General features: G+C 64.3%; 109 protein-coding genes and 1 tRNA gene (1 of these 110 only partly in view). 66 read left to right on the top strand and 44 right to left on the bottom strand.

Annotated features, from left to right (window positions below):
- Nucleotides 1-93: 93 nt before the first annotated feature.
- The 4 genes from PEP31012_RS10580 to PEP31012_RS10565 are packed head-to-tail and all read right to left on the bottom strand — an operon-like array spanning nt 94 to nt 4664.
- Entirely contained in the window at nt 94-1605 is a 1512-nt protein-coding gene (locus PEP31012_RS10580) for an efflux transporter outer membrane subunit (RefSeq protein WP_150589287.1), read from the bottom strand.
- A gap of 7 nt (nt 1606-1612) precedes the next feature.
- Nucleotides 1613-2755: an ABC transporter permease gene (locus tag PEP31012_RS10575; protein WP_150589286.1), complete on the bottom strand. Its 1143-nt coding sequence runs from the start codon at nt 2753-2755 to the stop codon at nt 1613-1615.
- A complete protein-coding gene (locus PEP31012_RS10570; RefSeq protein WP_150589285.1) occupies nt 2752-3735 on the bottom strand; it encodes an ABC transporter ATP-binding protein in 984 nt (327 codons plus the stop codon). The genes PEP31012_RS10575 and PEP31012_RS10570 overlap by 4 nt, the downstream gene beginning before the upstream one ends.
- Nucleotides 3732-4664, bottom strand: a complete 933-nt coding sequence (locus PEP31012_RS10565; RefSeq protein WP_246171229.1) for an HlyD family secretion protein — start codon at nt 4662-4664, stop codon at nt 3732-3734. Before PEP31012_RS10565 ends, PEP31012_RS10570 begins: the two co-directional genes overlap by 4 nt.
- Nucleotides 4665-4879: 215 nt before the next feature.
- Here PEP31012_RS10565 and folE point away from each other — a divergent pair, with 215 nt between their 5' ends.
- Entirely contained in the window at nt 4880-5446 is a 567-nt protein-coding gene (gene folE / locus PEP31012_RS10560) for a GTP cyclohydrolase I FolE (RefSeq protein WP_150589283.1), read from the top strand.
- Nucleotides 5447-5521: 75 nt separating this feature from the next.
- Here the strand turns inward: folE and PEP31012_RS10555 are convergent, their stop codons facing one another.
- The 5 genes from PEP31012_RS10555 to PEP31012_RS10535 all read right to left on the bottom strand — a co-directional run bounded on the left by PEP31012_RS10555 (nt 5522) and on the right by PEP31012_RS10535 (nt 9665).
- Entirely contained in the window at nt 5522-6070 is a 549-nt protein-coding gene (locus tag PEP31012_RS10555; RefSeq protein ID WP_246171228.1) for a YbhB/YbcL family Raf kinase inhibitor-like protein, read from the bottom strand.
- Between the two features lie 38 nt (nt 6071-6108).
- Nucleotides 6109-6294 carry a hypothetical protein gene (locus tag PEP31012_RS10550; RefSeq protein WP_150589282.1) on the bottom strand — a complete coding sequence of 62 codons (186 nt, stop codon included), beginning with the start codon at nt 6292-6294 and terminating at the stop codon, nt 6109-6111.
- The gene (gene cydB, locus PEP31012_RS10545; RefSeq protein ID WP_150589281.1) at nt 6278-7276 is read right to left on the bottom strand and encodes a cytochrome d ubiquinol oxidase subunit II; all 999 of its coding nucleotides are present in this window, start codon (nt 7274-7276) and stop codon (nt 6278-6280) included. Before cydB ends, PEP31012_RS10550 begins: the two co-directional genes overlap by 17 nt.
- A gap of 39 nt (nt 7277-7315) precedes the next feature.
- Nucleotides 7316-8764, bottom strand: a complete 1449-nt coding sequence (locus PEP31012_RS10540; RefSeq protein WP_150589280.1) for a cytochrome ubiquinol oxidase subunit I — start codon at nt 8762-8764, stop codon at nt 7316-7318.
- 229 nt (nt 8765-8993) lie between these two features.
- Nucleotides 8994-9665 carry a DUF1345 domain-containing protein gene (locus PEP31012_RS10535; protein ID WP_150589279.1) on the bottom strand — a complete coding sequence of 224 codons (672 nt, stop codon included), beginning with the start codon at nt 9663-9665 and terminating at the stop codon, nt 8994-8996.
- A 469-nt stretch (nt 9666-10134) separates the two neighbouring features.
- On the opposite strand from PEP31012_RS10535, the gene PEP31012_RS10530 reads away from it, so the two are divergent.
- On the top strand, nt 10135-11523 hold the full coding sequence (locus tag PEP31012_RS10530) for an MFS transporter (RefSeq protein WP_150589278.1): 1389 nt from the start codon (nt 10135-10137) through the stop codon (nt 11521-11523).
- Nucleotides 11524-11689: 166 nt separating this feature from the next.
- On the opposite strand, the gene PEP31012_RS10525 is transcribed toward PEP31012_RS10530, so the two are convergent.
- Nucleotides 11690-12514: an isocitrate lyase/PEP mutase family protein gene (locus PEP31012_RS10525; RefSeq protein ID WP_150589277.1), complete on the bottom strand. Its 825-nt coding sequence runs from the start codon at nt 12512-12514 to the stop codon at nt 11690-11692.
- Nucleotides 12515-12860: 346 nt separating this feature from the next.
- Here PEP31012_RS10525 and PEP31012_RS10520 point away from each other — a divergent pair, with 346 nt between their 5' ends.
- From PEP31012_RS10520 to mnmH, 4 genes are read left to right on the top strand one after another with little or no spacing between them, the layout of a single operon-like run.
- Nucleotides 12861-13403: a cytochrome b gene (locus tag PEP31012_RS10520; RefSeq protein ID WP_246171241.1), complete on the top strand. Its 543-nt coding sequence runs from the start codon at nt 12861-12863 to the stop codon at nt 13401-13403.
- Nucleotides 13400-14905, top strand: a complete 1506-nt coding sequence (locus PEP31012_RS10515; protein ID WP_150589276.1) for a glycosyltransferase family 2 protein — start codon at nt 13400-13402, stop codon at nt 14903-14905. The genes PEP31012_RS10520 and PEP31012_RS10515 overlap by 4 nt, the downstream gene beginning before the upstream one ends.
- Before the next feature lie 23 nt (nt 14906-14928).
- Complete coding sequence (locus tag PEP31012_RS10510) at nt 14929-15573, top strand: tetratricopeptide repeat protein (protein WP_150589275.1); 645 nt, start codon at nt 14929-14931, stop codon at nt 15571-15573.
- A complete protein-coding gene (mnmH, locus tag PEP31012_RS10505) occupies nt 15570-16625 on the top strand; it encodes a tRNA 2-selenouridine(34) synthase MnmH (protein ID WP_150589274.1) in 1056 nt (351 codons plus the stop codon). The genes PEP31012_RS10510 and mnmH overlap by 4 nt, the downstream gene beginning before the upstream one ends.
- A 30-nt stretch (nt 16626-16655) precedes the next feature.
- Here mnmH and arsH read toward each other — a convergent pair whose 3' ends face one another.
- From arsH to PEP31012_RS10480, 5 genes are all read right to left on the bottom strand, one after another.
- A complete protein-coding gene (gene arsH / locus PEP31012_RS10500) occupies nt 16656-17420 on the bottom strand; it encodes an arsenical resistance protein ArsH (RefSeq protein WP_150589273.1) in 765 nt (254 codons plus the stop codon).
- On the bottom strand, nt 17417-17839 hold the full coding sequence (arsC, locus tag PEP31012_RS10495; RefSeq protein WP_150589272.1) for an arsenate reductase (glutaredoxin): 423 nt from the start codon (nt 17837-17839) through the stop codon (nt 17417-17419). Before arsC ends, arsH begins: the two co-directional genes overlap by 4 nt.
- 9 nt (nt 17840-17848) lie before the next feature.
- Complete coding sequence (arsB, locus tag PEP31012_RS10490; RefSeq protein WP_150589271.1) at nt 17849-18913, bottom strand: ACR3 family arsenite efflux transporter; 1065 nt, start codon at nt 18911-18913, stop codon at nt 17849-17851.
- Nucleotides 18910-19245 (bottom strand): ArsR/SmtB family transcription factor, encoded by a 336-nt coding sequence (locus tag PEP31012_RS10485; RefSeq protein WP_150589270.1) that lies wholly within the window; start codon nt 19243-19245, stop codon nt 18910-18912. Before PEP31012_RS10485 ends, arsB begins: the two co-directional genes overlap by 4 nt.
- An 88-nt stretch (nt 19246-19333) precedes the next feature.
- Nucleotides 19334-20224 carry a LysR substrate-binding domain-containing protein gene (locus PEP31012_RS10480; RefSeq protein WP_150589269.1) on the bottom strand — a complete coding sequence of 297 codons (891 nt, stop codon included), beginning with the start codon at nt 20222-20224 and terminating at the stop codon, nt 19334-19336.
- 174 nt (nt 20225-20398) lie between these two features.
- Between PEP31012_RS10480 and PEP31012_RS10475 the strand changes: the two genes are divergently transcribed.
- Genes PEP31012_RS10475 through PEP31012_RS10440 form a run of 8 tightly spaced genes read left to right on the top strand, consistent with a single transcriptional unit; the run spans nt 20399 to nt 27571 of the window.
- A complete protein-coding gene (locus tag PEP31012_RS10475) occupies nt 20399-21466 on the top strand; it encodes an ABC transporter substrate-binding protein (protein ID WP_150589268.1) in 1068 nt (355 codons plus the stop codon).
- Between the two features lie 23 nt (nt 21467-21489).
- The gene (locus tag PEP31012_RS10470) at nt 21490-22572 is read left to right on the top strand and encodes an ABC transporter ATP-binding protein (protein WP_150589267.1); all 1083 of its coding nucleotides are present in this window, start codon (nt 21490-21492) and stop codon (nt 22570-22572) included.
- Nucleotides 22569-23507 (top strand): ABC transporter permease, encoded by a 939-nt coding sequence (locus PEP31012_RS10465; RefSeq protein WP_246171227.1) that lies wholly within the window; start codon nt 22569-22571, stop codon nt 23505-23507. The genes PEP31012_RS10470 and PEP31012_RS10465 overlap by 4 nt, the downstream gene beginning before the upstream one ends.
- 13 nt (nt 23508-23520) lie before the next feature.
- On the top strand, nt 23521-24336 hold the full coding sequence (locus tag PEP31012_RS10460) for an ABC transporter permease (protein WP_150589266.1): 816 nt from the start codon (nt 23521-23523) through the stop codon (nt 24334-24336).
- Between the two features lie 3 nt (nt 24337-24339).
- Nucleotides 24340-25440: an NAD(P)/FAD-dependent oxidoreductase gene (locus tag PEP31012_RS10455; RefSeq protein ID WP_150589265.1), complete on the top strand. Its 1101-nt coding sequence runs from the start codon at nt 24340-24342 to the stop codon at nt 25438-25440.
- Nucleotides 25418-25726, top strand: coding sequence for a (2Fe-2S)-binding protein (locus tag PEP31012_RS10450; protein WP_150589264.1), 309 nt, complete (start codon nt 25418-25420; stop codon nt 25724-25726). Before PEP31012_RS10455 ends, PEP31012_RS10450 begins: the two co-directional genes overlap by 23 nt.
- Nucleotides 25723-27156 (top strand): FAD/NAD(P)-dependent oxidoreductase, encoded by a 1434-nt coding sequence (locus tag PEP31012_RS10445; RefSeq protein ID WP_150589263.1) that lies wholly within the window; start codon nt 25723-25725, stop codon nt 27154-27156. Before PEP31012_RS10450 ends, PEP31012_RS10445 begins: the two co-directional genes overlap by 4 nt.
- Before the next feature lie 58 nt (nt 27157-27214).
- Nucleotides 27215-27571 (top strand): RidA family protein, encoded by a 357-nt coding sequence (locus tag PEP31012_RS10440; protein WP_017233420.1) that lies wholly within the window; start codon nt 27215-27217, stop codon nt 27569-27571.
- Nucleotides 27572-27742: 171 nt separating this feature from the next.
- On the opposite strand, the gene panV is transcribed toward PEP31012_RS10440, so the two are convergent.
- Complete coding sequence (gene panV, locus PEP31012_RS10435) at nt 27743-28414, bottom strand: pandorabactin biosynthesis transcriptional regulator PanV (protein WP_150589262.1); 672 nt, start codon at nt 28412-28414, stop codon at nt 27743-27745.
- A 334-nt stretch (nt 28415-28748) separates the two neighbouring features.
- Here panV and PEP31012_RS10430 point away from each other — a divergent pair, with 334 nt between their 5' ends.
- The 7 genes from PEP31012_RS10430 to PEP31012_RS10400 all read left to right on the top strand — a co-directional run bounded on the left by PEP31012_RS10430 (nt 28749) and on the right by PEP31012_RS10400 (nt 37353).
- Nucleotides 28749-30722 carry an AMP-dependent synthetase/ligase gene (locus PEP31012_RS10430; RefSeq protein WP_150589261.1) on the top strand — a complete coding sequence of 658 codons (1974 nt, stop codon included), beginning with the start codon at nt 28749-28751 and terminating at the stop codon, nt 30720-30722.
- A 66-nt stretch (nt 30723-30788) separates the two neighbouring features.
- On the top strand, nt 30789-31595 hold the full coding sequence (locus PEP31012_RS10425) for an ABC transporter ATP-binding protein (RefSeq protein ID WP_150589260.1): 807 nt from the start codon (nt 30789-30791) through the stop codon (nt 31593-31595).
- 63 nt (nt 31596-31658) lie between these two features.
- The gene (locus tag PEP31012_RS10420; protein WP_150589259.1) at nt 31659-32573 is read left to right on the top strand and encodes a branched-chain amino acid ABC transporter permease; all 915 of its coding nucleotides are present in this window, start codon (nt 31659-31661) and stop codon (nt 32571-32573) included.
- 68 nt (nt 32574-32641) lie between these two features.
- On the top strand, nt 32642-33718 hold the full coding sequence (locus PEP31012_RS10415) for a branched-chain amino acid ABC transporter permease (protein ID WP_150589258.1): 1077 nt from the start codon (nt 32642-32644) through the stop codon (nt 33716-33718).
- Between the two features lie 115 nt (nt 33719-33833).
- Nucleotides 33834-35126: an ABC transporter substrate-binding protein gene (locus PEP31012_RS10410; protein ID WP_246171239.1), complete on the top strand. Its 1293-nt coding sequence runs from the start codon at nt 33834-33836 to the stop codon at nt 35124-35126.
- 80 nt (nt 35127-35206) lie between these two features.
- On the top strand, nt 35207-36019 hold the full coding sequence (locus tag PEP31012_RS10405) for an ABC transporter ATP-binding protein (protein WP_150589256.1): 813 nt from the start codon (nt 35207-35209) through the stop codon (nt 36017-36019).
- 95 nt (nt 36020-36114) lie between these two features.
- Nucleotides 36115-37353 carry a phenylacetate--CoA ligase family protein gene (locus PEP31012_RS10400; protein ID WP_150589255.1) on the top strand — a complete coding sequence of 413 codons (1239 nt, stop codon included), beginning with the start codon at nt 36115-36117 and terminating at the stop codon, nt 37351-37353.
- Between the two features lie 65 nt (nt 37354-37418).
- On the opposite strand, the gene PEP31012_RS10395 is transcribed toward PEP31012_RS10400, so the two are convergent.
- The 3 genes from PEP31012_RS10395 to PEP31012_RS10385 all read right to left on the bottom strand — a co-directional run bounded on the left by PEP31012_RS10395 (nt 37419) and on the right by PEP31012_RS10385 (nt 41769).
- Nucleotides 37419-38735, bottom strand: a complete 1317-nt coding sequence (locus PEP31012_RS10395) for an MFS transporter (RefSeq protein ID WP_150589254.1) — start codon at nt 38733-38735, stop codon at nt 37419-37421.
- 92 nt (nt 38736-38827) lie between these two features.
- Nucleotides 38828-40018, bottom strand: coding sequence for a CaiB/BaiF CoA transferase family protein (locus PEP31012_RS10390; protein ID WP_150589253.1), 1191 nt, complete (start codon nt 40016-40018; stop codon nt 38828-38830).
- On the bottom strand, nt 40015-41769 hold the full coding sequence (locus tag PEP31012_RS10385; protein WP_150589252.1) for an acyl-CoA dehydrogenase family protein: 1755 nt from the start codon (nt 41767-41769) through the stop codon (nt 40015-40017). Before PEP31012_RS10385 ends, PEP31012_RS10390 begins: the two co-directional genes overlap by 4 nt.
- Before the next feature lie 140 nt (nt 41770-41909).
- Here PEP31012_RS10385 and PEP31012_RS10380 point away from each other — a divergent pair, with 140 nt between their 5' ends.
- From PEP31012_RS10380 to PEP31012_RS10335, 11 genes are all read left to right on the top strand, one after another.
- Complete coding sequence (locus PEP31012_RS10380) at nt 41910-42785, top strand: LysR family transcriptional regulator (protein ID WP_150589251.1); 876 nt, start codon at nt 41910-41912, stop codon at nt 42783-42785.
- A gap of 240 nt (nt 42786-43025) precedes the next feature.
- Nucleotides 43026-43535, top strand: coding sequence for a MaoC family dehydratase (locus PEP31012_RS10375; protein WP_150589250.1), 510 nt, complete (start codon nt 43026-43028; stop codon nt 43533-43535).
- 112 nt (nt 43536-43647) lie between these two features.
- Nucleotides 43648-43971 carry a hypothetical protein gene (locus tag PEP31012_RS23630; protein ID WP_174978189.1) on the top strand — a complete coding sequence of 108 codons (324 nt, stop codon included), beginning with the start codon at nt 43648-43650 and terminating at the stop codon, nt 43969-43971.
- Complete coding sequence (locus tag PEP31012_RS10370; RefSeq protein WP_174978188.1) at nt 43952-45475, top strand: amidase; 1524 nt, start codon at nt 43952-43954, stop codon at nt 45473-45475. Before PEP31012_RS23630 ends, PEP31012_RS10370 begins: the two co-directional genes overlap by 20 nt.
- 106 nt (nt 45476-45581) lie before the next feature.
- On the top strand, nt 45582-46979 hold the full coding sequence (locus PEP31012_RS10365; RefSeq protein ID WP_150589248.1) for an MFS transporter: 1398 nt from the start codon (nt 45582-45584) through the stop codon (nt 46977-46979).
- A gap of 36 nt (nt 46980-47015) precedes the next feature.
- Nucleotides 47016-48449, top strand: a complete 1434-nt coding sequence (locus PEP31012_RS10360; RefSeq protein ID WP_150589247.1) for an MmgE/PrpD family protein — start codon at nt 47016-47018, stop codon at nt 48447-48449.
- Nucleotides 48450-48478: 29 nt separating this feature from the next.
- Nucleotides 48479-49651 carry an acyl-CoA dehydrogenase family protein gene (locus PEP31012_RS10355; protein ID WP_150589246.1) on the top strand — a complete coding sequence of 391 codons (1173 nt, stop codon included), beginning with the start codon at nt 48479-48481 and terminating at the stop codon, nt 49649-49651.
- Complete coding sequence (locus tag PEP31012_RS10350) at nt 49648-50838, top strand: CaiB/BaiF CoA transferase family protein (RefSeq protein ID WP_150589245.1); 1191 nt, start codon at nt 49648-49650, stop codon at nt 50836-50838. Before PEP31012_RS10355 ends, PEP31012_RS10350 begins: the two co-directional genes overlap by 4 nt.
- Nucleotides 50839-50874: 36 nt before the next feature.
- Entirely contained in the window at nt 50875-51624 is a 750-nt protein-coding gene (locus tag PEP31012_RS10345) for a GntR family transcriptional regulator (protein WP_150589244.1), read from the top strand.
- Nucleotides 51625-51670: 46 nt separating this feature from the next.
- Entirely contained in the window at nt 51671-52480 is an 810-nt protein-coding gene (locus PEP31012_RS10340) for an HpcH/HpaI aldolase/citrate lyase family protein (protein ID WP_150589243.1), read from the top strand.
- A 159-nt stretch (nt 52481-52639) separates the two neighbouring features.
- Nucleotides 52640-52939, top strand: a complete 300-nt coding sequence (locus tag PEP31012_RS10335) for a hypothetical protein (RefSeq protein WP_150589242.1) — start codon at nt 52640-52642, stop codon at nt 52937-52939.
- 384 nt (nt 52940-53323) lie between these two features.
- Here the strand turns inward: PEP31012_RS10335 and PEP31012_RS10330 are convergent, their stop codons facing one another.
- Nucleotides 53324-54493: an HPP family protein gene (locus PEP31012_RS10330; protein WP_150589241.1), complete on the bottom strand. Its 1170-nt coding sequence runs from the start codon at nt 54491-54493 to the stop codon at nt 53324-53326.
- 277 nt (nt 54494-54770) lie between these two features.
- On the opposite strand from PEP31012_RS10330, the gene cynR reads away from it, so the two are divergent.
- The gene (gene cynR / locus PEP31012_RS10325; RefSeq protein ID WP_246171226.1) at nt 54771-55712 is read left to right on the top strand and encodes a transcriptional regulator CynR; all 942 of its coding nucleotides are present in this window, start codon (nt 54771-54773) and stop codon (nt 55710-55712) included.
- A gap of 135 nt (nt 55713-55847) precedes the next feature.
- On the opposite strand, the gene PEP31012_RS10320 is transcribed toward cynR, so the two are convergent.
- Entirely contained in the window at nt 55848-56837 is a 990-nt protein-coding gene (locus tag PEP31012_RS10320) for an MBL fold metallo-hydrolase (protein ID WP_150589240.1), read from the bottom strand.
- A 16-nt stretch (nt 56838-56853) separates the two neighbouring features.
- Between PEP31012_RS10320 and PEP31012_RS10315 the strand changes: the two genes are divergently transcribed.
- Nucleotides 56854-57873: a LysR substrate-binding domain-containing protein gene (locus tag PEP31012_RS10315; RefSeq protein ID WP_174978187.1), complete on the top strand. Its 1020-nt coding sequence runs from the start codon at nt 56854-56856 to the stop codon at nt 57871-57873.
- A gap of 185 nt (nt 57874-58058) precedes the next feature.
- Here PEP31012_RS10315 and PEP31012_RS10310 read toward each other — a convergent pair whose 3' ends face one another.
- A complete protein-coding gene (locus tag PEP31012_RS10310) occupies nt 58059-58628 on the bottom strand; it encodes a YdeI/OmpD-associated family protein (protein ID WP_150589238.1) in 570 nt (189 codons plus the stop codon).
- A gap of 305 nt (nt 58629-58933) precedes the next feature.
- Complete coding sequence (locus tag PEP31012_RS10305; RefSeq protein ID WP_150589237.1) at nt 58934-59386, bottom strand: Rrf2 family transcriptional regulator; 453 nt, start codon at nt 59384-59386, stop codon at nt 58934-58936.
- A gap of 101 nt (nt 59387-59487) precedes the next feature.
- Here PEP31012_RS10305 and PEP31012_RS10300 point away from each other — a divergent pair, with 101 nt between their 5' ends.
- The 8 genes from PEP31012_RS10300 to PEP31012_RS10265 all read left to right on the top strand — a co-directional run bounded on the left by PEP31012_RS10300 (nt 59488) and on the right by PEP31012_RS10265 (nt 65557).
- Entirely contained in the window at nt 59488-60393 is a 906-nt protein-coding gene (locus PEP31012_RS10300; RefSeq protein ID WP_150589236.1) for an NAD(P)/FAD-dependent oxidoreductase, read from the top strand.
- A gap of 781 nt (nt 60394-61174) precedes the next feature.
- Nucleotides 61175-61408, top strand: coding sequence for a hypothetical protein (locus PEP31012_RS10295; protein ID WP_150589235.1), 234 nt, complete (start codon nt 61175-61177; stop codon nt 61406-61408).
- Nucleotides 61409-61544: 136 nt separating this feature from the next.
- Nucleotides 61545-61982, top strand: coding sequence for a hypothetical protein (locus PEP31012_RS10290; protein WP_150589234.1), 438 nt, complete (start codon nt 61545-61547; stop codon nt 61980-61982).
- Nucleotides 61983-61987: 5 nt separating this feature from the next.
- Nucleotides 61988-62422, top strand: coding sequence for a tetratricopeptide repeat protein (locus PEP31012_RS10285; protein ID WP_150589233.1), 435 nt, complete (start codon nt 61988-61990; stop codon nt 62420-62422).
- Nucleotides 62423-62676: 254 nt separating this feature from the next.
- Nucleotides 62677-62907 (top strand): hypothetical protein, encoded by a 231-nt coding sequence (locus PEP31012_RS10280; RefSeq protein WP_150589232.1) that lies wholly within the window; start codon nt 62677-62679, stop codon nt 62905-62907.
- Between the two features lie 113 nt (nt 62908-63020).
- On the top strand, nt 63021-63407 hold the full coding sequence (locus PEP31012_RS10275; RefSeq protein ID WP_150589231.1) for a hypothetical protein: 387 nt from the start codon (nt 63021-63023) through the stop codon (nt 63405-63407).
- Nucleotides 63408-63632: 225 nt separating this feature from the next.
- Nucleotides 63633-63860 (top strand): hypothetical protein, encoded by a 228-nt coding sequence (locus PEP31012_RS10270; RefSeq protein ID WP_246171225.1) that lies wholly within the window; start codon nt 63633-63635, stop codon nt 63858-63860.
- Between the two features lie 359 nt (nt 63861-64219).
- Entirely contained in the window at nt 64220-65557 is a 1338-nt protein-coding gene (locus PEP31012_RS10265; protein WP_150589229.1) for a DEAD/DEAH box helicase, read from the top strand.
- 87 nt (nt 65558-65644) lie between these two features.
- Here the strand turns inward: PEP31012_RS10265 and PEP31012_RS10260 are convergent.
- Nucleotides 65645-65734 (bottom strand) — tRNA-Ser (locus PEP31012_RS10260).
- Nucleotides 65735-66048: 314 nt separating this feature from the next.
- On the opposite strand from PEP31012_RS10260, the gene PEP31012_RS10255 reads away from it, so the two are divergent.
- A complete protein-coding gene (locus PEP31012_RS10255) occupies nt 66049-67773 on the top strand; it encodes an acyl-CoA synthetase (protein ID WP_150589228.1) in 1725 nt (574 codons plus the stop codon).
- Nucleotides 67774-67791: 18 nt separating this feature from the next.
- On the opposite strand, the gene hemW is transcribed toward PEP31012_RS10255, so the two are convergent.
- Genes hemW through rph form a run of 3 tightly spaced genes read right to left on the bottom strand, consistent with a single transcriptional unit; the run spans nt 67792 to nt 70366 of the window.
- Nucleotides 67792-69012, bottom strand: coding sequence for a radical SAM family heme chaperone HemW (gene hemW / locus PEP31012_RS10250; RefSeq protein ID WP_150589227.1), 1221 nt, complete (start codon nt 69010-69012; stop codon nt 67792-67794).
- Between the two features lie 5 nt (nt 69013-69017).
- Nucleotides 69018-69635, bottom strand: a complete 618-nt coding sequence (gene rdgB, locus PEP31012_RS10245; RefSeq protein WP_150589226.1) for an RdgB/HAM1 family non-canonical purine NTP pyrophosphatase — start codon at nt 69633-69635, stop codon at nt 69018-69020.
- A gap of 2 nt (nt 69636-69637) precedes the next feature.
- Nucleotides 69638-70366: a ribonuclease PH gene (rph, locus tag PEP31012_RS10240; RefSeq protein ID WP_150589225.1), complete on the bottom strand. Its 729-nt coding sequence runs from the start codon at nt 70364-70366 to the stop codon at nt 69638-69640.
- 212 nt (nt 70367-70578) lie between these two features.
- Between rph and PEP31012_RS10235 the strand changes: the two genes are divergently transcribed.
- From PEP31012_RS10235 to PEP31012_RS10220, 4 genes are all read left to right on the top strand, one after another.
- Nucleotides 70579-71508: a YicC/YloC family endoribonuclease gene (locus PEP31012_RS10235; protein WP_174978186.1), complete on the top strand. Its 930-nt coding sequence runs from the start codon at nt 70579-70581 to the stop codon at nt 71506-71508.
- Between the two features lie 5 nt (nt 71509-71513).
- Complete coding sequence (gene gmk, locus PEP31012_RS10230) at nt 71514-72191, top strand: guanylate kinase (RefSeq protein ID WP_150589224.1); 678 nt, start codon at nt 71514-71516, stop codon at nt 72189-72191.
- Nucleotides 72192-72281: 90 nt separating this feature from the next.
- Nucleotides 72282-72488: a DNA-directed RNA polymerase subunit omega gene (gene rpoZ, locus PEP31012_RS10225; RefSeq protein ID WP_017233499.1), complete on the top strand. Its 207-nt coding sequence runs from the start codon at nt 72282-72284 to the stop codon at nt 72486-72488.
- A 60-nt stretch (nt 72489-72548) separates the two neighbouring features.
- On the top strand, nt 72549-74972 hold the full coding sequence (locus tag PEP31012_RS10220) for a RelA/SpoT family protein (RefSeq protein WP_150589223.1): 2424 nt from the start codon (nt 72549-72551) through the stop codon (nt 74970-74972).
- A gap of 64 nt (nt 74973-75036) precedes the next feature.
- Here PEP31012_RS10220 and greB read toward each other — a convergent pair whose 3' ends face one another.
- Nucleotides 75037-75600, bottom strand: coding sequence for a transcription elongation factor GreB (greB, locus tag PEP31012_RS10215; protein ID WP_150589222.1), 564 nt, complete (start codon nt 75598-75600; stop codon nt 75037-75039).
- A 209-nt stretch (nt 75601-75809) separates the two neighbouring features.
- Between greB and PEP31012_RS10210 the strand changes: the two genes are divergently transcribed.
- A complete protein-coding gene (locus PEP31012_RS10210) occupies nt 75810-76709 on the top strand; it encodes a pirin family protein (RefSeq protein WP_150589221.1) in 900 nt (299 codons plus the stop codon).
- A 131-nt stretch (nt 76710-76840) separates the two neighbouring features.
- Here PEP31012_RS10210 and PEP31012_RS23625 read toward each other — a convergent pair whose 3' ends face one another.
- Entirely contained in the window at nt 76841-79381 is a 2541-nt protein-coding gene (locus tag PEP31012_RS23625; protein WP_174978185.1) for a cation:proton antiporter domain-containing protein, read from the bottom strand.
- A gap of 191 nt (nt 79382-79572) precedes the next feature.
- On the opposite strand from PEP31012_RS23625, the gene trxA reads away from it, so the two are divergent.
- The 15 genes from trxA (at nt 79573) to PEP31012_RS10130 (ending at nt 97298) form a co-directional block, all read left to right on the top strand.
- Nucleotides 79573-80424, top strand: a complete 852-nt coding sequence (gene trxA / locus PEP31012_RS10200; RefSeq protein ID WP_150589324.1) for a thioredoxin — start codon at nt 79573-79575, stop codon at nt 80422-80424.
- A gap of 33 nt (nt 80425-80457) precedes the next feature.
- Nucleotides 80458-80835, top strand: a complete 378-nt coding sequence (locus PEP31012_RS10195; RefSeq protein ID WP_150589220.1) for a cupin domain-containing protein — start codon at nt 80458-80460, stop codon at nt 80833-80835.
- Nucleotides 80832-81419 (top strand): P-loop nucleotide/nucleoside kinase family protein, encoded by a 588-nt coding sequence (locus tag PEP31012_RS10190; RefSeq protein ID WP_150589219.1) that lies wholly within the window; start codon nt 80832-80834, stop codon nt 81417-81419. The genes PEP31012_RS10195 and PEP31012_RS10190 overlap by 4 nt, the downstream gene beginning before the upstream one ends.
- 109 nt (nt 81420-81528) lie before the next feature.
- Nucleotides 81529-82686, top strand: coding sequence for an amino acid ABC transporter substrate-binding protein (locus PEP31012_RS10185; RefSeq protein WP_150589218.1), 1158 nt, complete (start codon nt 81529-81531; stop codon nt 82684-82686).
- 329 nt (nt 82687-83015) lie between these two features.
- Nucleotides 83016-83897, top strand: coding sequence for an amino acid ABC transporter substrate-binding protein (locus tag PEP31012_RS10180; RefSeq protein WP_150589217.1), 882 nt, complete (start codon nt 83016-83018; stop codon nt 83895-83897).
- A gap of 338 nt (nt 83898-84235) precedes the next feature.
- A complete protein-coding gene (kdpF, locus tag PEP31012_RS10175) occupies nt 84236-84328 on the top strand; it encodes a K(+)-transporting ATPase subunit F (RefSeq protein ID WP_063389843.1) in 93 nt (30 codons plus the stop codon).
- Nucleotides 84325-86130: a potassium-transporting ATPase subunit KdpA gene (gene kdpA, locus PEP31012_RS10170; protein WP_150589216.1), complete on the top strand. Its 1806-nt coding sequence runs from the start codon at nt 84325-84327 to the stop codon at nt 86128-86130. Before kdpF ends, kdpA begins: the two co-directional genes overlap by 4 nt.
- Before the next feature lie 28 nt (nt 86131-86158).
- Complete coding sequence (gene kdpB / locus PEP31012_RS10165) at nt 86159-88285, top strand: potassium-transporting ATPase subunit KdpB (protein WP_150589215.1); 2127 nt, start codon at nt 86159-86161, stop codon at nt 88283-88285.
- A 77-nt stretch (nt 88286-88362) separates the two neighbouring features.
- Nucleotides 88363-88947 (top strand): potassium-transporting ATPase subunit KdpC, encoded by a 585-nt coding sequence (gene kdpC / locus PEP31012_RS10160; RefSeq protein WP_150589214.1) that lies wholly within the window; start codon nt 88363-88365, stop codon nt 88945-88947.
- Between the two features lie 183 nt (nt 88948-89130).
- Entirely contained in the window at nt 89131-92028 is a 2898-nt protein-coding gene (locus tag PEP31012_RS10155) for a sensor histidine kinase (RefSeq protein ID WP_150589213.1), read from the top strand.
- The gene (gene kdpE, locus PEP31012_RS10150) at nt 92021-92731 is read left to right on the top strand and encodes a two-component system response regulator KdpE (RefSeq protein WP_150589212.1); all 711 of its coding nucleotides are present in this window, start codon (nt 92021-92023) and stop codon (nt 92729-92731) included. The genes PEP31012_RS10155 and kdpE overlap by 8 nt, the downstream gene beginning before the upstream one ends.
- A gap of 311 nt (nt 92732-93042) precedes the next feature.
- The gene (gene sugE, locus PEP31012_RS10145; RefSeq protein WP_150589211.1) at nt 93043-93360 is read left to right on the top strand and encodes a quaternary ammonium compound efflux SMR transporter SugE; all 318 of its coding nucleotides are present in this window, start codon (nt 93043-93045) and stop codon (nt 93358-93360) included.
- A 282-nt stretch (nt 93361-93642) separates the two neighbouring features.
- Complete coding sequence (locus PEP31012_RS10140; RefSeq protein ID WP_174978184.1) at nt 93643-94239, top strand: DUF4126 domain-containing protein; 597 nt, start codon at nt 93643-93645, stop codon at nt 94237-94239.
- Nucleotides 94226-96775, top strand: a complete 2550-nt coding sequence (locus PEP31012_RS10135) for an ABC transporter permease (RefSeq protein WP_246171224.1) — start codon at nt 94226-94228, stop codon at nt 96773-96775. The genes PEP31012_RS10140 and PEP31012_RS10135 overlap by 14 nt, the downstream gene beginning before the upstream one ends.
- Nucleotides 96776-96854: 79 nt before the next feature.
- Entirely contained in the window at nt 96855-97298 is a 444-nt protein-coding gene (locus PEP31012_RS10130; RefSeq protein ID WP_150589209.1) for a group II truncated hemoglobin, read from the top strand.
- 75 nt (nt 97299-97373) lie between these two features.
- Here the strand turns inward: PEP31012_RS10130 and PEP31012_RS10125 are convergent, their stop codons facing one another.
- From PEP31012_RS10125 to PEP31012_RS10110, 4 genes are all read right to left on the bottom strand, one after another.
- Nucleotides 97374-98294 (bottom strand): hypothetical protein, encoded by a 921-nt coding sequence (locus PEP31012_RS10125; RefSeq protein ID WP_150589208.1) that lies wholly within the window; start codon nt 98292-98294, stop codon nt 97374-97376.
- Nucleotides 98295-98316: 22 nt separating this feature from the next.
- Nucleotides 98317-98862 (bottom strand): hypothetical protein, encoded by a 546-nt coding sequence (locus PEP31012_RS10120; protein WP_150589207.1) that lies wholly within the window; start codon nt 98860-98862, stop codon nt 98317-98319.
- A 153-nt stretch (nt 98863-99015) separates the two neighbouring features.
- Entirely contained in the window at nt 99016-100053 is a 1038-nt protein-coding gene (locus tag PEP31012_RS10115; RefSeq protein ID WP_150589206.1) for a hypothetical protein, read from the bottom strand.
- 38 nt (nt 100054-100091) lie between these two features.
- Nucleotides 100092-100502 carry a tetratricopeptide repeat protein gene (locus PEP31012_RS10110; protein WP_174978183.1) on the bottom strand — a complete coding sequence of 137 codons (411 nt, stop codon included), beginning with the start codon at nt 100500-100502 and terminating at the stop codon, nt 100092-100094.
- Nucleotides 100503-100894: 392 nt separating this feature from the next.
- On the opposite strand from PEP31012_RS10110, the gene PEP31012_RS10105 reads away from it, so the two are divergent.
- A complete protein-coding gene (locus tag PEP31012_RS10105; protein WP_150589204.1) occupies nt 100895-101626 on the top strand; it encodes an alanyl-tRNA editing protein in 732 nt (243 codons plus the stop codon).
- Between the two features lie 55 nt (nt 101627-101681).
- Entirely contained in the window at nt 101682-102293 is a 612-nt protein-coding gene (locus PEP31012_RS10100; protein ID WP_150589203.1) for a DUF924 family protein, read from the top strand.
- Between the two features lie 18 nt (nt 102294-102311).
- On the opposite strand, the gene PEP31012_RS10095 is transcribed toward PEP31012_RS10100, so the two are convergent.
- From PEP31012_RS10095 to PEP31012_RS10045, 11 genes are all read right to left on the bottom strand, one after another.
- Nucleotides 102312-102845 carry a DUF2062 domain-containing protein gene (locus tag PEP31012_RS10095; protein ID WP_174978182.1) on the bottom strand — a complete coding sequence of 178 codons (534 nt, stop codon included), beginning with the start codon at nt 102843-102845 and terminating at the stop codon, nt 102312-102314.
- Nucleotides 102846-103192: 347 nt separating this feature from the next.
- Nucleotides 103193-103789: an LOG family protein gene (locus tag PEP31012_RS10090; RefSeq protein WP_150589201.1), complete on the bottom strand. Its 597-nt coding sequence runs from the start codon at nt 103787-103789 to the stop codon at nt 103193-103195.
- 3 nt (nt 103790-103792) lie between these two features.
- Complete coding sequence (locus PEP31012_RS10085; RefSeq protein ID WP_150589200.1) at nt 103793-104461, bottom strand: TetR/AcrR family transcriptional regulator; 669 nt, start codon at nt 104459-104461, stop codon at nt 103793-103795.
- Nucleotides 104462-104603: 142 nt separating this feature from the next.
- Nucleotides 104604-105038, bottom strand: a complete 435-nt coding sequence (locus PEP31012_RS10080) for a diacylglycerol kinase (RefSeq protein WP_150589199.1) — start codon at nt 105036-105038, stop codon at nt 104604-104606.
- A gap of 38 nt (nt 105039-105076) precedes the next feature.
- Nucleotides 105077-106111: a glycosyltransferase family 4 protein gene (locus tag PEP31012_RS10075; protein WP_150589198.1), complete on the bottom strand. Its 1035-nt coding sequence runs from the start codon at nt 106109-106111 to the stop codon at nt 105077-105079.
- Nucleotides 106112-106303: 192 nt separating this feature from the next.
- The gene (locus tag PEP31012_RS10070) at nt 106304-107224 is read right to left on the bottom strand and encodes a UDP-2,3-diacylglucosamine diphosphatase (protein WP_425494946.1); all 921 of its coding nucleotides are present in this window, start codon (nt 107222-107224) and stop codon (nt 106304-106306) included.
- 169 nt (nt 107225-107393) lie between these two features.
- Entirely contained in the window at nt 107394-108350 is a 957-nt protein-coding gene (locus tag PEP31012_RS10065; protein WP_150589196.1) for an esterase/lipase family protein, read from the bottom strand.
- A complete protein-coding gene (locus tag PEP31012_RS10060; RefSeq protein WP_150589195.1) occupies nt 108347-108940 on the bottom strand; it encodes an RDD family protein in 594 nt (197 codons plus the stop codon). The genes PEP31012_RS10065 and PEP31012_RS10060 overlap by 4 nt, the downstream gene beginning before the upstream one ends.
- A 216-nt stretch (nt 108941-109156) precedes the next feature.
- Nucleotides 109157-109993, bottom strand: coding sequence for a DUF3106 domain-containing protein (locus PEP31012_RS10055; protein WP_174978181.1), 837 nt, complete (start codon nt 109991-109993; stop codon nt 109157-109159).
- Between the two features lie 22 nt (nt 109994-110015).
- Nucleotides 110016-110444, bottom strand: coding sequence for a DUF3619 family protein (locus tag PEP31012_RS10050; RefSeq protein WP_150589193.1), 429 nt, complete (start codon nt 110442-110444; stop codon nt 110016-110018).
- On the bottom strand, nt 110441-111013 hold the full coding sequence (locus PEP31012_RS10045) for an RNA polymerase sigma factor (protein ID WP_150589192.1): 573 nt from the start codon (nt 111011-111013) through the stop codon (nt 110441-110443). Before PEP31012_RS10045 ends, PEP31012_RS10050 begins: the two co-directional genes overlap by 4 nt.
- Nucleotides 111014-111489: 476 nt before the next feature.
- On the opposite strand from PEP31012_RS10045, the gene PEP31012_RS10040 reads away from it, so the two are divergent.
- On the top strand, nt 111490-112893 hold the 5' portion of the coding sequence (locus tag PEP31012_RS10040; protein ID WP_150589191.1) for an acetolactate synthase 3 catalytic subunit. The gene runs 366 nt beyond the window's last position; the window shows 1404 of its 1770 coding nt (coding positions 1-1404); it begins with the start codon at nt 111490-111492; its stop codon lies beyond the right edge, outside the window.

Here is a 112893-nt window from a genome sequence, read left to right as displayed (position 1 = left end):
GGCGCGATTAAGGCGCGGTGGAGGTGCGGATGGCGCCCGGATGGGAAGCATTAGGGTGCGTTAGGGTGCGGTTAGGGTGCGGTTAGGGCGTCCCTATGGCGCCGCGTGGGCGCTGGACGGCTCGGCCGTCGCGCCGCCCAACGCTTGCCACAACGCGGCCGTGTCCGTCAGACGAACCCCTTGGGCATCGAGCCGGGCGCGCGTGGCATCGAGCGCCTGGCGTTGCACGTCGAGCCACGCGAGATGACTGATGCCGCCTGCCCGATAGCGTTCGCTCGCGATCCGCAGAGCCGTTTCCGCTCGCCGGGCTGCCTCGGCGCGCGCGGCCAGGGTGTCAGCATCGGACGCCAGCGCGCGCATGGCATCGGCGACCTGCGCGAGGCCAAGCAGAACGGTGTCCTGGTACGACGCCAGCGCGGCGTCGTAGGCCGCGATGGCCGAGCGCCGTTGCGCGTGCAACTCGCCGCCGCGAAAGAGCGGTTGCAGCAGGTTCATCCCGAGGTTCCAGATATTGAGGCCATCGCCAAGATCGGCCAGTCGCATGCGTTGCGTGCCGAAACTGCCGGAGAGCGCGAACTGCGGGTAGAGGTTCGCGGTGGCGACGCCGACGTCGGCACTCGCTTTGTGCAGCAACGCCTGCGCGGCGCGGATATCCGGGCGGCGCCGGGCCAGTGTCGACGGCAGCGAGACGGGCACCGCCTGCGGCAATTGCAGGGTATCGAGGTCGATGACGGGCGACGCGAACGTGCCCGGTGCCTGACCGGTCAAGCGAGCCAACTGGTGATCGTATTGGGTGATCTGCGTACGCAATGCCGGCAACTGGGCTTCGGTCTGGGCGACGAGGGCGGCCTGATTCTCGACGTCGAGCGCGGCTACGCCCCCGACGCGCTCGCGTGTGCGCGTGATATCGAGCTTCGCGCGCTGTGCCGTCGCGATACCTTCGAGCGCCGAGAGTTGCGCCCGGGCGCTGGCCTGGCGCAGGGCGGCCGTCACCACGTTGCCCGCGAGCGTGAGCCTGGCGGCGTCCAGCATGAAGCGTTGATAGTCGATCTGGGCGGCGAGCCCTTCCAGTGCGCGGCGATTGGCGCCGAACACGTCGAGCGTGTACGACACGTCGACGCTGGCGTTGTACAAGGTGAAGGGCCCGGGGCTCGGCAGGCTGGTAATGCCGAACGACGCCGGATCGACTCGTTCGCGCGTGCCGGAAAGCTTCAGGTTCGCCGATGGCAGCGAGCGCACGCCGGCTTGGGCACGAAAGTCCTCCTGCGCCTGACGCAGTTTCGCCTCGGCCTGGTGCAGCGTCGGACTGTCGGCCAGCGCCTGGGCGACGAGGGCGTCGAGCGCGGGCGAGCCGAAGCGGGTCCACCAGGCGGGCGGCACATCCTCACCGACGACGAAGGTCTGCGCGGCCCCCTGAGCGCCTGAGGTCCCGGCGGTCGTCGACGGTTGGCTTCCCGTCGTGTACTGCGCCACATGCGTGGCGTCGGGCGTGCGCCAGTCGGGGCCAGCCGCACAGGCGGCGAGCGTCGCGCTCAGCCCGAGCGCCAGCCACCGCGACCCGCAGCCGCAGGAGCGATGACGATGCGCACGATGGACAAGTCGCATGATGGTCTCAGTCGAGGGTGCGCTTGTAGAACTTCACGGCCACCATCATGAGAATGGCCGAGAAGGCCAGCAGCGGCCACAGGTCGTGCCACGCATCGCCCCAGCCGTTGCCCTTGAGCAGAATGCCGCGAATGAGGCGGTTGAAATAGGTCAGCGGCAGCAGGTTGCCGATGGCCTGCGCCCACGCGGGCATGCCGCCGAAAGGAAACATGAAGCCCGAGAGCAGCATGCTCGGGAGAAAGTAGAAGACGGTGAGCTGCATGGCCTGCAACTGGTTCTGCGCAAACGACGACAGCGCGATACCGACGATCAGGTTGGCGGCGATGAACACCAGCGCGGCGAGATAGATCGCGACAACGCTGCCCTCGAACGGCACATGAAAGACGAAGCGCGCGGCGATCAGAATAATGGTCGCCTGAAGCAACCCGATGGCCACGTAAGGCACGATCTTGCCGGCCATCACTTCGATGGGCAGGACCGGCGTGGCGAGCAGATTCTCCATCGTACCGCGCTCGCGTTCGCGCACGATGGCGATACCGGTCATCATCGCGAGCGTCATCGTCAGAATGACACCCATCAGACCGGGGATGATGTTGTATTGCGTGATGCCCTCCGCGTTGTACAGACGGTGCACCTCCACGTCGAACGCTCCTTGCCCGCCGGCCAGATGGGCCAGCGGTCCCGTCAGGTCCTTTTGCGCCACGGACTGCGCGATGGCAGGCAAGGCGCCGAGCGCCGAGGCCATTGCCATCGGGTCGGTCGCATCCGCCTCGATAAGCACCGCGGGGCGCTCGCCGCGCAGCAGGCGCCGAGTGAAGTCGGCGGGAATGTTCAGCACGAACTGTGCGCGCCCTTGTGCGAGGGCGGCACGTCCGGCCGCTTCGCTGGTCAAGGTCTCGGTAAAGCGGAAGTATCCCGAATGCTCCATCGCGGCCATGAGGCTGCGTGTGAACTCGCTGTTGTCGGCGACGATTGCCGCCGTCGGCATGTGCTTGGGATCGGAGTTGATGGCGAACCCGAAGAGCGCCAGTTGCACCAGCGGCACACCCACGATCATCGCGAACGTCACGCGGTCGCGGCGCAGTTGCAGGAACTCCTTGCACACGATGCTCCACCATCGGGCGATGGAGAACCCGAGCGGCGCGTTCATGCCGGGTCTCCGAAGTTGTCCTTTGCGTGGCTCATCAGGTAGATGAACACGTCCTCCAGGCTCGTGTCGATGGGCGCGACGCGCAGCCCGCGAGTGGCGGCCAGCGAGTGCAGCAGCCTGCCCAGGGCGTCGGCATCCTGTCCGCTTACGTGCAGCGCGTCGCCGAATGCGACCGTTTGTGCCACGGCCGGTTGTGCACGCAGTTCGCGCGCCAGATCGATGAGATTGTCGCCGTGCACCCGCCACGTCGACAGATGCTGGCGATCGGTGACCTCGGCGGCCGTACCTTGCGCGAGCAGTTCGCCATACGAAATGTAGGCGAGCTTGTGGCAGCGCTCCGCCTCGTCCATGTAATGGGTGCTCACGAGGACCGAAATGCCGCGTGCAGCCAGCGCGTGCAGTTCCTCCCAGAAGTCGCGGCGGGCGGTCGGGTCGACGCCGGCGGTCGGTTCGTCGAGCAGCAGCACCTGCGGCTCGTGCAGCATGCACGCCGCGAGCGCAAGGCGCTGCTTCCAGCCGCCGGAGAGCGATCCGGTCAGTTGTTTCGCGCGGCCCGTCAGGCCGAGCCGCTCGATGGCCCGCTCGACGGCGTCGCGCCGGTTCGGCATGCCATACACGCGCGCCACGAAGTCGAGGTTCTCGCGAATCGTCAGGTCTTCCCAGTAGGAGAAGCGTTGCGTCATGTAGCCCACATGACGCTTGATCTGTGCACTCTCGCGCACGATGTCAAAACCCAGGCACGTGCCGCTGCCCGAGTCGGGGGTGAGCAAGCCGCACATCATGCGGATGCAGGTCGTCTTGCCGCTGCCGTTCGGTCCGAGAAAGCCGAATATCTCGCCGCGCTGCACTTGCAGCGACACGTCTCTCACGACGTGCTTGTCGCCAAAGTGTTTGTTCAGCCCCTTCACGTCGATGGCGAGATGCGCATCGCCCCCCCGTGGGGCGGCGCTCTCGCGCGGGCGCGCATCGCGGCCGTTCATGGGCGCGTCACCTGAACCGGCTGGCCCGGATTGAGTTTGACGGCATCGTCGGTCGCGGGATGGGCTTCGATCAGGTACACGAGCTTGTCGCGCGTGTCGTTGCTGTAGATGACGGGCGGCGTGTATTCGGCCTGATGAGCGACGTACGTGATATGGGCTGACACCCCCGCGCCGCATCGGTCGCAGGCGATATGCACGGTCTGTCCGGTGCGCAGACGGCCCAGGTCGGCCTCGGGCACGAAGAATCGCACCTTGATATTGCCCGGCGGGAGCAACTGCACGACGGGGTTGCCCGCCGGTACCCATTCGCCAACGCGGTACATCGTGTCGTACACGCGCCCCGCCGCGCTCGCGACCGGATGCTTCTGCGCGAGCTGCCAGTCGGCCTGTGCGAGCGATGCGCGTGCTACGGCCACCTGAGCGGCTTGCGCCTGCCGTTGCGCGTCGCGGCCCGGCAGTCGCGCCACCGCCAGACTGCTCTGCAGCTCCTGCACGCGGGCGGCGCTGCTGCGGGCGTCGGCGCGGCTGGCGTCGAGCTGCTCGCGTGCAATCCCCCCGGCGGCGTATTGCGCCTGATCGCGGTCGAACTGGGCAAGCGACCTGTCGCGCACGGCGACGGCTTGCTTGAGTTGGGCGGTGGCCACGGCGATCTCGTCGGGGCGCTTGCCGGTGTCGAGATCGCGCAACTGCGCTTCGGCACTGGCGAGCGTCTCGCGCGCATGGGCCTGTGCGGCCAGCTCGAACGTGGATTCCAGATCGAAGAGGGCGTCGCCCGCCTTGACCTGCTGGCCGCGGGTCACCGACAGCGTTGTCAGCGTCCCGGCCTGCGACGAGGCGACATAGACGAACTCGCCCTCCACATAGCCTTGCCACGGCCGGGGACCGTGGTCGCCGCAGCCGGCCAGCCAGGCCAGGGCGGCAAGGGTCATCGCGTTAGTGCACATGCGGGGGCTTGCCGGCATGACGCGCCTCGTGCGTAGCGGTTGTTCGCTGCCACCTTAGCGCAAAAGCAGGGCAACCGGCAATCCGGCGCCATGCGCATGCAGGGACTCTCTGCTATTGTGCGCACATGTCCGGCGGCGCACGGGGCGCGCCAGCTTTCACGGCGCAGCGCACCGGACCTCATGCAAGGAGCTTGATTGATATGTCTCACGACACGTTCGACGAAAACGACTGGAAGCGATTCCTCAAACACATCGGCGAAGATCCGAACCGCCCCGGTCTGCACGAAACCCCGTCCCGGGTGCAAAAGGCGTGGCGTCAATGGACGGCCGGCTACGGGCAGGACCCGGCCGAAGTGCTCAAGGTCTTCGAAGACGGTGCCGAGCAATACAATGAACTGATCGTCGTGCGCGGAATTCCCGTCTACAGCCATTGCGAGCATCACCTCGCGCCGTTCTTCGGCAAGGCGACCATCGGCTATCTGCCCAACGGCAAGATCGTCGGATTGTCGAAACTCACGCGTCTGGTCGACTGTTTTGCGCGCCGCCTGCAAGTGCAGGAGCGTTTGACGACGCAGGTCGCCGAGGCACTGATGACGCATCTGCAACCGAAGGCGGTGGGCGTGGTGGTGTCATGCCGTCACATGTGCATGGAGAGCCGCGGCATCCGCACGGCAGGGGAAGAGACGGTGACGTCGGCCATGCTCGGCGAGTTGCAGCCGAATCTGGCATTGCGCACGGAGTTTCTCGCGCTCGCGCGAGACAAATAGTCGCCGCGAGGGTGGCAAGCGACAAGCGCTGGCGGGGTGTCCCGCCAGCGCTTTTTCGTTATTGACGGCCAGCGCTTACCGGCCGTAGCGCGCCACGACGGTCGAGCCGTTCAACGTGTGACCGGCCAGCGCGGCCGTCAGTCCGTTGGCGTCGAGCCCCGCCGGCAAACGACCCGGCGCCAGATCGGTGGCCGTCACCGTGATGATGTAGTGATGCGGCGAATCGCCGACCGGCGGACAGGCGCCGAGATAGGCCATCTCACCCCGAATGTTCTTGCCGAGCGTGACGTATTCGCTCGCGTTGTTGCCCGCCCCGGCGGCCAGCGACGAGACCGTCGCCGGAATGTTGTAAGCGAGCCAGTGCACCACGCCGCCGCCCTTCGCCCCGTCGGGATCCTTCATCGTAATGACCAGGCTGCGGGTCGCTTGCGGCAGATGTTCCCACGCGAGTGGCGGGCTCACGTTCTTGCCGCCGCACTCGCCGAGCCCGGCATGCATCGCCGGCAGCACACCGCCGTCGGCGAACGCGCTCGACGATACGCTCATGCCTTCGGCATGCGCCACCCCGGCGCCTGTGGCGAGGGTTATGGCCGCCGCCGCGCCGGCCATTCGCAAGGTTCGCATTCCCATCGGGGATGAAAGCCGATTCATAAGCACGCCTCCTATTTGGCCGATGCAATGATGAGCTTGAATGGTAGTGCAAGCAGGGCGGTGCCGGCCACACCGGCACACCAGAGCGCGACGAACCATCCCCAGCGGGTCAGCCGCGCCTGCCAGGGGCGAGCGACGATGGCCCGCTCGCGCTGCCGGCGCACGGCGGGGCGCACGAGATCAGTGATAGTGCGCATCTTGTGGCACCTTGCCGCGAAACACCCAGTACGCCAGCATCGTGTAGGCGAGGATCACCGGAATGATGAAGGCGGCGCCCCATAGCGTGAATGACAGGCTCGACGGCGGGGCGGACGCGTCCCAGAGCGTGACGCCCGGCAAAATCGCGTACGGATACGCGCTGATGAGCAGACCGCTGTAGCCGAGAAACACGAGCCCGATGGCAAGCCAGAACGGTGTGGCATCGTGCGCGCGGCGCAGCACCCGGCGCATGATGAGCGTGGTGCCCGCCACGAGGAACGGTACCGGCAGGCAGCGCCAGAACCACTGGTCGGCGAACCAGCGCTCGGCCACCAGCGGCACGCGCAACGGCGTCCACAGCGACACGACGGCCATCGTCGCCACGAGCGCCAGCGTCAGCGGCCAGGCGAGCACTCGCAGACGGCGCTGCAAATCGCCCTCGGTCTTGCCGATCAGCCAGCACGCGCCGAGCAGCGCGTACGTCACGAGCAATCCCAATCCCGTAAACAGATTGAAGGCGGTCACCCACGCGAACGCGTCGCCCGAGAACTGACCGTTCTCCACCGGAATGCCCGACAGATAAGCGCCGAGCGTGACTCCCTGAAAGAACGTCGCGCCGGCCGAGCCACCGATGAACGCGAGATCCCACCACGACCGGGTGCGATGCGACTTGCCGCGAATCTCGAACGCCACGCCGCGGAAGATCAGGCACACGAGCATGAGCACGAGCGGCAGATACAGCGCCGAGAGCAGCACCGAATACACCATCGGGAACGCCGCGAGCAGTCCGGCGCCACCGAGCACGAGCCATGTCTCGTTGCCGTCCCAGACCGGGGCGACGGAGTGCATCATCGTGTCGCGCTCGCGCGCGTCGGGGAAGAACGGGAAGAGAATGCCGATGCCGAGGTCGAAGCCGTCGAGCACCACGTAGAGAAACAGACCGAGCGCGATGATGGCGGCCCATGCCAAGGTCAGATCCATGAGAAATCTCGTAAAGGTCGATGTCGTGAAGCGTGTCGATCAGCTTGCGTGCGCGCTGTCGGTGTCCATGCGTCCGGACAGGCCGGACAGGGCGGGGGCGGCGTGCGCGGCAACGTGCGGGTGCGGCGACGCGTGACGGCTGCCGGCGCGCGTCGATGGGCCGCCGCCGGGCAGCGCCGGACCGACGCGCAGCCACTTGAGCAGGTAATAGATGCCGGTGCCGAACACAAGGCAGTAAGCCAGCACGAGCACCAGCAGCGAGACCTGCACCTGCTGCGCGCTCACGGGCGACATCGCGTGCGCGGTGCGCATCACGCCGTAGACGACCCACGGCTGGCGTCCGGCTTCGGTCGTGACCCAACCCGCCAGCAAGGCGACGAAGCCGGTCGGCGAGAGGATCAGCATGACCCGGGCGAAGCGGCGCGACGTGAAGAGCGCGCCGCGACGGCGCAGCCACACGGCGGCCAGCGCGGCGGCGATCATCGCGAGGCCGAGGCCGACCATGACGCGAAAGCTCCAGAACACCAGCGGCACGTTGGGGCGCTCGTCCTTCGGGAATTCCTTCAGGCCGCGAATCTCGCCGTCCCAGCGATGCGTGAGGATTAGGCTGCCCAGATGCGGGACTTCGAGCGCATAGCGCGTGGTCTCGGCAGCCATGTCGGGCCAGCCGAACAGGTTGAGCGGCGTGCCGCCGGTCTTGGTTTCCCACAGCCCTTCGATGGCCGCGAGCTTGGCCGGTTGATACTCACGCGTGTTCAGGCCATGCAGATCGCCGACGAAGGCTTGCAGCGGCGCGAAGATCAGCAGCAACCACATCGCCATTGAAAACATGGTCTTGACGGCCGGATCGCGGCGCCCGCGCAGCAGGTGCCATGCGCCGGTGCCCGCAACGACGAGCGCGGCCACCACGAACGCCGCGATGCTCATGTGCGCCAGTCGATACGGGAACGATGGGTTGAAGATGACATCCCACCACGACAGCACGACCACACGGCCGTCGACAATCTCGACCCCTTGCGGCGTTTGCATCCAGCTATTCGACGCGAGAATCCAGAACGTCGAAATCAGCGTGCCGACGGCCACGCACAGGGTCGCGGCGAAATGCGCCCGTTCGCTAACGCGGTTCCAGCCGAACAGCATGATGCCGAGGAAGCCCGCTTCGAGAAAGAACGCGGTCATCACCTCGTAAGTGAGCAGCGGCCCGGTGACCGCGCCGGCGAAACTCGAAAAGCCCGACCAGTTGGTGCCGAACTGATAAGCCATCACCACGCCCGAAACGACGCCCATGCCGAAGCACACCGCGAAGGCCTTGGACCAGAAGCGGCACAGATCGAGATAGTGGGGCTGGCGCGTCTTGAGCCAGAGACCTTCCAGTACGGCGATGAAGCTCGCCAGGCCAATGGAGACGGCGGGGAAAACGATGTGAAACGAGACCGTGAACGCGAATTGCAGGCGCGCGAGGTCGAGAGCTTCCGGAACGGCAGTCATGTCGTGATCAATGTAGGCAAACCAACCCTGTCTATCGGGCGATCATCACTGCCGATCGCCCCTTGTTTGCCTGCATGGTAGGACGTGCTGCATCGCAGCACGCGTGACAAGACGTCACATGTGGCGCATTGACGCGGCATCGATCGCCGCGTCGACCTGCGCTAGTGGCCTGTTTTTTCGGGGATTCCCGTCTTCGGCGGGTGCGACCTCATGTCACACGCAGGCGGCGCTACGCGAGCAGGCTGGCGCCGATGTTGATCGACAGGCCGAGCACGGCGAGATTGAAGAAGAACGAAAGGATGGCTTGCGCGAGCGCGGTGCGTCGCATGCGGCGCGATGTCAGCGCGATGTCTGCGGTTTGGGAGGCGACGGCGATGGTGAACGAGAAATACAGGAAGTCCCAGTAATCCGGATCGCAGTCGCGGTCGGGCCAGGCCAGCGCGAAGGGCGACTCCGTATCGGTGAAGTACAGCCGCGCGTAATGCAGCGTGTAGATCGTGGGCACGAGAAACCAGCCGGCGATGAGCGTGGCGGCGGCGAACAGCACGTGCTCGGAGGCCTGATGCGGGGCGCCGGATTTGGCGCTCGCCAGCACGTGGACGATGGCGGCCACACTGGCGATGGCCGACAGGCTGACCACGCTGAGCACAATGGCCGCGCTCTGGTCTTCCTGCTCGGCAAAGCGCTCGATGCTGCGCTTGGGGGCCGTGACCATCATCGTCCAGATCATCACGAGATAGGACCAGGCCCCGACGTTCCAGCCGATCAGTGTGCGCGTCACCGCGCTGAATTCCCCTGTCACGACAAGCTGGACGAACAGTCCCGCAAGCACGCCAAGGGCGATGGCGATGAGCAGTCGTGGGTGAAAGCGCAGCAGATGCGGGAAAAGCTTGGTGTTCATGGCGGCAGTCTGGACGGTGACCGTGGGCGGATCGATTATCCCTCAGCGCGGCCGTTCCCCGGCGCATGTACGCGAATGATGCTGTCCGATGGGCGCGGGCACAGTTGTGGTGCGCCGCCGCATCGCGATGCGGCATCGTGCCCGTTGCGGTGTCATCGGCAGCACGAAGCGCACAACGCCGCGCGCCTGGCGGCACGATTTTTCTCGCGACATCGAAATCGAGGTTCGCCTTGTGCGACGGGGCTTTTCAGCGGGATGAGTCGCTTTGGATCGGCACATGGCACGCCAATTGCTTAGCAGTCGGTAAGGCCAACGGCGGCCGAGTGAAGACAAGCGAATTTTTTGCACCGCATGCATGACTGCGCGCGAGCGCGAACTTCGGGGCAACGGCGTCCCGAAGCCATAGGCCTGTTCACAGGCGTACGGCTTCGGGACGCTTTTTTTTTGGCATACGAACACGAGGGTATCCATGAGCACGCTCACGCAATCGTTGAAAAGTGGCAACTGGCGCGCGCTGGTTGCGTGTTTTCTTTACTTCGACACCGGTTTCACCGTCTGGGTGATGCTCGGCCCCCTGGCGCCGTTCATCAGCAAGGACATTGCGATGACGCCCGCGCAAACGGGCTTTCTCGTGGCGGTCCCGGTGCTGGGCGCGGCGATTCTGCGCGTCACGCTGGGCAATCTTTACCAGGCGTTCGATGGGCGCAAGATCGCCCTGATGGGCATCACGTTGTCGGCAATTCCGTCGATCGTGCTGCTGTTGATGCCGAGTGCGCCGTCCTACACGCTGCTGCTCGTGCTGGGTGTGTTCCTTGGCGTAGGTGGCGCGAGCTTCGCCGTGGCGTTGCCGATGGCGGGCAGCAACTATCCGCCCAAGGTGCAGGGGCTGGTGTTGGGTCTGGCTGCGGCGGGCAACATCGGCGCGGTGCTCGACGGCTTCATGTTCCCGGGGCTGGCCGAGCATTATGGCTGGACACGTGCGGCCGGTGCCGCGTTGCCGCTGCTCGGGCTCGCCGCGCTGGCGCTGGTGTTCTGGGCGAAGGATCGGGGCGTGAAGTCGGGCAGCGCACCGCGTGCGTTCACGAGCTTCTTCATCACGGTGTTCGGTCTCGTCGCCCTCGTGTTGTGCGTGCATGCCGGCGCGTTCGGCGAGGGCAAGGCCGGCGTGCTGTTGCTGCCGGTGCTGGGGGCGCTGCTGGCGATTGCCGTGCTGCCGCGTCACTACCGCGGCGTGCTCGGCGAGCGCGACACGTGGGTCATCATGCTGGTCTACAGCATCACGTTCGGTGGGTTTGTCGGCATGTCGTCGTACGTGACCACGCTGCTGATCTCGCTGTACAGCATGCCGCGCATCGAAGCGGGGCTGTTCATGTCGCTGCTCGCGTTCCTCGGCGCGTTGGTGCGTCCCATCGGCGGGATGGTCGCCGACCGGATCTCGGGCGTGCGTGCCCTGGTGATACTGCTCGCGGCGATTTCGGCCATCGACTTTGTCTTTGCCGCATGGATGCCCCCGCAGGGTGCCGGCATCACGCTGCTGGTGCTGATCTACTTGTGCTTCGGTCTGGGTAACGGCGCCACGTTCCAGCTCGTGCCGCAACGCTGGCAAGGCAAGACCGGCCTGATGTCGGGCATTATCGGTGCGGCCGGCGGCATCGGCGGCTTCTATCTGCCGGTCATCATGGGCATCGCCAAGGAGTCGACGGGCAGCTACCAGATGGGCTTTGCCACCTTCGGCGCACTGGCTGGCCTGGCGTTCTTGCTGGTCGTCGCGCTGCGCACGCGCTGGATGTCGTGGGCACTGCCCACGGAGATCGCCGGTGGTGCGGTCCTCGCGGGCAGCGTCGCGCACGTCGAATAAGCGACGCGCAACCCCGCACTCGCGGCCCGTCGTTGCTCCGGCACGGCGGGCCGTTTGATTTTCCGGCAATACTTCGCGCTTGGCGTCTCGATCCAGACAGGCCGGTGCGTTATCCTATCCACCGGCTCGGGTTGCCGGATGGCACCGCTTTAGTGCGCCAGACGTATCACACGCCCGGCCGGAACAATCCGTTGAGCGTGGCGCCGCTGGCGGCACCGTCGAATCCGTCGAAGCGGCCCTCGGCCAGCGCCTGCGCGGCGCGCATGAAGCCGCCCCATGCGGCGCGGGCCAGTGCACCGCCCACACTCACGCGCCGCACGCCAAGGTCGGCGAGATCCTGCAACGTCAATGGCGATGTGGCCCCGATCAGCACGTTGACCGGTTTGGGCGCCACGGCCGAGACAACGGCACGAATCTGCTCGGCTGACTGAATGCCCGGCGCGTAGAGGCAGTCGGCACCCGCCTCGGCATAGGCCTGGAGGCGCGCGATGGCATCGTCGAGGTCGGGTACGCCCGCGAAGAAGTTCTCGGCGCGCCCGATGAGGAGCGTGTCGCCGCCGGTCTCGTCGATCGCGCGGCGCGCGGCCTTCATGCGCGCGACGGCTTCGTCGAGCGGGAACAGCGGGGTGTTGACGTCGCCCGTCGCGTCTTCGATCGACAAGCCGGCCACGCCCGTCGCCACGGCTAGTTTGACGCTGCGCGCGACGTCGTCGGGCGTGTTGCCGAAGCCGCTCTCGAAGTCGGCATTGACGGGCAGATCGGTGGCCTCGACGAGTGTGCGCAAGTGCGCCAGTACGGTGTCGCGCGTGACCCCATTGTCGGGTTGCCCCGTCGACCAGGCGAAGCCCGAACTGGTCGAGGCGATCGCCTTGAAGCCCGCGTGTTCGAGATACCGCGCGCTGCCCGCGTCCCACGGATTCGGGATCACAAAGCAACCGGCATGGTGGAGTTCGCGAAAGGCGGCGCGTTTTTCGGCGGTGCTACGTGACATGGTTTGTCTCCTGAAGGGGGCGCAGTTCCGCTCACGCTGCGCACGCAAGCCCGATCATCGCGGTTTTACGCCGGCCTCGCAAGGCAGCCCCGAGGGGGTGTAAGGCGCAATATCGACCGTCAGATGTTTTTCATCCGACGCGCCTGTGCGCCGCGTGTAATCTCGTGTAAGACGTTTTTCGGGGGAACTTCAGGAATAAGCGCGGTTCCATTCGCGTTATGCAATTATCCTCTTCTGCATATTCAGGATCTCCGACGTGAATTCTCAGCCCCCCTGCGTGGCGTCCGCGTCAGCCCCCCCGAGCGGCGCGGCCTTGCATGAAGACGCCAAGTACACCCGTGTGGCGATGGTGTTGCACTGGGCGGTTGCCTCGCTGATGCTCGGCAACATCGCCATCGGCCAGACGATCGCCTTGCTGTCCGACGCCACGCTCGAAAAAATCGACGTGCGCTTCTGGATCGATCTGCACAAGTCCATCGGCATCACCGTGCTGGGACTGGCGATCCTGCGCGTGCTGTGGCGCGCGACGCACCGTCCGCCCCCGCTCTCGCAAGTCTTCGCTTCATGGGAGCGCACGGCGGCGCATGTGGCGCATTGGCTGCTTTATGTGCTGATCGTTGCGCTGCCGCTCACGGGCTGGGCGCACGACTCGGCGTGGGTTGCCGCCTCGACCCATCCGCTGACGCTGTTCGGACTCGTGCCGTTTCCGCGCATGGGCTTCCTGATGGCGTTGAACGACGCGAGCAAGGACTACTGGCACACCCTGCTCGGCAACGTCCATACCTACTGTGCATACGGCTTGTACGTGCTGCTGGCGTTGCACATTGGCGGTGCGCTCAAGCATCAGTGGATCGACCGTCACCCGGTGCTGCGCCGGATGCTGCCGTGAGTGACGACGCGACCGGCAACGCGCAGCGGCTAGAGGTCGCACGCGCGCTCCACTCGCCGCGCTTCACGCGTTCGCCGACGCCGTTGGCCAGTTGGCTCGTGCATACGGGGGTGGCGGCGCTGTGGTGTCTGCTGTTCGCGCAGGCCTTCGTCCTCAAGGGAGTTTTCGCGTGGGGGACCGGGGTCGCCTATGTCGCGTATGACACAGTGCTGCTGGCGTTCGTGTTCTCGCAAGCGTGGCGTCTGATGCGCCCCGATCCCGACGAGACTTCCACGGGTGTCGGCCACGACACCGCCCCCGTTCGACTGACGCTCGGCGTGGTGGTCGCGGCGCACAACGAGGCAGCGGCATTGCCGGTCACGTTGCGTGCGCTGATGGCCGGGCGGCGAGTGCCGGATGTCATCGTCATTGCCGACGACGGCTCGCGCGACGGCACGTTCGCGTTGCTCACGGGCGAGTATGGGCTCACCGACCCCGGCGAGGGTGGCCTGAGTGCGCCGAGTTCGCGCTATCCGAATCTTCAGTGGCTGCGCGTGCCGCACGGGGGCAAGGCGCGCGCGCTCAATGCGGCGCTGGTGGGTATCCATACGGATATTGTGATGACGGTCGATGCCGACACGTTGCTCGATGCCCGGGCGTGCGCTGCGATGCATGAGGCGTTTGCGCGACGTCCCCAACTGGTGGCAGCGACCGGTGTGCTTACGCCGGTGTGCGGGCAGACGGCGGGCGCGCGCGTGTTGCAGCTTTTCCAGACGTACGAATACATCCGCAACTTCATTTCGCGGTTTGCCTGGATGCGTGCCGACGGCCTGCTGCTGATTTCGGGTGCGTTCGCGTGTTTCCGTCGCGAGGCGGTGCTGGCCGTCGGCGGATTCGATCCGGCGTGCCTGGTCGAGGACTACGAACTGATCCATCGTCTGCGCCGGTATTCGACCACCCACGCGTTGGGATGGGAAGTGCGTGTCGTTGGCGGTGCGCAGGCGATCACCGATGCGCCGGGCACGCTCAGGAGCTTCCTGCGTCAGCGTCGCCGGTGGTTTGCGGGGTTTCTCCAGACGCAATACTGGTATCGGGATATGGTCGGCAATGGTCATTACGGCAATCTGGGCCGCTGGATGTTGCCGGTGAAGGCCTTCGATACGCTCCAGCCGATCTACGGGCTCACGGCGTTTGCACTGCTTGTGGCCTTCGTGTGCGAGGGGCACGTCGGCGTGCTGCTGCCGGTCTCGGGCATCATTCTCGGCAAGATCGGCATCGATCTCGCCTTCCATCTCTGGTCGGTGCACGCGTACCGGCGCTGGACCGGCCACGCCACCGGCGCGAGCTTCGGATGGGCGCTTGTCGCGGCAGTACTGGAGCCGTTCTCGTTCCAACTGATGCGGCACACGGGGGCGGCGCTGGGTTGGGGACACTTTTTGACCGGACGTCAGCGTTGGGGCGTTCAGGTGCGACGCGGTATCCTGTCGGGCGAACGCGGGACGGAGGTGTCCCGCGACCCCTGATATTCCGGCAGTGTTCTCTTCTGATGATCCGATCTTCGATGTGGTTGGCAATGGGATGCGCGCTCGGCGGCGTGTTGAGCGTTGCCGGGTGCAGCGTCCCCGAGCGCAGGCCGTCCGGCCCCGACTACGCGGCGCTGGGCGGCGCGGCCGAGGTACGCGGCGACTGGGACGGCGCGCGCCGGGCCTTTGGGCAGGCCGTGCTTGTGGCGGATCAGTCGGGGTGGCCGGCCTCGCATCGTGCGGCCATGCACTTTGACTATGGCCGGGCACTGGGCGTGACCTGCTACTACACCGAAGCCGAACGTGAGCTGAGCCTCGCCTACGATCTCGACATCCTGACGGGGCACTACCGGTATCCTGCGTTGATCGAGTTGGCGAGACTGTCGCTGGTTCAGCGGCAGTACGTCTCCGCGGTGAAATACTTCGGCCGGGCGCTGGGGGCGCTCGATCGGATGGAGGCGGCGCGCAAGGTGCCGTTTGCCTATGCGGAGGTGCTCGATGACTACGCGCTGGCCCTGGGGGGCGCGGGCGACGGCGAAGCAGCCACACATATCATCGATCGCGCCGCGAAGGTGCGCGCCGGCCTGGGCGAGGCCGTGCGTACGCAGGCCACATCGCGCACCCCGTACGGCAAGCACTGCGGGCAACTGGCGGCGGGGGCACGATGAACCCGATGCGTGTTTCCCTGGAAAGCGCGGGCGACTTCGACGAGATCATCGACGTTCGCACACCGCTCGAATTTGCCGACGACCACATTCCCGGGGCGATCAACGCGCCGGTGCTCAGCAACGAAGAGCGGGTGATCGTCGGGACGATGTACCAGCAGGTGTCGCCATTCGACGCTTCGCGTGTGGGCGCCGCCATGGTTGCGCGCAACATCGCTGCGCATCTCGACACGACGTTCGCCGACCGGCCGCGCAACTGGCGTCCGCTCATCTATTGCTGGCGGGGCGGGAAGCGCTCCGAGTCGATGACGCTCATGATGAACATGATCGGCTGGCGGGCGCGCCAGCTCGAGGGCGGGTACAAGACGTACCGGCGCGACGTGGTGGCATCGCTCGGTACGCTGCCCTCGACGCTCGATTACGTTGTGCTGGCCGGGCACACGGGCAGCGGCAAGACCCGGCTGTTGCATGCGCTGGCCGACGCGGGCGCCCAGACGCTCGATCTCGAGGCGCTGGCGAAGCATCGCGGGTCGCTGCTGGGGGCGATGCCGGGCGTGCCGCAGCCATCGCAGAAATCGTTCGATACCTCGTTGATCGGTGCGTTGCGCGGGCTCGATCCGACGCGACCTGTGTTCGTCGAAGCGGAGAGCCGCCGGATCGGACTGATCACGCTGCCCGAGTCGTTGATGTCGTCGCTGCGCGGGGCGACGACCTGTGTCGAGGTGCGTGTCGCGCTGCACGCGCGGGTCGACCTGTTGATGCAGGATTATGGGCACTTGCTGGCGCAGCCGGACGACTTTCGAGCGCAGCTTCTCCGGCTGGTGCCGCTGCATGGGCGCGCGGTCATCGATCAATGGCTGACGTTGCTCGACGAGGGACGGCAACGCGAACTCTCGGAAGCGCTCATTACCCGGCACTACGATCCGGCGTACTCGCGAAGCTCGCGCAAGATGCTGCAGGGCACGCCCAACACCATCCCGTTCCCGTTTCATCCGACGGCGCAAGACCTGGGCTCGCAGGCCCAGGCGTTACTTACGCAATGTGGCGTGGGTTGAGCTCGCCGTTCACGCCTTGCGTGACGTCGCTTATTCAACTTCGCCGCTGTCGGTGTCGCTGATCTGCGCGTCTCGCTCATGCGACATCGCTGCTGCGGCGAGGGCTGTCGCGGTGGCTGGGGCCGCGTCCTTGCGCTCGCTATATCGGTCCGTGAGGTAATCGGTGCGATCCCTGACAAGCAGGGTGAACTTGTACAGTTCTTCCATCACGTCGACGACCCGATCATAGTAAGACGACGGCTTCATGCGGCCCGTGGTGTCGAACTCCTGATAAGCCTTGGCGACCGAGGACTGGTTGGGGATCGTCACCATGCGCATCCATCGGCCAAGCACCCGCAGCGCGTTCACCGCGTTGAAGGACTGGGAGCCGCCGCAGACCTGCATCACGGCGAGCGTGCGCCCCTGCGTTGGCCGAAGGCTCCCGATCTCCAGCGGCAGCCAGTCGATTTGGTTCTTGAAGACGGCAGTCAGCGTGCCATGGCGCTCTGGACTGCACCAGACCTGTCCTTCCGACCACGCCGAGAGTTTGCGAAGCTCGACGACCTTCGGGTGATCGGCCGGCACGCTATCGGCCAAGGGCAATCCCTTGGGATCGAAGATGCGCGTTTCCGCCCCGAATTGCTGAAGCAGCCGCTCAGCCTCCTGCACCAGCAACCGGCTATACGACGTCTCGCGCAGCGAGCCGTAGAGCAACAGGATGCGGGGAGGATGCGTGCTGAGGCTTTTGGGCTCGAGTTTGCGAAGATCCGGCATATCGAGCACTGCACGACTGACGTTGGGAAGATCGACCCTCATTTCACCCGCCGTCCGCTGGCGTCGACAATGAGCTCGCCATCCTCTTTCGCGAACGCCCCCTGTTGCGGCGAGGGCAGGATATCGAGCACGACTTCAGACGGGCGGCACAGTCGTGCGCCCAGCGGCGTGACGACGAACGGTCGGTTGATCAGGATCGGATGCGCGAGCATTGCGTCGAGGAGCTGGTCTTCGGTGAGGGCAGGATCGGCGAGGCCCAGTTCGGCATAGGGCGTGCCACTCTGCCGAAGCGCGTCGCGCACGGTGAGTCCCGCATCGCGAATCAGCGTTTGCAGCGTCTGTCGTGTCGGGGGCGAACTCAGGTACTCGATGACCGTGGGTTCGATGCCCGCGTTGCGGATCAGGGCCAGCGTATTGCGTGACGTGCCGCACGCCGGGTTGTGATAGATGGTGACGGGCATGACAGTTCCTTATGGCGATTCATACCAGCGTTGCGAGCGGTTGACGACCGCGACCACGAGCAGCATCACGGGCACCTCGATCAGCACGCCGACCACTGTGGCGAGCGCTGCACCCGACTGAAAGCCGAAGAGACTGATGGCGGTGGCGACGGCCAGCTCGAAGAAGTTGCTGGCGCCGATCAATGCCGACGGACCGGCAACGCAGTGCGCTACCCCGAGCTTGCGGTTGAGCAGGTAGGCCAGACCCGAGTTGAGCAGTACCTGGATGAGGATCGGAACAGCGAGCAGCAGAATGATCAGCGGTTGCTCGACAATGGCATTGCCCTGGAAGCCGAAGAGAAGCACGAGCGTGGCGAGCAGTGCGGTGATGGAATACGGCCCCAATGCGCCGACAACGCGCTGATACGTGGCTTTTCCCTGGGCCAGCAAGGCTTTGCGGATGGCTTGCGCAATCGCGACCGGAACGACGATGTAAAGCCCGACCGAGGTAATGAGCGTATCCCAGGGAACGGAAATCGATGACAAACCGAGCAGCAGGCCGACGACGGGGGCGAAGGCCACGACCATAATGGCGTCGTTGAGGGCCACTTGCGAGAGCGTGAAGTACGGGTCGCCCTTGCAGAGCTGCGACCAGACGAAGACCATGGCGGTGCAGGGCGCGGCGGCCAGCAGGATGAGGCCGGCAACGTAGCTGTCGAGTTGGTTTGCCGGCAGCCACGCGGCGAACACGTGGCGCACGAAGATCCATCCCAGCAGCGCCATCGAGAATGGCTTGACGAGCCAGTTCACGAACAGCGTGACGCCGATGCCTCGCCAATGGCCCGCGACCTGTCCCATCGCGCTGAAGTCGATCTTGATGAGCATCGGGATGATCATGACCCAGATGAGCAGACCCACGGGCAGGTTGACCTGTGCGACTTCCATGGCACCGATGGTGTGGAAGAGTCCGGGCATCCATTGACCGAGCAAGACGCCCGCGACGATGCATAGCACCACCCAGGCGGTCAGATATCGCTCGAAGAAGCTGATGGCCGAGGCTGGAAGCGCGGGCGTGGCTTTATCTGCGGCAGTCATTGGTTGGACTCCGCGACAACGTTGCACGACGAAACGGACGTGCAGGAGACACCGCCGCAGCAGTTCTCGGTGAGGTAGCCGAGTAGCGCGTTCATGGTTTCAAAACGCGCCATGTAGATGATCGAGCGACCTTCCTGCCGGCTGGCGAGCAGTTCGGCCCGATGCAGCTCCTTGAGGTGGAATGACAGCGACGAGGCGGGCATGTCGATGAGTTCGGCGATGCGCCCGGCGGGCAGGCCTTCGGGCCCGGCCTGCATGAGCAGGCGGAACACCATCAGGCGGACCGAATGGGCGAGCGCGGCAAGCGCTTCGAGCGCGTTATTGGTTTCCATTTTTCGAATATAGTGGAAATATGGAAATTTTGCAAATTCGTTTGGCAATCCGGTGTCGACCGACGGAGCCGCACACGCCCGGAACCCCTCAATCTCCGAACTCGTCGATCATGCGTTGCTTCGTGAAGTCGACGAAGGCCTTCGCGAGTTGCGAGGGCGGGTGCTGCGTCGACGTGACGAGTGAGAAGCCCGACAGGATCGCCGGCTCGAACGGTTTGACGATAACTCGCCCCGCCGCGTAACGGGCCGTCACCTGATCGATGATCGCCACGCCCGCGCCGTGCTGTACAAGCACGCAAATCGCTGCGGACAGTTGCGACTCCGCACTCATGACCCGATCGATCCGTCGCTCGGCAAACGTGTGATCGATATACATCCGTCCATCGAACTCCTTCGGGTACGACACGAACGACTCGCCGCGCAGATCTTCAGGATGGATCACGTCGCGATTCGCGAGTCGATGTCCGTTCGGCAGGATGCAACGCATGGGCGCGCGGTGCAGCGTTTCGATGTTTACGCCCGCATGCGTGATCGGGTGGGCGATGAACCCGACATCGCAACGCCGCCCAACCACCATGTCGATCACGGTGCTCGACGCGTGAATCAGCAACGTCGTGCTGATGCCCGGATGCTCGCGCATGAACCCCGTCAGCGTGGTGGGCAGGAACTCCAGCGCGAGCGCGGGTGCCCCCGCAATGTGCAGCGAACCGCGCCGCAGCGACTTGATCTGCTCGGCCGTCTGCGCAATGCGGTCGATGCCCGCAAACGAGCGCTCAACTTCCTCGAACAGCACCATCGCTTCGGGCGTCGGGTTCAGTCGGCCGTTGCTCCGGTCGAATAAGGAAAACCCTATGTCCGCCTCGAGATCGTTGATCAGTCGTGTGACCGCCGGTTGCGAAACGTGGAGCATGTCCGCCGCCCGAGTGACCGTCTGGCGCAGGATCAGCGCACGAAATGCCTCCAACTGCCGGATCTTCATGGGAACCTCATCTCCCTCGCGCCATAACATTTCCGTATGGGCGGGCGAAAAAATGTGATTTGACGGTGCTTGCGTCGAAAATGAACCTACGCAAACCACGCAGCAGGTTGTGGGTTCTTTGAAATTGCCGGGCCATAACATCACATAACCCTACTTCACGCAAGGAGCTTATCGATGAAGACTGTCGTTCCCCAAACGCTTCGCAAGCTTGCCCGCACCGCGGCCATGTCGGTCGGTGTTGCCGCAACGGCACTCGGCGCCACCGCTGCCCACGCCGACACGACGCTATACGTCGGCGCTTACGGCGGCTCGTTTGAACAGATGCTCAAGAAGGACGTCATTCCCGGTTTCGAGCAGGCGAACCCCGGCACCAAGGTAGTGATCGTGCCCGGCGATTCGACGACCAACCTTGCGAAGCTGCAGGCGCAAAAAGGCAAGGCCGGCATGGACGTCGTCTTCCTCGACGACGGCCCGATGTACCAGGCGCTCCAGATGGGTTTTTGCGGCAAGCTCGCCGACGCGCCCGTGTATCACGATCTGTACGACATTGCGAAGTTCAAGGGCGGCAACGCCGTGGCGGCCGGACTGATCGCCACAGGCATCGCCTACAACACGCGAGTGTTCCAGGCGAAGGGTTGGCCTGCGCCGACGTCGTGGCAGGACCTATCGGATCCGAAGTACAAGGGCAGGCTCGTGATGCCGAGCATCAAGAACACGTATGGCCTGCACGGATTGCTGGTCGAATCGAAGATCCACGGCGGCAGCGACAGCAACATCGAACCGGGCTTCCGCGCGATGGAGAAGATCGCACCGAACGTGCTGTCGTTCGATCCGTCGCCGGGCAAGATCGCCGAGCTGTTCCAATCGGATGAGGTCGCCATCGCCGTGTGGGGCAACGGCCGCGTTCAGGCGTTGCGCCAACAGGGCATTCCGGCCGAGTTCGTGTATCCGAAGGAAGGGGCGGTGGCGCTTGCCATGGGCATGTGCGTGGTAGACAAATCCGCCAACGAAGCGCTGGCGCAAAAGTTCGTCCAAATGATTCTCTCGCCGCAAGCCCAGGCCATTCTTGCTGAAAGTGCAGGTGTTGCGCCGTCGAACAAGAAGACGCAACTCTCGATGGCGGTGGCTGCGCGTGTGCCGTCGCCTGCGCAGATCGACAAGCTCATTCGTGTCGACTGGGATGTCGTCAATGCGAAGCGCGCTGAATGGACGCAGCGCTGGAACCGTCAGATCGAGCGTTAAGTCGTACGGAGACCCTAAGCGTCATGAGCACCCCATATTTGCGTCTCGAGCAACTCGGCAAGCGCTTCGGTGAGACCGTCGCGGTCGAGGGCGTCGATCTTTCGATTGAACAGGGCGAATTCATCTCCCTGTTGGGCCCGTCCGGCTGCGGCAAGACCACCACGTTGCAGATGATCGCCGGTTTCGTCGCCCCGAGCAGTGGCCGTATTCTGCTCGAAGGCCGCGACCTGACGCCGGTGCCGCCGGAAAAGCGCGGACTCGGCATCGTGTTCCAGAGCTACGCGCTGTTTCCCCACATGACTGTGGCGCAGAACGTCGCGTTCGGTCTGGACATGCGCCGCGTGGACCCCGGGCAGAAGCAGCGCCGCGTGCAGGATGCGTTGGAGCTGGTGCATCTCGGCCAGCACGCGCAACGCTATCCGCGCGAACTCTCCGGCGGCCAGCGCCAGCGCGTGGCGCTGGCCCGGGCGCTGGTGATCGCACCGCCCGTGCTACTGCTCGACGAACCGCTCTCGAATCTCGATGCCAAACTGCGCGAGCAGATGCAGGACGAGTTGCGCGCGATTCAACGCAAGGTCGGCACGACCACCGTCATGGTCACGCACGATCAGGCCGAGGCGCTCGCGATCAGCGATCGCGTGGTGTTGCTCAACGCTGGGCGTGTCGTGCGCATCGATCCGCCGCACGATGTCTACGAAGACCCGCGCGCCACGTTCGCCGCGCATTTCATCGGGCAGACCAATCTCATCTCCGGTCAGCTCGATGTGCGCGGCGGCGTGGCGGTGCTCGACGCGCAAGGGCACCGGCTCGCCGTGTCGCCCGCGCACGCCGGGCCGATGGCGGGCGGCACGGCAGGTAACGGTCCGGCGACCTTCAGTCTTCGCCCGGAGCGCATTCGCCTGACGTCCGCGACGGCGGGCCGGCTCGCGGGCCGGATAGGCCAGCGCAGCTTCCACGGTAACCATTGGGTGCTTACCGTGTCGACGGCGCTCGGCGAGCTGCGTGTGCTCGTGTCCAACGACGGTGCGGTTGCCGCCAACGACGGCGAGGCGGTGGGGCTCGATTGGGCCGACGACGCCTTGCGACTCGTGCAGGAGGGCGCATGAATGCCGCGACGTCTACACCTCCGGGGGCACCGGCCATGCCGGACATGAACGCAAGCACGGCGATCTCGCCCGAGATCGCGAGTCAGCGCCGTGCCGCCTGGACGCTGGTCATGCCGGCGACGCTGTACTTTCTCGTGCTGCTCGCGGTGCCGCTCGCCCTGACGTTCGTGTTGAGCCTGCATGGCTTCGACCCGAACCTGGGCGGCGTGCTGCCGACGATCTCGCTGCAGCACTATGCCGACATTCTCACGGATAGCTATTTCTACGAGATATTTCTGCGCACGTTGCTGCTCTCGGTCGGCGTGACGGTGCTGTGCGTGTTGGTCGGTGTGCCCGAAGCGTACTTCCTGTTCCGCATGCGCGATCCGTGGCGTTCGCTCTGCCTGGTGCTCGTGCTGGGGCCGCTGCTGATCTCGGTCGTCGTGCGAACGCTGGGCTGGTCGATTCTGTTGGGGCGCGAGGGGCTGGTCAACGTGGTGCTCATGAAGCTGGGGTTGATCGGTCATCCGCTGCAAATGCTCTTCACGATTGGCGCGGTCACGGTGGCGCTGGTGCATGTGCTCGTGCCGCTCATGGTGCTGTCGGTGTGGACGTCGCTCACCCGGCTCGATCCGGCGGTCGCCCACGCGGCGCGCTCGCTCGGCGCGGGACGCGCGACGGTGATGTGGCGGGTGGTGTTGCCGCAGATCACACCGGGCATTCTGTCCGGCAGCCTGATCGTCTTCGCATTGACGGCGAGTGCATTCGCCACGCCGGCGTTGATCGGTGGCCGTCGCCTGAAAGTCGTGGCAACCACGGCGTATGACGAGTTCCTTGGCACGCTGAACTGGCCGCTGGGCGCTGCCATCGCCATCGTGCTGCTGATCGTGAACGTGGCCATCATCACCGGTTACAACCGCGCCCTCGAGCGGCGCTTCACCCGCCGTCTGGGCTGAGGGAGGCAGGCATATGAATCAACAAGACTCCCGGTACGATCGCAATGGCGTGGGGGCGATCGCGTTTCACGTCGTGTTCCTCACCTTTATTCTGGCGCCGCTGGTGGTGGTGTGCCTGGTCGCCTTCACACCGGACAACTTCCTGTCCATCCCGACGCATCGCTTTTCGCTGCGCTGGTTCTCGTCGCTCATGGACGACGAAGACTTTCTGGCGGCGCTGCGCACGAGTCTGTGGCTGGGCGTGACGTCGGCCAGCGTGTCGACCGCGTTGGCGGTGCCGGCGGCGATGGGGCTGGCACGTTACCGGTTTCCGGGACGCGATGCGATCAATTCGTTCCTGCTCTCGCCGCTGATGATCCCGCCGGTGGTGCTGGGCATTGCGTTCCTGCGGCTGTTCACGTTGCTCGACATGGGCGGCTCGTTCGTGAGCCTCGTCGCTTGCCATGCACTGCTGATCTTCCCCTACGCGCTGCGCCTGATCATGTCGGCGCTCGTGGGGCAGGCAGACGAAGCCGAACGGGCGGCGCGCTCGCTCGGTGCGGGACGCTGGACGACGTTTCGACGCATCACGCTGCCGGCGATCCTGCCGGGCCTGGCGGGCGGCTGGGTGCTCGCGTTCATCAATAGTTTCGATGAACTCACGGCCACGATCTTCGTGACGGCGCCGACCACGATCACGCTGCCGGTGCGCATCTACATGAACATGAGCGAGACGGTCGACCCGAGCGTGGCGGCCATCTCCACGCTGCTCATCGCGCTGACGCTGGTGGTGATGCTGGTGCTCGATCGCATCTACGGACTCAACAAGGTTCTGGTGGGGAATCACTAAAACATGCAAAAGACATACGATATCGCCGTCATCGGCGGCGGCCTCGTCGGCATGGCGATCGCCTACGGGCTAGCCAAGCGCGGGCAACGCGTCGTCGTGTGCGATGGCGAAGACAATTCGCTGCGTGCCGCACGCGGCAACTTCGGGCTGGTATGGGTGCAAGGCAAGGGTGGCACCTGCACGGACTATGCGCGCTGGTCGCTGCACTCCGCCAACCTGTGGCAGCGCCTGGCCGACGAGCTGTTCGCACGCACGGGCGTCTCCATGGGCTTTCAGCGACCCGGCGGCTTCAACATCGCCCAGACGCCCGAGGAGTTGGCCATCAAGGTCGAGAGCATGCGCAAGCTGCAGGAAGCCGAGCCTGCCCTCACCTACGAAGTGCTCGATCACCAGGCGCTTGCCGAGCGGCTGCCGGCCATCGGCCCCGACGTGGTGGGCGGCATCTATTCCCCGAACGACGGTCATGTCAGTCCGTTATATACGCTGCGCGCGCTGTTCGCCGCGTTCGAGCAGGCGGGCGGCGAGTATGGACCGAACCTGCGCGTGACCGATATTCGTCAGACGGGCAGCGCGTTTCGCGTGAGCATGGGCGATGTATCGCTCGAAGCCGGCCGTGTCGTGCTTGCCGCCGGTCTGGGCAATCGCGATCTCGCGCCGATGGTGGGGCTGCGCGCGCCGGTCAAGCCGTTGCGCGGCCAGATCCTCGTGACCGAGCGCGTCAAGCCGTTTCTCGACTATCCGACGATCTATGTGCGTCAGACCGTCGAGGGCTCGGTCATGCTCGGCGACTCGGCCGAAGACGTGGGCTTCAATGACGGCGTGACGCCCGACGTGATTGCCGACATCGCCCGGCGCGGCATTGCGCCGTTCCCACTGCTCAAGAACGTGCGCGTGGTGCGCGCGTGGGGCGCGCTGCGGGTGATGACGGACGACGGTCTGCCGATTTACGAGGCCTCCGAGGCCTGCCCGGGCGCGTTTCTCGCGACCTGTCACAGCGGTGTGACGCTCGCCGCTGCGCATTGTGAAACCCTCGCGCCGTGGATTCTCGGCGCGCCGCGTCCCGCGCTTCTGGATCAATTCTATGCCAAACGTTTCGCTGCTTAAGTCGCTGGCGCGCAAGGATGGCGCGACGGTGCAAGTGTTTATCGAGGGTACGCCGGTCAACGTGCCGGCCGACATGAACGTTGCCGCCGCATTGCTCTTCGCGGGCGTGACGGTGTGCCGGACCACACCCGTCACCGGTAGCGACCGCGCGCCGTTCTGCATGATGGGGGTGTGCTTCGAATGCCTGGTCGAGATCGACGGCGTGCCGAACCGGCAGGGATGCATGACACCGGTGCGCGAAGGCATGCAGGTGCGTCGAATGAACGGTGCAAGGAGTGTGGCATGAGCGCAAAAGTCGTGGATTTGTTGGTTGTCGGTGCGGGCCCCGCGGGGTTGGCGGCTGCGCTCGAAGCGAAGCGTCATGGGCTCGAGCCGCTGGTCGTCGACGAGAACGGCCTGCCCGGCGGGCAGATATATCGCAGCGTGAGCCGCTCGCCGCTGGCCGACCCGGGCGTGCTCGGGCCGGATTATCTGCGCGGACGTGCGCTCGTTGACGCATTTACGTCGGCCGGCATCGCCTATTGGCCGCAGACGCTCGCGTGGCAGATCGGCGCGGACAAGCGCGTGTCGGTCACGCGCCAGGGCGCGGGCGGCGGAACGCTGCAAATTCAAGCGGGCGCCATTGTGCTGGCCGGCGGCGCGCAGGAGCGGCCGTTCCCGATTCCCGGCTGGACGCTGCCCGGTGTGATGGGCGTGGGCGCCGCGCAAACACTGCTCAAGGCGTCCGCGCTGGTCCCCGATTCGCCCGCGGTGCTCGCCGGCTGCGGCCCATTGCTCTACCTGTTTGCCTGGCAGCTCATCAATGCTGGCGTGCCGGTACGCGCGATTCTCGACACCGCCGAGGCAAGCGGGCGTCGTGACGCCTTGCGTCACGCGGGTGGGGCGTTGCGCGCGCCGTCATATCTGATGAAGGGTTTCAAGCTGCTGCGCGCCATTCGCGCGGCGGGCGTGCAGCACGTCAAACATGTCGAGGCGCTGCGCGTGCTCGGTACCGAGCACGCCGAGGGCATCGAGTATGTCGTGGGCGGGCGCACCGCTCGCATCGACACGTCGCTGGTGCTGCTGCATCAGGGCGTGATTCCGAACACGCAGGTCACGCGCTCGATCGGTTGTGAGCATGTGTGGGACGACGCGCAGTTGTGCTGGCATCCCAAGACGGATGCCTGGGGAGAGACGAGCCTGCCGGGCATCTTCGTGGCAGGGGACGGCGCGGGCATTGCCGGTGCGCTTGCGGCTGAGCCGTCGGGACGGCTCGCGGCCGTGCAGGCCGCAGTGAAGCTCGGCAAGCTCGACGCTGCAAAGCGCGACTCTCGCGCGCTGTCGCTGCGCCGTGAGCTGTCGGCACACACGTCGATCCGTCCGTTCCTTGATGCGCTGTACCGGCCGGCCGAGGCGTTCCGGGTGCCGGCCGACGACAGCACGATCGTGTGCCGTTGCGAAGAAGTGACGGCGGGCGACGTGCGGCGCATGGCGGGCCTGGGCTGTGTCGGCCCGAATCAGACGAAGAGTTTTTCGCGTTGCGGCATGGGGCCGTGTCAAGGCCGCTTCTGCGGCTTGACTGTGGCCGAACTGCTGGCGCAGGCGCAGGGCTGCGCAGTGCCGGAGGTCGGGTACTATCGCATCCGTCCGCCTATCAAGCCGGTGACGTTGGGCGAGTTGGCCACCGCGGTAGGCACTCCCGACTTCCTGAGCGAGCGTGCAGGATTTCCCAAGTAAGTGAGGGGGCTCGCGCCCTCCACTCGCGTCCTTTTTAAATCTTTTGGAGATGTGGTTAATGAGCGATATTCAACGCCATCACACGAACGCACGGATGAGCCGTGTCGTGGTGCATAACGGGACGGTCTACATCGGCGGCCAGACGGCGGACGATCGCAGTCAGGACATCACCGGGCAGACGCAGCAAGTGCTCGCAAAGATCGATGGCTATCTGAAGGACGCCGGTATCGACAAGTCGCGACTGCTCTCGGCGCAAGTCTGGGTGAAGGACATCGAGGCCGACTTCGCCGGCATGAATGCCGTGTGGGATGCGTGGACGAGCCCGGGCAACACGCCGACGCGCGCCACGGTGGAGGCACGTCTGGCGGCCCCCGATCTGCTTGTCGAGATTGCCGTGATCGCGGCGGCCAAGTAATCGTCAATATCCGTAAGGAATGCGAACAGAAAGCTCGCGCGTGTTGAGCTGAACCCCAAGCGTTGGACATGGATCCGACCCTTGGGGTTTTGACTCAGCAGTGTTCGATGCAGGGCGGCCCGGCGGCGAAGCCGAAGAAACCGCTGGGTGAGGGCATCATGCCAACCCCGTCTACATCCCAAATTCGCGTAGCCCTTCGAGGTCGAGGATCGTCAGCACGCCATAGTCGACCTTGACGAGCCTGGCCTGCTCCAACACCTTGAGCGCGAGGTTGACGCGCTGGCGCGAAACGCCGGCGAGATAACTCAGCTCTTCCTGTGAAATCTGCACGGTGGTGTCGTCGGACGGATACAGCGTCGGGTTGAACATCGACGACAGGGAGCGGGCAACGCGAGCGTCGGTATCGAGTAATCGTTCGTGCTCGACCGCCGCGATGAACTGGCCGAGACGCTCATTGAGCTGTAGCGTGAGAAAGCGGTTGAACGGAATGCTCGTGTCGAGCAACCAGTCGAACGTGGCAATCGGCATGTGGGCAAGAACGGAATCGCGCAGTGCCATCACGTCGTATTTGCGGTTCTCGCGCTTGAGCACCGACCCTTCCCCGAACCATGCGCCCGCAGGCACGCCCGTGAACGTGACGGACTTCCCACTGGCCGATGCCGTCGCGATCTTTACCAACCCATCGATGACGCCAAACCAGGCGTGCGAGGGGTCGCCCTTGCGGCATACATAGCCACCGTTCTCGACCGGCCGTACCTGAATCTCGGCCACGACACGTTCGCGTTGCGCTGGCGTCAGTCCTTGCGCCCATACGCTGCGTTGCAACAGGGTTTCGAGCGACATATAGGGACTTTCCCTTGATTGTCATCCGGGTGACAAATCCGTCGTGATCCATGAGGTATCTTCGCCTTGCCTGACCACGGCGAGACAAGCCTTCACGGCGATTCGTGCACGACGCCGAAGCCCAAGTATAGAAGCTGCCTGTTGTCAGGGATAGTCATCGTTGCTCCGTAGTGCGGACGATCGCAAAGCAGTGCGAATGACGCAGCGCCACTTAAAAAAAGTCGCTAAGAGACGTTGCCAGCTGTAGAGAGCGTGCCACACGCACGCGCGCCGACCGAGCCACGCCACGCCTCCTCGACATGCGTCGAATCGTGGCGAGACACAGGAGACAGGCATGCAGGAGCGGACCACTTTCCCGCGTTTGTTGTTGGCCCATGCGGCCACGCGCGGCACCCGCACGGCATATCGGGAAAAAGATCTGGGGATCTGGCAATGCTGGACCTGGCAGTCGGCCGCGCACGAAGTCCGGATGCTGGCGTGCGCGCTGGCTGCCGCTGGCTTCAAGCGAGGCGACAACCTCGCCATTATCGGCAATAACCGCGTGCGCCTTTACTGGGCAATGACAGCGGCGCAAGCGCTGGGTGGCGTCGCCGTGCCGCTCTATCAGGACGCCGTGGCTGCGGAGATGGCGCATGTGCTCGACGACGCCGAGATCGATTTCGCCATCGTCGAAGATCAGGAGCAGGTCGACAAGCTGTTGGCGCTGCGCGCCGAGGTGCCGCGGCTGTCGCACATCATTTACGAGGATTCGCGCGGCCTGCGAGGCTACGACGCCGCAGGGCTGCAGTCGTACGCGTCGGCCATCGAGCAGGGGCGTGCATTCGACGCCGGCCACCCGCGCTACTTTGATGACGCCGTGGCCCGTGGCGAACCCGAAGATACGGCGACCATCCTCTATACCTCTGGCACTACCGGCAAGCCCAAGGGCGTTTGCCATTCGCATGCGGGGTTGATCGGCGCTGCCTTTCACGGTAGTGCGTTCGATCGACTCGGCCCCGGCGACGAAGTGCTGTCGTACCTGCCGATGGCCTGGGTGGGCGACCATCTGTTTTCCTATGCGCAGGCACTGGTGGCGGGGTTCACGGTCAATTGCCCCGAGTCGCCCGACACCATCGCCACGGACATGCGCGAGATCGGCCCGACGTACTACTTTGCGCCGCCTCGCGTCTACGAGAACGTGCTCACGCAAGTGATGATCCGCATGGAGGATGCGAATCGCCTCAAGCGCAGGATGTTTTCACACTTCATGGACGTGGCAAACCGGTGCGGCGCGGCGGTGCTCGACGGCCGTCCGGTGTCGTGGCTCGATCGGTTGCAGTACGCGCTCGGGAATTTTTTCGTGTACGGTCCTTTGCGCAATACGCTCGGCATGAGCCGGATTCGCACGGCATACACCGCCGGCGAGGCGATTGGCCCGGATCTGTTCCGGTTCTATCGCGCGATCGGTATCAATTTGAAGCAGTTCTACGGGCAGACGGAGACGTGCGCGTACGTCTGCCTGCAACCGGATCGCGAGGTCCGATTCGACAGCGTGGGGCCGGTCGCGCCCGGGATGGAAATCAAGATCGCCGACAACGGGGAGGTGCTGGTGCGCGGCGTGGGGTTGCTCAAGGCGTACTACAAGCGGCCCGATGCCACGCGCGAAGCCATCGACGAGGCGGGCTATTTCCGCACGGGCGACGCCGGCATCATCGATGCCGACGGTCATCTTCGCATCATCGATCGCGCCAAGGATGTCGGCAAACTGGCCTGTGGGTCGTTGTTCGCGCCGAAGTACATCGAGAACAAGCTCAAGTTCTTCTCGTACATCAAGGAAGCGGTGGCGTTTGGCGACGGTCGCGACGGGGTGTGCGCCTTCATCAACATCGATATGGATGCGGTGGGCAATTGGGCGGAACGGCAGAACCTCGCGTACGCGGGGTATGTCGACCTGGCCAGCCATCCGCGTGTCGCCGAGCTGATCCTGGGTTGCGTGGAGCTCGTGAACGCGGATCTCGCCAAGGAGTCCGCCTTTGCGGCCGCGCAGGTTCGGCGCTTCGTCATCCTGCACAAGGAGCTGGATCCGGATGACGACGAACTGACGCGCACGCGCAAGGTGCGCCGCGGTTTCATCGCGCAGAAGTACGAGGTGCTGGTCGACGCGTTCTATTCAGGCAAGACGACGCAATTCATCGAAACGCGTGTGAAGTTCGAGGACGGACGCGAAGGCAGTGTGAGCGCCACGCTCACGATACATCCGGCGCGCGTGATCGGTGCGCGCGCACCGGCTGACGACCCTGCGCCTGCGACATTGCGCTGCGCCGCCTGAGCGTCGCATCGACCAGCGCATCGGCCCCTACATTGGCACTCTGCCAGGCATTTTGCGGGAGAAGGCATGCACGACAACCGGAAGTTCGGCGACGTCCTGCTCGATTTGCAGCACATCAGCCTGTCGTTCGGCGGCGTGAAGGCGTTGACGGATATCTCGTTCGACGTTCGCGAGCACGAGATCCGCGCGATCATCGGCCCCAATGGCGCGGGCAAGAGTTCCATGCTCAACGTGATCAATGGCGTCTACCACCCGCAGCAGGGCGCGATTGTCTTTCGTGGGCAGTTGCGCCAGCGTATGCATCCGACGTCCGCAGCGCGTCAGGGTGTGGCGCGCACGTTCCAGAACATCGCGCTATTCAAGGGCATGACGGTGCTCGACAACATCATGACGGGCCGTAACACCCGGATGCGCTCGGGCCTGCTGGCCAGTGCGCTCTGGTGGGGGCGGGCGCGGCAAGAGGAAATGGCGAATCGCGCCAAGGTCGAGGAGATCATCGACTTTCTCGAAATTCAGCATATTCGGAAGACGCCGGTCGGACGGCTGCCTTACGGCTTGCAAAAGCGTGTCGAGCTGGCGCGCGCGCTTGCCGCCGAACCGGAGCTTCTGTTGCTCGATGAGCCGATGGCCGGTATGAATTTCGAAGAGAAGCGCGACATGTGTCGCTTCATCCTGGACGTCAACGATGCGTTCGGTACGACGATTGTGTTGATCGAACACGACATGGGCGTTGTGATGGATATCTCCGATCGGGTCGTGGTGCTCGATTACGGCAAGAAGATCGGTGACGGGACGCCCGCCGAAGTCAGGGCGGACCCCGAGGTGATACGTGCCTATCTGGGGGCGGCACACGGGATGCCCGCCGCCGCGTGATGCTCAGACGTTAGGTAACAGACGATCGATCGCCGGCAACGCATTGGCGACTGGGAGACATCGATGCAGTTTTTTATGGAAATCCTGATCGGCGGGCTGCTCTCCGGGGTGATGTATTCCCTTGTCGCGCTCGGCTTCGTGCTGATCTTCAAGGCATCCGGCGTGTTCAACTTTGCCCAGGGTGCGATGGTGTATTTCGCGGCGCTGTCGGTGGTTGGCCTGATGGAGCGCGGCTTGCCGCTGTGGCTGGCTGCCATTGGCGCATTCGGCGTCATGGTGTTGTTGAGCTTGGCGACCGAGCGCTTCGTGCTGCGAAAGCTGGTGAACCAGTCGCCTATCACGTTGTTCATGGCGACGATCGGGTTGTCGTTCTTCCTCGAAGGCCTCGCCCCCCTGCTGTGGGGCAATGAGGTGCGAGCGCTGTCGCTGGGCATTGTCGACGAACCCATCGCATCGATCATGGACTCGACCGGCGTGCTCGTGAGCCGCTTCGATCTGGCGGCCGCCGGCATTGCCGCCGTGCTGGTCGCATTGCTGGCGTTGTTCTTCAAGGCCACGCGCATCGGCCGTGCGCTTCGTGCCGTGGCCGACGATCACCAGGCGGCGCTCTCCCTGGGTATTCCGCTGCAACGCATCTGGGTCGTGGTGTGGAGCGTCTCGGGGTTCGTTGCGCTCGTCGCCGGCATGCTCTGGGGATCGCGCAACGGCGTGCAGTTCGCGCTGACGATGACCGCGCTCAAGGCGCTACCGGTGCTGATCCTGGGGGGCTTCACCTCGATTCCAGGGGCGATTGTCGGGGGATTGATCATCGGCGCGGCGGAAAAGCTCGCGGAGATCTATGTACCGCAACTGCTGGAAAGTCAGTTCAGTGGAAATTTCGGGGGCATCGAGGGGTGGTTCCCTTATGTCTTTGCGTTGCTGTTCCTGCTGGTTCGCCCGGAAGGGCTGTTCGGCGAGCGGCATATCGATCGGGTCTGAGCCGACGCTCGTCACCTCGAAACAAGCCTACAAGCCGAACGTACAAGCATTTACCGCAGAGGCCATCCATGTTCTATCGCGAAGCCGGGCAGTTCAAGACCACTTACGAAGCCGATAGTCAGATATTTCCAATCCGCCAGGATCGGCTCGCCGTTGGCGCCATGCTCGCTGTCGCATTCGGCGTGCTGCCGTGGGTAGCCTCCGAATACTGGCTTACGGCGATTCTCGTGCCGTTTCTCGTGTTCTCGCTCGCGGCGCTGGGCCTCAACATCCTGACGGGCTATGCGGGGCAGTTGTCTCTGGGAACGGCGGCGTTCATGGCGGTGGGTGCCTATGCGTCTTATAACTTCCAGTTGCGCATCGAAGGCATGCCAATTCTCGCCTCGTTTGCACTGGGCGGCGTTTGCGCCGCGCTCGTGGGCGTGGCGTTCGGCCTGCCGTCGTTGCGCATCAAGGGCTTCTACCTGGCGGTCGCCACGCTGGCAGCGCAGTTCTTTGTGCTTTGGGTGCTGACGAAGTTTCCATGGCTCTCGAACCACAGTTCGTCCGGGGTGATCACCGCACAGAAGATCTCGATGCTCGGTGTCGACGTTGACACGCCGGTACGCAAATACCTGTTCGTGCTCGGCGTCGTCACGGTGATGGCGCTCGTGGCGAAGAACCTGGTGCGATCGCACATCGGTCGCGCGTGGATGGCGGTACGCGACATGGACGTCGCTGCCGAGGTGATCGGTATTCCGCTGATGCGCGTCAAATTGCTCGCCTTCGCTGTCAGCTCCTTCTATTGCGGCGTGGCTGGCGCGCTGTATGCCTACTGTTACCTCGGTTCCGTCGAGCCGGACGGCTTTTCACTCGATCTGTCCTTTCGCATCCTGTTCATGATCATTATCGGCGGCGTCGGTAGCGTTCTGGGGAGCTTTCTGGGCGCTGCATTCATCCTGCTGTTGCCGATTCTGCTCGATAGCGCGCTGCCGGCGATGGCCACGCTTATGCATTTGCCGTTCACCAATGCGACCGTTTCGCACATTCAGTTGATGGTGTTTGGCGGGCTCATCATCTTCTTCCTGATTGTCGAGCCGCATGGGCTGGCGCGGCTTTGGCAAATCGCCAAGGAGAAGTTGCGCATCTGGCCCTTCCCGCATTGAGGTTAGACACGGTGGCGCACGGTGCGTCGTGCGGTGCCGCAGCAGCGTTTGCCATGAAAAAAACCACAGACGGAGACACAGCATGAACACGAAACAATTGACGGCATCGTTAGGCATGGCGCTCGTGCTTGGCATGGGGGTCACCGGCGCGTCGTTTGCGCAATCAAACGATCAGTTCATCGCACTTGCCGACTACCGGGTCGGCCCGTACGGGGCGAACGGACAGTCCTTCTATGGCGGCTTTATCGACTATCTGCAATACGTGAATCTCAAGCATGGCGGTGTCAACGGCGTGAAGTTGACATGGGAGGAGTGCGAGACCGAGTACAACAACGCCAAGGGCGTGGAGTGCTACGAGCGTCTCAAGGGAAAGAACCCGGTCACCAAGGGCACGGCGTACCACGTGATGGCGACGGGCATTTCGTACGCGCTGATCGACAAGACGGCGACCGACCAGGTGCCGCTGGTGATGATGGGCTACGGTCGCACCGATGCGGTGGACGGCTCGGTATTTCCATGGGCATTCCCACTGGTCACGACCTACCAGATGCAAGCGTCGGCCATCATCAAGTTCCTGGCCGACAAGAACCGCGGCTCGCTGAACGGGAAGAAGATCGTCTATCTGTATCACGACTCGGCGTATGGCAAGGAGCCGATCGTCGCCTTGCAGGCCGAATCGAAGATCCACAAGTTCAACCTGATCGAGATTCCGGTGGCGCATCCGGGCAACGAGCAGGGCGCGCAATGGTTGCGCATCCGGCAGGAGAACCCCGACTACGTCGTGTTCTGGGGCTGGGGCGTGATGAATCAGACGGCGCTCAAGGCGGCGCAGAAGGTCGGCTATCCGCGCGACCGGATCATCGGTAGCTGGTGGGCCGGCTCCGAGGAAGACACGATTCCGGCGGGCCCGGCCGCCAAGGGGTATATGAGCGCCACCTGGAACGTGGCGGGCAAGCAGGTGCCGCTGATCGCCGACATCGAGAAGGTGGTCTATGGCGCGGGCAAGGGCAATCTGCAAGATGCGTCGAAGATCGGCTCCGTGCTTTACAACCGTGGGGTGTCCGCGGCGGTGGCCACCGTCGAGGCGCTCAACACCGCCCAGAACAAGTTCGGCAAGGGCAAGGTCATGACGCCGGTGCAGGTGCGTTGGGGGCTCGAGAACCTGAATATCGACGCCGCTCGCCTGAAGGCCTTGGGCGCCACCGGGCTGCTGCCCGACATCAAGACGAGCTGCGAGGATCACGAGGGCTCGGGCAAGGTGCGCATCCAGCAATGGGATGGCACCAAGTGGGTGATGGTGTCCGACTGGATCGAGGGCAACCGGCGCCTGATTCACCCGCTGTTCGAAGCGTCGGCCAAGCAATATGCCAAGGAAAAGGGAATGACACCCGCCTGCTACAAGATGTGATCGACGCCGTCGTCCGCACGGCGCAGCCCAGTGCGGACGACGCACGACGACCCAAGGCCGCATCGATCCTGGAGTCATGCATGGAAGCGAGTTTGCGCGTCAACAATATTGAAGTCATCTACGACCACGTCATTCTGGTGCTCAAGGGCGTGTCGCTGACAGTGCCCGAGGGCAAGATCGTGGCGTTGCTCGGGGCCAATGGGGCCGGCAAGAGTACGACGCTCAAGGCGATTTCGAACCTGCTGCAGGCCGAGCGCGGTGAAGTGACGAAGGGCACGATCGACTATCGCGGAGAGCGCGTCGAGAAGCTGACCCCGAACGGCCTCGTCAAGCGCGGCGTGATCCAGGTGATGGAGGGGCGTCATTGCTTTGCGCACCTGACCATCGAAGAGAACCTGCTGACCGGAGGCTATGTGCGTCAGGCGTCGCGTAGTGCGCAACAGCACGCGCTGGAGCGCATCTACGCGTATTTCCCGCGGCTGAAGACGCGACGCAAGTCACAAGCGGGATACACCTCGGGGGGAGAGCAGCAGATGTGCGCGATCGGCCGCGCAATGATGGCACAGCCGTCGATGGTGCTGCTCGATGAACCGTCGATGGGGCTTGCACCGCAAATCGTCGAGGAGATCTTTGCGATCGTGCGCGATTTGAATCAGCGCGAAAACGTCAGTTTTCTGCTGGCGGAGCAGAACACGATGGTGGCGCTGCGTTATGCGGACTACGGCTACATCCTGGAAAACGGGCGTGTGGTGATGGATGGCGACGCGGCATCCCTGCGCGATAACGAGGACGTCAAGGAGTTCTACCTTGGGATCGCCAAGGACGGAGACAACAGCGCGGGGAGCTTTCGCAACGTCAAGAGCTATCGACGGCGCAAGCGCTGGATAGCCTGAGGGCTCTAGGCTCTTCTGGGCTTTGCGCGATTGTGCGCTTGTTCGTGTGGACGACTGTGCCTCGATCATTAATCTTCAAACGTATTTCCGTCACTATGAACGATTACTTCGACACGCTGGAAACCCGTGCGCCGGAGGTTCGCGAAACGGCGCTGTTGGCGGCGCTGCCGACGCAGGTCGGGCACGCCCGGGCGCATGCGGCATATTTCGCGCAGGCGCTCGGCGCGGTGGACGCACGCGAGATCGGTTCGCGCGCCGCCCTGGCCGGGCTGCCGGTGACGCGTAAATCGGACCTGACGGCGTTCCAGGTGCGCCATCCGCCGTTGGGGGGCTTGAATGCCACGCCTGTCGGTGGCCTGGCGCACGTGTATCAATCGCCCGGGCCGATCTATGAGCCGGACGGGCGCGGCAGCGACTGGTGGCGGTTTGCCCGCGCGATGTTTGCGGCGGGACTGCGCGCCGGCGATCTGGTCTACAACACGTATTCATATCACTTCACGCCGGCCGGGATGATGATCGAGACCGGGGCGGCACGGTTGGGCTGCTGCGTGTTTCCCGCGGGCGTTGGGCAAACTGAATTGCAGCTCGAGGCGATTCGTCATTTGCGACCGGTCGCCTACGCGGGCACGCCGTCGTTCCTGAAGATTCTGATGGAGAAAGGCGAATCGATCGGCGCGGATCTCGGCAGCATTCGACGTGCAACGGTGTCCGGTGAGGCATTGCCGCCGTCGTTGCGCGAGTGGTTCCGTGTGCGTGGTGTGACAGCGCGGCAGTCATATGGCACGGCGGACTTGGGATTGATTGCGTTCGAGAGCGACGCGCAGGCGGGGTTGATCGTTGACGAAAACGTCCTCGTCGAGCTGGTGGAGCCGGGGGGTACGACGCCGGTGCCCGAGGGCGAGATTGGCGAAGTGGTGGTCACCAATTTCAATCCGGACTATCCGCTGATTCGGTTTGCGACGGGGGATTTGTCGGCCGTGGAGGCGGGGATCAGCCCTTGCGGGCGTACCAATATGCGGCTCAAAGGCTGGCTCGGGCGCGCCGACCAGACGGTGAAGGTGCGTGGCATGTTCGTGCATCCGGGGCAGATTGGCGAGATTGCCAAGCGCTATCCGGAGTTGGTGCGCCTGAAGCTACGGGTAGAGGGGCGTGTCGGGGAGGATCGGATGCGCCTGATTTGCGAGACGACCACCGCGCCGCCGGAAGGCTTGGCCGCGCGCGTACAGCAAACGTTGCGCGACGTGACCCGGCTGCGCGGGGACGTTGACTTCGTCACCCCCGGAACACTGCCGGCGGATGGGAAGTGGGTCGAGGATGCGAGGGCTTACGACTGAGTGTCTTGCGGCGGCAACGTCGTTCGCACTACCGAACGACGTTGCCGACCGAGGCTGGCGAGCGCTTACTCAGGCACCGCCACCGACGCCGATGCGCGGTAGGTGGATTGCTTCCATTGCAACCCGCCCAGGCAAATCAGCGACACGGCGGCAAGGGAACTGTAGAACAACGCCAGCGGCCACCACTGCCCCGGCCACGCGTGGGCCAGCAAGGTGCCGATCAGCGGCGTCAGGCCGCCGGCGATTGCCGCGCAGCACTGGTACGACAGCGAAATGGCGGAGTAACGATAGCGCACGTCGAAGGCGTCGGTCATGAGCCCGGCCATCACGGCATACGAACCCGACATGCACACCACCGCAATCCCGATGCCGATCACAATGGCCACCGGACGACCCGTCGACACGAGGGCGAACATGGGATAGGGCGAGAGCATCGCGAGCCCTGCGGCCCACGCGAGAAATTTGACTGGCCCGACGCGTTGCGCGATCCACCCCGAAAAGAGCTGGTTGAAGAAGTGAATGAACGCCACAACGAACAGGCAGTCGAGGATCATCTCCCGACTCAACCCAAGCGTCTGCGTGGTGAAGCTGAGCATGAACGTGTTGAGGAACCATGCGCCGGCCACGCCGATCACGTTGGCACCGAGGCAAAGCAGGACCGTGCCCCATGCGTTGCGCAGCACATCGACGATGGGAAGACGCGCGGGCTTTTCCCGCTCGATGGCCGCCGTGAACTCGGGCGACTCCGACACGCTCGCGCGGATGAACACGCCAATGACGAGCAGCACCGCACTGGCCAGGAAGGGCAGGCGCCAGCCCCAACCCATCAGCGTTTCGCGCGGAAGATGCCCCACCGTCTTGAACGCAAGCAGCGCGAGAATCAATCCGGCAGGGCTGCCGAGCTGCGCGAATGACGCAAGGAAGGTGCGTTTGCGTTGCGGCGCGTGCTCGCCCGCCATCAGCACCGCGCCGCCCCACTCACCGCCAATGGCAATGCCCTGCGCGATGCGAAGTACGACGAGGAGCGTCGGCGCAAGCGCCCCGGCGCTCGCATAGGTCGGCAGGAAGCCGATGCCGACCGTGCCGATGCCCATGATCGCGAGCGTGGCCACCAGGGCCTTCTTTCGGCCGATCCGGTCGCCGAGGTGACCGAATATCAGGCCGCCAAACGGACGGGCGAAGAACCCGACCGCAAACGTGCCGAACGAGGCGAGCGTGGCGTAGAACGGGTCGCCTTGCGGGAAGAACAGCTTGTTGAAGATGAGCGCCGACGCCATCGCATAGATATAGAAGTCATACCATTCGATGGTCGTGCCGACGAAAGCGGCGAAGGCGGCCCGGCCCGGCTGACGCGCCGGGCTGCCCTGAGCGTGGTTCTGCATGAAATGTCTCCAGGTAAGGATGGCCGGTCTCGTTCGCCGGCTTGTTTCGAAGGGGGCTTCGAATGCGTGTTTCGATTGATCGATAAGCGCGTTCAGCCTTTGAGGACTCCGGCGTCGAACAAGCGCTGTTGCGTCGTCGCGTCAATGCCGAGTGCGTCGAGCACGCTCCGGGTATTGCCGCCGAGGGTGGGCGGGGGCGTGCGATAGGTGGCCGGGGTTCGCGAGAGCTTGATCGGGGTGCCGGTGCCGCGATACGCGCCGATTTCGACAATCAATTGCCGGTGGCGCGTATGTGGGTGCCTGGCGACGGCATCGACGGTTTGCACCGGCCCGCACGGCACGCCGCCGCGAATCAGCTCGGCCGCGAGCGGCTCGCACGCATGGGCTTGCAGAAGCCTTTCCAGACTTTCCTTCAGCTCGCGGCGATGTTCGCAACGGCTGCGGTTGTCTACGAAACGTGCGTCGTGGGCGAGTTCAGGCGCGTTCAGATGTGACACCAGCTTCGCAAACTGGCGGTCGTTGCCGACGGCGAGAAAAATGGGCTCGGTCGCAGTTCGGTAGCTGTCGTAAGGCGCGATGTTCGGATGTGCATTGCCGCTGCGTTGCGGCGTGCGCCCGTTGCCAAAGTAGTTGGGCAAATGCGGATGCAGCAGCGAGACGGCGCAGTCGTACAGCGCGATATCGAGCGACTGACCCAGACCGCTCTTTTCGCGTTCCGCGAGCGCCAGCAAGATCCCTGACAGCGCATTGAGCCCGGTGACCATGTCCACCACCGGAAGACCGATACGAAGCGCGGGTCCTTCACTTTCGCCGTTCACGCTCATCAACCCTGCCATCGCCTGAATGGCCGCGTCGTACCCGGGCAGGCCGCCAAGGGTGCCGTCCGGTCCAAAGCCCGAGATCGCGCAGTGAATCAGGCGGGGATAGCGCTCGGCGAGCTTTGCGTAATCCATTCCCCAACGCTCGAGCGTGCCGGGTTTGAAGTTCTCCACGAGCACGTCGGCGCCGTCGAGAAGCTGCCACAGCACTTCGCGACCTTCCTCGCGGGACAAGTCGACGCAGATGCCTTGCTTGTTCCGGTTGACCCCCACGAAATACGAGGCCGTCTCGCCGACAAAGGGTGGGCCCCAGCCGCGCGTTTCGTCGCCGCCCGGGGGTTCGAGCTTGATCACTTCGGCGCCATGGTCGGCGAGCGCCTGCGTGCAGTACGGACCGCCCAGCACCCGGCTCAGGTCAATGACGCGCAGTCCCTGAAGTGCGCCGGTCACGCGAGCGGGGCTCATCGTGCACCGCCTTCACGCGCGGGCATGAGCGACATCGCGGCGGCGAGGGGCATCGGCGTTTCATCGACCAACTGACGAAGCAGCGGCGCATCGTCGCGGATATCCTTCGGCGCGAGCGGGTCGCGCGGCAGCAGCTTGTGTTCGAGGATGAGGTGGGCGAGGGCCAGCCGGCGGAAGTCGGGGGCAAGGCGAGCCGCTTCCGTCGCCATGAACACCGCCGTGGTCGCGTTGTACACGGCGCTTGCCGCCTCGCGCACGTTCTCGTCGCGGCCGCATTCCGCCACGCTGTCGAGCGCCGCGCTGGCGCGCTCGAACACAGCGCGCAGCAATGCGACGGTTTCCGGCGGCAACGCGGCATCGTCGAGCAGCGCATGGAGGTACTGGCCGAGCGATGTCAGCGCGCCTTCGCGCCGCGTTGCCCGTGCAACGTCCAGTGCAACGATATTGCTCGTGCCTTCCCAGATGGAGCCAAGATGCGCGTCGCGCACGAGGCGCGGGTCGGCCCACTCCTCGATATAGCCCACGCCGCCGCGCACTTCCATCGCATCGCCCGTCGCCTGGCGAGCGTCGCGGCATGCGCGCAGCTTCACGAGCGGCGTGAGGATGCGCACGCATTTGGCCGCCTGCGCATCGCCGCGGTCGGCGCGGGGAAGGAGTGCGGCGATTTGCATGAACATCGACCGGGCCTGCTCCGCCGGCAGCATGATCTTCAGCAACTGGCGCTGCATCAGCGGCATCTCGATGAGCTTGCGACCGAAGGCTGAGCGATGCCTCGCCACGTGAAGCGCTTCGGTGAGGGCGCGCCGCATCAGGCCCGCCGCACGCACGCCGTTGGACAGTCGCGACATGTTGATCATGTCCGCCATCTGCTGGAAGCCGCGCCCCACTTCGCCGATAAGGTAGGCCTCGGCGCCGTCGAGCACGATTTCGCCGCTTGCCATCGACCGGCTGCCGAGTTTGTCTTTCAGCCGAACGATGTGATAGCGGTTGCGCGTGCCGTTTTCAAGCACCTTCGGGAGCAGGAACAGCGCCAGTCCCTTCATGCCTTCGGGCGCGTCATCCGGACGCGCGAGAACCATGGCCAGATCGGCGTCGGCGTTCGAGCAGAACCATTTGTCGCCGGTCAGCTTCCAGACCTCGTTGCCGTCGGCATCGACGCCGCGGGTCGCGCGCGTCACGGTGCGTCCGGTGTCGGAACCTGCCGCCTGCTCCGTCATGAACATCGCGCCCTGGAAGAGGGTATCGAAGTCCTGCGACGCGAGCCTCGGCAGGTACCGGTCCACGAGTGCCTTCGACCCGAACTTACGCAGCGTCCGCGTGAGCGAATCGGTCATGCTGACCGGGCAGCAGAGGCCGAATTCGGCCTGCACGAACAGGAAGGTGAGCGCGTACTTGACGAGCGGCAGCGGTGCGTCGCTGCGATGACTCATCGAGGCGAGGCCGAGTTCACTGTAGGCCACGCGTTCGAGCGCGACGTAATCCGGGTGCTTCTCGATGTGCTGGATGGCCTCGCCGCGACGTGTGCGCTGCCGAAGCGTGGGCGGATTGTGGTCGGCGCTCGTCGCCCAGGCGTCGAGTTCGTCGGACGCGCGTTGTCCCAGTTCTACGAGCCGGTCGCTGACGCCATGGAACACCGTCTCGCCCAGGTAGCTCTTGAGCAGCGGGCCGAACGACGGGTCGCTATGGAAGAAATTGATACCGCGGCTGTCGGGGATGTTGGACGTCTCGGGCGCTTGCCGAAGTTCGAGCATTGACTGTCTCCTGAATTATCGTGCGGCGCCTTGGCACCGTAGCTTCTTGGAGACCAGCGTACGGTTCAGTCTGATAATCGTCCAATACAATTGATGGCACGTACGATAAGATCTGATTATCGTTATCCGGAGGCGCTTTCATGGAACTGAGGCAGCTCAGATACTTCGTCGCGGTCGCGGAGGAGTTGCATTTCGGCCGGGCGGCGCGTCGGCTCTTCATCTCGCAACCGGCATTGAGCTTCGATATTCGGCGTTTTGAAGAACAACTCGGCGTGAAGCTGCTCGAGCGGAGCAACAAGTCCGTGGCGCTGACCAATGCGGGGCAAGTGCTCTTGGGCGAAGCCCGGCGGCTGTTGCAGCAAGCGGAGGACGTGGCCAAGGTCACCCTGCAGTCCGCGCACGGGCTGGCGGGACGCCTGCGCATCGGGTTCGTCAATTCGATGCTTTACCGGGGGCTACCGGAGGCCGTGCAGCAGTTCGAAGCGGCGCATTCGTCGGTGGAGATTGTGCTCAAGGAGATGAATACGGCGGAACAGGTGCGAGCGTTGCAGCAATTGCAGATCGACCTGGGATTTGCCCACTGGGGGCACTTTCCAGCCGAGGTCGCGACGCAGGTGTGGATGTCGGAGGCGTTGCTCTGTTGCCTGCCCGTCGATCACAAGCTGGCGAAGCGGCGCCGCATCGATTTGCGTCAGCTCTCGCACGAGCCGTTCATCCTGTTTCCGCGCACGGTGTCTCCGCACTACCACGACCAGATCATTGCCACCTGTGTGGAGGCGGGGTTCAGTCCCCAGATCCGGCATGAAGCACGGCTCTGGCAAACGGTCGTGACGATGGTCGAGTTTCACATGGGGGTCGCCCTGGTGCCGCAAGCCTTGGCGCGCACCCAATCTCAGCGGGCCGTCTTTATTCCGCTGGAGCGGAACACGTTCTCCTCGCAGATTCTGCGTCTGACGCGCGCCGGCAGCCAACTGGACCTGACCGAGCGATTTCTCGCTGTGCTCCAGCCGAAGTAGGCGTTCGGCTCGCCATATCCTGAGCGGTGGCTGCGGCGCGACGGGGACGCACCGTGCGCCGACGCCAAGGCGGCACGCGCCAGCCAATCGGCTCAGCCGCGCCGTTGAACCCGCCCCTAAGGGTTTCCCATCATCTTGACTTCGGGTTTTCTTTCGTCAATACTTTGTCCGTACAAAGTAATAAATACCGAACAAAGTCGGCGAGCTTAGCCAAGCGATCGAATTCAGGAGGAGAGAGACATGGACGCACTGCAACCCCAGACGGAGACCACGCGCCGCATTCGCGCGAGCTACGGACGCTATCTCGAGGACTTCGAGATTGGCGATATCTATGAGCACCGTCCCGGGCGCACCATCACCGAGGCCGACAATATTCACTTCTCGCTGCTGACGATGAACTTCCATCCGATGCATTGCGATGCCGCGCACGCGGCCAAGAGCGAATTCGGCCAGCTGCTCGTCAACAGCGGGCTGACCGTCGCCATCGTGCTCGGCATGACCGTCAACGACGTGAGCGGCAAAGCCATCGCCAACCTCGGCTGGAAAGAGATCAAGCTCACCGCCCCGGTGTTCTGCAACGACACCCTCTACGCCGAATCGCAGGTCCTGGAAAAGCGCGAATCGCGCTCGCGTCCCACGCAAGGCATCGTCACCGTGCATACCCGTGCCTTCAACCAGCATGGCGTGCAGGTCATGGAGTTCGTGCGCAGCGCACTGATTCCGAAACGCGGCTACGGCGTCGGCGACTGAGCCGGGCAGCGCGGCTCACACGGTACGTTCCAATCGACATCGCGCGGGGTGCGCCGAAACGCTCGGCACCCGCGGCACGGCTCGCCGTGATGGCACGGCGATGGAGGCAAGGATGCAAGGCAACATCCGGCAAGGCGGTGCGGCAGCGATAGCCGACTCGCTCGGTCATCCCCGAGACGTCAGCGCGACCGCAAGCCATCCCGTCCCCCCCGCCGAGGGATCTCGGTCTGTCGACGCGATCAGCGCCGCACGCTGGGTCGATCAGTTCGGCTCGGCGCCGCTCAGCCCGGTGCATGCGGTCGCACTCGCCAAAGCCGCACATGGCATCACCGACGCCGCCGCCGTTGCTGCGCGCGCGCTCGACTGGCTCACGCCCGATGCCTTCAACGCCACGCTGCGCCAGCAGGAGACAAGCGATGCGAACCCTGCACGCTGAGGAAAACTACTCGGCAAAAGGCTTGGCAACGGACGCGGCGCCGGAGCGCGACCGGTCCGGCGCCACCTGCCTCGAACGCGCGGCCGTCGCGCTCGACGTAGCGGGGGCCGCCGGCCTTGCGGGCGGCTTCGTGCGTCTGCGCAGCGATGCCGCGCTCGAACAGGCACGTGCCGTCGACCACGCGATCCGCGACGATGTCACGCTGCCCAATAGCCGCGTGCTGGGGGCGACCCTCGCGCACAAGGACATGTTTTTCCGAGCCGGCGAACTGACCGAATGCGGCAGTCGCATTCTCGCCGGGCATCGGCCGTCGCAGACGGCCACCGTGCTCGCGCGCCTCGATGCCGCGGGCGCCGTGGATCTTGGCGCCCTGCACATGGCGGAGTTCGCCATGAGCCCGACCGGCTTCAACGCGCACCTCGGGCATGGCCGCAACGCCTGGTCGCCGGACCACGTCAGTGGCGGGTCGTCCAGCGGCAGTGGCGTGGCTGTCGCGCGCGGCCTTGCGTTCGCCGCCCTCGGCTCCGATACCGGGGGCTCGGTTCGCATTCCCGCCGCCGTCAATGGCGTCACCGGCATCAAGCCGACCCAGCACGCGGTTTCCACCTACGGCGTGATGCCGCTGTCGCCGAGCCTCGATTGTGTCGGTGTGCTCGCGCGTACCGCGGCCGACGCGGCGGCGGTGCTCGACACCATCTGGGGGCCGGACGCCAGCGATCCCCATTGCCTCGTCAGCCAGGCACGCGATTTCACGCGCGCGTTGGCGCAGCCCTTGAGCGAGCGCGATGTCGTCGCGGTGCCCGAGTTCGACGCCACGGCGCCGATCTCCGACGAAATTCGCGCGGCCGTTGCACGGGTGACGCAAGCGCTCGAAGCCAGTGGCGCGACCGTTCGCAAAGTCCCGCTGCCCGATTTGCGCGAGGCCGGAGCACTTGCCACCCTGATGCTCGGCGCCGAGGCCGCGTCGATCCACGGGCCGTGGCTGCGCGAGCGGCGTGACGCGTACGGCGAGCAGGTCTTGCGCCGGCTGGAGCGTGGCCTGCTGTATCCGGCCACCCGTTATGTCGACGCGCTGCGCTTGCGTGCCGGCTACACGCAGTCGTTCGTCGATCGCTACCTGGAAGGGGCGCAAGCGCTGCTGCTGCCGACGTTGCCGTACGCGGTGCCGACCATTGCCGAGACGCTCGACGGCGACGCGGACGAGATCGAACGGCGCTTCGGCGATTTCTCTTACTGGACGCGTGGCATCAACTACCTGGGCCTGCCGGCGGTTGCCGTACCGGCCGGGCGCACGCAGAACGGATTGCCGACCGGGGTTCAGTTGATCGGACGTGCGTGGCGCGAGGACACGCTGCTGCGTCTCGCGCATCAGTTGCAACAACATACAGACTGGCACCTGCCGTCGGTGGACCGTCTCGGCCCGCTCGACCACGCAGCGATGCCGGCGGGTCTTGATACGGCGCGATTGTCAGTGTCACAGTTAGCCATGGACAGGAAGGGGTAACGCAAGCCGAGAACGATGACGCCATCGTTCGCCGCAAGTCAATTTTCTGCTCGCATCACGTTCGCTTCAGACGAACGGATGCCACCAACGTTCAGGAGACAACCGTATGAACGCAACCTCCGTCAACGCTGGGGCCCGGCTCGACCGGCTTCCCCTGGCGAGGTTTCACTGGAAGATTCTCGGACTCATCAGTGGTGGCGCGCTACTCGACGCCTTCGATGTCTATCTCGCCGCGGGGGTGCTCGCGGCGCTGGTCAAGAGCGGCTTCTCGACGTTGCAGCTCAACGCGGCCTTCATCTCGGCCACTTTCTTCGGCATGCTGATCGGTTCGGCGCTCGCAGGCTACGTTGGCGATCGCTTCGGCCGACGTTATTCCTACCAGATCAATCTCGCCGTGTTCGGCATCGCCTCGCTGCTGGCGTGCTTCGCGCCGAACATGGCCACCCTGATCGTGCTGCGTTTCATCATGGGCCTCGGCCTCGGCGCGGAGCTTGTCGTGGCCGCCGGCACCCTGTGCGAATTCGTCCCGCCGGCCTATCGCGGGCGCTGGATCTCGCTGATGGGGCTCATCATCAACTCGGGCCTGCTGATCGCCACGAGTGTCGGGTATGTCGTGATCCCGAACTTCGGCTGGCGCTGGATGTTCGCCATCGCCGGCGCGGGCGCGCTCGCCATCTGGATCATGCGCAAGCGCATGCCGGAATCGCCGCGCTGGCTCGAATCGATGGGCCGCACCCAGGATGCGGAAGCCACCCTCGCCGAGATCGAAGGCCAGGTGAAGCGTCAGTTCGGCGCGCTGCCGCCGGTGCCGCCCGCGCAGCCGGTGATGGCGCGCAACGTGCCCCTGTCGGTGCTGTTCTCGAAGCCCGTGATCGGCCGCACGCTCACCGCCGCGCTCACCTGTGTCGCCATCAATGTGGCGGTGTACGGCTTCGTGGCCTGGCTGCCGACGTTCTTCGTCAAGCAAGGCCTGACGGTGGTGCAGTCGCTCGGATTCACGACGCTGATGGCCTTCGGTGCCCCGGGCGGTGCGTTGGTCGGCTATCTGCTTGGCGATCGCCTCGGACGGCAGCGCGGCCTCGTGCTGTTTTCGGCGGCCACGATCGTGCTCGGCTTCCTGTACCCGCAGATGCGTGATGCGATGTCGATCTCGATCATCGGCTTCTGCCTGGTCACGTCGATCTACACGGTCGTCACGCTCGGTCTGTACGGCTATATCCCCGAGTTGTTTCCCACGGCGTTCCGTCTGCGCGGCACGGGCTTTGCCGGCGTGTGCGGCCGTGCGGCGTCGATGAGCACGCCGTATCTGGCGGTGGCCCTGTTCCAGCACTTCGGCATCTCCGGCGTACTGGCGATGGTGAGCGGCGTGCTTGGCCTGCTGATCGTCGCGCTGCTGGTGCTGCGCGTGGAAACCAATCAACAGTCGCTCGAAGATATCGGCGTGCCCGGCGACGCCGGTCTCGGTGGCGCCGCGACAACGCGTGCCATGCATGCCGAGCGCTAGCCCCAACACCTTGCATCCGTTCAGGAAGGAGCCAGCATGACTTCAGAAGTGAACCACACGCCCCAGGGGATCTCGGTAACGCTGGCCTCGTTCGCCCTGGGCCTTTCGCTCGACGCCGTGCCGGCGGTCGTGCGCGAGCGCGCCAAGCACCTGCTGCTCGACGCGATCGGCTTGGCCTACGCGTCGCAGCCGGCCGACTTTACCCGCGTCGCGCTCGATGGCCTCACCGCACTGAGCGCCGGCGACAAGCCTGGCGCGACGGTGATTGGCCGCGGTCATCGCCTCAACACTCGCGACGCGATGGTGATGAACGGCGTGCTCGTGCATGGCCTCGATTTTGACGACACGCACTCGCGCGGCGTGATCCATGCCACCGCGAGCGTGTTGCCGTGCGTGTTCGGCGTCTCGGAATTGCGCGGCGCCGATGGTGCCCAGACGCTGGCGGCTTACATCGCCGGCATGGAAGCGGCAACGCGCATCGGCTCGGTGGCGAAGGGCGGCTTCCACCAGGTGGGGTTCCATCCGACCGGTGTCGTGGGGATCTTCGGCTGCACGCTCGCGGCCTCGCGCCTGCTGGGCCTGGACGCACACCAGACGGCGATGGCGCAGGGCATCGCCCTGTCCATGGCCAGCGGCAGCCTCGAATTCCTGCAGGACGGCGCCTGGACCAAGCGCTTGCATCCGGGCTGGGCCGCACAGTCGGCGTTCACCGCCGCGACCCTGGCCGCGCACGGCTATATCGGCGCATCCGCACCGTACGAAGGGCGCTTTGGCCTGTTTTCGAGCTACCTCGGCGAGCAGCGCGGCAATGCCGATCTGTCGCTGGCGACCGAAGGTCTGGGCGAGCAGTGGCAGATCGAGGAAGTGGCGATCAAGCCGGTGCCGGCCTGTCATTTCACGCATGCGTTCGCCGACGCGGGCACCGAGTTGCACAAGGTCTGGCAGCAACGCGGCGGGAAGATCAGCGAACTGGGCGAGCAGGTCGCGCGCATTCGCGTGAAGGTTCCCGAGGCGGTCGTCAAGACGGTATGCGAGCCGGTGGCCAACAAGCGCCGTCCGGCCAACAGCTACGATGCGCAGTTCAGCGTGCCTTATGTGGTGTCCAGCGCGCTGATCAAGGGACGCTTCACGCTCGACGAACTTGAACCTGCGGCGCTGCGCAACGACGCGGTGCTCGCGCTGGCCGCGAAGGTTGAGTACGAGATCGACCCGGCCAGCACTTTCCCGCGCCACTATACGGGGGAAGTCGTGCTGGAACTGCGCGACGGCAGCACGCTCGCGCATCGCGAGGCGATCAATCGCGGCAGCGCGGATCGTCCGCTCAGCAACGCGGAAATCGTGGAGAAGTACGTTGCCAACGCCGCGCGTGTGCTGCCGCAGGCACGCGTTGACAAGGTGCGCGAGACCGTGCTCGCTCTCGACCGCCTGCCGGCGGGCGCCCTGCACGCCGTGCTCGGCGAGTCGGTCTAGGCCGCGAGTGAATGTTTGGAGATAGTGAGATGACGCAAGTGGAAAACAACATCGCAGGGCAAGGCGAGGACGATACCCTGATCCTCGACATGCTCGACCGCTTCCTCAAGGTGGAGGTCAAGCCCTACGTGCATGCCCTGGAGAAAGCCGACGAGTATCCCGCCGAGATCGTCGAGCAGATGAAGGAGATGGGGCTGTTCGGTTGCCTGGTCGCGCCCGAGTACGGCGGATTGGGGCTCTCGACCCGCACCTATGCGCGCATCATCGAGCGCATGTCGGCGGTGTGGATGTCGCTCAGCGGCATCGTCAATTCGCATCTGATCATGGCGATGACGGTGCAGCGCAACGGCACGCCGGACCAGAAGGCGGAATTCCTGCCGCGCTTCGCGACCGGCGAGCTGCGCGGCGGCATCGGCCTGACCGAGCCGGATTGCGGCACCGATCTGCAGGCGATCCGAACGAGCGCCACGCGCGATGGCGATCATTATGTGGTCAATGGCGCCAAGACCTGGATCACCAACAGCCTGTACGGCAATTGCCTGGTGCTGCTGGTCAAGACCGATCCCACGGCCCAGCCGCGCCATCGCGGCATGAGCCTGCTGATTGCGGAGAAAGGCCCGGGCTTCGAAGTGAGCCGCAAGCTGGAGAAGCTCGGATACAAGGGCATCGACACCTGCGAACTCAACTTCGACAACTACCGCGTGCCGGTCGACCGTCTGATCGGCGGCGAGGAGGGGCGTGGCCTGAAGCAAATCCTGAGCGGGCTGGAGCTGGGCCGCATCAACGTCGCGGCGCGCGGTCTGGGCATCGCGGTGGCGGCGCTCGACGCCTCGGTGGCCTACAGTCAGCAACGCAAGACCTTCGGCAAGCCGATCTGCGAGCACCAGGCGATCCAGCTCAAGCTCGGCGAGATGGCCACACGCGTGCATGCGTCGCGGTTGCTCGTCGATGCGGCGGCGCAGGCGTATGACCGCGGCGAGCGTTGCGACATGGAAGCCGGCATGGCGAAGTACTTCGCCACCGAGGCCGGTGTCGAGAACAGCACCGAGGCGATGCGTATCCACGGCGCCTACGGCTATTCGAAGGAATTCGACATCGAGCGGCTGTATCGCGATGCGCCGTTGCTCGTGATCGGCGAGGGCACCAACGAGTTGCAGCGCATCATCATCGCGAAGCAGCTGATCGAGAGGAACCCGGTATGAGCCTGCCACTTTCCGGACTGCGTGTGATCGCAGTCGAGCAATACGGTGCCGGCCCGTTCGCCACGCAGCACCTGGCCGATCTGGGCGCCGACATCATCAAGATCGAGAACGCGAAGGACGGCGGCGATGTCGGCCGCGCGGTCGGCCCGCACTTCTTCGGCGAGGGTGACAGTCATTTCTACGAAGCGTTCAACCGCAACAAGCGCAGCATGGCGCTCGACCTCAAGAGCGCCGAAGGCAAGGAGATCCTGCTCAAGCTGGTCGAGTCCGCGGACGCCGTGTTCGATAATCTGCGCGGCGATCTCCCGGTCAAGCTCGGCCTCGACTATGCGTCGCTGTCGCGCGCGAACCCCGCGCTGGTATGCGTGCACCTGTCGGCTTATGGCCGCACCGGGTCACGCAAGGCGTGGCCGGGCTATGACTACCTGATGCAGGCCGAGGCCGGTTATCTGTCGCTGACGGGCGAGCCGGACGGTCCGCCGGCGCGCTTCGGCCTGTCGATCATCGACCTGATGACCGGCACGACGGCGTCGATGGCGCTGCTTGCCGGGGTACTCGAAGCGCGCAAGACGGGCACGGGACGCGACCTCGATGTGAGCCTGTTCGATGTGGCGCTGCATAACCTGGCCTACGTCGCCACCTGGTATTTGAACGGCGGACACATGACGCGGCGCGAACCGCGTTCGAGCCATCCTTCGCTCACGCCCAGCGAGTTGTATCGCACGCGCGACGGCTGGATCTTCCTGATGTGCAACAAGGAGAAGTTCTGGGGCGTGTTGGCGCAGGAGATCGGCAAGTCGGAATGGATCACCGACCCTGAGCTTTGCAACTATGCGGCGCGCCTGAAGCATCGCAACCGCGTGCGCCGCGAACTCGACGACGTGTTGATGACCGAGGACACGGCGACGTGGATGGAGCGCTTCGCAGGCAAGGTGCCGGCGGCACCGGTGCACGACGTCGCCCAGGCACTCGACAACCCGTTCGTTGCGGAACAGGCTCGCGTGATGGATTTCGCGCACCCGGAGCATGGTCCGATCAAGGGCGTGGCGTCGCCGGTGCGCATCGACACACCGCTCCCGGCACGTGCGGCGCCGCGCATGGGTGAGCATACCGACGAGGTACTGCGTGAAGCCGGGTTCGGCGACGACGCGATTGCTTGGCTGCGCGAACAAGCTGTGGTGCAATGACACCATTACTCCTCACCGGCATTGCCGACCACGCGCATGACCCTATTGCTCAACCAGCAGCCACGCTATCTACAGCTCGCGCAGACGCTGATCCACGAGATCCGCGATGGCCGATACGCGGTCGGTGACTTCCTGCCGACCGAGTTCGATCTGTGCGAGCAGTTCGGTGCCAGCCGCTTCACGGTGCGCGAGGCGGTCAAGCGCCTGGTGCAGATGGGGCTGGTGGACCGCCAGCCCGGTGTCGGCACGCGCGTGTTGGCGCGCGAGGCGGTCAGCGGCTACCAGCAGGTAATGCGGCAACTGAGCGACTTGCAGCAATACACGGCCGACACCGAGCTGGAGATCTTCGCCCGCGATCTGGTCGAAGTTGACGAGACGCTGGCGCCGGTGCTGCGCGCCGGCACTGGTGAATCGTGGCTGCATCTGTCGGCACTGCGGCGCAGTGGCGGCGAGCCGGAGCCGATTTGTGTCAGCGACATCTACATCCATCCGGCGTTTCGTGCGCTGGAGGGGATTGAGAGCAGTTCTCATGTGCCGATCTACACGCTGATTGAAGCGCAGTTCGGCGAACACATCGCTGCGGTGCAGCAGGAGATTCGGGCCACGCTGATCACACCGGCGCAGGCGCGCTGGCTCAACGTCAAGCCAAAGTCGGCGGCGTTGTGGATTTGCCGGCGTTATCTGAATCGCCGTGAGGAAATCGTCGAGGCGGCGATCAGCATTCACCCGGCCGACCGCTTCAGTTATTCGGAAACATTTCAACGCGACTGGCGCGCCGCGTCCTGACAACCCGTCCATGCGTCGGGAAGGGCGCCCGCGCAAAGGGGCTCCCATGACAGCAGCATCGACATATCTTTTCGTTCCCGGCGACCGTCCGGACCGCTTCGACAAGGCGCTCGCCACCGACGCCGCCTTTGTGATCCTCGACCTCGAGGACGCGGTGTCTCCCGAGCGCAAACACACGGCGCGCGACGCGTTGTTCCAATGGCTGGCGCAGCACGGCGAGGACGCGCGTGTGCTGGTGCGCATCAACGGCGTGCATACGCCCTGGTACGGCGACGATCTGCGCTTGGCTGAAATGCCGGGCGTCGCCGGGATCATGCTGCCCAAATCCGAGCGGGCCGACGAGATACAGTCGTTGCGCGCCCGTTTGCGCGAGGCGCAGACGCTTTATGCGCTGATCGAGACGGTCGACGCGGTGGTGCGTCTGCGGGAAATCGCGGGGGCGCCGGGGGTGACGCGCCTGGCCTTCGGTACGGTCGATTTCTGCGCGGACGCGGGCATCGGCGACGATGGCGGCGCGCTCGATGCGATTCGCACGCAGTTCGTGATCGAGTCTCGCTACGCGCGGTTGCCGGCGCCCATCGACGGGGTGACCGTGGCGATCGGTAACGACGAGGTGCTGCGTGCCGACGTGCGCCATTCGCGCGCATTTGGATTCGGAGCAAAGCTCTGCATTCACCCTAAGCAGGTCGGGATAGTGCGCGACGGCTTCCTGCCGACGCCGCAGGAAGCCGATTGGGCAGAGCGGGTGCTCGATGCGGTAGCCACGGCGGGCGCAGGCGCGATCGCCGTGGACGGCAAGCTCGTCGACCGACCTGTCGTGGAAAGAGCCAAGGCGATCGTCGGGCAGTTGGGATAGCGGGCTTCGCTGGACTGATGACGTTGCGCGCCGCGTTTGATCCATCACAAAGGCTGTGCAAAACAATCTCCTAACATCCATTTGGCGGGGTCCGCGAACGTTGAGGACGCACGCGGGCCTGGACGCATCCGTTCCAAGGACGTTGATAGGAGAGTCACCATGTACAGATTCATCCGCACCGCTACGGTCAAGAATGCGGCGGCGCTGCCATCGGCATTGGCATTCGCATCGGAAGTTACCGCTCACCTCAACCGCAGCTATTCGCTCAACATGCGCTTCGGTGTCGAACAATTCGGCTGCGCCAATATTCATTGGCACTTCGACGCCGATAGCCTGGACAAGATGCAGCAGGTCAACGAAAAATTGATGGGTGATCGCGACTATGCCGCCTTGCTCACCAAGTACCAGGACATCTGGGTGGAAGGGGCGATGCACGACGCTGTCGTCAGGCTGGCCTGACGGTGGACTGGACATGGGACACGGGACGTGGCACCGGCGAGATGCACGCGAGCCCGTCTCGGGATTACCGCTAGCCCTTAAGGCATTCGTGGCGACGGTCCCGGCGCCCAGTGAACCCGCCTTGGATCTTCGGTGGCATCGCCGCGTCGAATCATCTCGTCAATCTCGGCGCGCAATTGCCTGACGAGGACATCCACCGCCGCAAAGCATTGGCCGACCGAGGGCGCCACTTGTCGGTGTGCGACCATCCTGTGCCTATCGCGATAGCGTATCCACGCGATGTACCCGCGATGTTCCAGCTCGAGCGCAGCCTCGATATGGACGGACCGATAGGTCTCGATGGTTCTCAAGTTCATGCTCCCTCCTGGTAAGTGCCGGGAAGTGCTATGCGGCTTCGAGCTGGGGAATTTGTGTTCCCGCATGAAGTCCCGCAATCAGGTCACGCTCGGTAATCATGCCGATGACATGATTGCCTTCATCAACGACGGGAATATGGTGATGCCCGGTCGTGGAGAACGTGGGCAGCAGGTCAAGAATCGAGTCGGAGCCCTTTGCGGTGCACACCCGGGTCGTCATTACCGAGCCGACGGATCGGGCATTGTCCTTTCCCGGGAGGAGCCAGCCGAGCGCGTTGCCAATGCTCTGCGGTCCGGTGGGGCTTGCCTGCGCCCGATGGATGTCATACCGCGTGACGATGCCGACGATCCGATGATCGGTGTCGCGTACCGGGAGCGCCTTGATGGCATGACGCTCCAGCAGCTTGAGCGCCACCGAGCAATCCGTGTCCTCGAGCACCGTCAACGGCGACTTCGTCATGATGTCCCCGCACGTCAGGCCGTGGAAGGTACGTCGACAGGCGGCGAGCTGGGTTTCCCGCAGGAGCGCCTCCAGATCGTCGATGTCGACGTCGATGAATTCGTTTCGACGTGCCAGCACGGCTTCCAGGTCTTGACGGGTGAACCCACCGCCCGTTGCCATCGAAGCCTCGGCCGGCGTCGTCGCTTTGACCTTCACGACGCGATGCGGGTAGCGATGCCCGGTGAGCGAGTGATAGATGATGGCGAGCGACACCAGCATCGTCGACTGCAAGGCAACGGGGGCGATGGCAAAGGCGTAGCCCATGCCATGAATGCCGGCCCCGCCAAACACTGCGGTCAGCGCCACGGCGCCGGCTGGCGGATGCACGCATCGCGCCGCGAACATCGCCAGGATGGCTAGGGAAACGGCGATAGCGCCGGCAATCGGCACATTCGAGATGACGATGCCGCATGTGACGCCGACAATGGCGGCGATGACGTTGCCGCCGATCACCGACCACGGTTGTGCGAGCGGGCTGGCGGGAACGGCAAAGAGCAGTACCGAGGACGCACCCATCGGGGCAATCAGCAATGGAAACCGGCTCGAGAATCCGGGAAGGACATGCAGGAACAGACCCGCAATCGTCAGCGCCGCTGCCGCCCCGGCGCCGGACCGGAGCCGTTCTCGCGCACTCAGACCTGTGGCGTTCGGCAAGAACGCTTCGAACCATGCCCGCATCTGTTTTTGAGTCAACATAACCTTTTCATTCTTCAAACCGTAACGTCGCACCGACGTTTACATCTCCCGCTGCATGCGACGATTGAGTGCTTCATGGGTGCGTGCCAAGCAGCGCTCCACCGTCACATCCAAGACCTTGCGGAGCATCGCACTTGCCTTATTCGAATGGTTATGGTGTAAAGGGATAAGCGCCTCGCCGCACGGGTGATTTCCGTGGGCTGGCAGTCCGTGATTGTGCATCCGCGCGTCGATCACGTCCAAGACGTGGTTGCAATGGTCCCGATAAGTTCAAGTTATGGAGAAGCGCGCCGTGGTTCCGCGTCAGATTCGGTATTTGCTCGCTGTTGCAGAGCACAAGAACTTCACACGTGCGGCGGACGCGTTGGGTGTTTCGCAGCCTGGGTTATCGCAGCAAATCAAGCAGCTCGAGGACTATCTCGGCACGACATTGTTCGATAGATCCGGGCGGTCGATACGACTCACCGATGCGGGTGAAACGTATGTGGCCCATGCGCGCAAGGCGCTGTTCGAGCTTGAAGCCGGGTGGCGCGCGTTGCAGGAGGTCGAGGACCTGTCGCGAGGGGTGCTTCGCGTGGCATGTACCCCGTCATTCACCGAATCGCTGATGCCACGGTGGGTGCATGCGTTTCACGAGCACTATCCGAACGTTCACGTGTATATGTCGGAGATGTCGCTCGACGCGATCGAGGCGGCGTTGTGCGCGGATGAATGCGACATTGCGGTCGGATTCACTGATGTTCGAACCGACGACATCCTGGTGACGCCACTGTTCGAGGAGCGGGCAACGCTTGTCGTCAGCTCGACGCACCCCTTGCGGGTGGCGGGAGCCGCCATCACGCCAGAGCAACTGTCGGACGTTCCGCTGGCGATGCTTGTCGAAGGGTTTGCGGCTCGCACGTATGCCGATACCTATTTTCGGGCGCATAAGATCACGCCCAATATTGCGATCGAGGCGAACTCGATCAGTGCGGTTCTCAAAATCGTCCAGCTCGGGGGGATGGCAACTGTCCTCCCTCAAGTCAGCGGCGATGTGCCGATCGGACTCTCTCATCTCGATCTGCCGGAACCGATCACGAGTCGTACCATTGCCATTTTGGAGCGGCAGCGAGTGCACAGAACTGCTGCGGCGAAGGCGTTTGCCAAGCTCGTGATGTCGGCGACACGCCAACTCGGGCATGCCGCGTCGTCCGTCGACGACGAGTCGTTGCGTTCCTGAGGGCACGCCGGCGCTCGGGCAGCGGTGTATGTGGTGGATGCCAGCGAAGGACCGACATCGGGCAGAGGCACACGCCTATCCGCCTCAGCGGCGAACGGGGGCTGGCGCAAAACAAGGCCCGAATGTCGGCGACGATTAGATGGGCTCTCTTGAGCGGACGCCTGGGTCGTACGGTACCGGTGACGCCCCGTCATTTCCTATGATGAAGGACATCAGATCCTCCCCAATAACGAAGCGGCCGCGGTAGCCTTGACTGATGCGGTCGCGAAGTTCATCCATCGACGCACGGGGAATGCCGTGGCGGCTGTAGAGCGAGATATGCGCCAGCACCGCTAGCTTTGGCTTAGCTTCGGAGAAGATGCGAGCGACGTTTTTCGGGTTGGCAAGATAGCTGTAGAAGTGATTCGCGTAGTCCATGTCGCGCGCTTCCAGGGCTTTGCTGGCGATCGCGACGCTTTGCACCATCAGGTCGGCGCCCTTGGCATTCGCGACCAGATTCTCGGAGTAGGTGCAGTCGTCGGTAATCACTACCGTGCGTCCCATGTACTCGACGCGATAGCCGTAGTCGGGCTTCGTCACGCCATGTTCTATGAGGAATGCGGAGACCTTTACGCCGTCTCGATCGAAGACGACGCCAGGTTTGACGACATTCGCGTTGATATCGATCGCGCCGGGGTTTGTCTCCTTTGCCAGCAGTCGCAAGCGATTGTTGTCCTTGAGCATCAGTTTCAGGCCGGCCGCGACGTTTTCGATACCCTCGGGGCCGTACATCACCAAAGGCGTGGTGCGACGTCCGTCGTCCGTTGGAAGCGGCGCGGAGGCATAGAGGTCGGCCAGCCCAGTGACGTGGTCGGAGTTCATCAGGCTGACAAAGACGGCGTCGATGTCCCGGATGGGCACGTTGCGTTGATGCAGGCGAGTTGCTACGCCTCGGCCGGCATCAAACAGCAGTTTTTGATTGCCCGCCTCGACGAGCATGCTGATGCCGAACCGGTTGATATTGAGAATGGGTGTCCCGGTGCCAAGCAGTGTCACCCTGATTTCCTGGGCATGCAGGGGCGACATCATGAGCATGGCGAATGCCAGCGTTGTGACTGACTCGGAAAGGCGTTTTATCAGCGTCATTGTTCGATTCCTCCAAATGGAGTTGTCAATCTACGTGATGCCTTCGCGGCAAAAACTTACTGAATTATTATTGCCCGATAACCCTTCGTTAAACGGTCGTGGAATGATCAACGCTCGGCATTTGAATACCCGCCTGCGCATCAGGCATATGGAATTTCTCGTCGCGCTGGAGCGCGAGGGAAGCCTGCACAAAGCGGCGGCTAGTCTGGGCATGTCACAGCCCGGCGCAAGCAAGATGCTTCAAGAGCTGGAAGCGCTGTTCGAGACCGTGATCTTCCGTCGCGAGGCCAGTGGGCTTGCGGTGACGCAGGAGGGGCAGCTCATCGTCGATCGTGCGCGCGTCGTGCTGGGAGAGATTTTGCAGATGAAGTCCGATGTCGATGCCGCGCGAGAGGGTGTTTACGGGCGTGTGCGTGTCGGCGTCGCTGCGGCAGCGGTTTCTGTCTTGCTAAGTGAGGCGATTCGGGCGCTGCGTGAGATGGCGCCGCGTACCGTCGTCGAGATTCAGGAAGGGTCTCTGCCGTGGCTCGTCGATGCGCTGCTTGCCGGCACGCTGGACTGCGTTCTCTGTCGACTTTCCGACAGCACCGACAACGAGAGGCTGGCTCGTGAAGCACTTTGCGAGGAGGGGGTGTCTGTGGTGGCGAGACCGCGGCATCCGCTGTCCAACGGTATCCCGGTGAGTGTGGTCAACCTGGCGGCTGCGCGATGGATCCTCCCGACGCGCGGTGCGCCGCTGAGGGAGCGGGTCGATGCTTTCTTCGTTGCACGCGGGTTGAAGCCGCCCGTACCAGCCGTGGAATCCGTCTCGGTGGTCGCCAACCTGTCATTACTGAGGAGCGATGATTTCCTGGCCTTTCTGCCTGCCCCGATTGCCCGGGATTACGCGTCGACAGCGATGCTGGTCGTCCTTCCGACGGAAATGGATATTGCGTTGCCCCCTATTGGCTTGATCACTCGGGCGACAGACGTCCGCTCAGCGCAGACTGATGTGTTTCTTGAGACGATAAGGCGCGTCGCGGCTATGACTCATTGATGGGGGCCGGCTGCCTCGAATTGGGAGACCTGAGCGTTGTTTATACGGAGCATTGCTCTCAACTGTCCGCAACCACTACCGTGGGGCGGGGAAATATTGGGGCGGTAAGATTCGGACTCATTGAAGGGGGCGACATTGAGCGCGGCATCATCCGGCGAGTTTCGTCGAGTGGCGAACTTCCTGCCTTAGGGATGAAGGGTTTCACCGCGATTGAGCATGCCAATGAACTCTTGGATCTTGCGCGCCCGTGTTTCGGGCTTTTTGGCATTCTGTATCCGAAACAGGATGGCATAGCGGTTTCGGCCGCTCAGCGTCGCAAAGAAGGCGCTGGCCTCGGGATTGGCATTCAATGCGGCCTGCAGGTCGTCCGGCACGACCGAGTTCCTGGCCGACGTATAGGCGGCCTCCCAGCGGCCATCGGCTTTGGCTTTCTCGATTTCGCGCAAGCCCGGAGGAAGCATTCTGCCCGCGGCAATCAGCGTTTCGGCCCGGTCTTTGTTGAGTTTGGACCAGACGCTTTTTGCGGAGCGTCGAGAGAAGCGTTGCAACCAGTATTCATCACTTTCTGTCTGCTTTTGGCCGTCGATCCAGCCGTGACAAAGCGCACTCTCCAGCGCCTGCTCGTAAGTCAAGGTCGGCTGCGCGGTGCCCTTTTTGGCAAGGCGCAGCCATATGCCGGACGCGGTGCCGCCGTTTTGCGTCAACCAGTTTTCCCATGCATTCTGGTCAAGGAATGTCAGACGAGGCTCAGTCATGGCGCGATCCGAACGGTTGCATTCAGGCAGCGAAGCGCTTGCGTTTGCTGAAACGTCTTAGATTACTGCTTTTCGCGGAATTGGGAATCGCCGATTTACTGACGATTCAGCGTGTATTCGTCGGAAAGAAGCTGGAGGTGTTCCTAACTGAGCGTTCCACTGGCCGGTGTCCCGTTGTGGATTCAACCGGTTGCAGTCACTAGCCCGTCCCGCAAAACTGCCATTTAAACGGCAGGTTCGCATCGCAACCCTGCCAATCGCCTAGGTGTGCATCGCGGAACCGGACGGGCCGCATACGGCGACCGCTATTTATTCCCTGCGCGAGACGACTTCGACCGCAACGCCGAAGTTTCAACTCCTCCTGCAAGCATCGCAATGGTGACCATCTCGAATTCTTTCAGCAGGACAGCCTCGGCTTCGAGAAGCGTCGCCGAAAGATGGGCATTCACAGCTTGTTCGACAAGACATTCCGGATGATCCTCCGAAACAAGATGCGAGAAAAGCGAAGGTTCGCCGACCGCACGGTAGACGTCCAGTAGCGTAATGTTTTCGAGGGGTTTGGCCAGCACCCAACCACCTCCGTGCCCTTTCTCCGACGTAACGTATCCAATATCACGCAGACCGCTAAACAAGCGCCTCACGACGACGGCGTTCGTGCACAGCATTTCACCGAGCGCTTCGGAGGTGAGCGGGCCATCCGCATGCGTCATGTGAATCAACGCGTGCAAGACGCGAGACATGCGGCTATCGGTCTTCATCGTGGGCGTCCATCTCAAGAAACTTTTGAAGTTGCATAAGAGTTTAACATGGCGCTATCATGTAACATGATAAGTTACGTAATGAGCTGGAGAGGAAACGTATGGACAAGCACTACGATGTCATTGTGATCGGCGGCAGCTTCGCCGGTCTTTCAGCCGCAATGCAGTTGGCGCGCGCGCGACGGCGTGTACTCGTGCTCGATAGTCGAAGGCCACGCAATCGATTCGCATCACACGCTCATGGTTTTCTCGGGCAGGATGGCAAGGCGCCCAGCGAGATCATCGATGAGGCGACGGCGCAACTCTCGGCGTATCCGACGGCGCACGTCGCGACAGGCGAAGCACGCACGGCGGAGCGTGTTGATGATTGCTTCATCGTCACGCAAAGCAGTGGAAGCACCGCAAGCGCGGATCGATTGATCCTTGCGACGGGTATTCGAGACGAACTGCCCTCTCTCCCTGGCCTGGATGAACGGTGGGGTATCAGCGCGCTGCATTGTCCGTATTGTCACGGTTACGAAGTCGCGGACAAACGGCTCGGCGTCCTGGCAACGCATTCACTATCGATTCATCAGGCGATGCTCGTTCCCGACTGGGGACCGACAACCTGGTTTACGCAAGGCATAGTCGAGCCATCGCTCGAAGAGACTGCGTTGCTCGAAGCCCGCAATGTTCGGATCGAACGGGCGCCAGTTGTGGAAGTGCTTGGCGACGTACCCAACATGACAGGGTTGCGTCTCGCCGACGGCCGCGCCATCGAAATCGATGCACTGTTTGTGGGGCCGCGCACCCAGATGGCAAGTCCGCTCGCAAAGCAGCTCGGATGCGAGTTCGACGAAGGTCCGATGGGTCCCGTTATCCGCGTGGACAACTGGAAGCAGACCACCGTTCCGGGAGTGTTTGCCGCTGGCGATGCGGCGAGCGCATGGTCCAACGCGACGTTCGCCTCGGCGGCCGGCGTTGCAGCGGGCGTTGCGGCACATCGCTCGCTCATTTTTGGCTTGTAATCGATCGTGGAAGTGGCCGCGCCCTGGCAGCGGGCTCTAACGCGTCGAGTGCATCAAACGGCTATCCGCGAGGCTCGCATTCGTCCGAGGTTGCCACGGGGCGGTCTGATCGATCATTCCTGCGCCTTGGTTCTTCCCTCGAGCAGGTAAAGGCCATTGAGGCCGGAAGCCAAACGGCCGGCTCACGGTCGGAAATCGCCATTCAACCCGCCGTGTGTCGAGCGACTCGGATGGGTCGAAAACTGCCCCTCGAGCGTGACCGTTTTCGGCCAATAGCGGACTCTCGACATTCGAGGCAAGACGGCTGACAATCCTGCACTTTCGAACCTTGTTGGGTGTGTCAAATGCAGCAGTTGCATATATTGCCGCCCGAGCTCGCGCGGCGTTCAATTTCACGCAGGGAGATCGTCCTTCCGCTCGACGCAGCTATTGCCGCAGTTGAGTGGTGTGCGATTCACCAGATTCCCATCCTGGGTTGGGAAGGATGGGTTCAGACAGCGGACGGGCGGGTCGGTCACGGCAATGCACCACAAGGAACGACGAGTCTAGAGGGGCTTTCGGTAGCGGATGCCGCCGACTTCTGCCGTCGGACAATCGGTGCTGCCGCATTGGAGTGGACGGAAGCGTATCCAACAACGACTGACCGACTCCATTTTTGTATTACCGTAGACGCGAGGGGCATTAACACGAGGCCGTAGGCAATTGGCGGCCAGGAGTGGTCGTTCGACAGCGGAAGTTAGATCGTCGACAATGCGCCATCGAAAGTCAAAGGAATTTGCCGATGACACATGTATACGATGCTGTTGAACTGCTAGCCGGTTCGCTTGCTGACGCTGATTTTGCAATGCACGCAGTGGGGCTCCAAGGTGCATTGTCCGAAGGGGCGACCGGTACGGAAATTTTTATGATTCTGCGCTCACGGCTATCCGGAGTTATTGATGATGAAGTCGTACCGCGTAGACAAAGGGATGAGGCTAGAAGGTTGCGCGACATCGTGATCCACGCGCTGAAGTGATTTGCCTCGATCACAGGCCGCTCAGTACTCCACGATTTCCGTTTTGCATAAGGCGGCGGGCGGCCATCCGGGTATCCTTACTCCGCGACTCAGGTGCATACCACAAGCTTTGGCAACCACAAGCGGACATTTCGGAATGACCAAACTATCGTGGCGAGACATTTTTGTTGAGGGAGTAGTTCTCGAAGGCATCCCGCTTGCGCAACAATGGCCCCACACGCTTACGGGGCGGTTGAGGCTGATTGGTGCGTCGGCGTTCGGAGACCTATTCTTTGAACGCCTAGGTGGAGGTGTGGAGACGCTGGATGTGCTCGAGGGAGGTGTGCGCAAGGTTGCCTCGTCCACCCAGGAGTTCGCCTCACTGATGAACAATCCGACGTGGCAGGCTGAGTCCTTGCTCACAGATGGCGTAGCTCTCCTATTCGAGCGCGGCGTGCACAGGAACGACGAGCAATTCTTTGCCTTCGCTCCGCACCCCATTCTGGCGGGCAAAATCCTCTGGGATAGGGTCATGCCGATGGACGCCATCGTTTGGCATTCAATTTGTGCTCAGCTACTTGACCGGCCCGTATAAGCACCATGAGCAATGCACTGGAACTAGACGCCGCTACTCATGAAGCCATCAAGACGCTGTGCGCAGAAGGTGACAGACTTGCGCGCGCGAAAAGCCATGAGGCGGCTGTCGCGGAATATAACAAGGCGTGGATGCTGGTTCCAGAGCCGAAAAGCAATTGGCAAGCGTCGACGTGGATTCTTGCCGCAATAGCCGATGCGTGCTTCCTGTCTGGTTACAAGACTTCAGCAAGGGAGGCGCTTGAGTACGCGATGACGTGCCCCGGTGCGATTGGGAACTCCTTCCTGCATCTGCGCCTTGGCCAGGTGCTACTGGACATCGGCGAAGAGGCTGGCGCCGCCGATGAACTTATGCGCGCGTATATGGGCGGCGGGGCTGAAATCTTCTCGTCAGAGGAACCCCACTATTTGGTCTTCTTGGCAACGAAGGCCAAGCTCTGATTCTGGCAGCAGAAACCGTCCAGCATCCTTTGATATTGCCCTCCGTGAACGAAGCTTCTATGCCTCTACATACCTTGTACGCGTACGTTGATGGAGCAGACTTGGGCGAAGTTGCGGAGCCGATTGAGCGGCAGCTTCGGTGGTTTGTTGATGGCGAGACGTGGGCCGGCCCGCCGCCAACCATCGTTAACCAACGCAGGCATGAGTCCACCGTCCGAGCTGGTGACTGCCCGTGTTGGGACTTAGGACTGAACTTGCCGCTGCCCGCCCTTGGAAGGGAATTCCCTGGCTGGTTCCAGGATGTGGAGGTGATTGCGCGTTTCATGGGCCGTCTTCACGCTCTTTTTGGTCGCGATTTTGTCATCGGCGTTAGCGATAACGTGTTGGGCATAGCGGAAGACTTGTACTTCGTTCAATCCGATGTCCCCGACCTTGCAAAGCTACGCAATGCCCTCGGGACTGGTGATGTTTCGTCGCCGTTGTAGTGGGCTCAATGGACTGCTAACGGCCATGAAGAGACGTTCGACGTGAAGACCCGAATCGCTGACAATTGTGGTCAGGAAGATTCTCCGCAGCGACCTGCTATGCGACAGCGCTTATGAGTATTTATCGCCGACACGATGTACATCCTGAGTGGGAGCCGAACCCGTGGGACATGAAGGGAGTGGCTGTTGATGCACAGGAACTGGGATTTCATGAACGCGCTATGAAGCCAATCCCCTGGACGCCAGCTCCTTGGAACGATTTCCCTCCGTCAGGCATCTTTGGTCGCGATCGCAACTGGTTCGTCTCGCATGACATTGCGTTTTATGCGACCTTCGAGGGCGAAGATCTAATCCTGATCCAACATACCTGGCATGGTTTCCCGGACCCTCCCGAATGGGGACTTGCCTCGCGACAGGAAGGTCAGGTCAGCGCTCCGTGGTCCCATTGGGGGCATTTCCCGGATTTGCCAAATGCTTGGGTGATGCCCGCGACGGTGTAGCCTCCGTCGACCGGCCTGCTATGGAAACACACTCCCGGCCGCTTTCGTCGGATCCAAACGACCACTTAGGGTCGGAATCGACCGATAGACTGATGGCCGGCTCCAGCCACAAGTGGTCATTGCGAACATTTTGATTGATTATTCTTTTTTGCTTTTCTACGCCAAATGTTTGGAATGTTCAAAAAACGGCAAGCGCCAACGTCCCCGCCCGAAGACCCTCTCTGCTTGGTTTTCATCCCTGCGCTTGTAACCGTTCTTCTACACGCTGAGAAGGCGCAGGGCAGGCCATTGACTGAGGCTGAAGTCATTGCCATTCGTGACAAAGCGGCTTGCATGGCGATGCCCGCTTCAAAAGCTGCAATGATGGAAGAGAAACGCGGGTACCCGGACATTGTTGCAGAGGCTGTCTGGCCTGAATGGCAATCGGCGCGCCTGCAACTCGGCCAAACATGACCGAGCAACTTAAAAACAATTACTTTCCAACGTCCGCAATGGGTCGAATACCGTCGTCCGCACATAGCAAGAATCGAGCGTGAGGCGACGGTCGCGATTGAGCCTTTGACGTCCGTTGGTGGATCAAGAAAGGGCCTCGGGGACAATACGCTTGTTGGGGGAATTTGTGCTGCTTCGATTGGCGCGGGGGCCGCCGGCAGTGCTGCTCATCGACGCCTCGCAGTACAGATGGCCGGGGCGGCGCCCGGTATCGCTACGTTTTTCAGTGTCGATCAACGTCGATCTATTTGACCATTGACCTGCGCCGTGCAATTCGCACGGTAACCGCTAGAATTACGGTTTTAGCCGCGAATACGTCCATGTCTTTTGCCTCGCTTGGTCTGATCGATCCGTTGCTGCGTAATGTGCAGAACCTCAATTACCAGACGCCTACACCGGTGCAGGCCAAGGCGATTCCGGCTGTGCTCAGTGGCAAGGACGTCATGGCTGCGGCACAGACCGGCACCGGCAAAACGGCGGGTTTTGCGTTGCCGCTGTTGCAGCGGTTGGTGCAATACGGTCCGGCGGTGTCCAGCAACCGCGTGCGTGTTCTGGTGCTGGTGCCCACGCGTGAACTGGCTGAACAATTGCTGCAAAGCTTTATCGCTTACGGCAAAGGCCTCGACTTGCGATTTCTGGCGGCCTACGGCGGCGTAAGTCTCAACCCGCAGATGATGAAGTTGCGCAAAGGGGTGGATGTGCTCGTCGCCACGCCGGGCCGCTTGCTGGATCTCAATCGCCAGAACGCAGTGCAGTTTGATCAAGTGCAAACGCTGGTGCTGGATGAAGCCGACCGCATGCTGGATCTGGGTTTTGCGCGCGAACTCAACGCTGTCTTTGCTGCCTTGCCCGCTCAGCGCCAGACCTTGCTTTTCTCCGCCACGTTTACCGACGATATCCGCGGCATGGCGGCGAACATTCTGCGCAGTCCGATCAATATCAGCGTCAGCCCGCCCAATGCCACGGCCAGCAAGATCAAGCAGTGGGTGGTGACGGTGGATAAAAAGAACAAGCCGGACCTCTTCATGCACCTTGTGGCCGAGAACCACTGGGATCACGCACTGGTGTTCGTCAAAACCCGCAATGGCGTGGATTACCTGGCGGCTATGCTGGATGACGCCGGCTATGCGGTCGACACCATCCACGGCGATAAACCGCAACCCGCACGCCTGCGTGCGCTGGAGCGCTTCAAGAAGGGGGAAGTCCAGATGCTCGTGGCCACCGATGTGGCCGCGCGCGGCCTGGATATCGATGATTTGCCGCTGGTGATCAACGTTGATCTGCCGATCGTTGCGCAAGACTATGTGCACCGCATTGGCCGTACAGGACGCGCGGGCGCCAGCGGCGTGGCGGTGTCCCTCGTGTGTGCCGACGAAGCACCGCAACTGGCCGCGATTGAAGCGCTGATCCGGCAAACGCTGCCCCGCGAAGAAGAGCCAGGTTTTGAAGCGGAACACCGTGTGCCGCAAACCAGCGCGACGGGCCAGATCGTCAAGAAACCCAAAAAGCCCAAGAAGCCCAAAGTGCTACAGGTTGCGACGGGCGCTGCGCAGGTGCCCAGCAAAAACACGCGCAGCAAACCCGGCAGCAAGCCGGCTGCGGGGCCACGCAAACCAACAGGCAAACTCGCTGGTGGCCGCGGCAAACGCCAACCCTGATTTTCGCTTTTGCCGAACAAATCCGAAAAGATTCCGGCGCACGGCACAGAAACGCCAGTGACCACTATTGGGAAAACCAAGAAAAACTGGCGGAGGCGGTGAGATTCGAACTCACGGAAGGGTTACCCCTTCGCTGGTTTTCAAGACCAGTCCATTAAACCACTCTGGCACGCCTCCGAGGCGTTGCGCACGACCGGGTGTCGTGGCAGGGGAGGTCGTCTGGCGCGACGACTTGGGATGCGTGCGGTCCGGGAGAATCGGCGTCGGAACCCCGGCGCAGACCGGTACCGCACGGCAGCCGGCATTATACCCGCTCAACCCGCCATGTGAAGCCTTCAATCCACCCAAATTGCCTCAAATCCCGCCAAAACTCTCACGCTCCTCCCCATCCCCCTTGTTTTGTGCCCGTCTGGCATGCATCATGCCTGAAGACGTACGGTGAACGCTCCTCGCGTTACCGTGCGAGGCCTGACATGATCCGGAGACACCTCATGGATGCCGACACCTCCCGCGACTGCGCCCAAGAGACGTCAAATGACGCCAGCGGCGAGCGCGCGACCGACACCCCGACGGCCAGCGCCTTCTCCTGGCAGATTCCCACGCTGTTCAATATCGGCGTCGACGTTTGCGACAAGTGGGCCGACGGCACCAACCGGCTCGCCCTCATCCACGAAAGCGCCGACGGCTCGCACGTGCGACTCACGTTCGATGTCCTGAAACAACTCTCGAACCAGCTCGCCAACGAGTGGCGCGCCCACGGCGTCAAGGCCGGCGACCGCATCGGCATCTTCCTGCCACAATCGCCCGCCACCCTCGTCGCCCACGTCGCAGCCTACAAGCTCGGCGCCATCGCCGTCCCGCTCTTCACGCTCTTCGGCCCCGAGGCGCTCGCCTATCGCCTGCAAAACTCCGGCGCCGCCGTGCTCGTCACCGACCTCGCCAGCGTCGCGAAGATCGACGACATTCGCGCCGAACTCCCCGATCTTCGCCTCGTATATGTCGTCCACGACGACCTGCCCGAAGCCCATCATCACGTCGCCGACGACCAGGACTGGGGCGTCGCCGAAGACGGTCTGCTCGCGCTCTGGCCCGCCATCGCATCGCGCGATACGCACTTCGAACCCGTCCAGACCCGCGCCGACGCCCCTGCACTCATCATCTATACCTCCGGCACCACCGGCAAACCCAAGGGCGCACTGCATGCGCACCGGGTGCTGCTCGGCCACCTGCCCGGCGTGGAGACATCGCACAACGGCTTTCCGCAAGACGGCGACCTGATCTGGACGCCCGCCGACTGGGCGTGGATCGGCGGACTGCTCGACGTTCTGCTGCCCGCGCTGCATCACGGCGTGCCCGTGCTCTCGCGACGCTTCGAGAAGTTCGACCCGGTCGCCGCCTTCGACCTGATGGCCCGCCACGGCGTGCGCAACACCTTCCTGCCGCCCACCGCGCTCAAGATGCTGCGCACTGTTGCGTCGCCGCGCGAACACTGGCCCCTGCAACTTCGCTCGGTCGCCAGCGGCGGCGAGTCGCTCGGCCCCGAACTGCTGGCCTGGGGACGCGAACACCTCGGCGTCGACATCAATGAGTTCTATGGGCAGACAGAGTGCAATATGGTCGTGTCGTCATGCGCCGCAGAATTTCCGGCGCTGCCCGGCGCCATCGGACGCGCCGTTCGCGGGCATGGCGTGACCATCGTCGACGACGACGGCACGCCGCTCCCGGTCGGCACCGTCGGCAACATCGCCATCGCACGACCCAACCCGGTCATGTTCCTCGGCTACTGGCATAACCCGGAAGCCACGATGGATAAGTATCGCGGCGACTTCCTGCTCACGGGGGACTCGGGATTCGTCGATGCGCAGGGCTACATCACGTTCACCGGGCGCTCGGACGATGTGATTACCAGCGCCGGCTACCGCATCGGCCCCGGACCCATCGAAGACTGCCTGATCCGACACCCGTCGGTGCAGTTCGCCGCCGTCATCGGTGAGCCGGACGAACTCCGCACGGAGATCGTCAAGGCCTTCGTGGTGCTGCGCGAAGGGTATGAACCGTCCGGTGCACTGGCGAAGGAAATCCAGGATTTCGTGAAAAACCGTCTCGCCGCACACGAGTACCCGCGCAAGGTCGTGTTCTTGCCGGAACTGCCGATGACCGTCACCGGCAAGATCATCCGCAAGGCGCTGCGCGAGATGGGCACGGTGCTGGGGTAACGGGGCGGCGCCACGCCGTTACTTCGTGTCGCGCTCGAGAAACATCCCCTGAAGGTCGTTCAGGAAGCGCTGCCCCAACTCGGTCGGCGCGATGCGCTGCGGATCGCCGACGAGCAATCCCTTCTCGACACCGGCCGCCAGTGCCTTCGCAAGCCTCGCCATCGGCAACCCGGTGCGATCGGCGAACAGCTCGCTCCTCACGCCCTCGGTCAGGCGCAAGGCGTTGAGCATGAACTCGAACGGTAAATCGCGTGCGTCGACCTCGTGCTCCTCCTGCACCGCGTTGCCCGCCGCGGCCGCTTCCATGAAGCGCTGCGGATGCTTGTGGCGGATCTGTCGCAGCACCCGGTGCGGAAACGAAATCTTGCTGTGTGCCCCCGCGCCAATGCCGAGATAGTCGCCAAATTCCCAGTAATTCACGTTGTGCTTGGCGCGACGGTGCGGCTGCGCATAGGCGGACACCTCGTAATGTCCATACCCCGCCGACGCGGTGCGCTCGGCGATCCAGTCCTGCATGTCGGCCGCCGTGTCGTCGTCGGGCACGGTGGGCGGATATTTGTGGAACTGCGTGTTCGGCTCGAGCGTGAGGTGGTACAGCGACAAGTGCGGCGGTGCGAACGACAGCGCCGTCTCCACATCCTGCTGACACTGTGCCAAGGTCTGGTTCGGCAACGCGAACATCAGATCGAGATTGAAGTTGTCGAAGTTCGCCTGCGCAATCTCGATGGCGTGACGCGCTTCGTCGCCATCGTGAATGCGTCCGAGCGCCTTCAGATGCTCGCTGTTGAAGCTCTGGATGCCGATCGACAAGCGGTTGATGCCGCTCGCGCGGAAGCTGCGGAACTTGTCCGCCTCGAACGTGCCGGGGTTCGCTTCCATGGTGATTTCGGCGTCGGCGTCGAGCGGCAGCAGGGCGCGCAAATCCGAAAGCAGACGATCCAGGCCGGCGGCCGACAACAGGCTCGGCGTGCCGCCTCCGATGAATACAGTGTGTACGGGACGCCCCCACACGAGCGGCAATGCCTGCTCCAGGTCCTGGCGCAAGGCGTCGAGATAGGCTTGCTCGGGGAACGCTTGCGCGCCGCCGTCGCCACGCCACTCATGCGAGTTGAAATCGCAATACGGACACTTGCGCACGCACCACGGAAAGTGAACGTACAACGACATCGGCGGCAGCGCCGGCAAACTGATCTTGCCGGGCCGCAGGAAGTTCTGCACGGGCAGCTCGGATTGACTCATCGCGTTCACGCCTCCCGGCCCAGCTTTTCCAACAGCGCGCGCAGTGCGCGCGCCCGATGGCTGTGCGCATTCTTCACGGCAGGATCGAGTTCTGCCGCCGTCTGATTCAGGGAGCGGATGAGGAAGTGCGGGTCGTAGCCGAAGCCATGCGCGCCGCGCGGCGTGTCGACAATCTCGCCATCCCAACGTCCTTCGGCAATGATCGGCTGCGGATCTTCAGCGTGACGCACCAGCACGAGCGCGGCGAAGTAGTATGCGTCGCGATAACCGCGGGTGTCGGCGTGCGCGGCGAGTTGCTCGATCAAATGACGATTGTTCGCAGCATCCGATTTCTCGCGCCCGGCACGTGCCGCGTAGCGCGCGGAATACACGCCCGGCGCGCCGCCGAGGATGGGCACGCACAGACCGGAGTCGTCCGCCAGCGCCGGCAGTCCCGTCGCGGCCGACGCGTGGCGGGCCTTCGTCAGGGCGTTTTCGATGAAGGTCACATGAGGCTCGTCCGCTTCGGACACGCCGAGCATCCCCTGCGGCACCAGCGCGATGCCGAGCGGCTCGAACAACGACGCGAACTCGCGCAGCTTGCCTGGGTTGTTCGACGCCAGCACGATCTTCTGCATGGCCATTCTCAAACTCCGAGCGCGCGCTTCTGGGCGTCGATCAACTGACGAATGCCGGCGTCGGCCAGATCGAGCAGCACATTGCTTTGCGCACGCGTGAACGGCGCGCCTTCGGCCGTGCCCTGAATTTCAACGAAACCGCCTTCGCTCGTCATGATGACGTTCATGTCGGTGTCGCATGCGGAATCTTCCACGTAGTTCAGATCGAGCACCGGGGCGCCCTGATACAGCCCGACCGAGACGGCGGCGACGTGCGCGCGAATGGGCGACGCCTGCAGCTTGCCGTCGGCGAGCAGCTTCGAGACCGCATCGTGGGCGGCGACGAAAGCGCCGGTGATCGAGGCGCAACGCGTGCCGCCGTCGGCCTGGATGACGTCGCAATCGATCTGGATCGTGCGCGGGCCAAACGCTTCGAGGTCGAACACGGCGCGCAGCGAGCGGCCGATCAGGCGCTGGATTTCCTGCGTGCGCCCGCTCTGCTTGCCGCGCGCGGCCTCACGATCGCCACGGGTGTGCGTGGCACGCGGCAACATGCCGTACTCGGCCGTCAGCCAACCCTGGCCGGAGTCGCGCAGAAAGCCCGGGACCTTTTCTTCCACGCTGGCGGTGCAGATGACCTTGGTGTCGCCGCATTCGATCAGCACCGAACCTTCGGCGTAGCGGGTGTATTGGCGGGTGATGCGCACGGGGCGCAGTGCGTCGTGCGCACGGCCGTCCGGGCGGGGAATTTGCGTCATGAGTGAATGTCCTGCAAGGTGAATGGGTGCGGCAATACCCGAATGGTATCGCTAAACGCGGCAGGCTTGGCGGCGGCGCCCCGGCAGCGCGCGCCGATTCGGGAGCGCAGTGCCGGAAAATGCGATAATCGCGTTTCATCCATGCATGCGAATCCGGTCGCTGCATCGCCTCGCGAAATCACTGTCACGAGGCTGTGGTACCGGTCACCCCGATGAAAGACAACAACATTTTCAGTATGACCGGCTACGCCAGCGTTACGCGCGACGTTGCGCATGCCGATGGCGCCGCAGGCGCGAGCGTGTCGGTCGAATTGCGCACGGTCAATTCGCGCTTTCTCGATCTGGCATTCCGCATGCCCGAAGAAGCGCGTGCCTGCGAACCGGTGCTGCGCGAAGCGCTCACCGGCAAGCTCTCGCGCGGCAAGGTCGACATCCGTATCAACGTGCAGCGACCCGAGAACGCCACGAACGGTGCCCTCAATCTCGATGCCGTCAAACAACTCGCCGATCTCGAACAGCAAGTGCTCGCGTGTTTTCCCGACGCCGAGCGCATGCGCACCGGCGAGATCCTGCGCTGGCCGGGCGTGCTCGGCGAAGCGTCGGTGACGGCCGATGCGCTGCGTGACGCCGTGATCGACGCCGGACGTGCGGCCATCGGCGACCTCGTCGATGTGCGAAAGCGCGAGGGCGCGCAACTCAAGGCGAGCCTGATCGAGCGCATCGAGTATATGGAGAAGATCCTGACGGGCCTGCAGCCGATGGTGCCGGAGCTGATCGCGCGGCATCAGCAGAAGATCGTCGATCGCCTGATGGAGGCGCTGGGTCTTGTGGTGCCGGACGGAACGAACGCGCCCAGCAAGGACGAAATCGCCGAGCGCATTCGTCAGGAAGTGACAATTTACGGCGTGCGCATCGACGTCGCGGAAGAACTCACGCGACTCGACGCCCACCTGAAGGAAACCCGCCATATCCTCGACAAGGGGGGCCTGGTGGGCAAACGGCTGGACTTCATGATGCAGGAGCTCAATCGCGAAGCGAACACGCTCGGCTCGAAGGCCGCCTCGAAGGAACTCGCCGATGCCTCGATGGCGCTCAAGCTGTACATCGAGCAGATGCGCGAGCAAGTGCAGAATCTGGAGTAAGCCGCATGTCCGCGTCATCGCATATCCCGCAAGCTACCCTGCACGCCGAGTATCCCGGCAATCTGTTCATGGTGGTCGCCCCCTCGGGGGCGGGCAAGTCCACGCTCGTCAACGCGCTGCTCGCGCAGGACGCCGACATTTGTCTGTCGATCTCCAGCACAACGCGCGCGCCGCGTCCGAACGAGGAAGAGGGGGTGCATTACCACTTCATTTCGGTCGAGCAGTTCCAGGCGAGCCGGAAGGCCGGTGAGTTTCTGGAAAGTGCCGAAGTACACGGCAACTACTACGGCACGTCGCGCGTGTGGATCGAAGATCAGATGCGCGAAGGTCGTGACGTATTGCTCGAGATCGACTGGCAGGGGGCGCAACAGGTGCGCAAGCGCTTTTCGAACGCCGTCGGCATCTTTATCCTGCCGCCGTCCATCGCGGCGCTCGAAGAGCGTCTGAAGAAGCGCGGGACCGACGAGCCGAACGTCATCGCGCGTCGTTTGCTGGCGGCCGGCGGCGAAATCGCCCACGCGCCCGAAGCGGATTTCATCATCATCAACGACGAATTCCAGCGCGCGCTCGATCAACTGCAATCGGTGTTCACCGCCGTGCGTCTGCGCTTCGCCTCGCAGTATGCGCGGCACCGAACCTTGTTCACGGATCTGGACATTCACGCACCGAACGATCCCTCGTAACACCCTCGCATTCGCCGGTCGCGCTGGCGTTTTACGCGAGCGTGCCTCGGCTGCGATAGAATACGCCTCATATCAAGAAGGAAACTCCTTATGGCCCGAATTACCGTTGAAGACTGCCTGAAACGAATCCCCAATCGCTTTGAGCTGGCGCTCGCCGCGACATACCGCGCCCGCCAACTGGCGCAAGGCCACACGCCGAAGCTCGAGAACAACAAAGACAAGCCGACCGTCGTCGCGCTGCGCGAAATCGCAGCGGGTCAGGTCGGTGTCGAGATGCTCAAGAAAGTGCCGCTCTGATCGGGAGACTGCACTGATGCGATGTGACGTTCCGGGCCGCTCGACGATGCAGGTACACGTATGAGTCATGCGAAATCACCGGCCGCGTCCATCGCTGCGGATGAACCCAAAGCGGGAGAGCCCAAGCCCGAGCGTAAAAAGAAGAAGGGCGAAAGCGCCACGCGGCAGTACATCGACGCGCTGCTCGAGCAGTCGTATCGGCACCTGTTTGGTCCGACGGCGACGCCTGAGCAGCCGCGCAAGCACGAGGTCGTCTCGATCGCCCGTCTGAAGGGCATGCTTGGGGAGTACCTCAAGGAAAGCGACCTCGCGCAAATCAAGGAAGCCTTCCAGTTCAGCGATGAAGCCCACCTGGGCCAGTATCGCCAGAGCGGACAACCCTACATTACCCATCCCGTCGCCGTTGCCGAGATCTGTGCCGAGTGGAAACTCGACGCGCAGTCGATCATGGCCGCCTTGTTGCACGACGTGATGGAAGACCAGGGCGTGACCAAGGCCGAACTCGCCGAGCGATTCGGCCCGAAGGTCGCGGAACTGGTCGACGGTCTGTCGAAACTCGACAAGATGGAGTTCAGCAGCCGCGAAGAGGCGCAGGCCGAGAGCTTTCGCAAGATGCTGCTGGCGATGGCGCGCGACGTTCGCGTCATTCTCGTCAAGCTCGCGGACCGGCTGCACAACATGCGCACGCTGGGCGTCACCTCGACCGAGAAGCAGCGCCGCGTGGCGCGCGAAACGCTCGACATCTACGCCCCCATCGCGCACCGCCTGGGCCTGAACAATACCTACCGCGAGCTGCAGGATCTGAGCTTCGCGAATTACCACCCGCGTCGCTACGCCGTGCTCGACAAGGCCGTGAAGGCCGCGCGCGGCAACCGGCGCGAAGTGGTCGGCAAGATCCTCGACGCGGTCGAGAAGGCGCTCACGGAAGGTGGGGTGAGTGCCGACGTCTTCGGCCGCGAGAAAACGCTCTTCAGCATCTACAACAAGATGCAGGAGAAGCAACTGTCGTTCTCGCAGGTGCTCGACGTGTACGGCTTCCGTGTCGTCGTCGAGTCCAACGCGCAGTGTTACCTCGCGCTCGGCGTCTTGCACGCGCTCTACAAGCCGGTGCCGGGCAAGTTCAAGGACTACATTGCGATCCCGAAGGTCAACGGCTATCAGTCGTTGCATACGACGCTGGTCGGCCCCTTCGGTACGCCGATCGAATTCCAGATTCGCACGCGCCGCATGCATGAAATTGCGGAAGCGGGCGTGGCCGCGCACTGGCTATACAAGAACGGCGGTGCGGACATGAACGATGTGCAGAAGCACGCGCATCAGTGGCTGCAATCGCTGCTCGACATCCAGAGCGAGACCGGGGATTCGACTGAATTCCTCGAACACGTCAAGATTGACCTGTTCCCGGACGCCGTCTACGTCTTCACGCCCAAGGCACGCATCATGGCGCTGCCGCGCGGTGCCACGGCGCTCGACTTCGCCTATTCGGTCCACAGCGACCTGGGCAACCAGTGTGTCGCCGTCAAGATCAACAATGAACTGCTGCCGCTGCGCACCGAGCTGAAGAACGGCGATATCGTGGAAGTCATCACAGCGCCGTATTCGAAGCCGAACCCTGTCTGGCTCGGCTTTGTGCGCACCGGCAAGGCGCGCTCGGCGATTCGTCACTACCTCAAGACGATGCGCTTTGCCGAGTCGGTGCAACTGGGCGAGCGGCTGGTGGAGCAGGCGCTCAAGGGCTATGGCCTGACGATGAGCGAAATTCCGCCAGAGATCTGGGACAAGCTCGCGCAGTGGACGGGCAACAAGGATCAAGAGGACATCTTCGCGGACATCGGTCTGGGCCGCCGGGTCGCGGCGGTCATGGCCAAGCGCCTCGCAGTGCTCTCGTCGGGCAAGGAAAGCGAGAACGATACCGATAGCCCGGACGATTCGGATTCTCCGCGTACCGGCGAAGAGACGGTCGGGCCGCCGGTGCTCATCACCGGCACGGAGGGCATGTCGGTGCAGTTCTCGGCGTGCTGCCGCCCGATTCCCGGCGACGCGATCATGGGGTATATCGGCATCGGGATGGGCATGGCGATCCATACGACCGATTGCCCTGTCGCGCGCCGTATTCACCGCAAGGACCCCACCCGCTGGATCGACGTGGCGTGGGCGCCGCAGCCGGGGCGACTGTTCGACGTGGGCATCAAGGTGCTCGTGCGTCACAACCGCGGCGTATTCTCGCGGGTGGCGGCCGACATTACGGCCTCGGACGCAAACATCGTGCACATCGGCATGGACGAAGTGGTGCCGGACGAATCGGCCACGCTGCGCTTTCTCATCCAGGTGAGCGACCGCGTGCATCTGGCCAACGTCATGCGCCGCGTTCGCGTGAATCCGGATGTGATGCGCGTGGCGCGCGAGCGACCCAGCGAGCGCCATCAGGATGAGTTGCACGCCAATCAAGCCATGCGCATCGCCCGCGAGCGCGGCGACTACTGACGCGCCGGCCGGCGCCCCTGTCTGAAGGTGGCGTCGGCACCGCTCGCTCCAATCCCCTGATTCGCTAACCCTCCGACGGCGGATAGCGCACGTCCAGGATCTCGATCTGTTCGAGTCCGGCCGGCGTGCGCAGCGGCACCGTGTCACCGACCTTCGCCTTGGTGATCGCGCGCGCCATCGGCGAAATCCAGCTCACATGCCCCCGGTCGAGATCGACCTCGTCGATGCCGACGATCATGATCGTGTGCTCGTCGCCCTTGCCGTCGGCATAGGTCACCTGGGCCCCGAAAAACACCTGATCGACATTCTCCTGACGGCGAGTGTCGACCACCTCGGCGTTGTCGAGGCGTCGTGTGAGAAAGCGGATGCGCCGGTCGATCTCGCGCAAGCGCCGCTTGCCATAGATGTAATCGCCGTTCTCCGAGCGATCGCCATTGGACGCCGCCCACGACACGATTTTCACGACCTCGGGGCGTTGCGTGTCGATGAGGTCGAGCAATTCTTCCTTCAACCGACGATAGCCCGTCGGCGTAATGTAGTTCTTGGTCCCCGCGGGAATTTCCGGGGTGCCGGCGTCGAGATCGTCATCGTCGTCGCCGTTGTCTTCCTTGACGAAGGCCTTGTTCATAAGTCGATACACGCGACGCGCGCGTGCGTAGAGCGTTTCAGGATCCCTGCATTATAGGAGCGATGGGGGCTGGGCATGCACGCAGACGTCATGTGCTGCTCGGCCATCATGCTCAGGTGTCATGGAGTGTGCAGGGAATGTCCTCTACAATCGCTTCACATTCGCCCCATCGTCCATCCGAACGCATCCGAACGCAGGAGAGCCGCACCATGTCCGAATCCACGAGTCCCTTCCTCGCCGTGCTCAAGCCGCATCTGAGCGACATCGGCGCCTTCACTGTGCAGCGCAGTCTGCCCAGCCTGCCGTTCAAGACCGTCGGGCCGTTCATCTTCTTCGACCACATGGGCCCGGCCACGTTGTCGCCGGGGCAGGGCATGGACGTTCGCCCGCATCCGCACATCGGGCTGGCGACCGTCACCTATCTGTTCGATGGCGAAATCTGGCATCGCGACAGTCTCGGCAGCGATCAGCGCATCACGCCCGGTGCGGTGAACTGGATGACGGCCGGACGTGGCATCGTCCATTCGGAACGCACCCCGCATGACGTGCGCGAGCGCGGCGGCGACGTGCATGGCATTCAGACGTGGGTGGCGCTGCCCCAGGCCGACGAGGAGACCGAGCCGACGTTTGCCCATCACGAGGCGTCGTCGCTGCCCGACATCTTCCTGCCCGGCGTGCATATGCGCCTGATTCTCGGCGAGGCGTTTGGCGAGACGGCGCCGGTGAAGGTGTTTTCGCCGATCTTCTATCTGGCCGTCGATATGGCACCGTGCGCAGCATTCGTGCTGCCGCCCGAGTACGCGGAGCGCGCCGTCTATACCGTGCAGGGCGAGGTGACGGTAAACGACGAGGTGCTGCCGGAACACCGCATGGGCGTGCTCGCGCCGGACGCTGACATGCGCATCGTGGCGGGCGATAAGCCAGCGCGGTTGATGCTGCTGGGCGGCGCACCGCTCGACGGCGATCGCTTCATCTTCTGGAACTTTGTATCGTCGAGCCGCGAGCGCATCGAACAGGCCAAGGCTGACTGGACGGCCCAGAAGATGGGCACCGTGTCCGGTGAGACGGAGTGGATTCCGCTGCCGGAGCGCAAGCCGTCGGCGAGTTGAGCCTCATTTGAGGCGGCGCGCCGCCGGCGACCGAAACCATCGGACGGCGGCGTTTTGCTTTCGGCGGCTCAGGCTAACGGGCGATATCGCATTGTTCACGCCCCTCAGGCCCCTCAGGCCCCTCACGCCCGTCACGCACTGAGCACGATGACCGAGCATCGGCGGTCTTCGAGCAGTCGGTGGGAGACGGCGCCGAAGTTGAGGCGGTCACCGAAGCGCGGCTGCACCCCGAGCACCAGCAGATTGTGTTTGCCGTGTTGGATCTGGTGCAGCACGGCTTCGTCGACCTTGCCACCGGCGAGCAGACGGGTGCGCAGCTTCACGCCGTTGCGCTTGGCCAGCGCGTGCAGGTTCTCCATCATTGCGGTTTCGGCGGCGTCGGGTCGCAGCACGCGCGGGCGCCAGCGTCGGTGCAGCATGCCGGGCGCGACCCGCGCGCTGACGTGCAGCGCCGTGACGCTCGCGTTCGCCGCGCGTGCGAGTGTGATCGCGAGCTCGGCCGCGTGCCGCGAATAGTCGGTGCCGGATACGGGCACGAGAATGCTCAGCGGCGCGTCGGGCTGGCGGGCATGCGCGCCGTGAGCCAGCACGATGCCGATGGCGCCATCGAACGCTTTGGTAAGCGGCAGCACGCCGGTGGGCAAGGGCAGCGGCGGGACGTCGGAATCCGACTCCTCGCCCGGAACATCGAAGCCGGCAATCACGAAGCCGTAGCCCTTGGCGATTTCGTCGGAGATGCGATTGGCCTCGTGGCTGCGGTCGGGCTGCTGCGCTTCGTGCTCGCGCGCCGCGTCCGACGGATCGCTGGCGACGAAATCGCCGGCCTCGGTCGCGTTGCTCACGCGCCTGTCGTCGTGGGCTTCGCCCACCGGTTCGTGCTTCAGGGTGTCAGGGTTCGACGCGTCTGCCGCCGACGCCTGACTCGCGCGCTCCTTGACGGGGCCGTGCGGCAAATCCGGCGTCTTCCGCGGGGCCTTGCCGGTGCGCTCGCATAGCACCAGGCGCGACGCCTCGCGCGCCTTATCGGCACCCGAATCGTCCTCGACGCCCGGCGTGCCCGGGGCGCGTGGCGCCGCCAGGGTGGCAGCCGCGAGCGCGATCTCGTAGGCGTCGCGCCCGTCGCTTTCGCCGTCGCCTGCATCTGCATTCGCACCGGCTCCACGCCGAGCCTTGTCGGTGCTCGCGCGCTGGTTTGTGGCCTCGGAGGACTCGCTGTCGTCACGCGCCTTTGCGTCGTTGTCCGTCGGGGCCGGCGAGGGCGCGAGCACGGTCGTCAACGTGCCACGCACACCCGCCGTCAGTCCTGCGATCCACGCGGCGAAGCGCCCATTGGCGCTGCCATCGACCGCGACCAGAATCCGTTCGACGTTCGGCAGAAAGTCCTTTTCTTCGGCCGCCTCCTTCTCGAGCCGGGCCTTTTCCTGCGCCGAGAGCGGAATGCGTACGAGGGCTCGCCGCAGCACGGGCGGCATGATGAGCGTGGTGATCAGCGCCATGATGACGATCATCGTGAACAGATCCTGGCTGAGCACGCCGAGCGAGAGCCCGATACTCGCCACAATAATCTCGGTGGAGCCGCGTGCGTTCATGCCGGTCGCGAGCGCCAGCGCTTCGGCCGACGACATGCCGCCCGCGCGGGCACCGATGAAGCCGCCGGTGAATTTACCCACGCTCGCCATCAGAATCAATCCGGCGACCAGGCCGAGCATGCGCCAGTCGAGCAGGATCGTGAGATCCACGGACAGGCCGGCCACGCCGAAAAACACGGGCGCGAAGAGCGCGACGATCAACCCGCGCAACTGTGCCTCGATCTGTTCGGTGAGAATCGGCGATTGCCCGATCATGACGCCGGCCATGAACGCGCCCAGCGCGGTATGCACACCAAGCCTGTCGGTGGCGAGCGCCATCACGAACGTGATGACGAGAATCGCGCTGAGGGCGGGCATCTCCGCGGTGAAGCGGTCGTTGGTCCAGCGAATTGCGACCGCCACGGCACGTTTGCCCACGGTGAAGCACAGCACGATGAACAGCAACGTGCCGCCCAGGCTGATCGACAGCTGTCCGAGATCGATCGAACCGCTCGCTCCCAGGCCGGCGATCGCGGCGATGATGATCCAGCCCGTGGTGTCGTCGAGAATGGCGGCCGCGAGGATGATCTGGCCGATGTTGCGGCGCAGATAGTCGACTTCGCGAATGACCATTGCCACGACTTTGACGGACGAGATCGATAGCGCCGTGCCGAGGAAGAGGGCGGTGACCAGTCTGGCCTCGGGATGCGGCAGCAGACTGTCGGGCAGATGCCAGCCGAGCGCGAAACCGCAGGCGAAAGGGATCACCATGCCGCCGGCCGACGCGAAGATCGCCATGCGCTTCATGCGGCGAACGAGCCCCAGATCGGTTTCCAGCCCGGTGGACAGCAGCAGGAGCAGCACGCCCAGTTCGGCGACCGCGTCGAGCATCTTTTTCTGCGCGTCGATATCGGGGAAGACGGCGTGCTGCCAGGCCGGCATCAGTGCGCCGAAGACAGACGGCCCGAGCAGCACGCCGGCCAGCAACTGCCCCATGACCGCCGGCTGGCGCAGGCGCTGCATCACCTCGCCGAGCAAACGGCCGACAAGAACCAGGAGGAGCAGTTGTGTGAAGAAAATTGCCGTGCCATGCCCTGCGTGCATGTGCCTCCCAGCATGTCGTTCGACAGGCGGCGCGCCGCGCGGCCAGGTCGGGAACCCGGGGCGCTCGAGCGCGTCCGTAACGATTGGCCCAGTTTTGCGATTACCATGCTTACCATGCATCTCGCCGACGGCCGTACTCGTTGAGTGACGGCCGCCGTCCACGCAATTTACCACGCTCGATAGAACCTATGATCGATACCCATCTCGCCAGTTTCGATACCGATGTGCTGGCCGTCTCGCATCAAGTGCCGGTGCTCGCCGATTTCTGGGCGCCGTGGTGCGGCCCCTGTAACGTGCTGGGGCCATTGCTCGAAAAGCTCGAAGCCGAAGCGCAGGGGCGTATTCGTCTCGTGAAGATCAACGCGGACGAGAACGCGCAGCTTTGCGCGGAATATGGCGTGCGCAGCCTGCCGACGGTGGTCGCGTTTGTGGACGGCGAGCCGGTCGACCATTTCGTGGGTGCCTTGCCCGAGGGGAAGTTGCGCGCGTTCATCGACGGGATCGTGCCGAATCCGGCGGAGATGGCGCGCCGCGCGGCGCGCGAAGCGTTGATGGCGGGCACGCCCGAAGTCGCGCGCGACGCATTGCAGGCCGCATTGGCGCTGGACCCGGCGCACGACGAGGTGCGTCTCGATCTGGTCGACGTGCTGCTCGGCATGGACGAGGTTGACCGCGCCCGGGCGGAACTGGCGCTGCTGTCGCCTCGCACGGCAGCCAGTGGCGACGCTCGCATTGCCGCGTTGAACACACGAATTGCCGCGGCCGAGCAGGCGAGTCATCTGCCGCCCGCGCAGGCGCTGCTTGCGCGCGTGCAAGCGGATCCCGACAATCTGCAGGCGAAGCTCGACCTGGCCAACCGCTACCTGGCGGATCGTGCGTACGAACCGGCATTGCAGACGCTGCTGGAGATCGTGCAGCGCGACCGCAGGTTTGGCGACGACGCTGCACGCAAGTCGATGCTGGCCATCTTCGACGCGCTCTCCGAGACGGATCCACCGACGGTGGCCGCGTGGCGACGCAAGCTGAGCGCGGCGCTCAATTGAGCCCACTTTGTCGACTTTTTTCTCTACACGCTGATGAAAGCTCCCTCTTTGATTACGTTCGCGCCGGCTCAGGCCGGTGAAGCCGTCTTCGACCATCCCGCGCAGGCGCGCCGCGTGCGCGGCAATCCGCAACGCGTGACGCGGCCGTTCTACACGGATGCGCTCGGCGAGTTCGATTGCGGCGAATGGACCTGCGAACCCGGTGCATGGCGGATTGCGTTTGGTCCGCATCGTCAGGAATATTTTTCGGTGATCGAGGGACGCATTCGCATCAGTGACCTCGACGGCAACGCGTCGGAATTCGGTCCAGGGGATGCCTGCGTGATTCCGGCGGGATTCGAGGGGGTGTTCGAGGTCGTGGAACCGGTGCGCAAGCACTTCGTGATGTTCGAGCGCAAGGCACAAGCATGACGCGCCTCGTTTTCTTCTGCGGTCACGCTGGGGCGGGCAAGACGACGCTGGCCAAGCGCCTGATCGGCCCGTTGATCGCGCGCAGCGGCGAAGCGTTCTGCCTGCTCGATAAGGACACGCTTTACGGTGCTTACAGTGCTTCGGTGATGGGGGCGTTGACGGGCAATCCGAACGACCGCGACAGTCCGGTGTATTTGCAGACGTTGCGCGACCCGGAGTACGCGGGACTGCTGGACACGGCGCGCGAAAATCTGCGCCTCGGCGTGAATGTGCTGGTGGTCGGGCCGTTCTCTCGCGAGTTGCGCGAAGGGCGGTTGTTCGATCGCGCGTGGCTCGGGGTCGATGACGACGTGGGCATACATGTGGTCTGGGTCGAACTCGACGAGGCCAATGCGAAGGCGCGCATCGTGAGCCGAGGCAATCCGAACGACGCCTATAAGCTCGCGCACTGGGACGATTACCGACTTCGCCGGTTCTCGCCGTCCGTCGAGGCATTTCCGCAACTGGTGCGATACGACAATACCGCACCGACGGCGGACGACGACGAACGTTTGCTACAAACGTTGCTGGCGCCGACGCGCTGATCGTCGATATCGTTCCTAGGGAATTGTCCGAAAAGTGGTTTGCGGCAGGCGGATCGATGCGCGGCGTTGCTAAGGTACGGACACTTTTCTCTCTGTCCCCGCGTCGACCATGTTCCTGCCTCCTTGTCGGTTGTCATCGTCTGCGGCCCGTGTCGCAAGCATTCTGCACTCATTCCTGCATCGATTCCTGCATCGCGGACTGACGGCGGCCGTCGGGCTGGCGCTCGTCATCCCGGCGGCGGCCCCCGCGGGCGCGCCGCCAGTGCCCGGGCTGCCGCGGGTGAGCGCGGCGGCGCTCCCGTTGTCGGTGGCGGACTTGGTTGCGGCGTCGGGCGACGGCACCGCTTCGCTCGCCACAATTTCCGAAGCGTCCCCGACGATGGCGCGCATTCGCGAGCGCGGACGCATCGTGCTGGGCTATCGGCAAACTGCGGTCCCGTTTTCGTATGTCGACGCGAAGGACCGGCCGATGGGGCTGGCGTGGGCGCTGTGCCAACGCGTTGTGCAAGCGTTGCAACGCGAGATGGCGCTGCCCGAGTTGCGCAGTACCCCCGTGCGCGTGATCGAGCAGATGCGCGCGCCGCTGATCAAGGGCGATGCCATCGACATCGATTGCGCACCGTCGACAGTGACGGTGGCGCGCGAACGACAGGTGGCCTTCAGCCTGCCGTACTACGCCGCTCGCGTGCGCCTCATGGTTCGGCATGGCGCCGGGATTCAGTCGATCAACGATATGCGAGGGCTGCGGCTCGCCGTGGTGCAGGGCACGACCGCCGAACGGCTGGTGCGCGCTCGACATGCGCGGGCAGGCTTCCAGCTTCTGATGGCGCGCGACTACGACGACGCGTTTCGCATGTTGCGGGAACACCGTGCGCAAGCGCTGGCGCTCGACGACGTGCTGCTCGAAGGCCTGCGCGCCACGAGCCGGTCGCCAGACGCGTTCCGAATCGTTGGCCCACCGCTGGCGACGCAACCCGAGTACTACGCACTTGCGCTGCCCAAGGACGATCCGGCGTTCAAGGCGCGCGTCGACGCCGCCCTCGCCGACATCTTCGGCAGCGGCGACATACGCCAACTCCAACGCGACTCCTTTCAGACCGCCGTGCCGCCTTTCGGACATAAACTCAACGTCGTTCCATCGCCCGACGTGCTCGCGCTTTGGGACGCCGGGGCGCGTTACCGGGCAACCGCCGATAGCAAGGCCAATGCGTACGGCAACGCCCCGGAACACGACGCGGCCGCCAAGTCTTCCACCCGAAACCGTTGATTGGGGCAGTCGCTCCCGCCCCCGCCCCCGCCTTCCAGACACGATATCGTGCCCCCACGACGGACCGGAGCCCCTTTCCGCCTCTCAGACACAAACCCAACGCGCAGCAGAAAGCGGCCCCGGTCCGTCTCGTCCCATCCGTTCGCCCGCCATAAGCTAATGACAAACGCTTCTTTGCGCCCGACCGCCCATTTCTGTAAATTGCTATCGTGCTGCTAATTTGATAGGAATTTGCTGTGAACAGTCTCAAGGACGTTAGTTGGAAGCGCGCTGCAAAGCGCGTCGCAATCGGTCTCGCCGTGTGGTCGTCCACACAAGCCGGCGTCTCCATGGCGGTCGCCGCCCCTGCCAAGGCCGCCCCCACCGTTGTCCCGCTGCCCACCGTGCACGGCGATCTGACCGGTACCCTCAAGAAAATCCGCGACACTGGCGTCATTACCCTCGGCTACCGCGAAGCGGCCATCCCCTTCGCCTACGTCAATGACAAGGGCAAGCCCATCGGCTACACGATGGATCTCTGCTATGCCGTCGTCGACGCCGTGAAGACCGCCCTCGATCTGCCGAACCTGCGTGTGCGCGAAATGTCCATCACGCCCCAGAACCGAATTGCGCTGGTCAAGAACGGGACGGTCGACCTGGACTGCGCGCCGAACACCATCACGCCGGAACGTGCCGAACAAGTCGGCTTCAGCAACCCGTACTACGTCTCGGAAGTGCGGCTGCTCGTGAACAGGAAGGACAACATTCGCGGTCTGGACGACCTCAAGGGGCAGAATCTGGTCGCATCCGCCGGCTCGACGGGCGAGCGCCTGGCCCGCACGCAGGCCGACAAAGGCGGATTCCGCGTGATTCCCGCCCGCGATCACGGCGAGTCGATGTTGACGCTGGAAACTGGACGCGCCAAGGCGTTCGCGCTGGACGACGTGCTTCTCGCCGGTCTGCGTGCCAACGCCCGCCAGCCGGGCGACTTCGAGATCGTCGGCGCCCCGCTGGAAACGGAACTCAACGCGCTGATGCTCCGCCGCGACGATCCGCAATTCAAACACTTCGTCGATACGACCCTTGCCCACGTATTCAGCTCGGGCGACATTCGCCGCATTCAACGCAAATGGTTCCAGCAACCGATCCCGCCGCGCAACGTCAATCTGAACCTGGAGCCGAGCAAGGAAGTGATCGAGGTCTGGCACAAAGGAATGCAGGTCACCGAGTAAGGCCCGACTGAGGCGCGAACGACGGAAGGTGTCGTTGCGCCCCCACCCAACGGGAAGCCCGCCGATAGCGATATCGGCGGGTTTTTTTGCGTTGATGCCCCCCGTTTTTACGCGTTGTTTACACCCCCTTTATCCCTTTTGTCCCCGTCTTTACGCGTCGATCCGTATCTTTCAGGACACGGCTGGCAGGCGCATGCGAGGGCGCGTCGCGTCCGTGGCGTGCCGGCCGCCACACGATAGGGAGTTGTCATGGACTGGGTATATCTCGGCGTGCTCGCGGTGTTCGTCGCCACGACCGTCGGTTTTGTCGCGTTCTGCGCGTCGGTAGGAGGACAGCAATGACCGCCATGTATTGGTTGAGCGGCGGGCTCACGCTCGCGCTGCTCGCTTATCTCGTCTACGCGCTGTTCAAGCCGGAGGATCTGGCATGACACTCAACGCCTGGATCCAGCTCGGCGTTTTCCTCGTCGTGCTGCTGGTGCTGTCGCGCCCGCTCGGCCGCTTCATGGCCGACGTGCTCGCCGGCGAATCTCGCGTGAACCGCTGGTTCGCGCCTCTGGAACGTGGGCTCTACCGCCTGTGCGGCATCGATGCCGAAAAGGAAATGCACTGGCGCGCGTACGCAATCGCCCTCGTCGGCTTCAACGCGCTCGGTGCCCTGGCGGTCTACGCCCTGCAACGCTGGCAAGTCTGGCTGCCGTTCAACCCGCAAGGGTTCGGTGCCGTAACCCCGGACTCGTCGATGAATACGGCGGTGAGCTTTGTGTCCAATACCAATTGGCAAGGCTACAGCGGTGAGTCGACCATGAGCTATCTCACGCAGATGCTCGGTCTGGCGGTGCAGAACTTCATGTCGGCCGCCACCGGGATTGCCGTGGTGGTCGCCCTCATTCGCGGCTTTGCCCGTCACACGGCGCAGACGATCGGCAACTTCTGGGTCGATATGACCCGCATCACGCTCTATCTTCTGGTGCCGCTTTCGATCGTGCTCGCAGCCGCGTTCATGAGCCAAGGCGTGATTCAGAACTTCAGCGCGTATCAGGATGTGACGACGCTGCAAGCCACGCATTACGACAATCCGGTGCTCGGCCCGGACGGTCAACCGAAGCTCGACGCTGCCGGCAAGCCGGTGACGACGCCCGCGGTGACGCAGACGCAAACGTTACCGATGGGGCCGGTCGCCTCGCAGGAAGCGATCAAGATGCTCGGCACGAACGGTGGCGGCTTCTTCAACGCGAATTCGGCGCATCCGTTCGAGAACCCGACGCCGCTGTCGAATTTCCTGCAGATCCTGGCGATCTTCCTGATCCCGGCCGCACTTTGCCATATGTTCGGACGCATGGTCGGCGATCGTCGCCAGGGAATGGCGCTGCTCGCCGCGATGACGATTGCGTTCTCGATTGCCGCCGTGGCCACGGTCTCGGCCGAGCAGGCCGGCAATCCAGTGCTGACGACGCTCGGTGTCGATCAGCAAGCGAGCACCACGCAGGCAGGCGGCAATATGGAAGGCAAGGAGACGCGCTTCGGTATCGCGGCCTCGGGCATTTTCGCCACGGTGACGACGGCCGCTTCGTGCGGTGCCGTCAACGCGATGCACGATTCGCTCACGCCGTTGGGCGGACTGGTGCCGATGCTGCTGATGCAGTTGGGCGAGGTGATCTTCGGTGGCGTGGGCTCGGGCCTCTACGGCATGCTCGTCTTCGCCATGCTCGCGGTGTTCGTCGCCGGGCTGATGATCGGACGCACCCCAGAGTACCTCGGCAAGAAGATCGAAGCGTTCGAGATGAAGATGGTCGCCGTGGCCGTGCTCATGACGCCGCTGCTGGTGCTGCTGGGCACCGCCCTCGCGGTCCTCGTGCCGGCAGGGCAGGCGGGCGTGGCGAATCCGGCGACGCATGGCTTCTCGGAACTTCTCTACGCCTACAGTTCGGCCGCGAACAATAACGGCAGCGCCTTTGCCGGGCTGTCGGCCAACACGCCGTTCTATAACAGCACGCTGGCGATCGCGATGTGGTTCGGCCGCTTCTGGGTGATCGTGCCGGTGCTGGCCATTGCCGGTGCTCTCGCCCGCAAGAAGCGCATTGCCGCGACCTCGGGCACGTTGCCCACGCATGGTCCGCTGTTCGTCGTGCTGCTGCTCGGCACGGTGCTGTTGGTGGGCGCGCTCACTTATATGCCAGCGCTTGCACTCGGTCCGGTCGCCGAACATCTGACGATGATCGGTGCGCATTGATTATTGAAATGAGGCATTCGAGGCACTCATGAATCAACCCTCAGGAAATACTGTCACCCGGCCGGTGGGCAAGGCGCATACGTCGACATCGCTGTCGATGTTCGACCCCGCCATCGTCAAGCCGGCCATTGTCGATTCGTTTCGCAAGCTGCATCCGCTCACGCAGGCCCGGAATCCGGTGATGTTCGTGGTGTACGTGGGCAGCCTGCTCACGACGGTGCTTTTCGGCATGGCCGTAGCGGGCCACGCCGAGGCGAGCGCGCCGTTCATTCTTGCCATCGCGCTGTGGCTGTGGTTCACGGTCTTGTTCGCGAACTTTGCCGAAGCGCTGGCGGAAGGCCGCAGCAAGGCGCAGGCCGCGTCGCTGCGTCAGGCCAAGAAGAACGTGCCGGCCAAGCAATTGCGGGCCGCCCGGCGCGATGCGGAGTGTCTGGTGATCGATAGTGCCAGCCTGCGTCGCGGCGATTTCGTGCTCGTCGAGGCCGGTGATGTGGTGCCGGCCGACGGTGAAGTGGTGGAAGGCGTGGCGTCGGTCGACGAATCGGCCATCACCGGCGAATCCGCCCCCGTGATCCGCGAATCCGGCGGCGATTTCTCGGCCGTCACCGGCGGCACGCGCGTGCTCTCCGACTGGCTGGTCATGCGCGTGACGGTCAACCCGGGCGAGGCATTCCTCGACCGTATGATCGCCATGGTGGAAGGCGCAAAGCGGCAGAAGACACCGAACGAAATCGCGCTCACGATTCTGCTCGTCGCGCTCACGCTGGTGCTGTTGCTCGCCACGGCCACGCTGCTGCCGTATTCGATCTTCAGTGTGTTCGTCACGCAAGCGGGGCATCCGGTCACCATTACGGTGCTGGTCGCGTTGCTGGTGTGCCTGATCCCGACGACGATCGGCGGGCTGCTCTCGGCCATCGGTGTGGCCGGCATGAGCCGCATGATGCAAGCGAACGTGATCGCCACGTCGGGCCGTGCCGTGGAAGCCGCGGGCGACGTCGATGTGCTGCTGCTCGACAAGACCGGCACGATCACGCTGGGCAACCGTCAGGCATCGCAATTCGTGCCGGCCCCGGGCGTGGACGAGCGCACGTTGGCCGACGCCGCGCAACTTGCCTCGCTGGCTGACGAAACGCCGGAAGGGCGCAGTATCGCCGTGCTCGCCAAGCAGCGTTTCAATTTGCGCGAGCGCGAGATGGGCAGTCTGCACGCGCTGTTCATCCCGTTCTCGGCGCAGACGCGCATGAGCGGGGTGGATCTGACGGACAAGCAGATCCGCAAGGGGGCAGCCGACGCGCTCAAGCGCTACGTGGAATCGGCTGGCGGGGTATGGCCGACGGCACTGGCCAGCGCCGTCGACGAGATCGCGCGTCGCGGCAGCACGCCGCTGGTGGTGGCCGAGCAGGATGCGCTCGGGACCCGCGCGCTGGGCGTGATCGAACTGAAGGACGTCGTCAAGGGCGGCATCAAGGAACGTTTCGCCGAACTGCGCCAGATGGGCATCACGACGCTGATGGTCACGGGCGACAACCGCTTGACGGCGGCGGCCATTGCGGCCGAAGCCGGGGTCGACGACTTCCTTGCCGAAGCCACGCCGGAAGCGAAGCTCGCGACGATTCGCAAGTATCAGGCCGAAGGCAAGCTGGTGGCGATGACGGGCGACGGCACGAACGATGCCCCGGCGCTCGCCCAGGCGGATGTGGCCGTGGCGATGAACTCGGGGACGCAAGCCGCGAAGGAAGCGGGCAACATGGTCGACCTGGATTCGAACCCGACCAAGTTGATCGAGATCGTCGAGATCGGCAAGCAGATGCTGATGACGCGCGGCAGTCTCACGACATTCTCGATCGCCAACGACGTGGCGAAGTACTTCGCGATCATTCCCGCGGCATTTGCCACGACGTATCCGCAACTCGATGCGCTCAACGTGATGCGTCTGGCGAGTCCGTCGTCGGCGATCCTGTCTGCCGTGATCTTCAACGCGCTGATCATCGTGGTGCTGATTCCGCTGGCGCTCAAGGGCGTGAAGTATCGCCCGGTCGGGGCCGCGACGCTGCTGCGCCGCAACCTCCTGATCTACGGCCTGGGCGGGATCCTGGTGCCGTTCGTGGGCATCAAGGTCATCGACCTGATCATCGCCGCGATGGGCTGGGCCTGATCGCGCGGGGCCCGAACGCCATGGCCGGCCGGCCGGGCGTTCGGGCCACATTGCTGAACCTCTAAGGAATTGATGTCATGAAAACCCTCTTGCGTCCGATGCTCAGTCTGTTCGTCGTGCTGTCGGTCATTACAGGGCTGGTGTATCCGCTGGTCGTCACCGGCATCGGCCGTGCGGCATTTTCGCGCGAAGCCGCCGGCAGCCTGATCTACCGAGGCGGCAAAGCGGTCGGCTCGTCGCTGATCGGCCAGAATTTCGACGAACCGAAGTACTTCTGGGGGCGTCTGTCGGCCACCGCGCCGATGCCTGATAACGGTATTGCCTCGGGCGGCTCGAACTTCGGCCCGCTCAACCCCGCGCTCGCCGACGCCGTAAAGGCACGCATCGCCGCCTTGCGCGCGGCCGATCCGAGCGCAACGCTGCCGGTGCCGGGAGATCTGGTCACGGCCTCGGCCAGCGGTCTCGATCCGGCCATCAGCCCGGCAGCCGCTGAGTATCAGGTTACGCGCGTGGCGAAGGCCCGCGGCCTCGCGCCCGACGCGGTGCGCTCGCTCGTGGCGAGATACACCGAGGGCCGGCAGTGGGGCATTTTCGGAGAGCCTCGGGTGAATGTTCTGAAGTTGAACCTGGCGTTGGATGCCCTGACGCACGGCAGCGTCTGAAATGCGTATGCGCGGTGCGCGGCAGGCCGGTGAATCGCTGGTCTTGCCTCGCTACCTGCGGTAGATTGGCGGCACGCCCGGCGCGTGTCGCTTTTTGGCGTCGTCGGGCAACCGATGATGCGACACGAGCCTCGCCTGATGGCGAGGCGTTTGCCTTCCTGATGGACTCATTCGATGCCTGGCATGGAACGCCCCGATCCCGACGAACTGCTCGACAAGCTGCAGCGTGAAGAGGCCCGCGAGCAGCGCGGTCGGCTGAAGATATTCTTCGGCGCCTCAGCCGGGGTGGGCAAGACGTTTGCGATGCTGCAGGCCGCACGCAAGCTCAGCGAGGAGGGCACTGACGTCGTGGTCGGTGTGCTGGAGACGCACGGCCGAGACGAAACGGCGCGCTTGCTGGAGGGGCTGGAAGTGCTGCCGCAGAAGTCGGTCGACTACCGCGGCCGCGTCCTGCGCGAATTCGATCTCGACGGCATGCTCGCGCGCAAACCGGCCGTGGCGCTGATTGACGAACTTGCCCATGCGAATGTGCCGGGCACACGGCATCTCAAGCGCTGGCAGGACGTGCAGGAATTGCTCGACGCCGGCATCGACGTGTACACCACGCTCAATGTGCAGCACCTGGAGCGGCTCAACGACGTGGTCGGACAGATCACCGGCATTCGCGTGTGGGAGACCGTGCCCGATCGCATCTTCGATCTGGCCGACGAAGTGAAGCTGGTCGACCTGCCGCCCGACGAGTTGCTCGAGCGGATGCGCGAGGGCAAGGTATACATGGCCGCGCAGGCCGAGCGGGCCGTGCGCAACTTCTTTCGCAAGGGCAACCTGATCGCATTGCGTGAGCTGGCGCTGCGCCGTACGGCCGATCGCGTCGATGCGCAAATGCGCGAGTACCGCGCCGATCAGTCGATCAGCCATGTATGGCAAGCGCGTGAGCGGCTGCTCGTCGCCATTGGCCCGGGGCCGGAGGGCGTGGCACTGGTGCGCGCGGCGGCGCGGCTCGCGGCCAGCCTGCGGGCCGACTGGCTGGCCGTCCACATAGAGACGCCCGCCCTCCAGCGGCAATCGCCAGCACGCCGGGAAAGCACCTATGCGACGCTCAAGCTCGCGCAGGAGCTGGGGGCCGAAACCCTCACGCTCGATGGCGCGGACGCGGCGACCACGCTGCTCGCCTATGCCCAGATGCGTAACGTCTCGAAACTGGTGGTGGGCGCGAGCGGCGCCCGGCGGTGGTGGACGGCGCGCACGCCGGTGCACGAGCAGATGATGCGGCTCGCCCGCGGTGTGGATGTCGTGCTGATCGGGCCGGCGGCAGGGGATGCGACAGCCGATCAGCGCGTGGTGCGCGGCGACTGGCGCGACTGGTTTGATTCGGCCCCCGAGTTGGGGCTTGTGGGCGGCCCTTGGCGTGCCTACGCCTGGGCGGTCGGGATCTGCGGCGCCGTGTCGCTCGCCGCGGCGGAACTCACGTCGTTCCTGGACCTGGCCAATATCTCCATGCTGTATCTGCTCGGCGTGATCGTGGCGGCCATGCGGCTGGGGCGTGGGCCGGGGGTGCTGGCGTCGTTTCTGTCGGTGGTGGCGTTCGACTTCCTTTTCGTACCGCCGAAGCTGTCGCTGTCGGTGTCCGATACCCAGTATCTGCTGACGTTTGCCGTCATGCTCACCGTCGCCCTGGTCATCAGCCATCTGACGACGAGCCTGCGGTTTCAGGCCCAACTGGCCACGTGGCGCGAGCGACGCACGGGGGCGGTGTACGCCATGGCCCGCGAATTGGCGGCGGCGCTTACCACGCCGCAGATCGTGGAAATCGGGTCGCGCCACGTACGCGAGGTGTTCCAGGCCCGCGTGGCGCTGCTGCTGCCTGACAGCCAGGGCAGTGTTCGGCAACCGGTCGAGAATGCGCGCTCGGAATCTCTGCCAGCGCATATCGATACCGACGTCGCGCAGTGGGTGTATGACCGTCAGCAAGCGGCGGGGCGGGGCACCAACACGTTGCCTGCGTCGGATGCGTACTATCTCCCGCTGCGCGCCCCCATGCGCACGCGCGGCGTGCTGGTGGTGGCGCCGGTACCGGAGGGCGGCGGGGCCATCGATACGCCGGACCAGCAGCGTCTGCTCGATACGTTCGCGGCGCAAATCGCCCTGGCGCTCGAGCGCGTGCATTATGTCGAGATTGCCCAGGATGCCCTGGTGACAATGGAGTCCGAGCGGCTGCGCAATTCCTTGCTCTCGGCGATCTCGCACGATCTGCGAACGCCGCTGACGTCCATCGTCGGGTTCGCGAGCATGCTGATCCGTAATGCCCAGACACCGGGACCATTGCGTGCCGACCTCGTTGAGGCCATTCACGAGGAAGCGCAGCGCATGACGGGGCTCGTGACCAATCTGCTCGACATGGCCAAGTTGCAGGCGGGCGGCGTGCAGCTCAACCGTCAGTGGCAGATGCTCGAGGAAGTGGTGGGCACGTCGTTGCGCGCCTGCCGCAGGTCGCTGGCCGGGCACGTCGTGACCACACGGCTGCCCGCGGGCCTGCCGTTGCTGCGCTTCGATGCCGTGCTGCTGGAGCGCCTGTTCACGAATCTGCTGGAGAACGCCGCGAAGTATTCGCCCGCGGGCTCGCAGATTGAGATCGCCGCGCGCGTGCAGCGCGACGAGGTGGAAGTGAGCGTCAGTGACGACGGTCCGGGCCTGCCGGCCGGCATGGAAGGACGCATCTTCGAGAAATTCATGCGCGGCGAAAAGGAGTCCGCCACGCCCGGCATCGGGCTCGGACTGGCAATCTGTCGTGCCATCGTCGAGGCGCACGGCGGTAAAATTCACGCCACCAACGTGCCTGACGGCCACGGGGCTCGCTTCATCTTCACCTTGCCGGTGGAGTCGCCGCCGATCGCGCCGGAGGGGACGGCGACGCCGGAAGGTCTGGACGGTCCGGAGGACGTCGATGCGCGCGTGCCGGGCATGCCAGACATGAGGCCCGCGTCGCGCACGACTAACCTGGCGGATATGACGGACATGCCCGCCGACGACCCGCGTACACCTCGTACACCCGACGCGAACACGACCCGAGAACATGAGTGAACCGACCATCACCATCGTGGTGATTGAAGACGAAAGGCAGATCCGACGGTTTCTGCGCACCTCGCTGGAAGCCGAAGGCATGGTCGTGCACGAAGCGGAGACCGGGCGGCAGGGCATGGTCGAGGCCGCTACGCGCAAGCCGGACCTGCTCATCGTCGATCTGGGGCTGCCGGATATCGACGGCGTGGAGGTCATTCGCGAGGTGCGAAGCTGGACCGATATGCCGATCATCGTGCTGTCCGCTCGCAACGAGGAGTCGGAGAAGGTCGTGGCACTCGATGTCGGCGCCGACGATTACCTGACCAAACCGTTTGGGGTGTCGGAGCTGCTCGCGCGGATCCGGGCCCAATTGCGTCGACATCATCGTGGCGGCAACGCGGAGACCCTCGACGAGGCCTTTTCGTTCGGCGATATCCACATCGATCTGGCAAGACGCAAGGTCACGCGCGCGGGAGACCCCGTGCATCTGACGCCGATCGAGTACCGTCTGCTGATCACGCTCGTGCGCCACGCGGGGCGCGTGCTCACGCATCGGCAATTGCTCAAGGAGGTGTGGGGGCCGTCGCACGTGGAGAGCCATCATTACCTGCGCATCTACATGGGCCATCTGCGCCAGAAGCTGGAGGCCGACCCGGCACAGCCGCAACACATCCTGACGGAAACGGGGGTCGGCTACCGGCTCGAGATGGACGCGATCAGTTGAGCGCTTCGGCGGTCGCCGGCGAACGCCTTTGCGTTGCGGTGCGTATGGGAACGCCTGGGCATCGATCCACGCGATGAAAGCCATCAACGTCATCACGGCCATCACCGCGACGTGAGAGCTTTGCTAGAATCGTGCGGTTCCTCGCGGTATGTCCGGCGATCTGCCTTGCGGTAAGACGCCAACAGGCAAATTCGCAACGTCGGCGCTCTGTCACGTCATTCGACATCCGAAGGAACCCCGTGCCGGGACGACCCGGCACGCGGATCGCTTCTCTTGCGGGGACGACCCCGATTTCCCTATCGGAGTCAGTCATGGCCTGGATATTGTTGGTGTTTGCCGGTTTGCTGGAAGTGGCGTGGGCCGTTGGCCTCAAGTACACGCAGGGTTTTTCGCGTCTCGGGCCGTCGGTGTTCACGATTGCGGCGATGATCGGCAGCGTCTGGCTGCTCGCGCTCGCCGTGCGTTCGCTGCCGTTGGGCACGGCGTACGCCATCTGGACCGGTATCGGCGCCGTCGGTGCGTTTGTGCTGGGCATCGTCCTGTTCGGCGAGTCGGCGTCCGCCGCCCGGATCGCCAGCGTGACCCTGATTCTCGCGGGCCTGGTCGGGTTGAAGTTGACCGCCGCCTGAACGGGGCCGGCCTCGCGCGCTGGCTATGCTAACTCCCCGATTTCCAGCACCGGTGGTGCGTTCTCACAGCGCGCGGCATAATGACGCGGTAGCGCTCGAGTGACCTCTCGGTGACCGTCCGGCGGCCTGCGTTCGCCGCCCGGACGTCATCGATGCGTCTTTTGAGAATTCAGTCCGGGTAGGGGGGGCGCCGGTGGCGTCCTGCCCGATGGCCGTTACCGCGTCGGCGGTACGCGACGCGTGATCGTGCGACGCCGTCATGTCGGCGGCAGTGAGGTCGCCATGCTTGAATCGATTGCGCTCGGCGCGGGGCTGTCCTGGGGCAGCGGCCTGCGGTTGTACCTGACGGTGTTCTGCGCGGGGATGGCCGCGCGCCTGGGATGGCTGCACCTGCCGCCCTCGCTGGCCGTGCTGACATCGACCTGGGTCATTGCCACGGCCGGTGTGCTGGCGGCCATCGAGTTCTTTGCCGACAAAATCCCCTTCGTCGACAGTGCGTGGGACGCCGTGCACACCTTCATCCGCATTCCGGCCGGCGTCGTGCTGGGCGCGGCGGCGCTGGGGCAGATGGATCCGACCGTCACGGTGCTGGCGGGGCTGGCGGGCGGTGCACTCGCGGGTACGGCCCATCTGGCCAAGGCGGGCAGCCGGGCGCTGATCAACACGTCGCCGGAACCTTTTTCCAATGTGGCGGCCTCAGCCGGCGAAGATGTGTCGACGGTGGGCGGGCTTGCGCTGGCGTTCTTCCTTCCCGCCGTTTTTCTCGTGATGTTATTGATTTTCGTCGCGCTGGCGTGGTGGTGGCTGCCCCGCGTCTGGCGCGGTTGGCGCTCGTTGCTGGCGCGGGTCAAAGGATTGAGGAACGATGGGGTTCACTGACGTAGCCCGCCAGGCATGGCGGATGTTCCTGCGCGACTGGCGCGCGGGCGAATTGCATCTGCTTCTCGTGGCGTTGTTGCTGGCGGTCGGTGCCCTCTCCAGCGTGGGATTTCTCTCGGATCGGATGCAGGGCGGTCTCGAGCGCGATGCTCGGCAGATGCTCGCCGCCGATCTCGTCGTGCGCGGCGACGCCCCCTTGTCCCCGGCATTCACACGTCAGGCGCACGCCGATGGGCTGGCCACCGCCGTCGTCGCCACCTTCCCGAGCATGGCCAGCGTTCCGGGCGAGCACGGGCAGGTCGGCGCGAGCCGTCTGTCTTCGCTCAAGGCCGTGAGCGACGGTTATCCGTTGCGCGGACGCGTACGCACGGCACCCGATGCCGGCGCCGACACGCCGGATGCGCCCGCCGCGGCCATCCCCGCGCCGGGCACGGTTTGGGTCGATGCCGCGCTGCTCGATGCGCTGCATGTCAAACCCGGCGAGTCCGTTCGCGTGGGCAGCCGGACGCTGCGCATCGCCGCCGTCATCACACGCGAAATGGATCGCGGCTATGGCTTCGGATCGCTGGCGCCGCGCGTCATGATGCGCTTCGACGAACTGCCGTCGACGGGACTGGTGCAGTTCGGCAGTCGGATTACCTATCGCCTGCTGGTGGCGGGCACGGATGCGCAGGTCGCCAAATTCGCCGCGTGGGCGCGGCCGGCCGCCGAACAGGCGCGCGGCGTGCATCTCGAATCGCTGGAGGAAGGGCAGCCGCAGGTGCGCCAGACGCTCGATCGCGCCGACCGCTTCCTCTCGCTGGTGGCGCTGCTCGCCGCGGTGTTGGCGGCGGTGGCGGTGGGCATCGCGTCGCGCCGCTACAGCGAGCGCCATCTCGATGCCTGCGCCGTCATGCGTTGCCTGGGCCTGTCGCGCCGGGCATTGCGCGCGATGGTGACGATCGAATTCATCGGGCTTGGCCTGATGGGTGGGGTATTGGGCGTTGCGCTCGGCTACGCGGCGCATGGGGTGCTGCTCGCGCAGTTGGGGGACGTGATTCCGGCGGGGTTGCCCGCGCCGACGTGGCGACCGGCGGTCTTTGGTCTGGCGAGCGCGCTGGTGATGCTGCTGGGTTTCGCGCTGCCGCCCTTGCTGCCGCTGTCCGAAGTGGCGCCCCTGCATGTGCTGCGTCGGGAGGTGGTGGGTGGCGCGCGTCGGCAAGGATGGCTTGCGTATGGCGCGAGCGCGCTGGCCTTCGGCGCCCTGCTGCTGTTCGCGGCGCGAGACGTGCGCCTCGGGGCGATGGTGGCGGGCGGTTTCGTCGCTGCAGCCGTGATGTTCGGCGGGCTTGCCTGGCTCGCCATTCGCGGGCTGGCGGCCTGGGCGCGGCATCGCGGTGCCGCGGGCGGGGCGATGGGAGGCATCGGATGGCGCTATGCCGTGGCGGGTTTGCGGCGTCGCGGGCTCGGCAGTGCGTTGCAGGTGGTGGCGCTCGGGCTGGGGTTGATGGCGCTGTTGCTGCTTGCCGTCACGCGTAACGACTTGATCGCGGGCTGGCGTCAGTCGAGTCCGCCGGACGCGCCGAACCGCTTCGTCATCGATATCCAGCCGGGGCAGGACGCGCCGGTGCTGTCGCAGTTGCACGCGGCCGGACTGCCGAACGTGCAGCTCTCGCCGATGATCCGTGCGCGCCTGACCGCCATCAACGGCAAGCCGGTGACGGGCGATAGCTACACCGACGTGCGCGCGCGGCGGCTTGCCGAGCGTGAGTTCAACCTGTCTTACACGGCGGTGCTGCCCGAAGGCAATCGCGTGACGGCGGGGCAGTGGTACGGGGACGCCTCGACGCCCCAGGTCTCGATGGAAGCGGGCATCGCGAAGACGCTCGGCCTGTCGCTGGGCGACACGCTGCGCTTCGAAGTCGCGGGTCAGCACATCGACGCGCCGATCACGAGTCTTCGCAAGCTGGACTGGGGATCGATGCGCGTGAATTTCTTCGTGGTGATGCCGCCCGCCGCGCTGCGTGATTTCCCGATGACGTGGATCACGTCGTTCCATCTCGCGCCGCAGCAACAGGGCGTGGCCGATGCGCTGGTGCGTCAGTTCCCCAATGTGACGGTGATCGACACGGGCGCCTTGCTCGCGCAGATTCAACAAATCCTGTCCCAGGTGATCGACGCCGTGCAGGCGCTTTTTGTCTTTACCCTCGCGGCGGGCGTGCTGGTGCTCTACGCGGCGTTAGCGGGCACGCGCGACGAACGGATGCGCGAGAGCGGCATCCTGCGCGCGTTGGGGGCGTCGTCGCGCCAACTTCGCGACGTGCATCTGGCGGAACTGGTGACTGTCGGCGCGCTCGCGGGGCTGCTGGCGGCATTGGGCGCCGGTGCGCTTGGCTGGGCGCTGGCGCGCTATGTCTTCGAGTTTGCGTTGCACTTCAATCCGTGGCTGCCGGTGTTGGGTGTCGGTGCGGGCGTGCTGTGCGCGCTGATCGGCGGATGGAGCGGCCTGCGGGCGGTGCTGCGCCAGTCGGCGCTGCGCACGTTGCGCGAGGTCTGACGCCTGTCAGAAGCGGTGCGGCATCGTGCCGCTCATGCCCGCGTGGCAGTCGCGATGGGCCTGGGGCACAATAGCGGGCATGACGACCGAAAACACTCCGCAAACCCCGCAGACGGACGACGACCTGCGGGACACTCCCGCGCAGCCGACGGCCTTTACCCTGCTTGGCGGCGAGGATCGCGTGCGCGAACTCGTCGACCGTTTCTACGACCTGATGGACCTCGAGTCCGAGTTCGCGGGTATTCGCAGCCTGCATCCGGCGTCGCTCGCCGATTCGCGCGACAAGCTCTTCTGGTTCCTGTGCGGATGGCTGGGCGGGCCGAATCACTACATCGAACGGTTTGGCCATCCGATGCTGCGTGCGCGTCATCTGCCGTTCCCGATTGCCACGAGCGAGCGCGACCAGTGGTTGCGCTGCATGGCGTGGGCCATGCAGGACATCGGCGTGGAAGCGTCGCTGCAGGAACGGCTGATGCAGGCGTTCCATGGCACGGCTGACTGGATGCGCAATCGGGCGGGTTGAGGATTGAGGCCGCCGGTAGCGCCTGGGCGGGCACCCCTTTGCCCCCGTCGCGGCGACGAGGGCGATTCGGCGGTGTCAGACGTTTGTGACGCTATCGGGTAGCGCGGCACGGGCTTGCGGCAACGTCGGGTCCGGACCGGTCGCGCCGGCGTGTTGCGTCGCCTGTCCGAACTCGGACGTGTCCAATCGGTATCTGCCTTCCTGTCCGAACGGGCTCTCGTAATTCAACTGATGCTCGACGAGATCCAGCGAACGGCGCGCCTCCATCGCCGTCATCCACTCGATCAGCCCTTCTGTGGCGATGCCGCCGAAAGCGCGATAGGCGGCAGCCGAAAACCCCATGCAGGATTGCAGCGAGTCGATGTCGAGCGTGTCGCCCGGCGGCGCTTCGGACGGGGCGGCAGACGGCGTTGGTGCGACACGGTTCGATAGCTCGGCCATGGCGTGATGCTCACCGGCGATTCTGCCGGCCTGATTGAAGAAAACCATCATCGACGCGCCCAGCAAGGTCGTCTGGTATTTGGCCCCGTACCGCTCGAGGTGTTTGGATCCCAGCAGGGCACCCGCCGAGGTCAGCCAGGCGGTGTTCTTGATGTCAGCCGTGGTCGTCGAGGGCGTGCAGTATTTGCCGATGGCGACGGTCAAGTCCATCAGGCTGGATAGCGTCGCTAGGGACGCCGTGGCGAGCGTCACGTTGTGCGCGGTCGCCAAGGCACTGTCATCGTAGATCTCTTTGATGTTGTTCAGGCTTGCGACGCTTAACGACGCCAGGCTGAGTCCGAAATTCCCCACGTGTTGCATCAAGGCGGTAAAGCGGCCAACGGTGGACGGCGACGGCCGCAGTCGATGTGGCGAGTGCGCATCGTCTTGCATCGCGCCGAGAGCGATGCGCACTTCGCCCGCAAGCGATGCGTCGTTCGGCGCAGTGGCCGACGTGTTGACGGGAGCAGGGTGGGAGACGTAGCTCGGTGTGGGCAGGGCGTCAAGTCTGGGCATGAATGGGCTCCGAGGGGTGGGGTCAGAGGGCGTCGATCAGACGCGTCAGCTTGTCGTGCAGATCCGAGGGGCGGCCGGTGCGACGCACCATGTCGAGCGCATCGACGGCCATCTCGCGGGCGATCTCGACATCGCCATTGCGCTGCATGCACACGGCGGCGAAGTACAAGGGCTCGGGGTCGCCGTAGTTCCGAGCGATCGCGATCATCAAGGGGGCGACGGCGTGTTGATAATCGCCAAGCTGACAGAGCACGTAGCCGAACGCCTTGTAGGCATCCGTGCGTTCCGGGTAGGCGAGGCAGAGGTCGGCAAAGGCGCGCGCGGCACCGACGAAGTCGTTGGCCGCGCACAGGGCATACGCATGGGAGAACGCTTGCGACGCGATCGGTGAATCGATCGGCGAGGTGGCCGTCGATGCGCTCGGCGAAGCGTTAGGTGAAACCGTGTCAGTGGGGCTACGCGGGGCGCCTTCGGTTCGTGCCGGGTGATGCGTTGGGTTGTCGTGTGCCGTGCCGCGGGCGGGGACTTGGGTTTCAACGATGGCGTGGGGGGCTGAATATTGCTGCATACAACGTCGTTCCTCCGAATGGTCAGGGCATTCATCAGGCTGCGGCACGCTCGCATCCGCGACGCGGCGAGAGGGGCGTGCGCCCCGTCTCGCCCGGCCGGCGCGGGCGTGTCCGCGTTTCATCCTGGGCTGCGCAGGCGCGGCCCGTTGCCATCAGGCTTGCGGGCGCGCACCGACGTCAGGCGTGACGGTGTCCAGGGCATCGTGAAAGGCGTCGTTCGCCAGATCGGAGACGACCGAATGCCAATCCGATTCGGCATCGAAGAACTCATCTTCGGCGCTGGTCGCCAGTGACTGGATGTCCGTGTTCTCGCCTGAGATGGCCGGGGGGGCCGGGATGGACGAAATCGACGAAATGGACGAAATCGACGCGAGCGCCGAATCGTCCCGCGACAGTCTCGGGACGACCGTCACGCCCTCGAGTTCGTAGTCGAGCTGCGGGCGGGGGGCCATGTGCACGTAGTCGCCTTCGCCTTCCAGCACGATATAGTTCACACTGGTTTCTGCCGCCGTGACTCGGTCCACGGACGCGCGCCGCTCACGGCCGTCGATGATCGTGCCGAGCACGCGGTTTTGCAGAAAATCGGTCGCGGTCGCCACGCCGTCGGCGATGGCCGAACTGGCATCGTCAATGGCAGCGTCTCTCAGCCAAGCCGGCACCGGAATGCCCAGCGTCTCGAGCAGCGGTGCGGCGCCATTGTGGACGGCGCCAAACACCAGCGGACCGTTGGTGATCGCCAAATTGACCACCCCGCCATACTCTCGCAGGAGGTCGATGCCGGTCCACTGCCCGATGGTCTGGAAGACATTGGTGTCGCGAATCTCCGCGCCCGGGATGTCTTCAGGGCCGTGCCAGAACTTGCTGGCCGCGAGCATCAGACTCGCGATTTCCGTGGATGCCGCCAGCAAGTGCAGGGGGATATCGACGTAACCCTTCCAGTCGTCGTCCATCGTGGCGATCGCGAAGCCCAGTGCGGTGGTCTTGGCGATGGCATTGACCACGTGTCCGATGAGGGCCGCGTTGCGTGCGCCGCGATGCGTTTGCATGGCGCTTTGAAACTGCTCCCAGCACCCCGCCATCAGGTCCTTCGGCGGCTCGGGCATCGCAATCTGTACCTGCGGGTTCGCGTGGACATGGCTGGCGTTCGAGAGGGACTGGACGGGCGTCGGCAGAGGGGAAGACGAGGGCATACCTATCGTCATGGGGGGCTCCCGGAAATGAATGGGCGTTAAATCGTGGCAAGAAAACGTTCGGCGCGCGCACCGATATCGGCATGCGCCGCGTTTTGCCGGGAGGTCTCGAGCGCCTGCATGGCGAGGTCGCGAGCGAGCGCGCCGTCGCCCAACTTCGCCAGGCACTGCGCGCTAATGAGCATCGGTTCGGGGTCATCGGGCGTGAACAACGTTGCTGCGCTGAGCGGCACCAGCGCGAGCGCATAGTCTTCGCGCGCAAAATGCGCGTAGCCGACCAGCTTGTTCACGCTGACGTCCAGCGGAAGCGCCTTGAGCAGCGGATAGAGCACATGGAGTGCCCTGTCGTAATCGGCGGCGAGGTACGCGTCGCGTGCTTGCTGATAACGCTGGGGCGCGGTGTCACCAGCGGTGGGCAGCAGACGCCCGGCAACATCGTGGCGGGGCAACGGGGGGGAATGGCGCGTGGCATGCATGAGAGGAGGGGGCCGGTTGACAACGTTTCGGATTTTTCCGAGCGCCATGGGGGTGGCGCCTGGTCGGATCCTACGGTTGACGCGGTATCCGTCTCTTTCGATTCGTGGACAAAGCTGTCGTCCGATCACGCGGTGGGAGTGCATTGGGAAAAGCATGGCGTCGGGTACGCCGCGTATGCCCAATTCGCCAGTGTTGGGCCGATGCCGCGAAACCTTTGCTTGGCGAACCCTGTCGCCTCCGCCCTTGTGGCGACGTCACCGCCGCGAGGGCGCGCCGACCGTACTGGCGTCGCAGCATCGGATTGTCCCTTGTCACTCAGGCCCGGTTCGCGCGACCATGGCGGATCACTTACGGAGACGCCCCAATGACCACCGAAGCCCTTTTTCGGCAGGACGCCTATCTGCGCCAGTGCGAGGCGCGCATCACGCACATCGACGAGGCGGGCATCCGGCTTGACCGCACCGTCTTCTATCCGCTGGGCGGCGGACAAGCGGGCGATGCCGGTGAGTTGGTGCTGATGGACGGCACTCGCCTTGTGATTGCCGACACGCGCAAGTCGAAACACGAGGGTGCGACGCCCGACGACGCGGTTCATGTTCCCGCCGAGGGCCAGCACGATGTGCTGGCGCGACTCTCGGTCGGCGATATCGTGCAGGCGGAGATCGACTGGGCGCGCCGCTTTCGTCACATGCGCTTTCACACGGCGTCGCATCTGATGTGCGCGGTGCTGCCGCATCCGGTGGATGGGTGCAGCATCACCACGGAGTACGCGCGGCTCGACTTCGTGACGAACGAGCCGATCGAGCGCGAGACGGTCGAGGCCGGGTTGGCGGCGCTCGTGGCGGCCGCACGGCCGGTGGCCATCGACAGCATCAGCGACGACGAGATGGCGGCGCGTCCCGAGCTGGTGCGCACCATGAGCGTGAAGCCGCCCGTAGGGTTGGGATGCGTGCGTCTGGTGCGCATCGAAGGCATCGATTTGCAGCCGTGCGGCGGCACGCACGTGGCCAATACCGCGGAAATCGGCGCGCTGCGCGTGGCCAAGATCGAGAAGAAGACGTCCCGCACGCGTCGCGTAGTATTGGCCTTCGCTTGAGTCTGGCATCATGCGAGCTGCCTCTTCCACGCACATTCACACTTCAGGACGATCGATGGCGACACCCGCAGCAGCATGTCCTTCGCAAGTGCCGCCGTGGCAAACGGTGCTCGATTTCTGGTTCGGCCCCCCGGACGCGCCCGATTACGGGATGGAGCGTCCCGAGTGGTTCCGTAAGTCGGACGCGTTCGACGCGTTGATCCGCACCCGCTTCGGCGTGCTGCACGCGCAGGCGCTCGAAGGGGAACTGGACGATTGGGCGCAGACGCCACTCGGGGCGTGCGCGCTGATCGTGGTGCTCGACCAGTTCTCGCGCAATCTCTTTCGGGGGCACGCGAAGGCCTTCGCGGGCGATGTGCGAGCGTTGGCCGTGGCGCGGCACCTGGTCGAGGCGGGCGACGATCAGCGTCTGCCCACGCCGCAGCATCGCGTTTTCGTCTATCTACCGTTCGAGCACGACGAATCGCTGGAGAGCCAGCACCTTTCGTTGGCGCTGTACGAACCCTTGGCGAAGGCGTTCGGGCTGGTGGATAACCTGGATTACGCGCGCAAGCATGCGGTCATCATCGAGCGTTTTGGGCGATACCCCCACCGCAACGAGGCCTTGGGGCGGGCATCGACGCCTGAGGAAATCGCGTTTTTGAAGACGCCAGGATCGTCGTTCTGACGACGGGCGACGGGGCACTCAGCCCCGAGGAGCGTCAGACGCGCTCACCGTTCTCCCGGCGTGGCGTTGCTGATGCCAACGGATCGCGCAGAAGCCAATCACGTAGGCAAGCGCGCCGCCAGCCGCCGCACAGGCGGCGAGGCCGGTCGCGAGATGCAGCGTCGCCGTGCCGAAATCAAGGTTCGTCACCTGGGTCCACAAACTCTCTCGGGCTTGTACCGCCGCGGCTGCCGTCGCTTCGATCCCGGCCTGCGGCGGCCACTCGAACATCCAGCGACCCAGACGGTGCGCGCCCCAATAGACGAAGGGCGCCGTCAGTGGATTCGTCACCAGCGTGCCAACCGCCGCGAGGAGCAGATTTCCGCGTAACAACGCCGCGGCGAGTATCGCCACGAGCATCTGTCCGAAGGGAATCAAGATGCCGAAAAAGACACCGCACGCCAGCCCGATCGCCACACCACGCGGCGTGGCTTGCCACAAGGCGCGGCGCAGCAGCAACCCGGCGTGTGGGCGCAGCCAGCGTGAACGCAGCAGTCGCATCGGGCGAAGCATCTTTAACATCATGGGCAGGTTGCACGTCGAGGAAGGTCTTGACCCAGGCGGGCATGGGGCGGGTGCACACACGGAGAACCGCATGCAACGGATGTCTGAGTCCCGGGTGCAGCAGGAGTTCAATGTCGCCGTGGGCGAGGGCGTGTCGAGCGGGAGCGGCCCATTGTCTGGCTGTCAGAACGGGCTACGGGTGAGGGGTGAAGGGGAGGGTGACGCTTAGGGCGAGGGTGAGCGCGACGGTGAGGGTGACGGTGAGCGCGACGGTGAGGGCGACGGACGACGGGTGACGCTGAGGCTGCGCAGCCGGTGGACTGCGCAGCAATGACATGGATGCGACGCGGACGCGCTCAGATCTGCGAACGCTGGCTGGCCCAGCGATCGACTTGCGACGGCGTGAAGTGCCGCAGGGTATCGAGCAACGCTTCGGGCGACGCACTGATCTGTAACTGATCGAGTTGCGCGCCCTTGAGGAACTGCTCCGTCACCATCGACTTGAGGAACGCGATCAGCGGATCATAATATTGCTCGACGTTGAGCAGGCCGATCGGTTTCGCATGGTAGCCGATCTGCAGCCACGTGAAGACTTCGAACAGCTCCTCGCATGTGCCGATGCCGCCCGGCATGGCGATGAACGCCTCCGACAGATCGGCCATCATCTGCTTGCGCTGGTGCATGTTCTCGACGACATGCAATTGCGTCAGCCCGGTGTGACCGACTTCCCGTTCCATCAGGGCTTTCGGAATGACACCGACGACTTCGCCGCCCTGGGCGAGCACGGCATCGGCAATGATGCCCATCAGGCCGACCTTGCCGCCGCCATACACCAGACGAATGCCCGCTTGCGCCATACGCCGGCCCAGGTCACGGGCGGCCTCGGCGTAGGCGGGACGCACGCCGGGGGCGGCACCGCAGTAGATACAAATGGATTTGACTTCCGACGCCATGCCTTATTGCGCTCCCTTGGACGACGATTCTCGCGCCATCCTGTCGTACATCTCGCGCGAGCTGCCTTTCAGATACGGGGCCATTTGCGAGAGGATGTGGTAGCTCGCCTGATGCAACCCGGCACCGATCTCCGCCGGGTCGTTGTACTTGCGTGGATTCATCACGAACTGATAGGACAACCAATAGGTGGAAAGCACCACCATGTTGGTCGTGACCACCTCGATCTGCTCGGGCGTGATTTCCATTTCCCCCTCGGCCACGAGCAGGTCGCACATTTCGCGCGCGAAACGCTTCTTGTGGCCGACGATCACCTTGAAGTGCGTCTCCAACGTGCGGTTGCGCGCGAGCAGGTCGTTGAGGTCGCGGTACAGAAAACGGAAGCGCCACAGAAATTCGGACATGTATTGCAGGTACGTCCAAACTTCGTCGAGCTTGGGCTTGTGATCGTCAGGCAGCCGCAGTCGCCGTTCGATTTCCTGCTCGAACTGGGCGAAGATGCTGTTGATGATGTCGTCTTTGTTGCGAAAGTGATAGTACAGATTGCCGGGGCTGATTTTCATCTCCTCGGCAATCGTGGTGGTCGTGACGTTCGGTTCGCCGATGTCGTTGAAGAGCCGGAGCGACACCTCAAGAATTCGTTCGCGGGTACGGCGTGGCGGCTTTGCTTCCATGTCTGTCGGCCCCGGTAAGCGGCAAGCTTGGCGAACGATGTTCCCCGCTTGCGTCTATGAGTGGAGTATCAGGTATATGGCGACCGATTATACCCGGCAGCCGCGCACTGCCAAGCATGGGAAGGGGCGGCGGCGAACGATATCAGAAAAACGCTGTACGTATCCGTTCGACGATGACAGGGCCAGCGAGCGTGGCCCAGGTGAGCAGGCAAAGGCCAAGCGCGATGAGGACGGCCGCGCTCCCGAAATCCTTGGCACGCTTGGACAGTTCGTGCCGCTCCAGCGAAATGCGGTCGATTGCCGCTTCGATGCTGGAGTTGATCAGCTCGATGATGAGCACGAGCAGGACCGAGCCGATGAGCAGTACGCGCTCGACGGACGTGACCGGCAGGAAGATCGCCGCCGGCAGGAGGATGGCGGCGAGCGCCAGTTCCTGCCGGAAGGCGCTCTCTTCGAACACGGCGAACTTGAAGCCGGACAGGGAGTACTTCAGGGCGCGCCAGGCACGCATGACGCCCCGGTTGCCCTTGTACGGATTCGGTTGCTTGTCGCGTGGCGGCGGGTGATCGATGAACAAGCGTCGGTTTCCTCGCCGCAACGGGCGCTGGAGGTGGATCAGATCGCGCCGGCGAGCGACAGCTCGGGCTTGCGCGGGTGCAGATGCGAGGCGAATTCTTCGGACGCCGACTGCCACGAGAACCGTTCGGCCCAGGCGCGCGCACTCGAGCGCGAGACCTTGAGCGCATCGAGACAGGCCTCGCGCAGGTCCTCTCGCAGTGCGCCGCCTTCGCCTTCCGGACAGCCGTCGAGCACATCGACCGGACCGGTCACCGGGTAGGCCGCGACCGGCAGGCCGCAGGCCATCGCTTCGAGCAGCACCAGACCAAACGTATCGGTGCGGCTGGGGAAGACGAACACGTCGGCCGACGCATAGACCTTCGCCAGTTCGGGCTGCGAAAGCATGCCCAGGTAATTCACATCGGGATAGCGCGAGCGCAGTTCGGCCAGTTGCGGCCCTTCACCCGCGACCCACTTCGAGCCCGGCAGATCCAGCTTCAGGAAGGCCTCGATGTTTTTCTCCACGGCGACACGCCCCACGTAGAGGAAAATCGGATGTGCCGAATTTAGCACATGTGCGTCCTGCACACGGAAGATGTCGAGGTCGACGCCGCGCGTCCACAGCACCACGTTCCGGAAGCCGTTCGCTTCGAGGTCGCGCTTGACGACTGGCGTGGGGGCCATCACGGCGTGCGACGCCTTGTGGAACCAGCGCAGGAAGCGATAGGTCGTGGCGAGCGCAAAGCCGAAGCGCGCCTGCACATACTCCGGGAAGCGCGTGTGATAGGCCGTGGTGAATGGGAAGTCGTTGCGCAGCGCCCATTTGCGTGCGGCCATGCCGAGCGGGCCTTCGGTGGCGATGTGCAGGGCGTCCGGCGCGAAGTCTTCGATGCGGCGCGTGACGCGGGCGCCGGCGAAGAAGGCGAGACGGATCTCGGGGTAGGTCGGGCACGGCATCGTGCGGAATTCCTGCGGCGTGAGCAGCTCGACACGATGGCCGGCGGCTTCCAACTGAGCGCGCGTATTCTTCAACGTGCGGACCACGCCGTTGATCTGCGGATCCCAGGCGTCGGTGATGATCATGATTTTCATCGGGCGCTCCTTCGCGCACATGGCGCGCATCGGTGGCACGCGCGAACTCGCGCGTGAGGGGGCGCACACGCGGCGTTACGCTGCCGTGCGTGCGCTGGGTGAACCGGTCGGTGTGCCGGGCCGGAATCTCGTGAATCCAGTGAATCGTGGTGATGCTGGCGGCGTGAGACCCACCAGGATCGCCGCGCGGGCTCAAACGCTGAGCGTCGTGGCTTTCGCGTGTGGACGTACGTTGCGCTTTTGCGTCCAGTGGATGATGCGCAGCTCGCCTTCGGTCGTCTCCACCAGTGCCGAGAGGCTCTCCACCCAGTCGCCGTCGTTGCAATAGAGCAAGCCGTCGATCTCTCGAATCTCGGGCTTGTGGATGTGTCCGCACACCACGCCGTCGCAACCGCGACGACGTGCCTCGTCGGCCATCACCTGTTCGAAGGCCGAAATGAAGTTCACGGCGTTTTTCACCTGGTGTTTCAGGTACTGCGACAACGACCAGTAGGGGAAGCCGAAGCGCGTGCGCACGCGATTGAACCAGCGATTGAGCAGCAGCGTGAGCGTGTAAAGCGAGTCGCCCAGATAGGCGAGCCACTTGGCGTGCTGGATCACGCCGTCGAACAGATCGCCATGGGTGACCCACAGACGCTTGCCGGACAGCGTGGTGTGAAAGGCTTCGTCGCGCACTGCAATGTCGCCGAACGCCAGCCCGCAGAACTGACGTGCCGCTTCGTCGTGATTGCCGGGAACGTAGATCACCTGCGTGCCCTTGCGCGCGCGGCGCAGCATCTTCTGCACGACATCGTTGTGCGCCTGCGGCCAGTGCCAGCCGCGGCGCAGGTGCCAACCGTCGATGATGTCGCCCACCAGGTAGAGGTAGTCCGACTCGTGATGACGCAGGAAGTCGAGCAGGTAGTCCGCCTGGCAGCCTTGCGTGCCGAGGTGGATGTCCGAGAGCCAGATCGTGCGGTAGCGGGTGATGCCGTCAGGCGGCGGGTCGAGGGGGTCGGGGGTGTCCGGCGGCAGATCGATGGTGGCGGGAGGGCTGGTGGGCGGGGCGGCGGGACGTCCCGGCGGGGTGTCGGCGAAGTGACCGGCGCGAGCCGCAGGCGTTGGGATCGGCAACTCAAGGGTGGGGGTCGTCGTCATACCGGCTCGCACGTCGCGTTGAACATGCGTGCATTGCGCCACGATTTCGTGAAGCGACGATGACAGTCACAACCATGTCGCGAAAGTGGCGCCCGACGTCGCGGCGATGCGACAGCTTACGCGGAGTGACCGCGAGCACCCTGCATCAGTCGCTGTGCTGCAGTCCCTGAGCAACGCGCTCGAGTGTCTCGAGCACGTGCGCGCGCGCGCGGGGGTGCGTGCCCAGTGAAACGTGTCCGAGCCGGTCCAGCGCGACGTTGTGGGCGCCGGGCAACACACAAGTGCGCACCGGATAGACGACGTTGTCATGAAACGTGTAAATCGACGTGATGCGCGCGCGTTGCGCCGGTGTCTCGTGGCTGGCGAGCGCGGCGAGCCACGCGCTGCCAATGCCCATCTGTCGCGCGTTGATGCCGATGCCATGGCGCGCATGCAGGGTGCCGAAATGCGGCGAGCCGAGCGTGATGGTGTGGGCGACCGGCAAGGTCGGCGTGTGGCGCAGGCAGGCGCGCGCCGCGAGCCCACCCATGCTGTGGCCGACAATGACGACGGGCAGCCGTGTGCGTTGGGCGAGTGTGCGTGTGGCGTTGGCAATCGTGGCGGCGTAGCCGTCGATGTCGCCGAACATCGGGCCAAGGTTGACGGCGTCACAGGCGTAACCCGCCTCGGCCAGATGGCGCGAGAAACGCAGCCAGAACGCGCGATTGCAGCCATATCCGTGCAACAGCAATACGGCGACGGGGCGCGCCGGGCCTTGCGGCGGTGACAGCCGCACGGTGCTGAACCACGGTTGACAGAGATCGAGCAGGAAGATCGACGCCGCACATTCGTACGCCCACACGGCCACATGTGTGCCGGCGCTCGCCTGTCGTTCGGGGGATGGGTCGCCCTGGGCGGCCATGACAAAGCCCGCCGCGAGCCCGATGGCGTGCGCGACGGGCAACCATAGCACCGTCCACAGGAAGGTCGTCCAGGGGCTGTGCCAGGTGGCCCACGTGGCGATGGCAACGATGAGCGACAGCCCGATTTCAATGCCGCCATAGATCAGGTGGGCGCGCGAAGCGCGCGGGGCAGCGCTGCCAGCGGGCGACGCTGTCGTCATTTGCCCAGCACGCTCACGAGACGTGTGCCGGCGAGCCGGTCGTGGATGAACTGGTGATCGGGCATCACGCGCATGGCCAGGGCCCAAAGCACGATCCAGCCGGTGAGCAGGGCAACGCTGCTCCAGCCGGTGAGTCCAAGCCCCCAGTCGAGCGCCATGGCCGGCAGCACCCACAACCACGTCAGCGCGTAGCGCACCACGGCGCGCACGGCGCCCACCGGCTGGCCGGTCGCATCAACCAGACGGATCTTCCACGTCTTCATCGCCAGCGTCTGACCGCCGTGGGTCCAGAACCAGACGAAGTACGCGCCCAGCACCAGAAACAGCCAGGCTTGCATGGCATGACGGTGCATCAGGCCGCTGCGCTGCTGGGTCAGGGCGCTGAACAAGTAACCGGCAAGGAACAATACGCCGAAGAGCAACAGCGATTCGTAGACCATCGAGAGCACGCGGCGGCGCAGCGTCGGTACCGCGTAGCTGGGCGCGTCGGCGCCGGGCGTCGGCGCGCGCTGCAGCGGCGGGACATCCGGCGAGCGGGTGGTGTCGGTTGAGCGAGGCGGCGTGGCGGGCTGGGTGGCGGAGTCGGTCATCGCGGCGTGGTCTGGGAGTTTTTGTCGGGCGCCTCGCCCCGTGCCGGCACGAGGCATTTGCGGCGCGCACGTCGAGTTCTGTGCCGCTCATTATGCGCAAGAATGCGTCGATGGGCCAGCCGGGCTGGCGGGACGTCCCCGCGCGCGCAAAAGCCAACGGCCGCCCGAGGGCGGCCGTTGCGGCTAGTGATGGCCTGGGTCGTCCGACGCCAGGCATCAATTGTGGTGATAGATCTCGGCGTTGAAGACGGCGTCGCCGTTCTTGTCGCTGCTGGCCGTGCCCGCGCTCGCGGGTGTGGCAATTGCCGACGATGCGGCCGCGGCGGGCACCGATTGCCCGGCGGCCGGTGCGGCTGCCGCGCCCGATGCCACCGGGGCCGGCAACGCGCCATGCTTGCCCGCCGAGCCGGCGTCCCTGCGATGCACCGCGGCGTACGGATTCTTCACGCCCGTGCGTCCCGACGGCGGCGCGCTGACCACGTTCGGTCGGCTGGCTTGCTTCCTGTCGTCGGCGGCAAGTCGCTTCTTCTGTTCTTCGGTGAGTTGCTGATACTGCTGCCACATCTGCGCCTTGCGCTCGGGCGGCAGGGTCTTGGCGTTCTGGTAGCTTTCGCGCGCCAGTTTGCGTTGCTCGGGCGTCAGGCGCACCCAGTCCGCCATGCGGTCGTGCAGACGCTTGCGGCCTTCAGGGGAGAGCTTGTGAAAGCGCTTGGCAATCTCGATCCATTTCTCGCGCTGAAGCTCGCTCATGCGATTCCAGTCATGGGAAAGCGGGGCGAGCGCCTCCTGCTGGCTGGCGGAGAGCTTGGCCCAGTATCCGCCGGGTGACGCAACGGCCGCCGCGGGGGCACCGTTCGCGCCCGCACCGCTGGCCGTCAGACTACCGACCGGTGCACTCGCCGGATTGGCACCGCCGGGCGCGGACGCGCCGGAAAGGGCCGGCGGCAGATCGGACACCGATGCCGGCACGGGCGTGCGGCGCAGCGCGGCTGTGCCGGCGAGCGCGGCCACGACCAGCGCGGCGAGCAGAAGAAGTACGTTGCGTCGCGTCACAGGGGGGCTTGGGTAGGGGGGGCTACTGGGCACGCTTCACATAGGCGTTGAAACCATGATCGGCGTACGCCGACAACGGGAGTTCGTCGCTCAATACCGCGGCATCGATGTCCGCCAGATCCTGAATGTGTTGCTGATGTTCCCAGTACGCGAGACCCGCCAGACCGATCACCAGGGCGGCGAGCGGCCAGAGCAGCCCAAGACGGCGCAGCTTGTCGAGCGTGCGGCGCGGGCCGCCGGCTTGCGACGATGGCATGGTGCCGACGCCGGCGAGCACCAGCGCCGGTTGCACCACGGCCACCGGTTCGGGCTTTTTGCGCGCGAGCGCTTCTTGGCGAGCCGCGGCCAGCCGGGCCGCGATATTCGGCGACGGTGCGTCGGACGCTTCGTCCAGCGCACGCCGCACGCGATGTGCGAAGCGGAGTTCCCTCGTTTCCAGATCGTGATTCATAACCTGATCCCTTTTGCCTTCAACGCCTGCGCCAACGCGTGTGTGGCGCGCGAGCAATGCGTCTTGACGCTGCCCTCCGAGCACCCCATCGTGGCGGCCGTCTCGGCAACGTCCATGTCTTCCCAGTAACGCATGAGGAAGGCTTCTCGTTGACGTGTCGGCAGTTTCTGTATTTCCGCCTCGATGAGCGAGAGGATTTCGGCACGCGAAACTGCATCTTCGCTGCTCTCGGTCTGCACAGACCCATCCTCGGCCAATAAGGTTTCCAGAGGGTCGAAGTCGTCGCGTTCGTCGTCGCCGGGGCCGGCGAGATTCGAGAATAGCGTCACCCAGGTGTTGCGCACCTTTTGCCGACGGAAATAGTCGTGAATTGCGTTCTGAAGGATGCGCGTAAACAGCAATGGCAGGTCGGCCGACGGCTTGTCGCCGTATTTTTCGGCCAGGCGGATCATCGCATCCTGAACGATATCGAGGGCGGCCTCGTCGTCGCGTACGGCATAGACGGCCTGCTTGAAGGCGCGCCGTTCGATGCCTGCGAGAAAATCCGCCAGTTCCTTGTCAGATGCCATCCGGTGGGGTGCACGCAGCGTTGCGCGCTGCGCCTGTGAAATGCCATGTAAGCGTAAAGGCCGGGTGAAGATCGCGCAGGATCACGCTGGATCACGCAGCCGGTGCGGATGCTACCAAAAACGCGCTTTGCTGTAACCGCTTTTTGCTTGCGGTGGTGCCGGTTTGCGACGGTTCGGGGCTCGGCGGCTTCCTACTTCCTATCGTGTGAAGATTGTGCACCGGCTTGGGGCTGTGTGGGGCATGGCGCGGGAATTCTGCGCGACCGACTTCGCAGTCATGCTGCAAATGCATAAACCTGCTTGACCATTTTGCTGCAAACCGGTAAGGTTGCCAGTTCGCAATATCTGTGATTGTCTCAATATCGGCACGCCTATCCGGTGTGTCCATCATTCAGACGCGCAGCTTGAGCCCGAACCACAAGTTCGCGGGGAGAGCACCCGATCAAAATTTTTGCCGAAACTTTGAAAGGTCGACGATGAATATGCCAAGCGCGGAATTCTCCGAGGCGGAAGCTACACGCCACCAAAATACCTCCGAAGACATGATTGGCGCCGAGATCCTCGTGCGCTCGCTTCAGGAAGAAGGGGTCGAACATCTGTGGGGTTATCCCGGCGGTTCGGTTCTCTACATCTACGACGAACTCTACAAGCAGGACAAGATCCAGCACATCCTGGTGCGCCATGAGCAGGCAGCCGTGCATGCGGCCGACGCTTATTCGCGTTCCACCGACAAGGTCGGCGTGTGCCTCGTGACGTCCGGCCCCGGCGTGACCAACGCGGTCACCGGGATCGCCACGGCGTACATGGATTCGATCCCGCTCGTCATCATCACCGGGCAGGTGCCCACGGCCGCCATCGGCCAGGACGCCTTCCAGGAATGCGACACGGTCGGGATCACCCGTCCGTGCGTCAAGCACAACTTCCTCGTGAAGGATGTGCGCGATCTCGCCGCAACCATCAAGAAGGCCTTCTACATCGCCAGGACGGGTCGTCCGGGCCCGGTGCTGGTCGATATTCCGAAGGACGTGTCCAAGGCGCGCTGCCGCTTCGAGTATCCGAAGTCGGTGTCGCTGCGCTCTTACAACCCGGTCACGAAGGGCCACTCGGGTCAGATCCGCAAGGCGATGAGCCTGCTGCTCTCGGCCAAGCGTCCCTATATCTACACGGGCGGCGGCATTATTCTGGCCGATGCGTCGAAGGAACTGAACCAGTTCTGCGACCTGCTCGGCTATCCGGTGACCAACACGCTCATGGGCCTGGGCGGGTATCGTGCGAGCGATCCCAAGTTCCTCGGCATGCTGGGCATGCACGGGACGTACGAGGCCAACATGGCCATGCAGCACTGCGATGTGCTCATCGCCATCGGTGCGCGCTTCGACGACCGTGTGATCGGTAATCCGGAACACTTCGCCGAGCGTGCTCGCAAGATCATTCACGTCGATATCGACCCGTCGTCGATTTCCAAGCGTGTGAAGGTCGATATCCCGATCGTCGGCGACGTGAAGGAAGTGTTGCGCGAGATGATCGAGAACCTGCAGACGGCCGAACACGGCCCGGACACCGCGGCGCTGGCCGACTGGTGGAAGCAGATCGAGGCATGGCGCTCGCGCGATTGCCTCGCCTTCGATCGCCAGAGCGAAATCATCAAGCCGCAACATGTCGTCGAGACGTACTGGAAGCTCACCGATGGCGAAGCCTTCGTGTGCTCGGACGTCGGTCAGCACCAGATGTGGGCGGCGCAATACTACCGCTTCAACAAGCCGCGCCGCTGGATCAATTCGGGCGGCCTGGGCACGATGGGTTTCGGCCTGCCGGCGGCCATGGGTGTGAAGATGGCGCATCCGGATGCCGAAGTCGCCTGTATCACCGGCGAAGGCTCG

It is taken from the genome of Pandoraea eparura, assembly GCF_902459725.1.
Classification (GTDB): domain Bacteria; phylum Pseudomonadota; class Gammaproteobacteria; order Burkholderiales; family Burkholderiaceae; genus Pandoraea; species Pandoraea eparura.
This window is presented reverse-complemented; position numbering and strand designations above follow the sequence as displayed.

Coding starts and splice junctions, on each gene's coding strand:
- PEP31012_RS10290 (WP_150589234.1), top strand. CDS start 61,545: ATGACCAAACTATCGTGGCGAGACATTTTTGTTGAGGGAGTAGTTCTC.
- PEP31012_RS10400 (WP_150589255.1), top strand. CDS start 36,115: ATGAACGATTACTTCGACACGCTGGAAACCCGTGCGCCGGAGGTTCGC.
- mnmH (WP_150589274.1), top strand. CDS start 15,570: ATGAACCCGATGCGTGTTTCCCTGGAAAGCGCGGGCGACTTCGACGAG.
- PEP31012_RS10410 (WP_246171239.1), top strand. CDS start 33,834: ATGGCGCTCGTGCTTGGCATGGGGGTCACCGGCGCGTCGTTTGCGCAA.
- PEP31012_RS10220 (WP_150589223.1), top strand. CDS start 72,549: ATGAGTCATGCGAAATCACCGGCCGCGTCCATCGCTGCGGATGAACCC.
- PEP31012_RS10405 (WP_150589256.1), top strand. CDS start 35,207: ATGGAAGCGAGTTTGCGCGTCAACAATATTGAAGTCATCTACGACCAC.
- PEP31012_RS10265 (WP_150589229.1), top strand. CDS start 64,220: ATGTCTTTTGCCTCGCTTGGTCTGATCGATCCGTTGCTGCGTAATGTG.
- rph (WP_150589225.1), bottom strand. CDS start 70,366: ATGACGCAAATTCCCCGCCCGGACGGCCGTGCGCACGACGCACTGCGC.
- PEP31012_RS10335 (WP_150589242.1), top strand. CDS start 52,640: ATGTACAGATTCATCCGCACCGCTACGGTCAAGAATGCGGCGGCGCTG.
- PEP31012_RS23630 (WP_174978189.1), top strand. CDS start 43,648: ATGCAAGGCAACATCCGGCAAGGCGGTGCGGCAGCGATAGCCGACTCG.
- PEP31012_RS10345 (WP_150589244.1), top strand. CDS start 50,875: ATGACCCTATTGCTCAACCAGCAGCCACGCTATCTACAGCTCGCGCAG.
- PEP31012_RS10185 (WP_150589218.1), top strand. CDS start 81,529: ATGTTCCTGCCTCCTTGTCGGTTGTCATCGTCTGCGGCCCGTGTCGCA.
- PEP31012_RS10450 (WP_150589264.1), top strand. CDS start 25,418: ATGCCAAACGTTTCGCTGCTTAAGTCGCTGGCGCGCAAGGATGGCGCG.
- PEP31012_RS10475 (WP_150589268.1), top strand. CDS start 20,399: ATGAAGACTGTCGTTCCCCAAACGCTTCGCAAGCTTGCCCGCACCGCG.
- PEP31012_RS10430 (WP_150589261.1), top strand. CDS start 28,749: ATGCAGGAGCGGACCACTTTCCCGCGTTTGTTGTTGGCCCATGCGGCC.
- kdpE (WP_150589212.1), top strand. CDS start 92,021: ATGAGTGAACCGACCATCACCATCGTGGTGATTGAAGACGAAAGGCAG.
- PEP31012_RS10235 (WP_174978186.1), top strand. CDS start 70,579: ATGAAAGACAACAACATTTTCAGTATGACCGGCTACGCCAGCGTTACG.
- PEP31012_RS10140 (WP_174978184.1), top strand. CDS start 93,643: ATGCTTGAATCGATTGCGCTCGGCGCGGGGCTGTCCTGGGGCAGCGGC.
- PEP31012_RS10085 (WP_150589200.1), bottom strand. CDS start 104,461: ATGGAAGCAAAGCCGCCACGCCGTACCCGCGAACGAATTCTTGAGGTG.
- PEP31012_RS10115 (WP_150589206.1), bottom strand. CDS start 100,053: ATGCCCTCGTCTTCCCCTCTGCCGACGCCCGTCCAGTCCCTCTCGAAC.
- PEP31012_RS10480 (WP_150589269.1), bottom strand. CDS start 20,224: ATGAAGATCCGGCAGTTGGAGGCATTTCGTGCGCTGATCCTGCGCCAG.
- kdpB (WP_150589215.1), top strand. CDS start 86,159: ATGAATCAACCCTCAGGAAATACTGTCACCCGGCCGGTGGGCAAGGCG.
- sugE (WP_150589211.1), top strand. CDS start 93,043: ATGGCCTGGATATTGTTGGTGTTTGCCGGTTTGCTGGAAGTGGCGTGG.
- PEP31012_RS10535 (WP_150589279.1), bottom strand. CDS start 9,665: ATGAACACCAAGCTTTTCCCGCATCTGCTGCGCTTTCACCCACGACTG.
- PEP31012_RS10210 (WP_150589221.1), top strand. CDS start 75,810: ATGTCCGAATCCACGAGTCCCTTCCTCGCCGTGCTCAAGCCGCATCTG.
- PEP31012_RS10570 (WP_150589285.1), bottom strand. CDS start 3,735: ATGAACGGCCGCGATGCGCGCCCGCGCGAGAGCGCCGCCCCACGGGGG.
- PEP31012_RS10310 (WP_150589238.1), bottom strand. CDS start 58,628: ATGACTGAGCCTCGTCTGACATTCCTTGACCAGAATGCATGGGAAAAC.
- PEP31012_RS10275 (WP_150589231.1), top strand. CDS start 63,021: ATGAGTATTTATCGCCGACACGATGTACATCCTGAGTGGGAGCCGAAC.
- arsC (WP_150589272.1), bottom strand. CDS start 17,839: ATGCCCGTCACCATCTATCACAACCCGGCGTGCGGCACGTCACGCAAT.
- kdpF (WP_063389843.1), top strand. CDS start 84,236: ATGACCGCCATGTATTGGTTGAGCGGCGGGCTCACGCTCGCGCTGCTC.
- PEP31012_RS10300 (WP_150589236.1), top strand. CDS start 59,488: ATGGACAAGCACTACGATGTCATTGTGATCGGCGGCAGCTTCGCCGGT.
- PEP31012_RS10100 (WP_150589203.1), top strand. CDS start 101,682: ATGGCGACACCCGCAGCAGCATGTCCTTCGCAAGTGCCGCCGTGGCAA.
- PEP31012_RS10305 (WP_150589237.1), bottom strand. CDS start 59,386: ATGAAGACCGATAGCCGCATGTCTCGCGTCTTGCACGCGTTGATTCAC.
- folE (WP_150589283.1), top strand. CDS start 4,880: ATGTCTCACGACACGTTCGACGAAAACGACTGGAAGCGATTCCTCAAA.
- PEP31012_RS10530 (WP_150589278.1), top strand. CDS start 10,135: ATGAGCACGCTCACGCAATCGTTGAAAAGTGGCAACTGGCGCGCGCTG.
- PEP31012_RS10540 (WP_150589280.1), bottom strand. CDS start 8,764: ATGACTGCCGTTCCGGAAGCTCTCGACCTCGCGCGCCTGCAATTCGCG.
- PEP31012_RS10455 (WP_150589265.1), top strand. CDS start 24,340: ATGCAAAAGACATACGATATCGCCGTCATCGGCGGCGGCCTCGTCGGC.
- PEP31012_RS10195 (WP_150589220.1), top strand. CDS start 80,458: ATGAAAGCTCCCTCTTTGATTACGTTCGCGCCGGCTCAGGCCGGTGAA.
- PEP31012_RS10095 (WP_174978182.1), bottom strand. CDS start 102,845: ATGCTTCGCCCGATGCGACTGCTGCGTTCACGCTGGCTGCGCCCACAC.
- PEP31012_RS10125 (WP_150589208.1), bottom strand. CDS start 98,294: ATGCCCAGACTTGACGCCCTGCCCACACCGAGCTACGTCTCCCACCCT.
- PEP31012_RS10415 (WP_150589258.1), top strand. CDS start 32,642: ATGTTCTATCGCGAAGCCGGGCAGTTCAAGACCACTTACGAAGCCGAT.
- PEP31012_RS10525 (WP_150589277.1), bottom strand. CDS start 12,514: ATGTCACGTAGCACCGCCGAAAAACGCGCCGCCTTTCGCGAACTCCAC.
- PEP31012_RS10050 (WP_150589193.1), bottom strand. CDS start 110,444: ATGAATCACGATCTGGAAACGAGGGAACTCCGCTTCGCACATCGCGTG.
- PEP31012_RS23625 (WP_174978185.1), bottom strand. CDS start 79,381: ATGCACGCAGGGCATGGCACGGCAATTTTCTTCACACAACTGCTCCTC.
- PEP31012_RS10135 (WP_246171224.1), top strand. CDS start 94,226: ATGGGGTTCACTGACGTAGCCCGCCAGGCATGGCGGATGTTCCTGCGC.
- PEP31012_RS10065 (WP_150589196.1), bottom strand. CDS start 108,350: ATGACGACAGCGTCGCCCGCTGGCAGCGCTGCCCCGCGCGCTTCGCGC.
- PEP31012_RS10355 (WP_150589246.1), top strand. CDS start 48,479: ATGACGCAAGTGGAAAACAACATCGCAGGGCAAGGCGAGGACGATACC.
- PEP31012_RS10105 (WP_150589204.1), top strand. CDS start 100,895: ATGACCACCGAAGCCCTTTTTCGGCAGGACGCCTATCTGCGCCAGTGC.
- PEP31012_RS10470 (WP_150589267.1), top strand. CDS start 21,490: ATGAGCACCCCATATTTGCGTCTCGAGCAACTCGGCAAGCGCTTCGGT.
- gmk (WP_150589224.1), top strand. CDS start 71,514: ATGTCCGCGTCATCGCATATCCCGCAAGCTACCCTGCACGCCGAGTAT.
- PEP31012_RS10425 (WP_150589260.1), top strand. CDS start 30,789: ATGCACGACAACCGGAAGTTCGGCGACGTCCTGCTCGATTTGCAGCAC.
- PEP31012_RS10155 (WP_150589213.1), top strand. CDS start 89,131: ATGGAACGCCCCGATCCCGACGAACTGCTCGACAAGCTGCAGCGTGAA.
- PEP31012_RS10555 (WP_246171228.1), bottom strand. CDS start 6,070: ATGCGAACCTTGCGAATGGCCGGCGCGGCGGCGGCCATAACCCTCGCC.
- PEP31012_RS10565 (WP_246171229.1), bottom strand. CDS start 4,664: ATGACCCTTGCCGCCCTGGCCTGGCTGGCCGGCTGCGGCGACCACGGT.
- PEP31012_RS10440 (WP_017233420.1), top strand. CDS start 27,215: ATGAGCGATATTCAACGCCATCACACGAACGCACGGATGAGCCGTGTC.
- PEP31012_RS10360 (WP_150589247.1), top strand. CDS start 47,016: ATGACTTCAGAAGTGAACCACACGCCCCAGGGGATCTCGGTAACGCTG.
- rpoZ (WP_017233499.1), top strand. CDS start 72,282: ATGGCCCGAATTACCGTTGAAGACTGCCTGAAACGAATCCCCAATCGC.
- PEP31012_RS10180 (WP_150589217.1), top strand. CDS start 83,016: ATGGCGGTCGCCGCCCCTGCCAAGGCCGCCCCCACCGTTGTCCCGCTG.
- PEP31012_RS10385 (WP_150589252.1), bottom strand. CDS start 41,769: ATGCTCGAACTTCGGCAAGCGCCCGAGACGTCCAACATCCCCGACAGC.
- PEP31012_RS10550 (WP_150589282.1), bottom strand. CDS start 6,294: ATGCGCACTATCACTGATCTCGTGCGCCCCGCCGTGCGCCGGCAGCGC.
- cydB (WP_150589281.1), bottom strand. CDS start 7,276: ATGGATCTGACCTTGGCATGGGCCGCCATCATCGCGCTCGGTCTGTTT.
- arsH (WP_150589273.1), bottom strand. CDS start 17,420: ATGAGGGTCGATCTTCCCAACGTCAGTCGTGCAGTGCTCGATATGCCG.
- PEP31012_RS10420 (WP_150589259.1), top strand. CDS start 31,659: ATGCAGTTTTTTATGGAAATCCTGATCGGCGGGCTGCTCTCCGGGGTG.
- kdpC (WP_150589214.1), top strand. CDS start 88,363: ATGAAAACCCTCTTGCGTCCGATGCTCAGTCTGTTCGTCGTGCTGTCG.
- panV (WP_150589262.1), bottom strand. CDS start 28,414: ATGTCGCTCGAAACCCTGTTGCAACGCAGCGTATGGGCGCAAGGACTG.
- PEP31012_RS10580 (WP_150589287.1), bottom strand. CDS start 1,605: ATGCGACTTGTCCATCGTGCGCATCGTCATCGCTCCTGCGGCTGCGGG.
- PEP31012_RS10465 (WP_246171227.1), top strand. CDS start 22,569: ATGAATGCCGCGACGTCTACACCTCCGGGGGCACCGGCCATGCCGGAC.
- PEP31012_RS10485 (WP_150589270.1), bottom strand. CDS start 19,245: ATGGAAACCAATAACGCGCTCGAAGCGCTTGCCGCGCTCGCCCATTCG.
- PEP31012_RS10575 (WP_150589286.1), bottom strand. CDS start 2,755: ATGAACGCGCCGCTCGGGTTCTCCATCGCCCGATGGTGGAGCATCGTG.
- PEP31012_RS10315 (WP_174978187.1), top strand. CDS start 56,854: ATGGAGTTGTCAATCTACGTGATGCCTTCGCGGCAAAAACTTACTGAA.
- PEP31012_RS10370 (WP_174978188.1), top strand. CDS start 43,952: ATGCGAACCCTGCACGCTGAGGAAAACTACTCGGCAAAAGGCTTGGCA.
- PEP31012_RS10375 (WP_150589250.1), top strand. CDS start 43,026: ATGGACGCACTGCAACCCCAGACGGAGACCACGCGCCGCATTCGCGCG.
- PEP31012_RS10350 (WP_150589245.1), top strand. CDS start 49,648: ATGAGCCTGCCACTTTCCGGACTGCGTGTGATCGCAGTCGAGCAATAC.
- PEP31012_RS10445 (WP_150589263.1), top strand. CDS start 25,723: ATGAGCGCAAAAGTCGTGGATTTGTTGGTTGTCGGTGCGGGCCCCGCG.
- PEP31012_RS10390 (WP_150589253.1), bottom strand. CDS start 40,018: ATGAGCCCCGCTCGCGTGACCGGCGCACTTCAGGGACTGCGCGTCATT.
- PEP31012_RS10130 (WP_150589209.1), top strand. CDS start 96,855: ATGACGACCGAAAACACTCCGCAAACCCCGCAGACGGACGACGACCTG.
- PEP31012_RS10190 (WP_150589219.1), top strand. CDS start 80,832: ATGACGCGCCTCGTTTTCTTCTGCGGTCACGCTGGGGCGGGCAAGACG.
- PEP31012_RS10380 (WP_150589251.1), top strand. CDS start 41,910: ATGGAACTGAGGCAGCTCAGATACTTCGTCGCGGTCGCGGAGGAGTTG.
- PEP31012_RS10510 (WP_150589275.1), top strand. CDS start 14,929: ATGATCCGATCTTCGATGTGGTTGGCAATGGGATGCGCGCTCGGCGGC.
- PEP31012_RS10045 (WP_150589192.1), bottom strand. CDS start 111,013: ATGGCATCTGACAAGGAACTGGCGGATTTTCTCGCAGGCATCGAACGG.
- PEP31012_RS10075 (WP_150589198.1), bottom strand. CDS start 106,111: ATGAAAATCATGATCATCACCGACGCCTGGGATCCGCAGATCAACGGC.
- hemW (WP_150589227.1), bottom strand. CDS start 69,012: ATGAGTCAATCCGAGCTGCCCGTGCAGAACTTCCTGCGGCCCGGCAAG.
- PEP31012_RS10255 (WP_150589228.1), top strand. CDS start 66,049: ATGGATGCCGACACCTCCCGCGACTGCGCCCAAGAGACGTCAAATGAC.
- PEP31012_RS10330 (WP_150589241.1), bottom strand. CDS start 54,493: ATGTTGACTCAAAAACAGATGCGGGCATGGTTCGAAGCGTTCTTGCCG.
- PEP31012_RS10090 (WP_150589201.1), bottom strand. CDS start 103,789: ATGGCGTCGGAAGTCAAATCCATTTGTATCTACTGCGGTGCCGCCCCC.
- PEP31012_RS10295 (WP_150589235.1), top strand. CDS start 61,175: ATGACACATGTATACGATGCTGTTGAACTGCTAGCCGGTTCGCTTGCT.
- PEP31012_RS10285 (WP_150589233.1), top strand. CDS start 61,988: ATGAGCAATGCACTGGAACTAGACGCCGCTACTCATGAAGCCATCAAG.
- PEP31012_RS10365 (WP_150589248.1), top strand. CDS start 45,582: ATGAACGCAACCTCCGTCAACGCTGGGGCCCGGCTCGACCGGCTTCCC.
- PEP31012_RS10395 (WP_150589254.1), bottom strand. CDS start 38,735: ATGCAGAACCACGCTCAGGGCAGCCCGGCGCGTCAGCCGGGCCGGGCC.
- kdpA (WP_150589216.1), top strand. CDS start 84,325: ATGACACTCAACGCCTGGATCCAGCTCGGCGTTTTCCTCGTCGTGCTG.
- rdgB (WP_150589226.1), bottom strand. CDS start 69,635: ATGGCCATGCAGAAGATCGTGCTGGCGTCGAACAACCCAGGCAAGCTG.
- PEP31012_RS10060 (WP_150589195.1), bottom strand. CDS start 108,940: ATGACCGACTCCGCCACCCAGCCCGCCACGCCGCCTCGCTCAACCGAC.
- PEP31012_RS10340 (WP_150589243.1), top strand. CDS start 51,671: ATGACAGCAGCATCGACATATCTTTTCGTTCCCGGCGACCGTCCGGAC.
- PEP31012_RS10520 (WP_246171241.1), top strand. CDS start 12,861: ATGGTGTTGCACTGGGCGGTTGCCTCGCTGATGCTCGGCAACATCGCC.
- PEP31012_RS10120 (WP_150589207.1), bottom strand. CDS start 98,862: ATGCAGCAATATTCAGCCCCCCACGCCATCGTTGAAACCCAAGTCCCC.
- PEP31012_RS10320 (WP_150589240.1), bottom strand. CDS start 56,837: ATGACGCTGATAAAACGCCTTTCCGAGTCAGTCACAACGCTGGCATTC.
- greB (WP_150589222.1), bottom strand. CDS start 75,600: ATGAACAAGGCCTTCGTCAAGGAAGACAACGGCGACGACGATGACGAT.
- arsB (WP_150589271.1), bottom strand. CDS start 18,913: ATGACTGCCGCAGATAAAGCCACGCCCGCGCTTCCAGCCTCGGCCATC.
- PEP31012_RS10460 (WP_150589266.1), top strand. CDS start 23,521: ATGAATCAACAAGACTCCCGGTACGATCGCAATGGCGTGGGGGCGATC.
- cynR (WP_246171226.1), top strand. CDS start 54,771: ATGGAGAAGCGCGCCGTGGTTCCGCGTCAGATTCGGTATTTGCTCGCT.